Source organism: Algoriphagus aestuariicola (genome assembly GCF_017254835.1).
Taxonomy (GTDB): Bacteria; Bacteroidota; Bacteroidia; order Cytophagales; family Cyclobacteriaceae; genus Algoriphagus; species Algoriphagus aestuariicola.
In genome coordinates, this window is sequence record NZ_JAFKCW010000006.1 from 55,257 (window position 1) to 143,901 (window position 88,645).

80 protein-coding genes and 2 tRNA genes (1 of these 82 running past the window's edge) are annotated in these 88,645 nt (G+C 49.1%); 47 read left to right on the forward strand and 35 right to left on the reverse strand.

Annotated features, from left to right (window positions below):
* The 7 genes from rimK to J0A67_RS21565 all read left to right on the forward strand — a co-directional run.
* A protein-coding gene (gene rimK, locus J0A67_RS21535) for a 30S ribosomal protein S6--L-glutamate ligase (RefSeq protein ID WP_206571466.1) crosses the window boundary here: on the forward strand, window positions 1–629 show its 3' portion. Its footprint begins 280 nt before the window's first position; the window shows 629 of its 909 coding nt (coding positions 281–909); its start codon lies off the left edge, out of view; it ends in the stop codon at window positions 627–629.
* A complete protein-coding gene (gene hemC / locus J0A67_RS21540; protein WP_206571552.1) occupies window positions 629–1,570 on the forward strand; it encodes a hydroxymethylbilane synthase in 942 nt (313 codons plus the stop codon). Before rimK ends, hemC begins: the two co-directional genes overlap by 1 nt.
* A complete protein-coding gene (locus J0A67_RS21545; protein WP_206571467.1) occupies window positions 1,567–2,412 on the forward strand; it encodes a peptidylprolyl isomerase in 846 nt (281 codons plus the stop codon). The genes hemC and J0A67_RS21545 overlap by 4 nt, the downstream gene beginning before the upstream one ends.
* The gene (locus J0A67_RS21550) at window positions 2,390–3,319 is read left to right on the forward strand and encodes an SDR family oxidoreductase (RefSeq protein ID WP_206571468.1); all 930 of its coding nucleotides are present in this window, start codon (window positions 2,390–2,392) and stop codon (window positions 3,317–3,319) included. The genes J0A67_RS21545 and J0A67_RS21550 overlap by 23 nt, the downstream gene beginning before the upstream one ends.
* A gap of 39 nt (window positions 3,320–3,358) precedes the next feature.
* Window positions 3,359–4,747 carry a sodium-dependent transporter gene (locus J0A67_RS21555; RefSeq protein WP_206571469.1) on the forward strand — a complete coding sequence of 463 codons (1,389 nt, stop codon included), beginning with the start codon at window positions 3,359–3,361 and terminating at the stop codon, window positions 4,745–4,747.
* 124 nt (window positions 4,748–4,871) lie between these two features.
* Window positions 4,872–5,243: a response regulator gene (locus tag J0A67_RS21560; RefSeq protein ID WP_206571470.1), complete on the forward strand. Its 372-nt coding sequence runs from the start codon at window positions 4,872–4,874 to the stop codon at window positions 5,241–5,243.
* 68 nt (window positions 5,244–5,311) lie between these two features.
* On the forward strand, window positions 5,312–5,911 hold the full coding sequence (locus J0A67_RS21565; RefSeq protein WP_206571471.1) for a porin family protein: 600 nt from the start codon (window positions 5,312–5,314) through the stop codon (window positions 5,909–5,911).
* A gap of 70 nt (window positions 5,912–5,981) precedes the next feature.
* Here the strand turns inward: J0A67_RS21565 and J0A67_RS21570 are convergent, their stop codons facing one another.
* The 6 genes from J0A67_RS21570 to J0A67_RS21595 form a co-directional block, all read right to left on the reverse strand.
* A complete protein-coding gene (locus J0A67_RS21570) occupies window positions 5,982–6,686 on the reverse strand; it encodes a gluconate 2-dehydrogenase subunit 3 family protein (RefSeq protein ID WP_206571472.1) in 705 nt (234 codons plus the stop codon).
* Window positions 6,687–6,689: 3 nt separating this feature from the next.
* A complete protein-coding gene (locus tag J0A67_RS21575) occupies window positions 6,690–8,432 on the reverse strand; it encodes a GMC family oxidoreductase (protein WP_206571553.1) in 1,743 nt (580 codons plus the stop codon).
* A gap of 202 nt (window positions 8,433–8,634) precedes the next feature.
* Complete coding sequence (locus J0A67_RS21580) at window positions 8,635–9,324, reverse strand: arylesterase (protein ID WP_206571473.1); 690 nt, start codon at window positions 9,322–9,324, stop codon at window positions 8,635–8,637.
* Window positions 9,325–9,409: 85 nt separating this feature from the next.
* The gene (locus J0A67_RS21585) at window positions 9,410–9,667 is read right to left on the reverse strand and encodes a hypothetical protein (RefSeq protein WP_206571474.1); all 258 of its coding nucleotides are present in this window, start codon (window positions 9,665–9,667) and stop codon (window positions 9,410–9,412) included.
* On the reverse strand, window positions 9,654–10,979 hold the full coding sequence (locus tag J0A67_RS21590; RefSeq protein ID WP_206571475.1) for a PepSY-associated TM helix domain-containing protein: 1,326 nt from the start codon (window positions 10,977–10,979) through the stop codon (window positions 9,654–9,656). The genes J0A67_RS21585 and J0A67_RS21590 overlap by 14 nt, the downstream gene beginning before the upstream one ends.
* A 9-nt stretch (window positions 10,980–10,988) precedes the next feature.
* Window positions 10,989–13,433: a TonB-dependent receptor gene (locus tag J0A67_RS21595; protein ID WP_206571476.1), complete on the reverse strand. Its 2,445-nt coding sequence runs from the start codon at window positions 13,431–13,433 to the stop codon at window positions 10,989–10,991.
* Window positions 13,434–13,706: 273 nt separating this feature from the next.
* On the opposite strand from J0A67_RS21595, the gene J0A67_RS21600 reads away from it, so the two are divergent.
* Both J0A67_RS21600 and J0A67_RS21605 read left to right on the forward strand, forming a co-directional pair.
* Window positions 13,707–14,384, forward strand: coding sequence for an ABC transporter ATP-binding protein (locus J0A67_RS21600; RefSeq protein ID WP_206571477.1), 678 nt, complete (start codon window positions 13,707–13,709; stop codon window positions 14,382–14,384).
* Window positions 14,377–16,902, forward strand: coding sequence for an ABC transporter permease (locus J0A67_RS21605; RefSeq protein ID WP_206571478.1), 2,526 nt, complete (start codon window positions 14,377–14,379; stop codon window positions 16,900–16,902). The genes J0A67_RS21600 and J0A67_RS21605 overlap by 8 nt, the downstream gene beginning before the upstream one ends.
* A gap of 15 nt (window positions 16,903–16,917) precedes the next feature.
* Here J0A67_RS21605 and J0A67_RS21610 read toward each other — a convergent pair whose 3' ends face one another.
* Together J0A67_RS21610 and J0A67_RS21615 are read right to left on the reverse strand one after the other, a co-directional pair.
* The gene (locus tag J0A67_RS21610; RefSeq protein ID WP_206571479.1) at window positions 16,918–17,280 is read right to left on the reverse strand and encodes a DUF4180 domain-containing protein; all 363 of its coding nucleotides are present in this window, start codon (window positions 17,278–17,280) and stop codon (window positions 16,918–16,920) included.
* A 14-nt stretch (window positions 17,281–17,294) separates the two neighbouring features.
* A complete protein-coding gene (locus tag J0A67_RS21615; protein ID WP_206571480.1) occupies window positions 17,295–17,597 on the reverse strand; it encodes a HigA family addiction module antitoxin in 303 nt (100 codons plus the stop codon).
* A gap of 26 nt (window positions 17,598–17,623) precedes the next feature.
* Here J0A67_RS21615 and J0A67_RS21620 point away from each other — a divergent pair, with 26 nt between their 5' ends.
* Window positions 17,624–18,328 (forward strand): hypothetical protein, encoded by a 705-nt coding sequence (locus tag J0A67_RS21620; protein ID WP_206571481.1) that lies wholly within the window; start codon window positions 17,624–17,626, stop codon window positions 18,326–18,328.
* Between the two features lie 8 nt (window positions 18,329–18,336).
* Here J0A67_RS21620 and J0A67_RS21625 read toward each other — a convergent pair whose 3' ends face one another.
* The 3 genes from J0A67_RS21625 to J0A67_RS21635 form a co-directional block, all read right to left on the reverse strand.
* Window positions 18,337–21,540, reverse strand: a complete 3,204-nt coding sequence (locus J0A67_RS21625) for an error-prone DNA polymerase (protein ID WP_206571482.1) — start codon at window positions 21,538–21,540, stop codon at window positions 18,337–18,339.
* A 210-nt stretch (window positions 21,541–21,750) separates the two neighbouring features.
* Window positions 21,751–23,247, reverse strand: a complete 1,497-nt coding sequence (locus J0A67_RS21630) for a Y-family DNA polymerase (RefSeq protein ID WP_206571483.1) — start codon at window positions 23,245–23,247, stop codon at window positions 21,751–21,753.
* Complete coding sequence (locus J0A67_RS21635) at window positions 23,240–23,986, reverse strand: ImuA family protein (protein ID WP_206571484.1); 747 nt, start codon at window positions 23,984–23,986, stop codon at window positions 23,240–23,242. Before J0A67_RS21635 ends, J0A67_RS21630 begins: the two co-directional genes overlap by 8 nt.
* A 70-nt stretch (window positions 23,987–24,056) precedes the next feature.
* Here J0A67_RS21635 and J0A67_RS21640 point away from each other — a divergent pair, with 70 nt between their 5' ends.
* The 3 genes from J0A67_RS21640 (at window position 24,057) to J0A67_RS21650 (ending at window position 27,580) form a co-directional block, all read left to right on the forward strand.
* The gene (locus J0A67_RS21640; RefSeq protein ID WP_206571485.1) at window positions 24,057–24,875 is read left to right on the forward strand and encodes an XRE family transcriptional regulator; all 819 of its coding nucleotides are present in this window, start codon (window positions 24,057–24,059) and stop codon (window positions 24,873–24,875) included.
* Between the two features lie 179 nt (window positions 24,876–25,054).
* Complete coding sequence (locus J0A67_RS21645; RefSeq protein ID WP_206571486.1) at window positions 25,055–25,936, forward strand: inositol oxygenase family protein; 882 nt, start codon at window positions 25,055–25,057, stop codon at window positions 25,934–25,936.
* 72 nt (window positions 25,937–26,008) lie between these two features.
* Window positions 26,009–27,580: a solute:sodium symporter family transporter gene (locus J0A67_RS21650; protein ID WP_206571487.1), complete on the forward strand. Its 1,572-nt coding sequence runs from the start codon at window positions 26,009–26,011 to the stop codon at window positions 27,578–27,580.
* Between the two features lie 64 nt (window positions 27,581–27,644).
* Here J0A67_RS21650 and J0A67_RS21655 read toward each other — a convergent pair.
* The 3 genes from J0A67_RS21655 to J0A67_RS21665 all read right to left on the reverse strand — a co-directional run bounded on the left by J0A67_RS21655 (window position 27,645) and on the right by J0A67_RS21665 (window position 28,887).
* Window positions 27,645–27,728, reverse strand: a tRNA-Leu gene (locus J0A67_RS21655).
* Between the two features lie 92 nt (window positions 27,729–27,820).
* Window positions 27,821–28,117, reverse strand: coding sequence for a putative quinol monooxygenase (locus tag J0A67_RS21660; protein WP_206571488.1), 297 nt, complete (start codon window positions 28,115–28,117; stop codon window positions 27,821–27,823).
* A complete protein-coding gene (locus J0A67_RS21665) occupies window positions 28,117–28,887 on the reverse strand; it encodes an SAM hydrolase/SAM-dependent halogenase family protein (protein WP_206571489.1) in 771 nt (256 codons plus the stop codon). Before J0A67_RS21665 ends, J0A67_RS21660 begins: the two co-directional genes overlap by 1 nt.
* A gap of 105 nt (window positions 28,888–28,992) precedes the next feature.
* Between J0A67_RS21665 and J0A67_RS21670 the strand changes: the two genes are divergently transcribed.
* The 12 genes from J0A67_RS21670 (at window position 28,993) to J0A67_RS21725 (ending at window position 40,560) form a co-directional block, all read left to right on the forward strand.
* Entirely contained in the window at window positions 28,993–29,982 is a 990-nt protein-coding gene (locus tag J0A67_RS21670) for a PhoH family protein (RefSeq protein ID WP_206571490.1), read from the forward strand.
* Window positions 29,951–30,385, forward strand: a complete 435-nt coding sequence (locus J0A67_RS21675; protein ID WP_206571491.1) for a GNAT family N-acetyltransferase — start codon at window positions 29,951–29,953, stop codon at window positions 30,383–30,385. The genes J0A67_RS21670 and J0A67_RS21675 overlap by 32 nt, the downstream gene beginning before the upstream one ends.
* Window positions 30,386–30,421: 36 nt before the next feature.
* Window positions 30,422–30,994: a DUF3575 domain-containing protein gene (locus tag J0A67_RS21680; RefSeq protein WP_206571492.1), complete on the forward strand. Its 573-nt coding sequence runs from the start codon at window positions 30,422–30,424 to the stop codon at window positions 30,992–30,994.
* 85 nt (window positions 30,995–31,079) lie between these two features.
* Window positions 31,080–33,017, forward strand: a complete 1,938-nt coding sequence (locus tag J0A67_RS21685; protein ID WP_206571493.1) for a ComEC/Rec2 family competence protein — start codon at window positions 31,080–31,082, stop codon at window positions 33,015–33,017.
* Window positions 33,018–33,078: 61 nt separating this feature from the next.
* The gene (locus tag J0A67_RS21690; protein WP_206571494.1) at window positions 33,079–33,855 is read left to right on the forward strand and encodes an enoyl-CoA hydratase/isomerase family protein; all 777 of its coding nucleotides are present in this window, start codon (window positions 33,079–33,081) and stop codon (window positions 33,853–33,855) included.
* Window position 33,856: 1 nt separating this feature from the next.
* On the forward strand, window positions 33,857–35,779 hold the full coding sequence (locus J0A67_RS21695) for a RecQ family ATP-dependent DNA helicase (RefSeq protein ID WP_206571495.1): 1,923 nt from the start codon (window positions 33,857–33,859) through the stop codon (window positions 35,777–35,779).
* Window positions 35,772–36,374, forward strand: a complete 603-nt coding sequence (locus tag J0A67_RS21700; protein ID WP_206571496.1) for a hypothetical protein — start codon at window positions 35,772–35,774, stop codon at window positions 36,372–36,374. The genes J0A67_RS21695 and J0A67_RS21700 overlap by 8 nt, the downstream gene beginning before the upstream one ends.
* Window positions 36,367–36,918, forward strand: coding sequence for an NUDIX hydrolase (locus J0A67_RS21705; protein WP_206571497.1), 552 nt, complete (start codon window positions 36,367–36,369; stop codon window positions 36,916–36,918). Before J0A67_RS21700 ends, J0A67_RS21705 begins: the two co-directional genes overlap by 8 nt.
* Entirely contained in the window at window positions 36,915–37,352 is a 438-nt protein-coding gene (locus J0A67_RS21710) for an acyl-CoA thioesterase (protein ID WP_206571498.1), read from the forward strand. The genes J0A67_RS21705 and J0A67_RS21710 overlap by 4 nt, the downstream gene beginning before the upstream one ends.
* A gap of 124 nt (window positions 37,353–37,476) precedes the next feature.
* On the forward strand, window positions 37,477–38,187 hold the full coding sequence (locus J0A67_RS21715; RefSeq protein ID WP_206571499.1) for a tetratricopeptide repeat protein: 711 nt from the start codon (window positions 37,477–37,479) through the stop codon (window positions 38,185–38,187).
* A gap of 1 nt (window position 38,188) precedes the next feature.
* Entirely contained in the window at window positions 38,189–39,151 is a 963-nt protein-coding gene (locus tag J0A67_RS21720; protein ID WP_206571500.1) for an L-threonylcarbamoyladenylate synthase, read from the forward strand.
* Between the two features lie 209 nt (window positions 39,152–39,360).
* On the forward strand, window positions 39,361–40,560 hold the full coding sequence (locus J0A67_RS21725; RefSeq protein WP_206571501.1) for a phosphoglycerate kinase: 1,200 nt from the start codon (window positions 39,361–39,363) through the stop codon (window positions 40,558–40,560).
* Between the two features lie 53 nt (window positions 40,561–40,613).
* Here J0A67_RS21725 and J0A67_RS21730 read toward each other — a convergent pair whose 3' ends face one another.
* Both J0A67_RS21730 and J0A67_RS21735 read right to left on the reverse strand, forming a co-directional pair.
* Complete coding sequence (locus tag J0A67_RS21730) at window positions 40,614–41,060, reverse strand: DinB family protein (RefSeq protein WP_206571502.1); 447 nt, start codon at window positions 41,058–41,060, stop codon at window positions 40,614–40,616.
* A gap of 19 nt (window positions 41,061–41,079) precedes the next feature.
* Window positions 41,080–41,913 (reverse strand): endonuclease/exonuclease/phosphatase family protein, encoded by an 834-nt coding sequence (locus J0A67_RS21735; RefSeq protein ID WP_206571503.1) that lies wholly within the window; start codon window positions 41,911–41,913, stop codon window positions 41,080–41,082.
* A 154-nt stretch (window positions 41,914–42,067) separates the two neighbouring features.
* Between J0A67_RS21735 and J0A67_RS21740 the strand changes: the two genes are divergently transcribed.
* Window positions 42,068–42,961: a flavin reductase family protein gene (locus J0A67_RS21740; RefSeq protein ID WP_206571504.1), complete on the forward strand. Its 894-nt coding sequence runs from the start codon at window positions 42,068–42,070 to the stop codon at window positions 42,959–42,961.
* A 76-nt stretch (window positions 42,962–43,037) separates the two neighbouring features.
* On the opposite strand, the gene fabD is transcribed toward J0A67_RS21740, so the two are convergent.
* From fabD to J0A67_RS21755, 3 genes are all read right to left on the reverse strand, one after another.
* Window positions 43,038–43,913, reverse strand: a complete 876-nt coding sequence (fabD, locus tag J0A67_RS21745; RefSeq protein ID WP_206571505.1) for an ACP S-malonyltransferase — start codon at window positions 43,911–43,913, stop codon at window positions 43,038–43,040.
* A gap of 175 nt (window positions 43,914–44,088) precedes the next feature.
* Window positions 44,089–44,490 (reverse strand): thiol-disulfide oxidoreductase DCC family protein, encoded by a 402-nt coding sequence (locus J0A67_RS21750; RefSeq protein WP_206571506.1) that lies wholly within the window; start codon window positions 44,488–44,490, stop codon window positions 44,089–44,091.
* On the reverse strand, window positions 44,487–47,264 hold the full coding sequence (locus J0A67_RS21755; RefSeq protein WP_206571507.1) for a T9SS type B sorting domain-containing protein: 2,778 nt from the start codon (window positions 47,262–47,264) through the stop codon (window positions 44,487–44,489). The genes J0A67_RS21750 and J0A67_RS21755 overlap by 4 nt, the downstream gene beginning before the upstream one ends.
* A 317-nt stretch (window positions 47,265–47,581) precedes the next feature.
* Between J0A67_RS21755 and J0A67_RS21760 the strand changes: the two genes are divergently transcribed.
* The 7 genes from J0A67_RS21760 to J0A67_RS21790 all read left to right on the forward strand — a co-directional run bounded on the left by J0A67_RS21760 (window position 47,582) and on the right by J0A67_RS21790 (window position 54,853).
* The gene (locus J0A67_RS21760) at window positions 47,582–48,262 is read left to right on the forward strand and encodes a succinate dehydrogenase cytochrome b subunit (RefSeq protein ID WP_206571508.1); all 681 of its coding nucleotides are present in this window, start codon (window positions 47,582–47,584) and stop codon (window positions 48,260–48,262) included.
* Window positions 48,263–48,276: 14 nt separating this feature from the next.
* The gene (locus J0A67_RS21765) at window positions 48,277–50,211 is read left to right on the forward strand and encodes a fumarate reductase/succinate dehydrogenase flavoprotein subunit (protein ID WP_206571509.1); all 1,935 of its coding nucleotides are present in this window, start codon (window positions 48,277–48,279) and stop codon (window positions 50,209–50,211) included.
* Window positions 50,212–50,242: 31 nt separating this feature from the next.
* Complete coding sequence (locus tag J0A67_RS21770; protein ID WP_206571510.1) at window positions 50,243–50,992, forward strand: succinate dehydrogenase/fumarate reductase iron-sulfur subunit; 750 nt, start codon at window positions 50,243–50,245, stop codon at window positions 50,990–50,992.
* A gap of 257 nt (window positions 50,993–51,249) precedes the next feature.
* Entirely contained in the window at window positions 51,250–52,668 is a 1,419-nt protein-coding gene (locus tag J0A67_RS21775; RefSeq protein WP_206571511.1) for a sodium:solute symporter family protein, read from the forward strand.
* 8 nt (window positions 52,669–52,676) lie between these two features.
* A complete protein-coding gene (locus J0A67_RS21780) occupies window positions 52,677–53,120 on the forward strand; it encodes a GNAT family N-acetyltransferase (RefSeq protein WP_206571512.1) in 444 nt (147 codons plus the stop codon).
* A gap of 1 nt (window position 53,121) precedes the next feature.
* The gene (locus tag J0A67_RS21785) at window positions 53,122–54,192 is read left to right on the forward strand and encodes an alanine racemase (RefSeq protein WP_206571513.1); all 1,071 of its coding nucleotides are present in this window, start codon (window positions 53,122–53,124) and stop codon (window positions 54,190–54,192) included.
* An 82-nt stretch (window positions 54,193–54,274) separates the two neighbouring features.
* Window positions 54,275–54,853, forward strand: a complete 579-nt coding sequence (locus J0A67_RS21790) for a porin family protein (RefSeq protein WP_206571514.1) — start codon at window positions 54,275–54,277, stop codon at window positions 54,851–54,853.
* Window positions 54,854–54,996: 143 nt separating this feature from the next.
* Here J0A67_RS21790 and J0A67_RS21795 read toward each other — a convergent pair whose 3' ends face one another.
* From J0A67_RS21795 to J0A67_RS21805, 3 genes are all read right to left on the reverse strand, one after another.
* On the reverse strand, window positions 54,997–56,091 hold the full coding sequence (locus tag J0A67_RS21795) for an SO2930 family diheme c-type cytochrome (RefSeq protein WP_206571515.1): 1,095 nt from the start codon (window positions 56,089–56,091) through the stop codon (window positions 54,997–54,999).
* Between the two features lie 31 nt (window positions 56,092–56,122).
* On the reverse strand, window positions 56,123–57,421 hold the full coding sequence (locus J0A67_RS21800) for a parallel beta-helix domain-containing protein (RefSeq protein ID WP_206571516.1): 1,299 nt from the start codon (window positions 57,419–57,421) through the stop codon (window positions 56,123–56,125).
* Window positions 57,422–57,503: 82 nt separating this feature from the next.
* Complete coding sequence (locus tag J0A67_RS21805) at window positions 57,504–58,067, reverse strand: Crp/Fnr family transcriptional regulator (RefSeq protein WP_206571517.1); 564 nt, start codon at window positions 58,065–58,067, stop codon at window positions 57,504–57,506.
* 83 nt (window positions 58,068–58,150) lie between these two features.
* On the opposite strand from J0A67_RS21805, the gene J0A67_RS21810 reads away from it, so the two are divergent.
* Window positions 58,151–58,708, forward strand: a complete 558-nt coding sequence (locus J0A67_RS21810) for a porin family protein (protein WP_206571518.1) — start codon at window positions 58,151–58,153, stop codon at window positions 58,706–58,708.
* 81 nt (window positions 58,709–58,789) lie between these two features.
* Here J0A67_RS21810 and ruvC read toward each other — a convergent pair whose 3' ends face one another.
* Complete coding sequence (gene ruvC, locus J0A67_RS21815) at window positions 58,790–59,365, reverse strand: crossover junction endodeoxyribonuclease RuvC (protein ID WP_206571519.1); 576 nt, start codon at window positions 59,363–59,365, stop codon at window positions 58,790–58,792.
* 21 nt (window positions 59,366–59,386) lie between these two features.
* On the opposite strand from ruvC, the gene J0A67_RS21820 reads away from it, so the two are divergent.
* The 9 genes from J0A67_RS21820 to J0A67_RS21860 all read left to right on the forward strand — a co-directional run bounded on the left by J0A67_RS21820 (window position 59,387) and on the right by J0A67_RS21860 (window position 66,929).
* Window positions 59,387–60,487 carry a glycosyltransferase gene (locus tag J0A67_RS21820; protein WP_206571520.1) on the forward strand — a complete coding sequence of 367 codons (1,101 nt, stop codon included), beginning with the start codon at window positions 59,387–59,389 and terminating at the stop codon, window positions 60,485–60,487.
* 33 nt (window positions 60,488–60,520) lie between these two features.
* Window positions 60,521–60,772 carry a hypothetical protein gene (locus tag J0A67_RS21825; RefSeq protein WP_206571521.1) on the forward strand — a complete coding sequence of 84 codons (252 nt, stop codon included), beginning with the start codon at window positions 60,521–60,523 and terminating at the stop codon, window positions 60,770–60,772.
* 3 nt (window positions 60,773–60,775) lie between these two features.
* On the forward strand, window positions 60,776–61,987 hold the full coding sequence (locus tag J0A67_RS21830; protein ID WP_206571522.1) for a PP2C family protein-serine/threonine phosphatase: 1,212 nt from the start codon (window positions 60,776–60,778) through the stop codon (window positions 61,985–61,987).
* A 3-nt stretch (window positions 61,988–61,990) separates the two neighbouring features.
* A complete protein-coding gene (locus tag J0A67_RS21835; protein WP_206571523.1) occupies window positions 61,991–62,617 on the forward strand; it encodes a polysaccharide deacetylase family protein in 627 nt (208 codons plus the stop codon).
* Window positions 62,614–63,720 (forward strand): glycosyltransferase, encoded by a 1,107-nt coding sequence (locus J0A67_RS21840; RefSeq protein ID WP_206571524.1) that lies wholly within the window; start codon window positions 62,614–62,616, stop codon window positions 63,718–63,720. The genes J0A67_RS21835 and J0A67_RS21840 overlap by 4 nt, the downstream gene beginning before the upstream one ends.
* Window positions 63,717–64,493: a TatD family hydrolase gene (locus J0A67_RS21845; protein WP_206571525.1), complete on the forward strand. Its 777-nt coding sequence runs from the start codon at window positions 63,717–63,719 to the stop codon at window positions 64,491–64,493. Before J0A67_RS21840 ends, J0A67_RS21845 begins: the two co-directional genes overlap by 4 nt.
* The gene (locus tag J0A67_RS21850; RefSeq protein ID WP_206571526.1) at window positions 64,490–65,557 is read left to right on the forward strand and encodes an asparaginase; all 1,068 of its coding nucleotides are present in this window, start codon (window positions 64,490–64,492) and stop codon (window positions 65,555–65,557) included. The genes J0A67_RS21845 and J0A67_RS21850 overlap by 4 nt, the downstream gene beginning before the upstream one ends.
* Window positions 65,558–65,650: 93 nt before the next feature.
* A tRNA-Ser gene (locus J0A67_RS21855) sits at window positions 65,651–65,738 on the forward strand.
* Between the two features lie 765 nt (window positions 65,739–66,503).
* Entirely contained in the window at window positions 66,504–66,929 is a 426-nt protein-coding gene (locus J0A67_RS21860; protein ID WP_206571527.1) for a hypothetical protein, read from the forward strand.
* Between the two features lie 201 nt (window positions 66,930–67,130).
* On the opposite strand, the gene J0A67_RS21865 is transcribed toward J0A67_RS21860, so the two are convergent.
* From J0A67_RS21865 to J0A67_RS21885, 5 genes are all read right to left on the reverse strand, one after another.
* Complete coding sequence (locus J0A67_RS21865; RefSeq protein ID WP_206571528.1) at window positions 67,131–68,417, reverse strand: CehA/McbA family metallohydrolase; 1,287 nt, start codon at window positions 68,415–68,417, stop codon at window positions 67,131–67,133.
* A 446-nt stretch (window positions 68,418–68,863) separates the two neighbouring features.
* On the reverse strand, window positions 68,864–69,556 hold the full coding sequence (gene rpiA / locus J0A67_RS21870; protein ID WP_206571529.1) for a ribose 5-phosphate isomerase A: 693 nt from the start codon (window positions 69,554–69,556) through the stop codon (window positions 68,864–68,866).
* A gap of 229 nt (window positions 69,557–69,785) precedes the next feature.
* A complete protein-coding gene (locus J0A67_RS21875) occupies window positions 69,786–70,196 on the reverse strand; it encodes a VOC family protein (protein WP_206571530.1) in 411 nt (136 codons plus the stop codon).
* Between the two features lie 84 nt (window positions 70,197–70,280).
* Window positions 70,281–70,694, reverse strand: coding sequence for a YybH family protein (locus J0A67_RS21880; protein WP_206571531.1), 414 nt, complete (start codon window positions 70,692–70,694; stop codon window positions 70,281–70,283).
* A 73-nt stretch (window positions 70,695–70,767) separates the two neighbouring features.
* Entirely contained in the window at window positions 70,768–71,214 is a 447-nt protein-coding gene (locus J0A67_RS21885) for a YdeI/OmpD-associated family protein (RefSeq protein WP_206571532.1), read from the reverse strand.
* 553 nt (window positions 71,215–71,767) lie between these two features.
* Between J0A67_RS21885 and J0A67_RS21890 the strand changes: the two genes are divergently transcribed.
* The gene (locus tag J0A67_RS21890; protein ID WP_206571533.1) at window positions 71,768–72,577 is read left to right on the forward strand and encodes an SDR family NAD(P)-dependent oxidoreductase; all 810 of its coding nucleotides are present in this window, start codon (window positions 71,768–71,770) and stop codon (window positions 72,575–72,577) included.
* Here the strand turns inward: J0A67_RS21890 and J0A67_RS21895 are convergent.
* The 7 genes from J0A67_RS21895 to J0A67_RS21925 form a co-directional block, all read right to left on the reverse strand.
* The gene (locus tag J0A67_RS21895; protein ID WP_206571534.1) at window positions 72,574–73,080 is read right to left on the reverse strand and encodes a GNAT family N-acetyltransferase; all 507 of its coding nucleotides are present in this window, start codon (window positions 73,078–73,080) and stop codon (window positions 72,574–72,576) included. The two genes, J0A67_RS21890 and J0A67_RS21895, sit on opposite strands and share 4 nt — an antisense overlap.
* Before the next feature lie 396 nt (window positions 73,081–73,476).
* Entirely contained in the window at window positions 73,477–74,259 is a 783-nt protein-coding gene (locus J0A67_RS21900) for a LytR/AlgR family response regulator transcription factor (RefSeq protein WP_206571535.1), read from the reverse strand.
* The gene (locus tag J0A67_RS21905; protein ID WP_206571536.1) at window positions 74,256–75,290 is read right to left on the reverse strand and encodes a sensor histidine kinase; all 1,035 of its coding nucleotides are present in this window, start codon (window positions 75,288–75,290) and stop codon (window positions 74,256–74,258) included. The genes J0A67_RS21900 and J0A67_RS21905 overlap by 4 nt, the downstream gene beginning before the upstream one ends.
* A 38-nt stretch (window positions 75,291–75,328) precedes the next feature.
* Entirely contained in the window at window positions 75,329–76,075 is a 747-nt protein-coding gene (locus J0A67_RS21910; protein WP_206571537.1) for a hypothetical protein, read from the reverse strand.
* A 245-nt stretch (window positions 76,076–76,320) separates the two neighbouring features.
* Window positions 76,321–77,163: an endonuclease/exonuclease/phosphatase family protein gene (locus J0A67_RS21915; protein ID WP_206571538.1), complete on the reverse strand. Its 843-nt coding sequence runs from the start codon at window positions 77,161–77,163 to the stop codon at window positions 76,321–76,323.
* A gap of 81 nt (window positions 77,164–77,244) precedes the next feature.
* Complete coding sequence (locus tag J0A67_RS21920; protein ID WP_206571539.1) at window positions 77,245–79,008, reverse strand: RagB/SusD family nutrient uptake outer membrane protein; 1,764 nt, start codon at window positions 79,006–79,008, stop codon at window positions 77,245–77,247.
* An 11-nt stretch (window positions 79,009–79,019) separates the two neighbouring features.
* Window positions 79,020–82,310: a SusC/RagA family TonB-linked outer membrane protein gene (locus tag J0A67_RS21925; protein WP_206571540.1), complete on the reverse strand. Its 3,291-nt coding sequence runs from the start codon at window positions 82,308–82,310 to the stop codon at window positions 79,020–79,022.
* 601 nt (window positions 82,311–82,911) lie between these two features.
* On the opposite strand from J0A67_RS21925, the gene fabF reads away from it, so the two are divergent.
* The 3 genes from fabF to J0A67_RS21940 form a co-directional block, all read left to right on the forward strand.
* Entirely contained in the window at window positions 82,912–84,150 is a 1,239-nt protein-coding gene (fabF, locus tag J0A67_RS21930) for a beta-ketoacyl-ACP synthase II (protein ID WP_206571541.1), read from the forward strand.
* A gap of 574 nt (window positions 84,151–84,724) precedes the next feature.
* On the forward strand, window positions 84,725–85,312 hold the full coding sequence (locus J0A67_RS21935; RefSeq protein ID WP_206571542.1) for a phage tail protein: 588 nt from the start codon (window positions 84,725–84,727) through the stop codon (window positions 85,310–85,312).
* 139 nt (window positions 85,313–85,451) lie between these two features.
* A partial coding sequence (locus J0A67_RS21940) for a beta strand repeat-containing protein (RefSeq protein WP_206571543.1) occupies window positions 85,452–88,645 on the forward strand: 3,194 nt, incomplete at its 3' end.

Here is an 88,645-nt window from a genome sequence, read left to right on the forward strand (position 1 = left end):
TCGTCCGAAGTCGAGATAAGCTCAGAAGCCTGCAGATTCTCTCAAAAAACGGCCTCGGTATGCCGAAAACGGCATTTACCAATTTTTCAAAGGGTGGGGAAAAGCAGCTTGTCGAGCAGGTCGGCGGTGCTCCCCTGATCATCAAATTGCTAGAGGGAACCCAAGGGCTGGGTGTGGTGCTGGCGGAAACCAAGAAAGCCGCGCAGTCTGTCGTGGAAGCGTTTCACGGACTGAAGGCCAGGATAATCGTCCAAGAGTTCATCAAGGAAGCCAAGGGCGCGGATATCAGGGCTTTTGTCGTCAACGGCAAGGTGGTGGGGGCCATGAAACGGCAGGGCGCAGAGGGAGAATTCCGTTCCAATCTTCACCGAGGCGGAGTAGCAACTGTAATCAAGCTTTCCCGCCAGGAAAAACAGGCGGCACTGAATGCGGCAAAGGCGCTTGGCCTTGATGTCGCCGGCGTGGACCTACTCCAATCTGCGAGAGGTCCGCTGATCTTGGAAGTGAACAGCTCACCTGGATTAGAGGGGATTGAGCAGGCTACTGGCGTGAACATCGCCGCTGAGATCATCAAATACGTGACGGAAGGAGTGAAGAAGAAATCCTCCAAACACAGCAAGAATCAATGATGAACAGAAAAGTAAAAATAGGTACGAGGGGTAGTAAGCTGGCGCTTTGGCAAGCGTATCATGTGGAGGCCTTGCTCAGCGCGGGCGGCCTCGAATCCGAGATTGTCATCATCGATACCAAAGGTGACCAAGTCTTGGATGTGTCAATCTCGAAGATCGGAAGCAAGGGGGTTTTTACTCAAGAGCTCGAAGATCAGCTACTGGATGGGCGGATTGACATTGCGGTGCATTCTGCAAAAGACATGCAATCCACCCTTGCGGAGGAATTTGAATTGATCGCTTTTACGGAGCGAGAAAAAGAAAATGATGTCCTTCTTTCGGCAAAACCGGGAATCGACATTCGGGATACGTCGAAACCCTTGGTTTTGGGCACCTCGTCCACTCGGAGAATCGCAACCTTGAAGCATTTTTATCCCCACGTCAAGACCGTCGATGTCAGGGGGAATCTCCAAACCCGAATCCGCAAAATGGAGGAGGGACTTTGCGACGCACTTTTGCTGGCATATGCGGGAGTACACAGGATGGACTACGATTCAATGATCGCTCAGGAGTTGGATTTAAGTGAGTTCACTCCGGCCGTAGGACAAGGATCGGTGGCTATTGAGGCGGCCAAATCTCTGGATCCGGCTTTGCGAGTGCAGATCATTGCGGCCTGCAACCATTCCGAGACCGAAGTTCGCCTGAACGCAGAGCGTGCCTATCTTCGCGTGCTGGAGGGGGGATGCAGTATTCCGGTCTTTGCCTTGGCAAGTCTAGAAGAGGGTAAGGTGAAATTGAAGGGCGGGATAGTGAGCCTCGATGGGAAGGAGCGTATTGCCTTGGAAGTATCTGGAGAGAAATCGCACGCTGAAAAATTGGGGGAGGAGTTGGCAGAGCGAGTTTTTGCCGCAGGCGGAAAAAGCATCCTAGAGCAAATCAAAAAATCACAAGCACAACAATGATAAAAGTACTTCAATACGTTTTCTTCATTTTCTTACTCAGCAGCACTTGGGCCTGCGGTCAAAACAAAGACTACTTAGTCACCATTTCCACCAGACATGGAGAAATCAAGGCAGTTCTGTTTGACGAAACACCAGAGCATAAGGATAATTTTATCGCTCTAGCGGAAGCCGGTCGTTTTGATTCTACCCAATTTCACCGGGTGATCGAAAACTTCATGGTGCAGGGAGGGGATGTCTTTAGCAAGGAGGGTCTTCCTGCAGAAGAATGGCCTACGTTACCAGCAGAAATCCGTCCAAAGTACGTGCATCGCAAAGGCATGATCTCGGCTGCCCGGCAGGGAGACAACGTCAATCCGCAAAAGAGGAGCAACGGCTCCCAGTTTTTTATCGTCCAAGGCCGAACCTATAAAGAGCAGGAGTTGGTCACCGATTTCCCCGCTTTGCAAAAGGCGGTGTTCCAATTCATGCAATACGAAGACCAGAAAGTGTTCAGGCAGACCTATTCCAGACTGTATCAGGAAGAAAAGTACGACAGCCTGACCAGCCTGGTGATTTCCAAGCGGGACGAGATTGCCGAGAGGCTGAATGTGAAATTGACCAAGGACTATACGCCAGAGCAAGTCAAGATGTATGCTGAAATCGGCGGGACACCCCATTTGGATTTTGAGTACACGATTTTTGGCGAGGTGCTTTCTGGATTGGATGTGGTCGACAAAATCGCCGCCGAACCCACAACACGGGAGATACCCAACGACCCGGTGTACATGACAGTGACCGTGGAACGCGTCTCGAAGAAAAAGATCAGCGAAGAGTACGGCTATGTCTACCCCGAAAGCAAGTAGGCCGAAAATCCTCATTACTGGGGCAAATGGTCTGCTGGGGCACAAGCTAGTCGAGCAACTCGTCGAGAGAGGCGAGTTTGAGGTAGTGGCTACTGGTAAAGGACCATGTAGATTGAGCGGAGGAGGATTTTTCTATCAAAGCATGGATATCACCGATCAGAGGCAGGTCGAGCAGCTCATCGCCCAGGAAGCGCCAGATACCATCATCCATAGCGCCGCGATCACCAACGTCGATCAGTGTGAGCTGAATCATGAGGAATGTCTTGAAGTAAATGTCAAGGCAACCGAATATTTGGTTCGGGCGGCCGAACAGCTCAAAGCTCATTTTATTTTTGTATCGACGGACTTTGTCTTTTCTGGAGAAAAAGGCCCCTATGATGAAGAGGCAAAGGCGGTCCCTGTGAACTTTTATGGGGACTCAAAACTATCGGGGGAAAATCTGGTCCGAGGTGCCAAGACCTCTTGGGCGATCGCCAGGACCGTACTGGTCTACGGTATTGCCGAGGGATTGAGTCGCAGCAATATCATTCTCTGGGTGAAAAGTTCCCTAGATGAAGGTAAAACAATACAAGTGGTCGATGACCAATGGCGTACTCCGACGCTGGCAGAAGACTTGGCGTTTGGATGTATCTTGATCGCCGAGCAAAAGGCACAAGGCATTTTCCATATCTCTGGGTCAGATCTGCTGACTCCCTACGATATGGCGATACAGACTGCGGAGTATTTTGGGCTTAACAAGGACTTAATCAAAAGAACCGATTCGACCAAGTTTACCCAGCCTGCGAAAAGACCCTTGAAAACTGGCTTTATTATCGATAAAGCCAGAAAACAGCTTGGTTTTGAACCCAAAACTTTCCAAATGGGAATAGGTATTTTAGCAAAACAAATTATCTTAGCCCGCTCTTAAAAAGCAGTTTACACCCTAAATTTAACTTTATACTAATCTATGGCAGTACAACCTAATACTGAAGAAAGAGGTCAGTTTGGATCCAGTCTTGGCTTTATCATGGCCGCCGCGGGATCAGCGGTCGGGCTGGGCAATATCTGGAGATTCCCGTATCTGACTGGAGAAAACGGTGGTGGTGCCTTTGTGTTTGTCTATATCATTTGCGTCCTGTTGATTGGGCTTCCTTTGCTGTTCAATGAAATTGCCCTGGGCAGGATATCGAGGAAAAATCCTATCGGAGCGGTAAGAGAGACTGGTGGAAACAAGTTTTGGCAATCTGCCGGAGTATTGTGTGTGCTGATGTGCTTCTTTGTGTTCAGCTATTATTCTGTGATCGCGGGTTGGACTGTTGGATATATTTTCACAGAGATCGTGAATATTCCGGTGGACTTTGCAGTATTCGTGCAGACTCCCATGTATGTCGTTCCTCTCACCTTCTTTTTCATCTTGTTGACCATCCTGATCGTCTTGGGGGGTGTGTCTGGGGGGATTGAGAAAGCAGCGAAGTTTCTGATGCCGGTTTTGTTCATCATCATCATCTTCATTGCGGGCAGATCTGTGACGCTCGAAGGAGCGCAGGCGGGTATTGAGTATTACCTGTCCCCTGACTTCTCTAAAATTAGCTCAAAAGTGATTTTGCAGGCACTTGGCCAAGCCTTTTTCTCCATGTCCGTAGGCTGGGGATTGATGATTACTTTTGGATCCTATCTTCCTAAAAGCTCGAATATCGTACAGGCATCTAGCTGGATCGCTGGAATGGATACTGCGGTCGCCCTGCTGGGAGGTCTGATGGTGTTTCCAGCTTTGTTTGCCCTATTGCCTGGCAAAGATCCCGCTGGCGGCCCTGCATTGGTTTTTGATGTACTTCCGCAGGTTTTCAATGCCATGCCTGGCGGTAATATCATCGGGGGGCTCTTCTTCATCCTCCTAATGGTGGCGGCACTGACTTCCACTATCTCCATGCTGGAAGTACCGGTATCCTACCTGATCGATGACCGCAAGTGGAATAGAAAAAAGGCTACATGGACCGTGGGGATCGCCGCGATGATCTTGTCTGTTCCCTCAGCCATGTCATCGATCGATGGCTCGATCTTTAATACGATGACCTTTAATTTTCTGGGAACGGAGCTCGTGGGCTTTTTCGGGATTATGGACTTTATCTTCGGTACGTTTGCCGTCATCCTGATTTGCTTGATGCTTGCTCTGTACACAGGTTGGGCTAGCAAAATCTCTGTTTTTGCCGATGAATTGGCGTTAGGTTCTCCGGGCTTCAAAGGTGCATTTCGTACAGGCTGGATCTTCTTCATCAAGTGGGTATGCCCTATTGTGATTGGTTTGGTGATCCTGGATTTGATGGGAGTGTTTGGAGCCCCACAGCAGGGAGGTTGATCAGCGAAAGACTTTGATAGAAGGGAGCTCATTGGGGCTCCCTTTTTATTTTTTAGGCAGAAAGAAGAGATTTGTTTTTATTTAGAAATGTATTTCATATACTTGAAAAAGTATTTCATTTTCTATGAAGGTTCTTCTCGTCGATGACGATTCCGTCCACCTCCTTATTCTCCAAAAGATTTTCGAAAAGTCAAACCATGAGGTCGTGGTAGCACGAAACGGGAAAGAGGCCCTCCAATATTTGGAGTTTGATTCTTCTTTCCATGTTATTCTCACCGATATTATGATGCCGGTGATGGACGGTGTGGAATTTTTGGAACATCTGAAAGAAAGCCCCAGCACGTCTTCCATACCTACCATTGGCTTTACTGCAGGAGATGTGGAATTTTTCCGATCCTCTGCCAAGGTTAGTTTTGACAGTCTAGTTCCCAAGCCCTTGGATTTTTATGATTTGTATAACTTGGCCCACTACACGGTTCAGCGCCAAGTGGGGTAAACGAGATTGGCAAGGGAATTGCGAAGGCGGTGTTTAGCAATGAAAACTAAACCCTAAAACTAAAAACCATGAAAAAAATGCTCTTTGCCCTGTTGTTCGTACTAGGTGCGACCCAGGCTTTTTCCCAAAACGGGATCGGAATCAAAGCTGGTCTTAGCAGCACCAAGCTGGACTTTGACAACAAGGAATTTGTGCCGTCCGATGCACAGACAGGGTATCATATCGGGCTTTTTGGAAGATTTGGAGGGGCAGGATTCTTTATTCAGCCTGAGTTGTTGTTTACCCAGACCAAGGGTGAATTTGCCTACGTCCCTAGCGGTGTAGCTGGAAGCGCGGCTCCGCAAAACTATGAAGCGGAATTCAATCGATTGGATATTCCCGTCATGGCTGGGTTTAGGTTTCTGAAGGTTTTGAGGGTTATGGCGGGACCAATTGCCAGTATAAATATCAATTCAGAATTGAAAGACGCGCCTGATACGGTGGGCGAGGCCGACTTCCAGAGCGCGACTTTTGGCTATCAGGCTGGTCTCGGAGTCGATATAGGCAACTTGAGTGTGGAGGGGAAATATGAAGGAGGCTTGAGCAAAGTCACAGACAATATTGGCCCCTACAGCACCGATAACCGAATCAACCAATGGGTTCTTTCTGTAGGGTTTAGGATATTCTAAACGGACATTTGAGCAAATAGAAAGCCCTCCGGGAATCAATTCCGGAGGGCTTTATTTGTTACTCTCAAACTTACCCGATCAGGTTTCCTTCTGCGTCCCACTCGGCGACTTTGCCGCGATCCTCGGGTTTGAGGTAGAGGGAGAGGTACTTCTCGGGGTTGGACAGGCCGTGCCTGTCCAGGACGTTTTGGGGTACCCCGTCCCAGACGTTGGGCTGGTTGCCGCGGTAGTCCATGTACTTCCAGCCCGCCTCGGTGGAGAAGTAGCCCGAGCAGGTCAGGTTTCTCAGCATGTTGAACCAGCGCACCGCGCCGGAGTATTCCGGGGTGGCCTTGTCCGGCCAGGCGACCAGCTCCACGATCTGTAGGACCTGGTCCTTGCCGAGCTCGTTGAAAGGCTTGCCGAACAGCTCGTCCGCCTCGAAGTCCAGCCACATCAGCCCGCCCCGCATCGGGGTCTGGTTGCCGGGCTGGTCCTTCATCATGAACTCGATGAAGTCGGGGACCTTCAGCTCCGTGGCCGACGGGGAGTCGTCGCCCGCGGGCAGGATGATGTCCACCAGGGTGTTCAGCTTTTTGAATTCTTCTTCGGTGAAAAACTTCTCCGAAAGCAGCTGTGCGTCGCGGAGTTTTTCGTCCTCGGTCCGGTTGCCGATGGTGCCGCCGGCAGCCACTTGGTTTTGCACCGCCACCTGCTCGGGTTCACATCCGGTCAACAACAGGCCTGCCCCCACGGAGCCGGTAAAGAGCAGTTTCAGGTTTTCTCTTCTGTTCATGGCTTAGATGTTTTTTTGTTTGAGTTGGTCCACGATGTAGTCCGAAGTCCTCCAGGACAGCGCCAGGATGGTCCAAGTCGGGTTTTTGTCCGCCTGGGAGACGAAAGGCCCCGCATCCACGACAAACAGGTTGTCGCAGTCGTGGGCTTGGCAGTTGGAGTTCAGCACGGAGGTTTTCGGGTTGTTCCCCATGCGGGTGGTGCCCACCTCGTGGATGATCCTTCCCGGTGCGTGCAGGCCATACTCGGACTCCGCACCCGGCTTGCCGCCCAACAGGATGGCCCCCGCGTTGGTCAGGATTTCCTCGAAGGTGTCGTGCATGTGCTTGGCCTGCTTCAGTTCCTCGTCGGACCACTTGTAGTGGAACCTCAGGACCGGTATGCCGTACCTGTCCACCGTGTTGGGGTCGATCTCGCAGTAGTTGGTGTACCTGGGGATGCTTTCCCCCCGGCCGGACATCCCCAAGGTGGAGCCGTAGATGCGCCTGATGTCCTTTTTCAGGCCTTCCCCGTAGCCTCCGTTGGGGCTCGGGTTGCCAAACTCGTCCTTGATGAACTTGCGCATGGTGTCCATGCCGCCGCCGGCCCCGTAGCTGGGCTGGCCCATGCCGCCCCAGTATTCGATGTGGTAGCCGCGGGCAAAGTCCAGCTTCTTGTTGTCCAGCCACCAGGGGGTGTACATGTGCATGCCGCCCACGCCGTCCTCGTTGTAGCGCTCGCGGTCGATCAGGTCGGGCAGGATGCCCATCCTGTCGGCCCCCGTGGAGTCGTGCAGGTACCTGCCCAGGGCGTCGGAGTCGCCGCCGATCCCGTTGGGGTGGGACTTGGACTTGGAGTTCATCATGATCCTGGCCGACTCGCATGCCGAGGCACCCAGCACCACCACGCGGGAACGGAGCTTGTATTCCTTCATGTCGACTTTGGAGATGAAGGATACCCCGGTGGCCTTGCCGCTGTCGTCGGTGGTGACCTTTCTGACCATGGAGTGGGTGTACAGGTCCACCTTGCCCTTTTTCATCGCGGGATGGAGTAGGCAGGTGCCAGCCGAGAAGTCGGCGTAGGCCTGGCAGGCCCGGTTGCACTGCGCGCAGAAGAAGCAGACGCCGCGTTCGTTGTTGATCGGGCGGGTGAGCATGGACAGACGGCCCGGGATCATCGGCATGCCGGCCTTGTCGGCGCCCTTTTTCAGGAAGAGCTCATGGAGCCTCGGCTTGGGGGGCGGGAGGAAAAACCCGTCCGGCTCGTTGTAGATGCCCTCCTTGGAGCCGAAGACGCCGATGAGTTTGTCCACGCGGTCGTAGTAGGGCTTCAGGTCCTCGTAGCCGATGGGCCAGTCGTCGCCCATCCCGTCTATGCTCGCCCGTTTGAAGTCGTTGGGGCCAAAGCGCAGGGAGATCCTGCCCCAGTGGTTGGTCCGGCCGCCCACCATGCGGGAGCGGAACCAGTCGAACTTGGTGCCGTCCTTGCGGGTGTAGGGCTCGCCCTCGATGTCCCAGCCTCCGATGGCCTGGTCAAAGTCTCCGAAGGGGCGGATGCGGGTGCCCGCGCCTCTCCTTGGGGACTCCCAAGGTGGCCTGAGTTGGGTTCTGTCCTCGTCCTTGGCAGGGTCAAAATCCCCGCCCGCCTCCACGACCGCGACACTCAAACCGGCCTCGGAGAGGATCTTGGAGGCCATGCCCCCACCCGCTCCAGAGCCCACGATGATCACGTCATAGGAGTCTGGGGTTTCTTTTATCTGAAAGCTCATCTTTAAAATTTTCAATGAAGTCGAAAATTTAAGCCAAAAAAAATGGCTATTGAAATGCTTACTACATCGAGTGGAGGAATTTGGGGATGTAGGGGATAGGAATGATCTAATTTAAATCCATTAAAAATAGACGGGCTTAGTTAGAGCGAGCAAAAAAATAGATAGGCCGGCAGAGGCATTTGCCACCAGCCTATCGGCAAGCTTAAATAGAAGCTTCGATAAATGGCCAAACCGTTTCGAAAACGATCTGATGACCTTCCTCTGTAGGGTGGATCCCATCGGGAAGATTCAGTGCCGGATCACCCGCCACGCCCTCTAAAAGAAAAGGAATCAGTGTGACATTTTTCTCTGCAGCTACTGCGGGGTATATTTTCTGAAACTCATCAGTGTACTCCTGTCCCATGTTTGGAGGGATCTGCATGCCAGCTAGGATGATATGGGTTTGGGGATATTTCGCCCTGACTTTGTCAATGATGGCAAGCAGATTGTTTTTCGTTTCACTGAGTTGAATACCTCTAAGCCCATCGTTTCCTCCGAGCTCCAAGACGAAGATATTAGGCTCTTCTTCCAGAAACCAATCCAAGCGGCTCAGCCCTCCGGCAGTAGTTTCCCCACTAAGTCCACCATTGATTACTCTATAGTTTTTCCCCAAGCTGTCAATTCTCTCTTGGGTCAAGCCTGCAAAAGCATCCTCCGGATCGATTCCATATCCCGCAGTCAGACTGTTGCCAAAAAACAGGATGGTTTTCTTTTTAGCATGGGTTTCGGTATTCGCAGTGGATTCGTCCGTTGTTTCATTCGATTTTTTCTCCCCTCCTGAGCAGGAGGCTAGGGTCACAGCGAATAGGGCGATAAGCGTATAGAGGATGAAACCTTTGAGAGAAAGATTCATAGTGTACAGGATATTGAATTGTAAAACTATATACCCAAAAGGATTTTTGGGATAAAGGTTTTCGAAAAATAGGGCTTTCTGGTCTTTAGATTAAAAACGCCAGCGCAATAATTGCTAATAAGGCGCAAAATGCCTGAAAGTAAGGGTTTCGGAATTTTACTGCGCAAATCAACAAAAGCGTGCATAGACCGATAAGGCCCACTGCAAAAATTGAAGTAACTTCCGCGGACTCTTTGTACATCCACTTATCAAATTCATAGATAAGGAAGAGGCCAAAGAACGACAGAAAAGCCAAGTTCAGAGGCAAAAGATAATGTTCTGTGGCTTTTCTAACTGTTTTCATGGATCAGTTTCTTGGGCTCCTTTTCTCTTTTCCAGTACTTAAAAAGATGATAGGAGATGAAGGTAAGCAGGAAAAGGTAGACTGCGGGAGTTACCACCATGGTCGCATAGGCATAGCCGATGAAGATCACTGCGGCCCCCAGTAAGACAATGAGGAATATGGTGGAAATGGAGTATATGAAAATCGTCTTCTTGACTTCTGCTTTTTCATCAGCGGTTTTTTTCTTTCGAATCAAATAGATGAAAAATCCGGTGATCGAGAGGATTCCCGAAGTTAGGCCAAGTAGGGCATAGGCGATTTTCAGGAAGATCCCCCCAAATCTCCCAAAGTGTAAGCCCTCTTGCAGGTAATAGAATTTGTCGAGGAATGCTTGTTCTCGGATGTCGTAGCTATTGAGGATTTCCAGGCTAGTCTTGTCCAGTACGACTTTGGAGATGTGGGGCTCGAAAGGAAGTCGTCCCGCATCGCCTTTTATCTCAAGTGTATTGGTTCCGTCTTTGGAAGGGATCACCTGGGTAGGAATAAATCCGGGTATTTCGCTCTTGGCGATCGTTAGCGCCTGCCAATAGTCATAGGGTTGCAAAACATCATCTTTGGGATCGAGGATTTTATCCGCTCTTTTATAGGCATTGGGAGCCTTGATGTCCAGCCATTTGATCAGCACAGGCTGAAGTCCAAGCCAGGCTCCTGTAGCTCCGATCATTAGATTGAATGCCAAAGCAGATACCCCCACCATTTTGTGCCAGTCGGCCATGAGGATGCGGAGGTTCTTTTTTCTGATAGCCCCGAAAACCTGATTCTTCATGAACTGCCCATAAATCAGCAAGCCTGTCACGCAGAGCATCACGAGTCCGATTCCAGCCAATCCAACCAGCTGTCGACCCCACCAAGCATCCATCAAGCGCACATGCACTTGGCGGAGATAGTTGCTGAGGCTGTTGAGGTGATCCTTGGTGCCTAGGATTTCGCCGGTGTAGGGGTTGACAAAGACCTGATATCGTTCAGAATCATAGGGTGCCTGCTCCTTATAAATGTCTATGATGAGTGGATGGAGGTCCGAGGATGGTGGCTGGACACCTAGAATCTGGAATTCCGGATATTGGCTTTGCACGGTGGAAACAATCCCGCTGACAGGCTGAAGGTTTTTAAGAGAATTTTGCAGCAGGAAATCCCTTTCCAAGAATGAATCGATCTCAGGTATAAAAACCGCCACAGCGCCAGTCAAACTGAGCGCTGCTATGACGATCCCCACATAGAGGCCGACCCATTGATGGATTTTCCAGAGTATGTTTTTGGATTTTTGTGCTGCCACTTTGCCGTTTTAGAAGGAGAAGGTGATGGTTCCCAGCAGTTTTCTCGGCGCGCCAGGGAATAGCCTCAAGTAATCGTATCCGCCTACCCAATGGGTCTTGTCCGTCAGGTTGTTGACATTCAGCTGAAGGCGAACGTTCCCGGCGGTGTAGTAGAGCGCGGCGTTCATCAGGGTGTAGCCCGGGATGGTTTGGGTGGCGCTGAGGGAAAGGTTACGCTCGGTCACGAAGTTGGTGCCAAAACCTATGCCTAAGCCGGACAATGCGCCCTGGTCAAACTCGTACTTGGTCCAAAGGTTCCCTTGGTGTTTTGGCGCATTGGGCTTTTGCTTGTCAAGATCACTCTCGTTGGGGCTTTCGGTGATTTCGGCGACGTTGTAAGCATAGGAAGCCATCACGCTCCAGTTCATCAAGATCCGGCCTGTCAGATCCACTTCCACGCCTTTGGCTTCTTCCTCTCCGATTTGCTCCAAAAGATCGGTTTCTCCAGCTACCGGATAAAGCGTGTTTTTCTGTTTGATTTGGTAGACTCCGGTGGTCAGTTCCAGTCTTTTGTTAAACCAGTCCGACTTCATCCCAAACTCCACCATGGAGCTTTCCAGGGGATCAAAAGGCCCGCCAGCATTGGGGTTTGCGATCACGGAAGCAGTTTGGGGATTGTAGCCTTCCACATAGGTGCCGTAGATGTTGACGTGTTCATTGGCTTTGTACACTAGTCCCAGTCGAGGAAGTAGGGCGGTTTGATTGACCTTTTGCTCTCCTTCTTTCTTGTAGTTTTCAAAGTCGGAGTAGATCTCGTAGCGAACGCCGACCATCGCTTCGAGCTTGCCAAAGGTGATTTGGTCCTGAGCGTAAAAGCCATTTAGGTAATAGAGCGTAGGATCATAGCCAACTTTTGCATAGAAATACTTGCTCATGTCCTGCATGGCTTGCGAAGGAATGGGGTTTTCCAAGTCGAAATGCGGTACGTTGGGCACCGGGTTTCCGGCGGCGTCCAGCAAATAGTTTTGTGGTTTGGTAGGATCAAACCGGGCGATGGAGCCGGTATTTGAGGCATTTCTGTAGCCGCTTGCGGTCAGCTGAGAACCTCCAGCCGCCAAGGTTTCGCGGGCATAGTCATAGCCTATTACCAATTTGTGGGAAAGGGTTCCTGTCCTCGTGTTGATGTTGAAGTAAGAAGACAAGTTGTCCACAAAACGCTGCCTCTTGCGGATAAAAACCTGACGTCCCACTTGTGTACCGATGGTGTTTCCCTCACCGTCCACGGCATAGCTGTTGGATGAGCGGTGCTCTTGCAGGTCTTCGCTATAACCTGTTTTCATGTAGGATGCGTTCAGGCTGATGGACTTGTTCAACTGATGATTCAAAGAGGTGGTGATGGTGTAAGTCTGCTCCTTCAAATAGTCATTGGCCGTGTTTAAGGACCTGGAAATCGGGGTGGAGTAGAGGTCATTTTCAAAAGTCGACTGTCCGCGGTCAAGCCGGCTGCTGGAGTTGTTGAACACCAAGTCGAGGTTTACGCGGGTCTTTTCTGAAGCCACAAACGAAAGGGATGGGGCCACGACGATGTTCTTGTCAAACTGCAGGTCCCTGAAGTTTTGGGCATCTTCGTAGCCAATATTCAGACGATAGAGCAAAGTCTTGGATTCATTGGCTGGTCCTGTGAAATCCGCCAACCCTCTGAAATTATTGAAGCTTCCCAAGGAAAAATTTAAGGTGTTGCGATTCACGTCCAGCGGCTTTTTGGTCACTCGGTTGACTACACCACCTGGGCTGGCATTTCCGAAAAGGGCAGATGATGGGCCTTTTAGCACTTCCACCCGCTCGAGGTAGTTGATCAATGGCTGTTTCCAAAAACCAGAAGTGGAACGCATGCCATTCACCAATTGGGTATTGCTTCCTCCATTGATGCGGAAGCCACGGATGGTAATGTCGTCGTAGAAGGTGAATTGGCTCACGCCGGAGAAGTTTTTCACAGTTTCGCCGACTCTCATCAAACCTTGGTCTAGGATCAATTCTTTGGTGGCATAGGAGACGGACTGGGGCAGGTCCTTGATGTTTGTCTGGGTCTTGCTGCCGATAAAAGTGGCCGTGTTTTTATACCCTTCTTCTTTTCTGCCGAGAATTTCCACTTCCTGTAGGCCTGAAACGGCTTCTTGCAATTGGAAATTTCTAGTATGCGAAGCTTTAGTGATTGAGATTTTTTCTGTTATCGTTTCAAAACCAATGAATGACAGCTTCAGGTTATAGTCGCCTGTCTTATCGAAAACCAAGCTATACTTTCCATCGATATCAGTCACCGTACCAAAGGATGTACCGCTAACCTGGATGCTGGCTCCGATCAGAGGTTGGCCTCCGACATCGGAGATCGAACCCTTGAGCTCGTGCTTGGATTGGCCAAAAGCCGCAAGGGCCAGGGAGAAGAATAGGGTATAAAAGGTAAAAATTCCCTTCATGTTTATTTAGATTGATTATAGACGGTGCAAAAGTAGGGGCTGGCTTCAAAAATCCACAAGATTATTTAGATTTGTTTTAAATAAATTTAACAAACCCGGTTCTGGACTATTGGGAGAGGTGGGCTATCGAAGTCCAAACGCCTGTTATATAAGGGTTTTTCCATTTGAATCAGGTGAGATTGCTGGTTTGTGGCTCGATCACTATATTCCCTCAACCATTGCGAAGGTTTATCGTTAAGCCTTTGTCCAACCCCACAGACTCCTTTACCCCGTATGACAATTTTATCAGTAGCAAACCTGAGCAAGGTTTACCAAAGTGGCAGTCGAAAGTTGACTGTCCTGGATGAAGTGACTTTTTCGATCCAATCAGGCGAGATCATCTCTATAGTCGGCCCCTCAGGCAGTGGCAAGACCACCCTGCTAGGTCTCTGCGCTGGGCTCGATTCCGGGTCCACCGGCAGCGTTGTGCTGAACGGAAAAGCGCTCGAAAAGCTGAATGAAGACCAGCGAGCCGCGGTGAGAAATCACGACGTAGGGTTCATTTTTCAAAACTTCCAGTTGCTGCCGACGCTGACCGCACTCGAAAATGTGATGGTGCCGCTTGAGCTGAAAAAGCGCAAGGATGCCCGTGCCAAGGCTATGGACCTTCTTGAAAAGGTTGGGCTAAAGGACCGTGCAACGCACTATCCTACACAGCTTTCGGGGGGAGAGCAGCAGCGGGTATCTATCGCCCGGGCCTTTGCCAACGAGCCCAAGATACTTTTTGCGGATGAGCCGACGGGCAATCTGGATACTGAAACCGGGGAAATGATCGAAAAATTGATTTTTGACCTCAACAGGGAAAGAGGAACTACACTGGTGCTCGTCACGCACGATTTGGATTTAGCGGCGAAAACCCAGCGTATCATCCATATCAAAGGAGGTAAAATACAGGAGGACGCACATGCCTGATTTTGCCTGGATCTTGAAAATGGCTCTTCGGGACTTCCGGAAGAACCTTTCCCGCCTTTTGCTTTTCGTCTCCTCCATCGTGGTGGGCATTGCGGCCTTGGTGGCTATCAGCAGCTTTGGGGAAAATCTGACCAAAGACATCGACAATCAAGCGAAGGAACTTCTCGGGGCTGACTTGGTTTTGGAAAACAACAAGCCTATCGGTGATCAGCCAGTGGATTCTACGGCTACGGAGATGGCTGCCGAAGTGAACTTTGCTTCCATGGTGGCCTTTCCCCAAACTGGGGCGAGCCGACTGACGCAGGTCAGGGCTTTGGAAGGGGATTTTCCTTTTTATGGAAAGCTGGAAACCATCCCCTTGGAAGGCGATTCTGATTTCAGAAGTGGAGGCCGTATGGCTCTCGTAGAGAAAACCCTCATGGCGCAGTTCAATGCCCAAGTTGGTGACTCCATTAAGGTCGGGGCTGTTACATTTCAAATTGCGGGCGAACTGCAAAAAGTACCCGGACAGACTGGGATCACTGCCACCGTTGCGCCTGCGGTATACATTCCCATGGATTTTCTGGCCGAAACTGGCTTGGTCCAGTATGGCAGCCGGGTTGAGTATAGAAGGTATTTGATGTTCACTACGGGTACGGATGTGGACGAACTGATCAAACCCTACGAAGACCAATGGGAACTCGATCGTTTGGATGCCGATACGGTGGAAGACCAAAAGCGCTCCACTGGGAGGTCTTTTGAAAACCTTTCCAACTTTCTGAGCTTGGTAGCATTCATCGCCCTGTTGCTGGGATGCGTGGGGGTGGCCTCTGCCGTCAATGTCTTTGTGAAGGAAAAACTGGCCTCCGTTGCCGTCTTGAGATGTCTTGGGGTTTCGTCCCGAGACGTATTGCTTATCTACTTGGCCGAAATCAAAGTGATGGGCTTGGTAGGAGCGTTGCTTGGCGCAGCACTTGGCTCAGCACTTCAGTATATCCTTCCGGCAGTTTTCGCAGATTTCTTACCCGTGGAGGTCAACGTCGGGATCTCCTGGATCTCTGTAGGTTTTGGTATCATCACCGGTCTGTTCGTGTCAATCCTGTTTGCGCTTTTGCCCTTGCTGAAGGTGCGAAATGTGTCGCCCATGGCTACGCTTCGGCCGGAAACCGCCGATACCACCTTGTTGAAAGACCCGCTTCGTTGGTTGGTGATTTTGGGAATTTTGCTGTTTATCTGGGGATTTAGTTTTTACCTTTTGGGGGATTGGAAGCTTGCCCTGGGATTCACCGGATTTGTGCTGATCGCTTTTGGTTCGCTATGGGGTGTAGGACAGCTGATCATGTGGTCGGTGAGAAAATTCCTTCCCATCTCGCTGCGCTATACTTGGAGGCAGGCCTTGGCGAATCTTTATCGTCCAAACAACCAAACCATCTCGCTGATCGCGACGATAGGCTTGGGTACGGCAATGATCGCCACGCTTTTTTTTCTCCAAAACCAATTGCTCGAAGAAGCCCGGTTTGCCGACAAAGAAGACCAGCCCAATATGCTCATGTTTGACATCCAGTCAGCTCAGTTGGACGAGGTGCGAGGCAAGGTAAAGGCGCGCGAGTTGCCAATCATGCAGGAAGTGGCCATCGTCACCATGAATCTCAACGAAATCAATGGCGTGGACAAAAAGGGAAACGAAGAATTACCAGATGAGGAAAACTATTCCCGCTGGCTTTACAATCGCGAATTTCGCGTGACCTATCGAGATACGCTAATTTCCTCGGAGACGCTTACCGCGGGGGACTTGATTCCGCTTGGCGCACGAGGGGACAGTGTATTTGTCTCTTTGGAAAAAGGTTTTGGGGAAGGAAATGGACTGAAGATTGGCGATGAGCTGGAGTTCAATGTCCAAGGTAGGCCAATCAAAACCTACATTGGGAGCTTCAGGGATGTGAAGTTTAATCAGGTCTCGACCAACTTCTTAGTCTTGTTTCCCACCGGGGTTTTGGAACAAGCTCCCAAATTCCATGTGATCATCACCAAGACCAAGAATGACCGGGAAGCGGCTGACGTGCAGGCGGAGATCGTACGAGCCTATCCAAATATCTCGATCATCAACCTCGGCACCATCGTTGCCACGCTGGAGGAAATCTTGGGCAAGATCAGTTTTGTGATTCAATTTATGGCCTTTTTCTCCATTGCTACGGGTATTCTCGTGCTGATCAGCTCTCTGATCATCAGCAAATACCAGCGGATGCGGGAGAGTATTTTGCTTCGTACGCTCGGCGCGAGTTCATCCATCGTCACTCAAATCAATACGCTAGAGTATTTCTTCCTAGGTAGCTTGGCCTCGCTCTCGGGGATTTTGTTGTCTTTCCTGGCGACTTTCCTTTTGGGCGAGTTTGTGTTCAACATGAATTTTAGCCTCGCTTGGAAAGAAGGGCTGATCATGTACTTGGCCATCACCGGACTGACTATCGTCCTGGGCTGGCTCAATGGACGAAAGATCATCAATCAACCGCCAATGGAGATATTGAGGGGAAATAGCTGATTAGAGGTTTTTAAATCAGGAATTGGTCAGTCTGTCTAAGGCTTCCTCCAGCATGCTGACAAAGTTGAGCTGTCGGCCTCGGTTGCTTTCGCGGATAAAGTCCTGGAGACTCTTGCTGCTGTATTTGTCAAAATCTCCGACTATAGCAAGCCGTACGCGATAGTTGGAAAACTTCTGAAGGATCTCTCCTGCGATGCCGTTATTAAGGTCGAAAAAGTTTGGGGCCAGATTGCGCTCATGAAGGATCACCCGATCCAATCCTTGATAGTAAAGATTCCCGAGCAGGTCGACCGCGTCTTGTGTGGAGGAGATCAACGCCTCCTCCCCACTGAGTTCAGCGATCTGGATTTGTCCGATGGTGTGGGTTTTGAATTGCATTGGGAGGAAGTAAATCAAGCTGCACTTTCTTTAGCAGGTTTAATGCTTTCCAACTCCTTGCTTTTTAGTGCCTGTTCTTCCTCCAAGTCAAAGTCATTCTGTAGTCCCAACCAAAACTTGGCGCTGTTGCCAAAAAACTTGGCAAACCGCAAGGCGGTGTCGGCGGTGATTCGACGATTTCCCTTGATGATTTCTGAGATTCGGGTCTGGGGGATGAATGTCTCCTTTGCCAAGCGATAGGCGGAGATGTCCATTGGAGCCAGAAACTCCTCTTGCAGTATTTCTCCAGGGTGGATAGTTTTTGGCAGCTTGCGCATAAGGGATTTTTTGATGATTTTAGTTTATGGATGTCCCAAACAGCATAAATCAAGGTAAGAGTTTTCTAAGAATAGTGCTACCTGTTTCACTTCTGATTCCTGTGGTGGGAATGATATTATATTTCAGCAAGTTTTATGGACAGATGTCGGATTCTTCGAACATTTGGGCTGATTTTGCAGTTTTCAACGGATATTTTTTAGGTTGGGCTAACTTAATTGTACTTGGTGTAATTTCGTTTATGGCTAATCGAGCCACTGATGCTTTCAATCGACTTCAGATTAGACCATTACTTTTTGTTTCAATTGATAGGCCTATAACGGTGGAAGGTTTTAAGGATAGTTGGTATTTGAAAAACGGAGCTAAGAATGTGGCTGTAAATGTTATGGTGAGGTTTAATTCTGGTCAAGCAGGTATGACGAAGTGGGTTTCTTGCTTTTCCCTGAGTGAAAATGAAAAATTGGAGCTTTTCTGGGTTCAGTTTGCGGATCAAATCGAGGTGGCTTATAGTGATTTGGCAATTGAGAAGTTTTACAAGTTTACCATTAAGGATTATTTCGGAAACGTAAATGAGATTAAGAAGGAAGAGTTTGATCTTATAGTAGAAGAAGCAAAAGATAACAGAAAAAATAACTACACTGCTCTTCGAGATAAATTGGAGACATTTTTTGCTAGTGGTGAGAGTAGTACTGAATATGTTGAGAAGTTTCTGAGAAAGAACTTAATGCCATAGGATGAATTTTACCTAAAATCCCTCGAAGGAAACAATTCCCCTTGGAAAGCCTTCACTTGTTTTTTGGAGTTTTCTTCCAACATCTTTTTGGATACCCGAGGCTGGACGGTGCCTAGGTCTCGGGCTTCTGCATCGAGATTCATCAGCGAAGTCAGGTTGTGGCAGGTGTGCACTACGACATGGATGACTTCGCCTTCGATCTGGACTTTGCCGGTCACCATGAATAGTTTCGACTGGACGATGACCTTACGGTATTTTTCAAAGGTCTTAGCCCAGATCACCAGATTGGCAAAGCCTGTTTCGTCCTCGATCGTGACGAAGAGTACCCCTTTGGCAGTGCCGGGACGCTGTCGCACGGTGATCAGTCCGCAGACTTTGGCAGACCAGCCATTTTTAAGGTCCTTCAGTCTGGCGGTCGGGAGGACGCCGAGCTGGTCGAGGTGGGGACGGGCAAAGCTGACCGGGTGGGCTTTCAGAGACAAAGTCGTGGAAGAATAGTCCCGCATGACGTGTTCCATGGGGGAGATGCTGGGCAAGACAATTTGAGCTTTAGTAGGGTCTTCTGCGGGTTGATCCTCGAAAATTCCAGTGAATCGACCCTGCAGTGCCGAAACTTCCCAAAGCGCTTGTCTTCGGTCAAATCCCATGGAACGAAAAGCATCAGCGTCCGCAAGTTTTTCCATGGCTGCTTGGGAAATCCCGGTATTGGCCAAGTCAATGATGCGAGTGAAAGGTTGGAGTCTGGCCGCGGAGAGGCGCTGGGCATCTTCTTCGGAAAAACCTTTGATCTGACGAAAACCAAGTCGTAGCGCATGCCATTTCTCTGAAGTTTTCTCCAGGGTATTATCCCAAAAGGAATGGTTGATGTCGATGGGCCTTACCTCTACGCCATGCTTGCGAGCATCGCTCACGATCTGTGCTGGCTGGTAGAAGCCCATAGGTTGACTGTTGAGCAAGGAAGCGGCAAAGATGTCGGGATAGTAGCATTTAATCCAAGAGGAGATGTACACCAGCAGGGCAAAGCTGGCAGCGTGGCTTTCCGGAAAACCATAGCTCCCAAAGCCTTCCAACTGGCGGAATACCCGCTTGGCAAAGTCTTCGGTGTAGCCTTTGGCCATCATGCCGCTGACCAGTTTTTCCTCCCATTGGCTCACCAGTCCTTTGGCTTTGAAAGTAGCCATGCTGCGGCGGAGCCCGTCGGCTTCAGCAGGTGTAAAGCCCGCTGCCACAATGGCGATTTCCATCGCTTGCTCCTGAAAAAGAGGCACGCCAAGTGTTCTGCCTAGAATCTCTTCCAGCTCCCTCGAAGGATATTCGACTGGCTCTTCTCCATTTCGTCTTTTGAGATAGGGATGTACCATGTCCCCCTGAATCGGACCCGGACGAACGATGGCTACTTCGATGACCAGGTCGTAGAAGCTATTGGGTCGAAGTCTGGGTAGCATGGACATCTGTGCCCGGCTTTCAATCTGGAATACGCCCAAGGTATCCGCATGACAGATCATCTCATAGACCTTCTCATCTTCTTGAGGAATATTGGCCAGTGTCAGCTCAAGTCCATAATGTTGACGGGCGAGGTCAAACCCCTTGCGGATGCAGGTCAGCATGCCGAGGGCAAGCACGTCGACTTTCAGAAATCCGAGCGCATCCACGTCGTCTTTGTTCCACTCAATGCAGGTGCGGTTTTCCATGCGGGCATTGAGGATTGGGCAGAGGTCGGAGAGTTTGTTTTGGGTGATGACAAAGCCCCCGGTATGCTGCCCGAGCTGTCGGGGAAAGCCGATGTATTGCCCTGTTAGTTCCAAGACCTTCAGGAGGTGGCTGTCTCGGGAATCAAAGCCTTCAGGTGAAGGTTTGTCGCCTTGATACCAGTCTTCGGTAAGCTCGTAGCTGGTTTTGGAAAGCCGGTCGATGGTGTCAACTGTCAGTCCCATGGCTTTCCCCACATCCCGGATCGCACCTTTCCAATGCACTTGAGTGACGGTGGCCACTATGCCGGCGCGGTCTCGCCCGTATTTTTCGTAGATGTACTGCATCACTTCCTCCCGGCGCTCGTGCTCGAAGTCAACGTCAATATCCGGCGGCTCGTCCCGGGCATCCGACATGAAGCGGGCAAAGAGCAGTTTGAACTTGGAAGGGTCGACGGAAGTGATGCCGAGACAATAGCAAACTACGGAATTGGCGGCAGAGCCTCGACCTTGGCAGAGGATTTCTTTTTCACGGGCAAAGCGGACAAAGTCATAGACGGTGAGAAAGTAGGAAGCGTAGTTTTTACGCTCCATGAAATCGAGTTCGTAGGTGATTGTTTCCCTGATTTTCTCCGGGATGATTTCTCCAAAATGGGCTTTGGCACCCTCCCAAGTTAAGCGAACCAACTCCTCTTGCGGCGTTCTTCCCTCAGACACAATTTCCTCCGGATAGATATAGGTCAATTGGTCGAGGGAGAAATTGCAGGCATTGGCGATCTCCTGTGTGCATTCGATAGCTTCGGGATATTCCCTGAATAGACGAGTCATTTCCTGTTGGGATTTGAGATGACGCTCGGCATTGGGGTGGAGGCGAAAGCCCGCATTGAGGATGGTGCATTTCTCACGTATGCAGGTGAGGACATCTTGGAGTTCCCTTCTTTCCGGAGCATGGTAGTGCACATCATTGGTGGCGACCATCGGGATGTGAAGTTTGGAGGAAAGTTGGGAAAGCTGAAAAAGCCGCTTCTGGTCTGCTCCACTATAGGAGAAACTTGCCCCTAAATAAAGCTTGCTTCCAAGTGTCTCCCGGTATTCCTTCAGTGCGGAAGTAAAGTATTCCGGAAAGGAAAAGTCCGGTTGAAGCAGCTCAGGTGGCAAGGCGATGAATTTGTTGTTTGCGGCATGCTCAAACACATCCTTTTTGTAAAGATGGCATTCCCCTTTTTCTGCACGGAGATTACCCAGAGTGAGTAGGGCAGAGAGCTGGCTGTAGCTCGTCTGATCGGTTGGATAAGCGAGCAGACTGGGCCCATCCAGAAGGTCCAAGCGACAAGCTGGGATAAAGCGAATGGCCTTGCCGCGAGCCGCTGCATGCGCCCGGACGATGCCAGCCAATGTGTTGCGGTCGGTAATGGCAAGACATTGATAGCCCAATTTGACAGCCTGATCGATCAGCTCCTCAGGATGGGAACCTCCCCGGAGAAAGGTGAAGTTGGACGTGACTTGTAGCTCGATGTAGTCCATGATGTTTTTCTACTGCTTCTACTTTTACCACAGAGGGCGAGAGAAAATGGAGGGTTTAATTTTTAAGTTCAATTGTCTTGCTTCTCCAGAAGCTGGACGTTTTTTTAATTCGTTACGGCTCTCCGCCTTGCGAGAGCAGTTTTCTCGCGGAGGCGCTAGGCGAGAAGTTTTTCTCCCATTGCTCTGAAACTTCATGATAGATTTTTCCATCTAAGCGAAAAAACCATGGATAAACCATTGCGGATTTTCTTTGCCATACAGGCCCAGCCGGAATAGCCAGTAGCGCTTTCCATGTTCATCCTCGATCACATAGTAATCCCGTGGGGGGCCGGATTGCTGCCACCATTCCTGCTCGATGCGTTCGGGTCCGTCTGCCTTTGCCACGCGGAGGATCTCTCCCCGATAGCGAAAGTGCAAAGGAGGATAGTCAGGCAAGGGTACCATCACATCGATCCGCTCAGGAAGAGAGAGCAAGTGTAGTGGTCGAGCCCGTTCCGTTGTCCATTCGGTACTCGGTTTGTCTTCTAGGGAATGGGCCTCACGGATGGAGTGTTCCGGCCAGTGTTGTTCCTGTGGCAAATAGCGATGGATGGTTTTCGGGCCCATCTTGCCGGCCATTTTGTCAAGAAGCTCTGATAGGGCAGTGACGTCATTTTCGTTTTTTTGCCAAAGCGACTCTTGAGTCTCGCTGATTTTCTCTACCAGCAATGCCTCGATCTCAAAGAGTTCAATGCCCAGATCTGGTTCGATATTGGGGATTTTGAGCTCAAATAGGCGAAAGAGGTGCTTGGGATTGTAAGATGGCAGGTGGGTGCCAATGGAGATTTCTTCGACTTTGCCGTCTAGGCGATGCCCGCGGAAGATCCCTTTTCGCATTCCTTTCTTTTCCTTGGAGAGTCTTTTGCAAATAGTATTCAAGAGCTCTTCCAGTGCAATCTTGATCCCCGGCGCAGTACGAATCGGATCCATGCAAGGTAGCCGTTCCAAATAGGGTTCTTGAGGAGTGATCGGCTCCAGAGGCTCATGGCCTGTGCCCAAGGCCTGCTCCAATCGGACAAGAATTCCTTCGCCAAAGCGCTTGCGGAGCGTCGGTATGGGGATGTCGATGAATTGCCCGATCTGGCGAAATCCCAGTTTTTCCATTCTTTCCAATGTAGCTGCGTCAAGCCGCAAAGCTGCCGGGGGAAGTGTCTGTAGGGCGTTTCGCTGCTTGTCTCTCGCGGTGATACTTGACGTTTTGTGGTGCCTGGCCATTCCCCAGGCGGTGCCAATGGTGTCGGCTATCGCTGCGCGGTTATGGTATCCTTTGCTGCGGAGGGTAGTGGTGAGATCTCGGAGGTAGGACTCCTCTCCTCCCCAGAGATGTGGACAGCCCGAAATCTCCAGAACAAGTCCATCGGGAGGGTCGATGGCCGCCACTGGGGTGTAGCAAAGGCACCATTCAGCCAAATTCCTGAGCAATTTTTCTCCCCGCCCGGGCTTTTCGGGAAAAATCAACAGATCAGGTTTCAAAGCCCGCGCATCAGCGACAGCCATGCCGGGACGTATGCCAAGCTTGACAGCGTAGAGGCTGGATGCCGTGATCGTCATCCTCCCACGCTGCGGAGAGGCAAAGACGAACGCTTGATCCCGAAGAGCTGGCTTTCTGATCGCTAGTCGATCGGTATGAAGGAATGGAAACCAAAGGGAAAGGAATCGCTTAGGCATAGTGCTGATCTCGGGAAAGGTGGATTTGCTTGCGGGACTCTAGCGGAGTGAGCGGCAGGAATCGGCCGTCCTTCCATTCCATTTTCCATTCGCCAGGTCTGCCATTTCGTACTTTGAGTAGGGCGACGTTCCAAGTTGCAAAACCTACCCCGGGCATTCCTCCCGGCAAATTACTGCCCAGCGAAACGATTTTCCATCGAGTTGTACAGGCCAAGGCATGTTGTTGCTTGGGATTGTGGCGATGTAGCAGCCCGGTTACTTTGCTTTGCTCTACCGCCAGCTGCAGACGTTGGGACTCGATAAAACTGAGCTCCTGCAGCTCGCCCACCACGGCGGAAAGTGTACTGCATTTGAGTCCCAGCTCCATGGCCCAGAGCACGTCTTTTTCCTTTTTCAGATCAATGAAAATCACTCGGTCGGGTTCGATTCCGAAGCGTTTTAATCCAGGGGGGAAAATGCTGCGCCGATTGCTGATCCATAAGCAAAATCCTCCTTTGCTGACCATGGATGACAGTAGTCCAGAGATGAATCCGTTGGTGGATGCCGCATCGGCGGGATGAAGGCTGATGAATTCGTGTACGGTGCCTAACGGAAAACTTCCTCCTGGGAAAGAGGATTCGATCGGGCCTAGTCCAAGGGGAGCAGAAGGCGGTTTTGAGGAGGAACTGAAGCCTTCCAATTCCATAATCTTGGCTTTGAGCTGGCGTATGGATTCATTTTTGTCTCCTAATGTTTTCATCCTTTCTCCAGTTTATCTATATTTGACACTAATCATGTCAAAATGTTGACTCTAATAATACCAAAATGCTATGGCAAAGTCAAAGAATTTCTTTGCGGAAAACCTGAGATTTCTCCGAGAGAGACGCAAGATGACACAGCAGGAGCTGGCTGACAGGTTGGGTGCAACCCGGTCCAAAGTCAATGCGCTTGAGTCGGGTCAGACCAAGTCTCCTGTGATGGATGATCTTTTGAGTGTATCGGAACTCTTTGGGATCAGTATAGACAGTCTGATCCGTGTGGAGTTGGGAAAGCTGGGGGAGCTGAAGCTGCGGGAGCTGGAGGCGGGAAATGATGTCTACATTCGTGGGGGCAACCTTCGTGTGCTGGCTATCAGCGTGGACAGGGACAATAATGAGAACGTGGAATACGTGCCCGTTAAGGCCAAGGCAGGCTATCGTGCGGGCTACAATGACCCGGAGTTTATTGCCGCTTTGCCCAAATACTCCCTGCCCAATCTGCCCGGAAGCGGGACATTTCGAATTTTTCCAACGACAGGAGACTCGATGGAGCCGATACCCGAGGGAAGCGACGTGATCGCGCAGTATGTCGCGGACTGGACGGAGCTCAAGCCGGACACGCCTTGCGTAGTTATCTTAAAGGAAGGTCAGGATTTTGTGTTCAAGCTGGTGACTCTAGGGCAGGATGGGAGAATTTTGCTGAAATCTCTCAATCCGCTTTTTGATCCATATACTGTACCGGTGGAGGAAGTGCTGGAGATATGGGCTTTTTATGCCTACACCAGCCGGGAGATACCCGAGCAGGAAGCCGATATACGCCAGCTGATGCGGATGATGGCCAAGATGCAGACGGAGATTGGGGAGTTGCGGAAGATGTCTGGTTCTGGATGATCTTGTGGTGGTGGAATAGCCTCAATAATGGCATTGTCAGCTTGCAATAGACCGCTTTTTGTTTCTATCTTTCTAGACAATCGATAAACCCATGAAATCGAGCGTGATGTAAGCGTCGTAAGGGATGATTACAATCCATGCGAGATTCCATATGGCCATTAAAAAAAAATCATGATCATATGAATATCAAACTCTCAGAAAGCGAAAAGGCTCCTCTTCAATCAATCGAGGATTGGGAAGATGACCTATTGACCCGATATCCAGAGCCTAAGGATAAGCAGGCAAAAGCCAAAGACGACTACCGAAACTACCACGACTCCGAGCGGGTGGATACGGTCAGGGAGTTTTATAAGCTCAACCATACTTACCAGACCTATGATTTTGTGAAAGAAAAGGAAGGCGAGTTTTTAAAGTTTGAGAAAAAGGAAATGCCCTTCTGGGATGCGGTCAGCTTCCTCAATACCTTGGTGGACGATTCTGATCCCGACACCAATCTCGATCAATTACAGCACTTGCTGCAAACCTCCGAGGCGATCCGTGCGGATGGTCATCCCGATTGGTTTGTGTTGACTGGCTTTATCCATGATTTGGGGAAAGTACTTTGCCTATTTGGCGAACCGCAATGGGCGGTCGTAGGAGATACTTTTCCGGTAGGATGTCAGTATTCAGATCGCATTGTCTATCCCGAATTTTTCAATCTGAATCCCGATACCGAAGACGGTCGGTACAATACCAAATACGGGGTGTACTCTCATCACTGCGGGCTGGATCAGGTGAAGATGTCTTGGGGGCATGACGAATACCTCTATCAAATGGTGAAGAATTACATGCCTGAGCCAGCGCTTTACATGATCCGCTACCATTCTTTCTATGCTCAGCATCGGGAAAATGCCTACGACCATCTCCTCAGTGACCATGACCGGGAGATGTTCAAGTGGGTGGACAAGTTCAATCCGTACGATCTTTATTCTAAAGTTCCCGTACCACCGGATGCGAAGGCCTTGAAGCCTTACTACGAGGATCTTGTGGCCAAATATCTTCCGGCGACGCTGAGATTTTAAGAGCCACCGACCCAGGGGGGATAGGCAGCTATCCCCTTTCTTTTTTATTTCTTACAAACCCAAATACATTTCATGCTTACCGCCATTTCCTTTGTGGGATTCACGCTATTTGTTGCTTTGTTTTCCTGGTACAAACTGAGAAAAGAAAATCTCCGATCCCGTGATGGCTACTTCCTGGGAGGCAGGAGTCTGACAGGAGGGGTGATCGCCGGATCTATGCTGCTGACCAATATCTCCACAGAGCATCTGATCGGGATGAACGGGTCCGCTTACAAAAACGGCATGATCATCATAGCCTGGGAGGTGACTTCGGCTATTGCTTTGGTGATCGCCGCGCTATACTTTTTGCCGATCTATCTGAGGCTGGGACTCGCGACCATCCCCCAATACTTGGCGATCCGCTACGACGATACCACCAAGACCATAGTGTCTCTGCTCTTGATGCTTTCCTTCGTATTCACGCTGCTGCCCATCGTACTCTACACAGGAGCGATCAATCTGGAGAGCATCTTCGATGTTTCCGAGGTATTTCATATCACCAAGACGCAGGGGATTTGGCTCACTGTCATTACCATAGGAGTCATCGGTTCGGTCTATGCCATCCTCGGAGGCTTGAAGGCGGTGGCCTACTCCGATATGATCAATGCTGTTGGGCTGATGATTGGAGGCTTGCTGGTGCCGATTTTTGCTCTTTGGGATATAGGATCGGGTGATGTGGCGGCTGGTATGGGCAAGGTCTATGAGGCCATTCCGGACAAGTTCAACGTCATCGGTGCAGAGGATTCCGCCCTTCCGTTCAGTACACTTTTCACCGGTTTGATGATCAACCAGCTGTATTTCTGGGGTATGAACCAGACCATTATCCAGCGTGCCTTGGGTGCCAAGAATATGGCAGAAGCGCAGAAAGGATTGCTGTATACTGGGATTTTCAAAATCCTCATCCCTTTGATCATCGTCTTGCCAGGAGTAATTGCCTTCTACTACTATGGTGAGCAGTACTACTCGGACCAGGATTACATCTATCCTGTTTTGGTGAAAAAGGTGCTTCCTCTGAGCTTGATTGGTTTTTTTGCAGCTGTGGTTTTGGGGGCGGTTCTCAGTACATTCAACTCTGTTCTGAATTCTGCATCTACGATCTTTAGCTTGGATATTTACAAAAAGATCATCCAGCCTAGCGCCTCAGACAGCAAGCTAGTCAAGGTCGGAAAGTTGAGCTCACTGATCCTCGCGGTGGTCTCCATCCTGATCGCCCCGATGGTCGCCAATGCTCCCGAGGGGCTATATCAACTCATGCAGCAGCTCAACGGGATCTTTTTTATCCCCATAGCTTCCGTATTGATCGCAGGTTTTTTCATTCCCAAAGTTTCCGCCGCAGGAGCAAAAGCAGGTTTGCTGGTCGGCTTTGTGTTTTATCTGGTCACGACATTTTGGATTGCGGTCGACATCCACTTTATCCATATTTGGGGCATAGAGTTCCTGCTCAATCTGGCTGTGATGTATCTGGTAAGTATGAGGTATCCTTCACAGTCTCCTGTCATCTCCACCCAAGGGCCACTCAATCTGCAGGAATGGAAGTATGCCAAGCCGCTGTCTTTGGCACTTTGTCTGGTGACGGTGCTGATCTATTGGTGGCTGGGGAGGTGAGGTTTAAATAGTTTGCCAAGAAAAGCAAAAACCCCTTCAAAATCGCTTCTGAAGGGGTTTTCTGTACCCAGGGCCGGAGTCGAACCGGCACGAGTGTAACCTCATTGGTGTTTGAGACCAACGCGTCTACCGATTCCGCCACCTGGGCATGGTACGCGCCTGATCAGATCAGACTTGTGTTTCCGTTCCTTGCCGAACGGGCTGCAAATATGAAAACATTTTATTTTTCTTCCAACTTGCTCAAGGTACTTCCAATGTTTTTTTTGAGCTGAAAGCTTTGGGTTTGGCTGAGAAAAGCGTCTTAGTAGCTTTCCAGACGGATTTAAATAGCTCAGAATCACGATACTGATCGAGTGCTTCCTCGCTTTCCCAGTGGCTATAGGTGGTGAAAATATTTTTTTCTAAAACATCCTGCCATAGCTCCAGATGCTTGCAGCCCGGAAAATGGCGGATAGAGTTTTTGTGAGTCTCGAAATTCGCCAGAAACTCAGCGACCGCATCCGGTCTAAAAGTCATACGGACGATCCTGACTAGCATTACCCTCCGAAGTGAATGTAGACGACACTGTCCTGCTTCAGTCCCAATAGTTTTCCCGCATCTCCATGGTTGATGCCGATCTCTAGGATGTCGAGGCTGTTGAAAAATGCAAAGGGATCTCCGGCCTCCACTTGATCGTATCCGTTCTGAAGCTTGTTTACAGATTCGCGCCCAAACTGGATGTTGAATTTCCCGGGGTTAAGCTTTTCGAATACTTCCCTGTGGATGTTGGTCAATAGATTGCCGTATCGGTCGATGCGGATCACATGTCCGATGATATGCTCTCGGGTCGCTTTGGCCTGACGGGACATCAGTTTGCGGAAATTAGCCAATGGGCCTCCAAAGTCATGGATAGCGGCCCCGCTCGCCACCTTGGCAACAATTGGGGCTAGAATATCGCGGGTTGGAAAAGTGGTATCCTTTACATGAATGTCAGCGAACTGCACGAGGATTCCCGGATCTTGATCTGCCAGCAGGCTGAGGATCCCGTTGTTTGGTCCCACAAAAATATGTTCCTCCAGCTTTACTCCGATATAGCCGTGGGTCATGGCGCCTACGGTGTTGATGCCGACGAGATGGACGGTTCCCTTGGGAAATTCCCGGAAGGTGGATCGAAGGATGAAAGCCGCATGTTCGATATCGTATGGAGCAACGCTGTGGGAAATGTCGATGATATTCAGCTGTGGGTTGATCGAGAGCATCTTGGCCTTCACGGCCGGTACGTAGTAGTCTTTGTCCCCAAAGTCAGAGAGGAATGTCACCAATGCCATACAAGCAAGTCTATTAAAATTGTGTAATTTTGTTTGAGGGGGGGCGAACAAAAATAGAAATTTTATTCTTTAGCCTTCTAGGTTAACCTAAATCAAAAAACAAGTTTGGTCGAAAAAGTAATCACCTTAGAGAACGTGCCTCTGGCGGAATTTTTGGGCGCCGGCAATGAAAATATTCGGCAGATTGCCCAGGCTTTTCCCCAGAGCAAGATCGTGTCGCGAGGCAACGAAATCCGCATTCAAGGAGGCGCACCAGAGATTTTGCGGATCAATGACCTGATCAATCTCCTGCTGGAGCACTTCGATCGCTTTGGTCACCTCACTCCCGAAAACGTCAAAGACTACCTCGACATCGAGGGGATACCCTTTGAGGAAGCTAGTCGCGACCAGGTGATCGTCTTTGGTAACAAGGGTCTGGTCATCAAGCCCAAGTCAGCCAATCAGCGTAAGCTCGTCGAGGCAGCCATGAGCAATGACCTTGTTTTTGCGCTCGGGCCTGCTGGTACAGGCAAAACTTACATAGCGGTCGCCCTTGCAGTGCGCGCTTTGAAAAACCGGGAAGTCAAACGCATCATCATCACCCGGCCTGCAGTGGAAGCAGGAGAAAATCTCGGCTTTCTACCTGGAGACTTGCAAGAAAAACTCGATCCATACCTCCGTCCTATCTACGATGCGCTACAGGACATGGTACCGCCAGAGAAGCTCAAATATTATCAGGAGACGAGGGTGATCGAGATAGCGCCATTGGCCTACATGAGAGGGCGTACGCTGCATGATGCTTTTGTGCTTCTGGACGAGGCACAGAATACCACCAGCGAGCAAATCAAGATGTTTCTCACCCGGATGGGCCCTAACTCCAAGGTGATCATTACCGGAGACCAAACTCAGGTGGATCTGCCGGTCAGGCAAAAATCAGGCTTGGCAGAAGCACTCAAAATCCTCAAAAATGTAAAAGGAATCGGGGTGGTCAGCCTCAGCGGCAAAGATGTCATCAGGCATAAGCTGGTCAAGGCGATCATCGAAGCCTACGAAAAAGACCAAGAAGATAGAGATCAGCAGCGCTATGAAGCCAACAGTAGAAAAGGTAACGGATAAAAAGACTCTCGAAGAGGTTTTCGCAATTCGCGAGATGGTGTTTGTCGTGGAGCAGGAGGTGGATCGCGCTGAGGAATACGATGAGTTCGAGGATACTTCGACGCATTTTCTTGCGCGTTTGGAGGGTAGGCCGGTGGGCACGGCACGTTGGAGGTTTACCAAAAACGGAGTGAAGATGGAGCGGTTTGCGGTATTGAAAGATGCACGTGGGAAAGGTGTGGGCCAGGCGCTGGTTGCCGCGGTTTTGGAGGACGTGAATTCAACTCCCGATGCCGAAGGGAAGGTCAAATACCTTCATGCCCAATTGACGGCTGTGCCGCTTTATTCCAAATTCGGCTTTGAGAAAGTCGGTGAAATGTTCGAAGAGTGCAACATCAAGCACTACAAGATGGAGTTGGCTTAATCCTTGCCGTAAGCCAGCCATTCAACTAATCCAACTATGAGAAAACATATCCTTTCCGCTTTTTTTGTTGTAGGACTTGCCCTTTCAGCATTCAGTCAGCAGGTCATTTCTTCTTCAGGAACCAATAATCCAAACATCGGCGCCTTTGACAATGAAATCAAACTGAACTTTCTAAACCTCATCGTCTTGGGTTCATTTGAAGTGGGCTATGAGCGATTTCTGAGCGATAGCCACTCCTTGGATTTCCAGCTTCACATCAACGACCGCTTCGGCTACAATTCCCAGAAAGATGGCAAAAACTACAAAACCAATTCAATTCAGTCCGGGATGAATTTCTACTTTGGAAATAATCCCAATGGGAGATTTTACGTCTATCCATTTCTGAAATTCAGATTTGGGGATTTTGAGGATCCATCTCCAGGTGCTGTCTCCACTACCGATATGACGGCATTTATTCTGGGGGCTGGATTTGGGTACAAATGGGAAGTTTCCGAGCACTTTGCTTTCGGACCCTATGCGAGTGTTGCCCGCAATTTCAGTGAGGTGGTATCCGACAAGTTCACCGCCATTGAACCCAATGCGGGATTTAGCTTGGGTTATAGATTTTAACTTTCTGTGAAAGATAACGCAAGAGCCCTTCGGGGCTCTTTTTTTTGCACAGATTTTTCTAACTTAAGTTTTTAATTTTTTAGCGATGAGATTTGCCGATTTTCCATTTTTGAGGTATCTGCCGTTCCTGGTTTTGGGCGTCCTGCTCTCCCAAGACAGTCCCTTGATTCCGGTGGCACCCTTGGCAAGCTTGATCGGGATTTTTTGGGTACTTTATGCCTATTTGATCTTTGCGAAAAGGAAGGTGTCAAAACTGGTTCCGGCCGCATTGGCCTATGGGATGCTATTTCTCTTGGGAGTGTTGCTTTCTGAAAACCAGAAAATTCGGAGGGGGGAGTCTGTGGATATAAAATTGGGCGAGTGTGACTTCTATCTTGCCAGAGTTGAAAAATACGATGTCCCCAAGCCAAACTCTCTGGAAAATCTAGTGGAAGTGATACAGATCAAGGATAGCACGGGCTGGATTTCTTCCAAAGGAAAAGTGTTGGTCTATCACCGAGGTGCCGATCCCCTGATCCCTGGCCAGGTGATTTTGGTGAAAAAGTGCCCAGAGCCCATTCCCCCACCGCTTTTTCCCAACGAATTTGACTACAGCAGCTTCCTTGCCAGAAAAGACATCCATTTCCGACACTTTATTGGAAATGATTTTCGGATAGTGGACTCTACAGCGCAGGGAGCGCCTCGTTTTTGGTTGCAGCGGACTAGGAAGCAGCTGGCGGCAGTGATCGATGAGCTCGTGCCCAATCCTGAATCGAGACAGATCGCCGTTGCTTTGCTACTGGGCCAAAAGGAAACGCTGGATCGGGAGATACGCGAAGCCTATGCCAAGACGGGGACGATGCATATCTTGGCGGTATCGGGATTGCATGTCGGGATTATCTATGCGATTCTACTTTTCCCTCTAAAGGGCATCCGTACAAAGGCCAGAAGCAGGAAGCTATATCTGATTTTAGTGATTCTTTTGATCTGGCTCTACGCGGTTTTGACGGGTTTTTCGCCCTCGGTGGTCCGGGCTGCGACCATGTTTTCGCTTTTGACAGCTGGGCAAATGAGGGAACGAAAGCCCTCTTCCTGGAATATTCTCGCTTTCTCGGCCCTGATCATTATTTCAATGGATCCGGCAGTCATTTTCGAAGTGGGATTCCAACTTTCCTACCTAGCCGTAGCTGGGATTTTGCTCCTGCAGCCCATTATTTTGAAATGGTGGCTGCCGCCCAATAGGATCTTGGAATATTTTTGGCAGATCACTGCGGTGAGCTTGGCCGCCCAATTGGCGACCTTTCCACTATCAATTCTCTACTTCCATATTTTTCCGAGCTACTTCCTGATCGCCAATCTGGTCATCATTCCGCTCTCTTTTGTGGTGATGAATGCAGGGATCGTGATGCTTGCACTCAGTTGGGTCCCTTGGCTGGGAAAGGTGCTGGGGCTGTCGGTGAGTGGACTGATCTGGCTTCAAAACTGGTTCACACGGGTCGTCCAGGATTTGCCTGGTGGCAATCTCGAGCGCCTGACGATTACTTTTTGGGGGATGCTGCTGATATGGGTGTTGTTGTTTGTGTGGGCAAACTGGGAATGGGGCGATAGAAAGAGTTTGATCTATCTTGCGCTTGTGCTCTTTCTGCTGTGGTCCGGAGATCGCTTGATGCGGGAAGTGTCGCGCCCACCGGCTGAGCTGCTGGTATTTTCAGGGGAAAAAGGTGTCCTGTTGGACTTCAGGGCCGGCGGGCAGCACTTCTCCTGGAACGAAAATTTGCCGCCCGAACAGATCAGCTTTTCCATCGATCCCAATCGGATTGCGGCGCATCGTCCACAGCTTCCCGAGTCTGCACTGGCTGTGCGGGAAGGCAAGGTGCTTTCCTTTCCCCTGTTTGGCTACCAGTTTGAGGCGGGCAGAAACAAGTTTCTCTGGGGTGGGAGAAGGCCACTGCTAATCGAGCGGGTTTTGCCAGATGGATCTTGTGAGCCGCTTCCCATAGACTCCCTTATAGCAAACAATGGCGCTTTTCGGGTAGTTTTCTGACGGCTTGCTTGGCGTTAGGTTTTTCTCCCTGTAATTTATCCTTTCGTAGCAAAAAGACCCCATGCAGACTCCCGTCCTCACGCAAATAGAGAAACGAATCGGATTTGTCACCCTAAACCGCCCGGACAAGCGCAATGCTTTAAATCCGGAAATGATCGAAGAATTGGCGAAGACATTTTCGGAATTTGAGCGCAACGGCGAGGTGAAGGTCGTGGTCGTGAGGGCTGAAGGCAAGGCCTTTTGTGCTGGGGCGGACCTGGCCTATTTGGAGAGATTGCAGCAAAATTCACTCGAGGAGAATTTGGAGGACAGTCATCGATTGAAGGCGCTTTTCTCGCAGATTTATGAATTTCCAAAGCCGGTGATCGCCCAAGTGCAGGGTCATGCCTTGGCTGGAGGCTGCGGCTTGGTAACGGTCTGTGATTTTGCATTTGCTGTGCCCGAAGCCAAATTTGGCTATACGGAGGCAAAGATTGGTTTTGTCCCCGCTTTGGTGTCCGTTTTTCTGGCCGAGCAGCTAAGCCAAGCCAGAGCCACGGAGCTACTGCTTTCCGCGGAAGTGATTTCGGCTGCCAAAGCTTTGGGACTTGGGCTGGTCACAGAAGTGGTGGCGTATGAAGCCCTTCAGGAAAGCGTTCGCGAATTTGCCATGAGACTGGTGGAGGGGAATTCTTCTTTTTCCATGCAGGAGACCAAGCGCCTGCTCCGAAGCCTGGGCAAAAAAGCTCGCGAAGAGGCTTTGAATTTGGCAGCCGATGCTAACGCAAAGACACGGAGCCACGCGGATTGCGTGAAGGGTGTGGCGGCTTTTTTGTCCAAAACCAAGCCCGACTGGTAAATTGGAAAATCATCTCCACTATATTCTGAGTGAAGTTTTTGGACTGGAGGATTTTCGTCCCGTCCAGAAGCAAGTCATAGACTCCGTCATGGAGGGAAAAGACACATTGGCGCTTTTGCCTACAGGCGGTGGTAAAAGCCTTTGCTACCAAATCCCTGGTTTGGCGAAGGAGGGGATCTGTCTGGTCGTGTCCCCGCTCATCGCGTTGATGAAAGACCAGGTGGACAATCTCAAAGCCAAGGGGGTAAAGGCGGCGGCCATCTATTCGGGCATGAGCTATCGAGAGATAGACACGACTCTGGACAATTGCATCTACGGGGATTTCAAATTCCTCTACGTTTCTCCGGAGCGGCTCAAGCAGGAGCTCTTCATCGAGCGGTTTCGGCAGATGAACATTAACCTGATCGCGGTAGATGAGGCGCATTGCATCTCGCAATGGGGTTATGATTTCCGACCGCCCTATCTGGAGATTGCCGCTATCCGGCCTTTTCATCCCCGAGTAAGTGTATTGGCACTCACCGCCTCAGCTACGCCGAAAGTATGTGCCGATATCATTGCAAAGCTCGAGATGAAAGCCCATCGGGAATTTCACCAGAGCTTTGCCCGAAAAAACCTGAGCTACAGCGTACGCTTGGTGGAGAATAAACTTGAAAAAGGCATCGAGATTCTCAACAGCATTCCCGGCACGGCCATTTGGTACGTGAGAAACCGGCAGGCTACCCAGCAGATCGCCAAGGCGCTCTCGCAACTGGGGATCTCCGCCGCTGCCTACCATGCGGGTTTGTCAAATGCCGACCGCGCTGATCGACAGGAGGCTTGGAAGTCCGATCGCGTGCGGGTGATGGTCAGCACCAATGCGTTTGGAATGGGAATCGACAAGCCGGATGTACGGGTGGTGATCCACAGCGATCTCCCCGAAAACCTTGAAAACTACTATCAGGAGGCAGGCCGGGCTGGTCGGGACGGAAGAAAAGCGTTTGCAGTTCTTCTCGCCAATGAGCAGGATTTTGAGCAGCTCAGTACAAGGGCCGAGCTGGTCTACCCGCCGTTGGACTATCTGAAGAGAGTCTACCAATGCCTAGCAAACTACTATCAACTGGCTGTCGGAAGTAACATGCTGAGCAGCTTTGACTTTGACATTTCGGATTTTTGCCAGACCTATGGACTGCAGGTCTTGGATACGTTCTATGCGCTCAAGGTATTGGCGGAAGAGGGATTTGTCGAGGTCAACGAGAGCTTTTTTTCCCCGTCCCGGGTGCACTTCCAAGTTGATCCCAGCAGACTTTACGAAGTGCAGATCGCTTACGCCAAGCTCGATCCCGTGGTCAAGATGCTATTGCGGACCTATGGAGGCAATCTTTTCTCGGAGTTTATCCGAATCCAGGAGGGCAAGCTTGCCAAGTCCCTTTCGATGAAAGAATCTGAGCTGGTAAAGGCTCTCCTCGATTTGCAGAAGCTGGAGGTGATGGACTACGATCAGCGCAAAGACAAGCCCCAGCTGACATTCCTGACTCCTCGATATGATGCTGGCAAACTACCCTTCAATCTTCCCCGGATTGCGGCTCGCAAGAAACTAACCCTCGAAAATGCAAAGAGCATGGTTGCCTATACCAGCCAGTCTAAACTCTGCCGCACGCAGTTTATCCAGGAATACTTTGGGGAAAAGACCGATGAGGTATGCGGAATTTGCGATGTCTGTATAGAAGCCAAGAAAAAACTGGCTCCCCAAAGCCAAGAGGATCGGCTGAAGCAAAAGATTCTGGAAACTTTGGCCGAATCAGATGGGTTAACAGAGCAGGACTTGTTTTCGACACTCAAAAAGCCAAGATCCAACGCTAATCTCACCTTGCTTCGCCGGTTAATAGAAGAGAATCAGATCATCAAATCTTCCAGCGACGGCATTTTGACACTATCCAATGGGTAACTTCTTTGACGATTTCTTGAAGAACATCTTTGGATCTCCGGAAAAGGCTCCGATGAAGGTCAGGGAGAACTTTGTGATCAAGGAATCTGAACGAAATGACCTAGTGGATTGGATGGGATCCGAAAACTGCGAGTTTTTTTTCGCTTTGGTTTATAAAAACTACCATTTCAAGCGGACGGGCATCAATGACAATCCCCAGGTTCATGTATTTGATTCTCCCTATGCCAACGGGTTTGCGGTCGCGTATCAGCCGCCCTTTGACCAAAAATCATTTTCCCGGCTTTTTTTGGCTTTTAGCCAAAGGATTCTAGCTTTGGGTTATGAGCAGGTGAGCTTGGATCGGAAATTCGAAGAAATCAACGACCAGGTGAAGGTGAGCGAGAAATTTTATTTTAAACCTCCCCTTCAACTTCCGGCCGAAGGAGAGTTGATTTCTCAGCTATACGGAAATGTGGCGTTGGAGAAAGTGAGTGTTGACAATAAGCCCAGTTTTATCAAATTGCTGGCGACGGTATATTCCGATCGTCTATACCAAGATGCCAAACCATTCGACCAGTTGATGGATCGAATCTTTGAAAAACATTCAGATGGATAGAATCAAGCTTAGAAACCAACTCGGAAAATACCGGACTCCCTACGAGGAGGAAGCGGCATTTATCGCTGATTTTGCGGAGCTCACCGCTGATCCTCTTGCCTACAAGCGGGAGCGGCTAGAGGGACACTTTACCGCATCTTCCTGGATCGTCAACCATGAGCGGACCCATACTCTCCTGACGCTGCACCGTAAGCTGGGGAGATGGCTACAGCTTGGAGGACATGCCGATGGCAATGAAAACCTCATGGAGGTGGCCTTGCAGGAAGCGAGCGAAGAGAGCGGTCTCACCTCTTTGCGCTTGGTCGATCTGACCATATTCGATATCGACAAACATATCATTCCCGAGCGGCCACATGTGCCTCAGCACTTTCATTTTGACGTGAGATACTTGCTGGAGGCTGACATCAACGAACCCCTTCAGATGAGCGACGAGAGCATCTCTCTGGCATGGATCGCTTTTGATTCTGTCGTCGATATGATCGGATACAACCCATCTATCCTTAGGATGCTCGAGAAGACCAGCAAATCAGAAATACTCCTTTGAAAACAAGCCTGAATCCAGCGGATTTAAAAAACGCCTTTCCCTTTTCCACTCCTATACAGATTAGATTTTCAGACATCGACGGTTACCTGCATGTCAACAACGGAGTGTACTTCAACTATTTCGAGCATGGTAGGGCGGTGTTCCTATACGAAGTCTGCGACTGGGATGTGATGGCCGTCGGCACTGTGGTGGGCAGGATAGAGATAGACTACCTTCGCCCCATACACTTGGAGGACCGGGTTCAGGTATTTGTGAAGTGCAGCCGGATCGGCAATTCCTCTTTTGACCTGGAGCAGATTTTGGTGGGGCAAGACAAAAATGGAGTTGAACATGCATATGCCAAGTGCCGCTGTGTGATGGTCGCCGTTGACATGAAGACGATGAAGCCGGTGCCGGTACCTGAGGAGTACAGATTGAAGTTGGCTGCGGGCTAAGCCGTAAATTCCCTATCTTTGCCGAAAATTTACCCCGTGAAATCGACACTACGGGAATGCCATGCGGAAGAATAGGCCTCTACCATGCGAGATTCCATGTGGCCGAAAAAACGATCTTAAACACATGAAAAAACTTTGGATCTTGGGTTTGCTGGCGGCGAGTCTATTCGCATGCATGCCAAATGAGGAAGAATTGCTGAAGGCAGGAATTGGAAAAATGGATGCTCAGGCTTGGCCTGAAGCTGTGGCGCTTTTTGATCAGCTGCTGGAAATAAATCCCGAAAACACCCAAGCACTCAATGCCAAAGGCGTGGCGCTTTTTCAGCAGGGAAAAATAGAAGAGGCTATTCCGGCCTTCGATGCGGCCATTCTCGCGGACTCCTCGAGCTATAAGCCTTGGTTTAACAGGGGCAATGCTAAGATGGAGCAGGAAAAATATAAGGAGGCATTGGCTGACTTCAATATGGCGACAGCACTTGATCCCTCCCAATCCGATATCTTTTTTAACCGTGGCACGGCGCTACTGAACATGGAAGAGTATGAGGATGCGTTGCTGGATTTTCAGACCGTGCTACAAGCTACACCCAATCAAGCGGAGGCTCATTTTCGCAAGGCGAAAGCCGAACTCGGCATGAATGACCCCATGCACGGAATGGAGTCATTAACCAATACGGTGAATCTCGATCCCAAAAACGCCGAGGCCTACTATCTGCTTGGCGTGACGCGGATGAGTGCTTTGGGGCAAAAGGGCGAAGGTTGCGCAGACCTGAAAATGGCCTTGTCTCTAGGCTATTCGGAGGCGGAAACTTGGATCAAGGATTTCTGCGAAAACTAAGATGGCGCTGATCGGCAAAGACATCTCATCGGCAAAAACCTTCTTGGAAAAAGGAGAACTCGTGGGAATTCCTACCGAGACAGTCTATGGGCTTGCCGGAAATGCGCTCGATCCAGAGGCGGTTGCCTTGATTTTTGAGACCAAAAACCGCCCGGGCTTTGACCCATTGATTCTTCATACTTCGTCGACGGACAAGGTTGCGGACTTTATTACTTCCTTTCCTGAGGCTTTGAAAACTTTGGCGGGGCATTTTTGGCCTGGGCCTTTGACTTTGTTGCTGCCTAGAAAGGAAATTGTCCCCGATCTCGTGACTTCTGGGCTAGATCGTGTGGCGGTACGCGTGCCCAATCACCTGCTCACCTTGGCTTTGCTCGAGGCACTTCCATTTCCTCTGGCCGCGCCCAGTGCAAATCCTTTTGGGTACATCAGCCCGACCCGTCCTTCCCATGTAGAGGATCAGCTCGGTGAAAAGATTCCCTACATCTTGGATGGTGGGCCGTGTACGGTGGGATTGGAAAGTACAATCGTGGGCTTGGAAGATGGCGAAGTCGTGGTGTATCGCCTCGGAGGCCTTGAGATTTCGGAAATAGAGAGGCTTGTTGGACCCGTTCGGATCAAAGACCACAGCTCCAGCAACCCTGCCGCTCCTGGTCAATTGGAGAGCCATTATGCGCCACGAAAGCCCTTTGTATTGGGAGATCTGAAGCAAATGATCGAAGGGAAGAAAGCCAAAGGTCTTGACTTTGCGGTGTTAAGCTTTTCCGAGACTTTTGACGGATTAGAGAGAGACAGACAAATCGCGCTCAGCCCCGACAGAAACCTCCATGAAGCCGCGAAGAATCTCTTTGCAGCCATGCGTCAGCTGGACGAAAGTCCTGCCACCGTGATCTTGGCGGAACTAATGCCCGAGATCGGTTTGGGCAAGGCCATCAACGATCGATTGCGAAGAGCAGCTGCGAAGTGATTCTGGATTTTTGATTTGCGATTTATGCGTGGAGCGGTTCAGGCTGAGCGGAGTCGAAGTTTCAAAACGTTAAGCTACGTTTTTGATTTGCGAGTAGCTATCGGGTCATCTGAATCTTCCAATTTTAAAATCTTTCAATTTTCCAATCTCAAAGGTTAACTTGAGGCTCTTTTTAACAGAAGCCAATCAAAATCTATTAAACCATTTCTATGAGTTCAACCGTGAAAAATGTGGATAGCCTGAATTTTGCAGGCAAAAAGGCCCTGATCCGAGTGGATTTCAACGTGCCTTTGGATGAGAATTTCAATGTCACTGATGATACCCGTATCCAAGCAGCCGTCCCTACGATCAAGAAAATTCTCGGCGAAGGCGGTTCTGCCATCCTGATGTCGCACCTTGGCCGTCCGAAAGGAGGCCCTGAGGACAAATATTCCCTAAAACATATCATCCCGGCAGTAGAAGCTGCACTTGGGACCAAAATCAAATTTGCGGCTGACTGCATCGGTACAGAAGCGGCAGAATTGGCGTCTGGATTGGGCGCTGGCGAAGTGCTCTTGCTGGAAAACCTGAGGTTTTACAAGGAAGAAGAAAAAGGTGATGTGGACTTTGCTGGAAAGCTAGCCAAGCTCGGCGACATCTATGTCAACGACGCCTTTGGTACCGCTCACCGTGCCCACGCATCCACGGCAGTGATTGCGCAGTTTTTCAAAGACAAAGTCGCTGGATACCTCATGGAATCCGAGCTGACCAACGCTGACAAAGTTCTCGGCAATCCTGAGCGTCCCTATACTGCAATCATGGGCGGAGCGAAAATCGCCGACAAAATCCTGATCATAGAGCGACTGCTTGAGAAGGTGGACAACCTGATCATTGGCGGTGGCATGTCCTATACCTTTGCCAAGGCACAGGGTGGATCTATAGGCACCTCGCTTTTGGAAGCGGACAAGCTTGATTTTGTACTAGAGCTCATGGAAAAGGCCAAAGCGAAAGGAGTGAACCTCATTCTTCCCGTGGATACGGTGATCGCAGACGCGTTTTCCAACGATGCCAATCAAAACATAGCCAAAAGAGGCGAGATTCCCGACAACTGGATGGGTCTGGATATCGGACCCGAGTCTCGCGAGCTCTTTGGGAAGGTGATTTTGGAGTCTAAGACCATCCTTTGGAACGGACCGATGGGGGTGTTTGAGATGGATTCATTTGACAAGGGGACCAAAGCTGTGGCGGAATATGTGGCACAGGCGACCAAGGCTGGGGCATATTCCCTGATCGGTGGGGGTGATTCAGCCGCCGCGGTCAACAAGTTTGGCTACTCCGACCAAGTGTCTTATGTCTCCACCGGCGGAGGTGCTTTGCTCGAACATATGGAAGGAAAGGTCCTGCCGGGTGTTGCTGCTTTAGCGGAGTAATCCGGAAAGGGGAAAAACTAGAAAAGGCCAGCTGAAAAGCTGGCCTTTGTCGTTTATTTTCCTTTAGAAAGGGTCAAAGCAATCTGGCCCGCATGGTGTGCATTGTGGTAAAGAATGTGGGAAAACAGCCTGATTTTCGAGACTGTGCCAAAAAATGGAGTTTCTACCTGCTCAGCCCAGGCTGAATCCGGAGTTTTTCTGATGAGGTTTTCCAGCATCTCAAATCCGATGGAAAGGTATCGGTGACTTTCCTCTAAGTCGAAGCGCTGCCCTTTATCCGTTTGCCCCATGGTCGTATTTGGGACTTTTGGCGGGATACCAAAGAAGTAGCCAAAAAGGTTCATGGTTTCGCCGATGTGCCGATAGATAAAACCGATGCTGGCTGTTTGAGGATTGAGTCGCCAAGTTGAATTTTCGCTTGACACCCGATCTAGGGCAAACGAACAGGTGAGCTTGTTTTGCTCGAGCATGCTTAGCAATAAATCCCGGGTTGAACTCATTTGGAGCTGGTGTAAGGGTTTAAAACTTTAACTCGACCATCACAGGAAAGTGGTCGGAGGGATATTTTTTCCCATAGTTATCAGTCAGAATGCCATGTCGGAGGACTTCGATCTTGCCACTGACAAAGATGTGATCTATGATGCCATCCGGCATTTTCTCCCAGTCGAAAGCTGTAAACGTACCCGCCGGCCCATAAGCGGGGATTTTGGAGATGAGGCGGGCGTCCTTCCAAGCCGGGTTGGAGGTAATGGTCTGGTAGGCGGGATTGTCTGGAGTGACGTTGAAGTCCCCCATCCAGATCGCAGGGAAATTCCCCTTGTTGATTTCCTTTGCCTTGGTTGCCACTAGTTTGCTGCTTTCCTCCCGTGCTTGCTGTCCTATGTGATCATAGTGGATATTGAATACATAAAAACGCTTGCCGTCTTTGTCCTTGAATTGGCCCCAAGAACAGATTCTGTTCAGGGAAGCATCCCATCCCTTGCTGGGTTTTTCCGGGGTTGGAGAGAGCCAAAAGGTGCCCGAGTCCTCCATTTTGTAAAGCTTGGGATCATACAAGATTGCCGTGTACTCGCCTTTTTGTGCCCCATCGTCCCTGCCCACTCCCAAATACTCATAGCCCAACCCTTTGCTCAATTCCTCGATTTGGTGATGGAGCCCTTCCTGAGTTCCGACCAGTCCGATTTTGTGGAATTGTATCAGGTGAATCACCTTAGAAGCCCGGTCTTCCCAGAGGTTTCCCGCATCACCTGGATTGTCCCAGCGGATATTGAAGGTGGCAAACTGATGATTTTGGGCCTGGACTTGTGCCAAAGCAAATGGGAAGAGAAGCGTCAACAGGGTTTTGAGATTCATAAAATCTAGAATAATTGGTGAAAAAGACTTTTAACTTTAAAGTTGCATGCTATTTTGACCAAATGAAATCGAGCACGACAGGGAACTTCACGCAAGGGAATGATCAGGTGACGTGCAAGATTCCATCTGACAATTAAGGAACAATTACAGACAGATGAAAACCTTTTATCCGAAAGACCTGAGCCCGGTGGAGGTACAGACGATTTTACAAGGGGCGGTTACACCCAGGCCCATCGCTTTTGCCAGTACCGTGGATAGGGACGGCAATCCAAACCTGAGCCCTTTTAGTTTTTTCAACATGTTCAGCGCAAATCCACCGATCCTTATTTTTTCCCCATCCAGAAGGGTCAGGGACAACTCGGTGAAGCATACCTTAGAAAATGTGGGCGAAGTACCCGAAGTGGTGATCCACATCGTGGGCTACGAGCGGGTCGAGCAGATGTCGCTTGCCAGTACCGAGTACCCAAGAGGTGTCAACGAGTTTGAAAAGTCTGGGCTCACGGCCCTCAAGTCCGACTTGGTAGCGCCACTTCGAGTCAAGGAAGCGGCAGTGGCGATGGAGTGCAAGGTCTTGGAAATAAAGCCCCTGGGGATTGGCGGCGGTGCGGGAAATCTCGTGATCTGCGAGGTCATCGCGATCCATCTAGACGAGAAGATCTTGGATGAAAAAGGCGTCATTGATCCCCATAAACTCGATCCTGTCGCCAGACTTGGGGGGAGCTGGTATTCTAGGATCACGCCGGATTCACTTTTTCAAATTCCGAAGCCGCTGACCAATCTCGGAATAGGCGTGGACCAGATCCCAGAGCAAATCAGAAACAGTCCAATCCTCACCGGGAACAATCTTGGTCGGCTGGGGAACGTCATGAAGCTGCCTTCAGATGCAGAATTGGCGGATTTTTCGCAGTCGGAGGAAATTCAGGAAATGCGAAGGAGGTTTGTCAATGACCGGGATTCCTGGATCGACCACCTGCATCTCCGGGCGAAGGAGGAGTTGGAAAAAGGGCAGGTGGACTTGGCGTGGAAGTACCTGCTGCAGAAGGGGTAGATAAGACCTTCCAACATTCAAAAACTTGGAAGCTTTTGGCTAAAAAAAATCCCGCCGATTGGGCGGGACTTGGTGTTTATAGGCCAGAAACTTCCGCCTCAGCGTGGATCTTTTTGACCAGTCCCTGTAGGACCTTGCCCGGCCCACACTCTATGAATTGTGTTGCACCGTCTTTGACCATATTTTGTACTGATTGGGTCCATTTGACCGGAGCGGTCAGCTGGGCGATGAGATTGGCCTTGATGTCATTGACATTGAGCGTGGCCACGGTATTGACGTTTTGGTAGATTTTGCAGCCCGGAGCCCGAAATTCGGTTTCTTCGATTGCTTTCTGCAGTTTTTCTCGTGCGGGCTCCATGAGCGGAGAGTGGAACGCTCCGCCTACTGGCAGAGGGAGGGCACGTTTTGCTCCAGCCGCTTTCATCTTTTCGCAGGCGATCTCGATTCCTTTCATGGTGCCGGAAATGACCAATTGGCCAGGGCAATTGTAGTTGGCTGGAACGACGATTTCGTCGGTGATGCTGGCGCATATTTCTTCGACTTTCTCGTCGGCGAGCCCAAGGATTGCCGCCATCGTGGACGGATTGATCTCGCAAGCCTCCTGCATGGCTATGGCTCGCTGATAGACTAGCTTCAGACCATCTTCAAATCCCAAAGTACCATTGGCTACCAAAGCGGAGAATTCACCCAAAGAGTGTCCTGCCACCATGTCTGGGATAAATTCCGGAGTGGTCTTTGCCAAGATCACAGAGTGGAGAAAGATGGCGGGCTGGGTGACTTTGGTCTGCTTCAGTTCCTCGTCCGTTCCCTCAAACATGATGTCGGTGATCCGAAATCCCAATACCTCGTTGGCCTGCTCAAAAAAAGCCTTTGCGGTTGGGTTGGTTTCATAGAGGGATTTTCCCATTCCGGGAAATTGGGCGCCTTGGCCCGGAAAAACAAATGCTTTCATGGAATTGTGGTTTGATCTAATCGGCCGTATGTTATCTAGCATTTTGAAGGTTGACCCCTTGATGAGTCACCCGCGACCTGCTCGATTTCATCCGTTGTTTTTTGATTGGAGGGACAAATATAGGCCTTTTCTTTTTTGGACTTGGCCGTCAAAACCCAGACTGGTCCGCAGACTGTCAGATGAACTTTGCTTTTTCCTCCGGAGTGGGAAGGCGGCATGTTTCCTTTTTTCCATACCAACGATAACGGTTTTTCCCGATCCAGTCGTAAATGCCATCCCGGATAAATGGGGGCAGCGCGATCAGTCCATATAGCAAAGGCCATAGTCCGGGAAGCTTTCTAGCGATCCGAAGCGCCGCCGTACTGCGAAAAAAGATCTTTCCATCTTCGATCAATACGATAGAATCCAGATATTTTGGATTGGCATCGAATCTTTCGAGTAATTTTTTCCCTTCCGCGCCTTGTAATGCCCCGACAAGGAATTTGTCCTCCTTGTCTCTTTTCAGGACAAAATCTACCGAAGTATTACACAGGTTGCAGACTCCATCAAAAAGGATGACCGATTTCTGCTTGCTCATCTAAGGAGTTGGATGGTGCCCTTCAGTTCTCGTTCTTTTTGGGCCGGATCTAAGACGTCAAAGCTGACCGTACCGGAATAGTAGTATGTGCCTGCGGGCAGCTCATTGCCGTTTTTATCTTTGCCATCCCAACGGATGTAGATATCATTTTCGTTGGATTCAAGGCTGTTGTATCGGAATACTTCCGCCCCCCATCGATTGACGATGAAGATCTCCACGCCATTGACGAAGCGAGGGCAAGCGGAGAATGGATTGTCAAAAGCGATGAAGGTGTCATTGTTGCCATCTCCGTTAGGCGTGAATGCGTTGGGCAGGTTGTAGACTGGACAGTTTTCCACGCATACCACGTTGCTTGGCTCACTTTCATTTCCGGATCTATCCACCGCGGTGATATAGTAGCATCCGCGATAGTTTGGCAGATTCGAAATCGTCGTTTCGAGCTCGAGCGAGCTAAGTTCGCGTACGAGGTTGAAAACGCCTTCTTCTCCGTCAGGAGTGAAGTAGAGCTTGTATCCGCTCAATTCATCATCGCATTCGCCAGTGAAATCTGGTGTCCAGCTCAGCTCGTGTTCAAATGTGGCATTGTTGCAAGGTTGTTCTGCCACGTAGGCTGAGCACTCTGGCCCTTCAAAAGTCAAGACCGGGGGGCAGGGTAGCCTGTTGTCGTCGGGAAGCGCACAGGTGATTTGGGATTTGTTTTCCAAAGGATAAACCAATCCAGCCACGTTGTAGGAACCCTTGGTGATGACGTAGTAGCAATACTCCAGTTCCTTCACCAGAGGCATCCCGTTGAAGCTTCCGTCGTCCAGGTATTTGAAGCTATTTTGGGTAACGTCCACTTCGGCTATTTTCACAAAAGTATCGGTGTCGGCCGCGTTGGCATCAGTCCGGTTACGATATACCTCATGCTTGAACTGTCCTACCAGATTGTTCCAAGGAACATTGAATGTCCAATTCAATTCGATCGCCTCGTTGATGATAGTTGGCTGTAGCCAAACGGAGGAAGCCGAGGAGGAGGTATCGATTTTGGTATTGTTGTCCAGCAAGACCACCCGGTAATTGTACACGAGATTTTCGGTGTTTAGTCCAGTGTCAGTAAAAAGCGTGTCAGAGGTGATTCCTAGAGAAACTCTGTTGGAATTGCCTGTGAATCCTTCGCTCCTCAGCAGTTCATAGGAATATGGGCCGGGGTATTGGACCTTGTCGATGTCGTATGGAGGAGTCCATTTCACGAAGATTTGTCCAGTAGCAGGGTCAGTTTCTTCTACGCTGACATTGGTAATGATCGGCACGTCCACGTCGATCGTGATGCAGATTTCCTCAGACACTACGCTTTCTCCCAGTCTTGGCTCTGGGAACGCTGCCACCAATCTGTAGCAGTAGGTGTTTCCTGGTGCAAGGCCCTCGCCGCCGTTTAGGTCAGTGAAGGTAAAGGTCTGCATGTTCGTCGTGCCCACCAATTCGTATCCTGGTCGGATGCCGGTCTCGCAGCTGTCAGGCTGATAGGGATCCGAGTTGATCCTTCTCCAGATCTGCATCTCACTGGCCGAGTTGCCGCATACATAAGGGTCCCAGTTGAGTTCTACCGTTCTGCCGGACTGCTGCTCCAGATCATCCCAGACTGGCGGGGGACCGACTACTTTGATTCTCCAGGTTTTGATGTCAACCAGTTTTGGGCCGGACCTAGGCTGGTCCGTGATGCGTACTCGAACGTCGTATTCTCTTGCCCTCACATGCTGACAGACGGTCTGCCAGGTGAAGTTGACAACTCCGGGCTGGGGCTGAAATTCACTCTCCGGATCGTAGGAGGCAGGGGACGTGGTGATTTCTATGGGCTCACCAAATACCTCAATTTTGACCGGATCTCCATCTGGGTCAGTTCCCTGGATGATTTCTTCGATCAATGTACCCGCCTCTACGCAGAGGTCATCAGGAAGAATCAATTCAGGTCTGCGGTTGTTGGAGTTTTCGATGATGATCTGCATGTCCCGCACCACATACCCGATCTGCTCAAATTTGCCGTTGATCTTTCGCCATTCGATGATCCGGAAAGCGACGTTGAATTGGCCCGCCGTCCCTGGTGCGTCCCAGATTAAATCTCCGAATACCGGATCTATGCTCAGAAATGCCGGTGTCGTGCCGTCTTGTTGGCTTTGGCTGAATTCTGCACTAGCTGGGCTTCGGTAGTTGTTTACAGGTCGTTCGAGCTGCTGCTTTGGGACGTCCATTGCGTAGGAAAGGCTGTCTCCATCCGGGTCAAAGGCTCCGGGATTGTGGATATACCGCACGTTGATGGCTCCGTTGTCCACAGGGGGGATGGTTAGCACCGGGGAGTTGTTGACTCCGATGAAAGGGTCTATGTTGATCTCTGTCTCGACATAAAAAGGTGTATCCACCGAATTGTCCATGTTAAGGGTCAGGTCATTTCGGTTGAATTCCTGAAAACGTATTTTGTATCGCCCGGGACCTTGGAAGGTGTGGGTGATCACAAAGGTGTTTTTTTCGATCATGTCACCAAGGTCCTCCACTGTGGAGAAATCGCTTTCTGTATTCAGCTGCACTTCCCTGCCATCTCCAAAATTGATCAGCCCAGGCCCGAATATTACGCTTGATCGCGTATCGGTGTATCCCACGACAGTAATCCGGTAGGTGAGGGTTTGGACAGAGATGCGTTCTGCGATGATTTCTCCGGCGCGTATGTGGGTGGCCCACGCGGAGCTGATACCTGCTACCAAATAAATGAAAAAGACCGCGAGGGAAAGTTTGAGCTTCATGCCTGGTTGACTTTGGTGATGCTATCCTGAAAACGTGTTGGAATCCCAAAAGTTAATCCCAAAATCCATACTCAGGACTAACCGACTAAGAAATAACTGGAAGTAAACAGAAAATACCCGGAATTTCAAACAATAGGCGATTCGTACTGTTCAATTTTGGAATTAACGTTTTAATCGCCCGCTTATTTTCCAGAGCTATTTAGAACTGTTTAAAATAAGGAAGCGGCATTCGATTGCATTGTTTGCTATCGCTTCCGCATGTAAATTTGAAGGCAAATAAACAAAGACTTTCGTTCTAAAATTAATCGCAAATTTATATGAGCTGGGTTACCAAAACCTTGAAAAGCACCCTTGGCAGAAAGTTGATTATGGCGCTCACGGGCCTTTTTCTGATTCTCTTTTTGACCGGTCATGTATCGGGCAACATGCTGTTGTTCAAGAACGACGGCGGTGAGGCATTTAATATTTATGCCAAGTTTATGACTACGAATCCGGCGGTGAAGGTACTTTCCTACCTAACCTATATTTCGGTGATCGCCCATGTGATTTATTCCATCATATTGTCTAGACAAAACAAGTCGGCGAGACCGATTGGGTACGCTGAGTCCAAAGCATCTACCAACAGTCGCTGGGCATCCAGAAACATGGGTATTCTGGGCACCATTATCCTGATTTTTTTGGTAGTCCATATGCAAAGCTTCTGGGCCCAGATGCATTGGGGAGACCTTCCGGTGGTAACCTATGATGGAGAGGAATACAAAGACCTTTACAGCATTGTGAATTTCGCCTTCCAAAACATCTTCATGGTAATAGGATATGTGGTAGCGATGGCGTTTTTGGCATTTCACCTGTCCCATGGTTTTGCCTCGGCATTTCAGACTTTGGGATGGAATCACAAAAAGTATTCTCCTGCCATCAAGGCGATAGGCCAGTTCTATTGCATTGTAGTGCCGGTTCTGTTTGCGGCAATGCCACTTTACATCTATTTCACCAGCTAATCTGAAGTCCCAATATGATACTAGATTCCAAAATTCCTGCTGGTCCTTTGGCAGAAAAATGGACTAAGCACAAGTTTAACAGCAAACTGGTCAACCCGGCAAACAAAAGAAAATATGATGTCATTGTAGTCGGGACTGGTCTTGCCGGCGCTTCTGCCGCGGCCTCCTTGGCTGAGTTGGGTTACAATGTCAAGGCATTTACATTTCACGATAGCCCGAGAAGAGCACACTCCATTGCTGCACAGGGTGGGATCAATGCTGCCAAAAACTACCAAAACGACGGAGATTCGATTTTCAGACTTTTCTATGATACGATAAAAGGGGGCGACTACAGGGCCCGCGAGGCCAACGTATACCGTCTGGCCGAGGTATCCGTGAAGATCATAGACCAATGCGTGGCCCAAGGCGTTCCTTTTGCCCGCGAATATGGAGGCTTGCTGGCCAACCGATCATTTGGTGGTGCCCAGGTGTCCAGGACCTTCTATGCCCGTGGCCAAACCGGACAGCAGCTGCTTTTGGGAGCTTACTCCGCCCTTAGCCGCCAGGTGGCCACTGGTAAAGTGAGGCTTTATCCCCGCACCGAGATGATGGATGTGGTGATGATCGACGGACATGCCCGAGGGATAGTGACACGCAACCTGATCACTGGAGCAGTGGAAACGCACGCTGCACACGCAGTTTTGCTCTGCACAGGGGGATACGGCAACGTGTTCTTCCTTTCTACGAACGCAATGGGTTGCAACGTAACGGCGGCTTGGAGAGCTCACAAGCGCGGCGCTTACTTTGCCAACCCTTGCTTTACGCAGATCCACCCGACCTGTATTCCGGTCTCTGGGGACCATCAGTCCAAGCTGACGCTTATGTCCGAATCCCTACGAAACGATGGTCGAGTGTGGGTGCCTGCAACCAAAGAAAACGCCGAGAAGCTCAGAAAAGGCCAGATCAAAGTCTCCGACCTCAAGGAAGAGGACAGGGACTACTTCCTGGAGAGAAAATATCCCTCATTTGGAAACTTGGTGCCACGTGACGTGGCCTCAAGAAACGCCAAATATGTATGCGATGAAGGCCGTGGTGTCAACGAAACCGGAGAAGCGGTATTCTTGGATTTTCGCGATGCGATCAAGCGTGACGGCAAGCAGGTGATCGAGCAGAAATACGGCAACCTCTTTGACATGTACAAGCAGATCACCGGCGAAGACCCCTATGAGGTGCCGATGATGATCTATCCTGCGGTACACTATACCATGGGTGGTCTTTGGGTGGATTATAACCTGATGACGACTATTCCTGGGCTTTACTCCCTGGGTGAAGCCAACTTCTCCGACCACGGTGCCAACCGTCTGGGAGCCTCAGCGCTGATGCAGGGACTGGCTGACGGGTATTTTGTGGTTCCATACACCATCGGTGACTATCTCGCTCAGACTCCGCCCAAGAAGGTAGACGAAAGCCATCCCGAGTTTGCGAAAGTAGCACAGGAAGTAAAAGCTCGCATCAACAGGCTGCTGACGATCAACGGTAAAAAGACTGTCGACCACTTCCACAAAAAGCTGGGCAAGATCATGTGGAACCACTGCGGCATGGCCCGTACCGCCGAGGGACTGAAGCAAGCAAAAGCCGAAATCCAAGAACTAAGAAAAGAGTTTTGGGCTGATGTAAAAGTGCTTGGTACCAATGAGGAATTGAACCTCTCCCTCGAAAAAGCCCATCGCGTGGCGGACTTCCTCGAGCTGGGTGAGTTGATGGTAGATGACGCGCTCAACAGAGACGAGTCCTGCGGAGGACACTTCCGTGAGGAGTACCAGACACCTGAGGGCGAAGCGCTACGCGACGACGAAAACTTTGCCTACGTGGCCGCCTGGAAGTACATGGGTGAAGGACAGGCCGAGGAATTGAACAAGGAGCCTTTGGTTTTTGAAAACGTGAAGCTGACCCAGCGTTCTTACAAATAATTAGTGGACAAAATTCATAGACCGAACAGATATGAAATTGACTTTAAAAATCTGGAGACAGAAAAATTCGTCGGACAAGGGTGGCTTTGCGACCTATCCTGTCGATCACGTTTCCAAAGACATGTCTTTCCTCGAAATGCTGGATGTGCTCAATGAAGAGCTGACCGAAAAAGGGGAAGACCCAGTACACTTCGACCATGACTGCCGGGAGGGCATCTGCGGGATGTGCTCCCTATACATCAACGGCAAGCCACATGGCCCACTGCAGACGACCACTTGCCAGCTTCACATGCGCTCTTTCAATGATGGGGAGACCATCACCATCGAGCCATGGCGTGCCAAGGCTTTTCCCGTGGTGAAAGACCTTGTCGTCGATCGGGAGGCTTTTGACCGAATCATCCAAGCCGGGGGCTATGTCAACGTCAACACTGGCGGTGTGCCTGATGCCAACGAAATTCCTGTTGCGAAAACCATTGCCGACCTAGCCATGGATGCCGCCCAGTGTATCGGATGCGGCGCCTGCGTAGCTGCCTGCAAAAATGCCTCAGCCATGCTCTTTACCTCCGCCAAGGTTTCCCAGCTGGCTTTGCTGCCGCAGGGGCAGGTGGAGCGCAAGACCAGAGCGGAGAAGATGGTCGCACAGATGGACGCCGAAGGATTTGGTGCCTGTACCAACACCGGTGCCTGCGAAGCTGAATGTCCAAAGGGAATCTCCATCACGAATATAGCCCGGATGAACAGGGAATATTTCTCAGCGGTGATGAGTAGCGATAACGTTTGATCTTAGTTGGTTTGATTTTCAAAGCCAGGCCTTGGGTCTGGCTTTTTTTGTTTTTGGGACAAATAGATGGTTTTTATAGCGGGTTTGATTCGATAAGATTTTTCAAGAAAATTTCACATTGTGAAATAAGGAAGAAAAAATTGCACTGAAAGAATGGATTTGCCTCATAAACGAAATAAAATTGGCCTTTTACTTAAGTTTTTGTAACTTTGAAAAATTATATTTTAAAGAGCTTTTGTTAAATAGTCAAAAACATAATGAATTTTCTGGATCTGGTGATCTTCATCGCCTACATGGGAGCCATGTTGGGAATAGGGTATTATTACATGAGAAAGAACACCAGCCAGGAGGATTATTATGTTGGGGGACGTTCGATAGGGAGCTGGCACATCGGCCTTTCCGTAGTTGCCACTGACGTAGGAGGAGGCTTCTCCATAGGTTTGGGAGGACTGGGATTTGCGATGGGGATTTCAGGTTCCTGGATGCTTTTCACTGGACTTGTGGGAGCCTGGCTGGCTGCGGTTTTTCTGATTCCCCGAGTCAAGTCCGATCCTGCTTTTTCCAAGTTCTACACTTTTCCGCAGATCATAGGACACCTTTTTGATTCCAAGACGGCTTTAGTGGCTTCGGTGATTTGTTTCCTAGGCTATCTTGGATTTACCTCTTCCCAATTGTTGGCTGGGGCAAAGCTCGCGTCAGGTACTTTTCCGGAGCTCGAGCTTTCTACGGCACTCGTGATCATGGGTACGGTAGCGGTAGTGTACACCGTGATGGGCGGACTGAAAGCTGTGATCTATACCGACACCATACAGTGGATAATTTTAATGCTGGGATTGATTGGGATTGGCATCCCGGCTGCTTTCCTCTTTGTAGGCGGATGGCAGGGCATCCACGATACCCTTCCTCCGGAGTTTTTGTCCTTATCCCAATTGGGATGGCAGGACGCGGTCAACTGGGGGATTACCATTGTTCCAATCTGGTTTGTGGGGATGACGCTCTATCAGCGGATCTTCGCTGCCAAGGATGAAAAGTCTGCCAAAAAAGCCTGGTTCATTGCCGGTCTTTTCGAATGGCCGCTGATGGCTTTTATGGGGGTATTTCTTGGGTTGCTTTCTCGCGTTGCCGTAGAGCAGGGCGCTTTGGAGGGATTTACTGCCGCCATGGACCCAGAGTTGGGTTTGCCCGTGTTGCTTAGCCAGGTCTTGCCGGCAGGGCTCTTGGGACTGATGATGTCCGCTTATTTTTCTGCGGTTTTGTCCACCGCTGACTCCTGCCTGATGGCCGCCTCAGGCAATCTGGTCACCGACTTGCTGCGGAAGTTTTTTACCCCGAGCTCGCACTCCCAAGAGCTCAGGCTCACTCAGGGAGTCACGCTGGGAATTGGGATCTTGGCGGTGTTGCTCGCTTGGCAGATGACCGAGGTGCTCACGCTGATGCTCTATTCCTACGGATTCATGGTCTCAGGGCTTTTGGTTCCGGTCATTGCTGGGTTGTTTTTCAACCTAAAGAATCCTCCGGCAGCCATCGCGGCAATGATCTTAGGAGGAACTGTCACCGCCGGGCTTTCGTTTTTCGAAATAGCGATGCCGTTGGGCTTGGACCCGAATTTCTACGGCATTCTGGTTTCCACATCGGCCTTTTGGATAGTGTACAAAATCTCAAACCAACGAAAATAGAAATAACTATGATCCAATTAGAATCGCTGTCTGCCATAGACAATGCCACGTACCTGCAAAAAAACGAGATCGCAGATTTCCTTTTGGTCCATCTGGGGAAGTTTGGAGATCCCAAAGAAGATATCATGAAATGCCTCGACTACGCACTCGACGCAGGATTGCAGGCAGGCGGCTTCGTCATTTTGGCAAGAGAAAAAGGGAATGTGGTAGGTGCACTGGTGATGAACAAGACCGGAATGTCTGGGTATATTCCGGAAAATATCCTCGTTTATATCGCGGTCGATGAGCGGATGCGTGGAAATGGAATCGGCAAGAAGATCCTTGACTTGGCGATCAAAATGGCCAATGGTGCCATCGCTCTGCATGTGGAACCGGACAATCCAGCCAGAAAGCTCTACGAACGCCTCGGCTTTACCAATAAGTACCTTGAAATGCGATTAAACAAAAATTAAAATGGCGGTATTGACCCTAAACAGGGAAAAACTCAGAACAAACTACCAAGTATTGACCCGGCTTTTTGAGGAGCGAGGAGTGGACTGGGGTGTAGTTTCAAAGATGCTCTGCGGCAACAAGCTTTTTCTACAAGAACTGATCAACCTCGGAATCACTGAGGTGCATGACAGCCGCATATCCAATCTTGCCATGGTCAAGCGCATTAAGCGCGAGGTTCAGACGGTCTACATCAAACCCGTTTCCAAAAAGAATGTCGGCAAGATGGTCGAGTTTGCCGATGTAAGCCTCAACTCTGAGCTGGAGACCATCCGCATGATCAGTGCTGAGTCGGTGCTCCAGGGGAAGAACCACAAGATCATCATCATGGTCGAGACAGGAGACCTGCGCGAAGGCGTGATGGGAGAGCAATTGATAGATTTTTATGAGGAGGTCTTTCAGCTTCCTGGGATCGAAGTGATCGGCCTGGGCACCAATCTCAATTGTCTCAACGGGGTCATGCCCAGCACAGACAAGCTCATCCAGCTCTCGCTCTACAAGCAGATCATCGAACTGAAATTCGGACATGAAATTCCATGGCTGTCTGCCGGCACCTCCGTCACCATACCTTTGATGCTCTCCCACCAGCTACCCCAAGGGATCAATCACTTTCGCGTGGGGGAGACGCTCTACTTTGGGGTGGATCTGGTGAAGGAGGAAATCATCGAAGGCATGCATGGAGATGTTTTTGAACTGCACGCCGAAATTATCGAATTGCAGGAAAAACCACTCCTGCCTACAGGCGTCTTGGGATCGAACCCCCGAGGCGAAATTGCCCAAATTGATGAATCTCTCTACGGCAAGACCTCCTTTCGGGCGATTTTGGATGTGGGATTGTTGGATGTTTCGCCAGAATATCTTTTTCCAAAAGATCCGGAATTGGAGATTCTAGGAGCGAGCTCGGACATGCTCATCGTCAATCTGGGGATAGACCAAAAAGGCCTTAAAGTGGGTGAAACATTGACTTTTAACCTAAAGTACATGGGCGCCTTGGGGCTGTTGAATTCCGACTACGTCGAAAAGATTGTGGTCTGAAACCGTCGGTGTGTCTGTATTTAGCCGGTGATTTTTGGCACCGAAATAGGCAACAGCTGGGTGAACCAACTATTTAAACACCATGAAAAAGTTTTTGCTGCTAGTTGCCGTGTCGGCGTTTACGATTGCGGGCTCAAGTGCCCAAAGTGCCTTTGGGATCAGGGGAGGGGCGAATTTCTTCAATTTTGGAGGAGATGACGTTTCCGAAAACGACTATACCAACAGGGCTGGGTTCCACGCCGGGATATACGCAAGTTTTTTGGGTGAAGGGCCTATTGCGATCGAGCCAGGGGTCTTTTACTCTATCAAGGGAACCCAAAATGACGATGGTCTAGAGAGCCGTGCGGTTCTGGACTATGTGGATGTGCCAGTCTTGCTGAGGTTCAAAGTAGGCGAGGGCTTCAATCTCTTTGCGGGGCCGCAGGTCTCATTTCTCACCAAGTCCAAGTTTGAAGGTGATATCGGTGACTCTACCGTGTCCTTTGAGACTGATGCCGTGAAGAGCACCGACGCTGGCCTGGTTTTTGGCTTAGGGTATAATCTCCCGCAGGGCTTTAACATACAGGGATCTTACGATTACGGCATGACTCCGATTTTCAAGGATAGCGATGCTGATGTCTTCAACAGGGGATTTAAAGTCTCCTTAGGCTATACTTTTTAATCGAGTGTTGGTAAGGGGCTGTTTCATTGGAACAGCCCCTTTTTTTGCCTAAGTACCTCCCCACTCGATGATCCAAGGGTTGAGCAGCGTCGATCTGATTGGCGTTTGGAACTTGGGAAGAAGCAATGATTTGGAAAAGAAGGCTACTGGGGAAGACTAAGGATCCACTCCCGAATCAGTTCGACCCCCTCTTGGTGCACGGTAGTTCTCCCCAGTTCTGGCATGGCTACACCAACTTCGGTGGAGTTCATCCTGTGGGTAAGGATCGACTCATCAGGTTTGCCCGGGACAATGTCAAATTTGAAACTTCCGGCACCTTTCCCCGCAGCGACGGGAGTTTTGTTGATTCCAAGTTTCAATGGATCAGTCTGATCGTAGGTTAAGAATAGACCCGAAGTACTGGCTGGGCCTTCAGCGCTGTGGCAATGGGCACAGTTGATGTCGAGGTACGCCATTGCACGGGCTGGGATTGCTTGGGATTGATCCTCGTAGTCTATCATAGCAGGATGGGCATCCGCACCCTCAAAGCCCGCCAGGATTTTCTTTCCACTCCAGTAGGCCAACTGGTTTTCCTTCTTTGTTCCATAGTCCAGCTCGTTGTTGAGATGCTGGGGCTTCACGCCAATGGGTGCCATGGTCTCGGACTGGTTGTGGCAGCTTTTGCATTGGTTTTTGTTGGGGACAATGTAGTTGACGACTTGATCTTTCCCGGAATAATCAATGAATCTAATCTCTGTCTCTGCACCGACAACCTTCAGCAAAGCTTCAGTCTGCTCTTCATTCCATAGGTAGGGATAGGCCTGCCAGCCATCATCTTCACGGATCAGCAGGCGGGTCTCGATGATTCTTCTATTTCCGTCCGGCTTCCGGAAATCTTCGGGATAGTAGAAGTTTTTGATCAGGATTGACCCGATTGGAAATTCTATTTTGGATTCCATGATTTGGGCTTGTTCCCCATCGGGAATAAATACAAATCGGCTTTTGAGTGCATAATCTGTAAACAAGGAAGAAGCAGGTTTATAAAAAGTGACCTCATCTTTGGGTGTCAAGGTCTTGAGTTCTCCTGCAAAAAAGCCATAGGTCGACAATTTCTTGTAGGGGAAAATCCCGGTTGCGGTCTCTTCCAGTAAGGCTTCGGGCAGCGCTGCAATTTTTTCCTCGTTTTTGCCGCAGGAAATCAGCAGCGTGACAGCCACTAAAATCAAGTAGGCGTCCGCTTTCCAATTCTTTTTTTTCATCTCCTCAGACTTTTGTTTTCGATGAAACCATTTACAAAGCTGCTATGGCGGACACATCCGTGGCCACATTTATCTTGCAGTTTTGGAAGTGCTGGTAGTCCTTGAAGGACTCGATATTATCCTCCCCTTCCATGAGGTAAAATCTGGTAAAGTGGAGGTTTTCGATCCCTGCTTCCTGAATGCAGACGCGCATAGGATTGGAGTCGATGGTTTCGCTGATTGCTTTGTCCCAAATTCCGTCATAGATGATGTCCTGCGTTTTGGCAGGGCCGTAGGCGTTGTGGACGCTTACGAGCTGGCCGAGCTCCCGAGTCAGATCAGGCATGGAAAGAGCTTTTCGCTCGTAGGCATTGTCATGCACATATACATCGGTGGTGTAGGGAGACCAATTTGGCGCTTCGGCAGGAAAACCGGTCACTTGGTAGCTTGCGATGGCCACGCCGGTGGTTTTATTGTTGTGGATCCGGTTGTTGAATATTTCTACTTCTTTGGCTGCCAGGAGTATGATTCCAGATCCAGGCGGAATCATGGTTACGGTGTTCCCGTTTGGCCCCTCGCCGATCGGAGTGGCGAAGTTTTCGTGATTGTTGTTTAGTATGTCATTGTCGTAGATTTTGGTGCCCTTGCCATCAGACTTGGGCAGACCCGGAAGATTGAATACCAAAATCCCTCCGGAGTTGTCCCTTGCGGTATTGCCAAAGACCTCGGCATTGTCCGAGTTTTCGATTTCGATCCCAGCCACATTGCCAAAAGCAAGGGAGTTTTTGACGATGATATTTTCGGATTGTCCCACGTAGATTCCCGCATCTTTGGAGTGTGAGGCGATGCACTGATCGATCACCACATTTTTGCACTGAACGGGATAGATGGCGTAGGTGCCGTTTTTTGACTTATCCCCGTTCGTCCAGGTGACATTGACCTTCCTAAAGGTAACCCCATCCGAATGCTGTGCCTTTAGTCCATCTCCTGGTGCGTCCTCTATACTCAGGTCCTCCACCGTGATGTTGTTACCCACGATCTTTACTCCTTCGCCGCCGGATTTTAAGTTTCTGAAAGAAAGAACCGTTTTGTCCATTCCCGCGCCCTTGATTCTGACAGATTTCTTGTTATCGAGGATTAGCTGTGTGTTGAGTTCAAAAAATCCCCCAGGGATTTCGATGGTACTGGAATCCTCGGCCATGATGAATGCCTCTACCACTTTTTCCACTTCTTCTCGGCTCATCTTGCTGAGTTTGGAAGAGTCAAATGTCTGCTCTGTCGTGCTCGTGCCGCAAGAAAAAATCGCGGAGGCAAGGACTACGCCTAAAACTGCTTGAATTGATTTTCGCATGGGATTTCGGGTTTTTGTAGAATGTGTTCTGCCCAAAAGTAGCTTTTGGCAGTACAATACGCTGTTGAGAAAAATCAAATAATCAGATCTTGCCCCTGATTCGGCTGAGTGTCTCTATGCTCATGTCGAGATAGGAGGCGATCTGCCCCACAGATGCCTTTTGGATGACTTTGGGACGGAATTCCATCAGGTCTAGGTATCTGTCCTTTGCAGATTTGAACTTCGCGAAGATCAACTGCTCCTCAAGCATGATGTAATACTGCTCCAGAATCAGTCTATAGGCCCGCTCCAATTCACTGTGCATTTCAAAAAGTCCAAGCAAGGTGTCGTAGCTGATCCGTGCGAATGTGGACCTTTCCATGGCTTCGATGTTTTCATAGGATGGCTTTCTGGAAATGAAGGAACTCATGGACGTGACAAACTCCCCTTCGAGTGTAAAAGACACCGTGACATCCTTGTTGTCTTTGTTGTAAAAGCTTCTGGCAGAGCCGTCTTTGACATAGTAGAGGTGGCTGCAGACCTTTCCTTCCTGTTCCAATAGGTCCCCGCGTTCAAAGGTCAGCAATTCGACGTTGGATGTAAAAGCGGTTTTTGCCTCCTCGCTGAGTTTAGGAAACTGATCAAACATTCCCAGGATTTTTTCCATCTGCAGCTTTTAAAAATGGAGTACCTAAACAAGAAATGAAGTTTCTTGCGTTAGTTTTACTGGAAATTAAAAATAATTGACTCATGAGAAAAATTTTGTTGGTTTTCTTTCTGGTAGGGTTTTCTGCCGCTGCACAAGCGCAACTTGGGGTGAGGGCTGGCTTCAATTCAGCCAATTTCTCCGATGCTGATTTTGACCCGAAATCGGGATTTCACCTTGGAGCCTATTACACTCTGGGTGCGGATTTTCTTTCAGTAGAGCCGGGCATCCAGTATTCCCAAAAGGGATACACCGGCGAGGAAGCCGGGACGGGGTTAGAGGTGAAAGAGACTTTGGGGTATATTGATATTCCCGTTCTGGTAAGACTGAAGCTACTTCCCTCGGTTAACGTGTTTGCGGGTCCACAGGCCTCGATCTTGGCATCGAGCAAGTATCAAAAAGGAGATCAGACCAGCGACAGCTCTGACGCTACCAAAGGATATGATATCGGTGGAGTGTTTGGTGCGCAGGTGAAGCTACCATTGGGCTTCAATGTCCAGGCAAGCTATGATTTGGGATTTACCTCGCTCAACTACTATAACTTTGATTTTAAAAATCAAGTGTTTAAGATTTCCGCGGGCTACACCTTCGGCGGAAAATAACACATATTCGACTGATTCCTGGATATGGCATCAGCGGCATTTGTATGAAAGATTTAAGTCCTGGTCGGAGATGACCAGGACTTATTTTTTGATCCGATTGGGATTTTCTTCGATGAATGACTTCCAACCTTCGTTTCGCCCCCGCGACTGAACTCTCCCCTCGTGGAAGTGGTGGCATAGCGCTACAGCAAGGGCATCCGTCGCGTCAAGCAATTTTGGGAGTTCGGTGATACCAAGCAAAGTCTGCAACATCGCGGCGACCTGCTCTTTGGAGGCATTGCCGTTTCCGGTCACGGATTGCTTCACCTTTTTTGGCGAGTATTCGGTAATCGGGATTTCCTTCGAAAGTGCGGCCGCCATGGCTACGCCCTGGGCGCGGCCGAGTTTGAGCATGGATTGTACGTTGACTCCGTAAAAAGGCGCCTCCAGTGCCACCGAATCCGGCGCAAACTCATCAATGATTCCAGAGATCCGCTCAAAGATTTTTTTAAGCTTCAATTCATGGGTCTCGTATTTTTTGAGATGAATGACACCATACTGTAGAATCTTATATTTTTTGCCCTCGGTAAGAATCAATCCGTATCCCATCACGGTTGTGCCGGGGTCGATTCCCAGGATGATTTTTTCCTTTGGCTCTTTTTTCACTTCTTTACTCACCCCCGCAAGTTAGCCGAAAAGATGATCTGTTTTTACCTCCTTTGGACGATGAGCTACTTTGTCCTGCTGAATTGGTTTGCGGGAAAGTGGCCAAAACAGAGGCGGGAAGTGGATTCAGAAGGCTATCTTCCTGCGATTACGCTGTTGATCCCGCTGAGGAATGAACTTGAAAACCTCGAATCACTGATACCTGAACTCGGCAAAATCGCCTATCCTAAGCTTGAAATCCTCCTCGTTGATGATCAAAGCGAAGATGGGACTTTCTCATCCTTGCAGGAAATGACTAAGGGGGACTCCAGAGTCCGCGTTCTCAAAAGCCCAGGTGCGGGTAAAAAGGCTGCGATCCAATGCGGCGTGGAGGCTGCTAGGACCGAGCTCATTCTTTGCTCGGACGCAGACTGTCGTTTTCCGAAGGTTTGGGTGGAAAGAATGGCCGAAGCCTTCCTTGATTCCAAGGTCCAGCTGGTCGCCGGACCGGTCATCACTTCCGGGGAGCTTGGGTTTTTTCAGCGGTTCCAGCAGATAGAGTGGGCCAGCATTCTGCTGGTGACGAAGTTTTTCTTCAGCCAAAAGCGGCCCTTACTATGTAGTGCGGCCAATTTTGCCTATAGAAAATCCGCATTTCTGGAGGTCGGAGGTTATGGGGGAAATCTCCAGTTCTGGTCTGGGGATGATGAGTTTTTGCTCAAAAAGATTCTTGAAAAGTTTGGGAAGGAAAGCTGTGTTTATTTGCCTTACACGGAAAATCTAATCTATACGAAAGCCCAGCCGACTTTTTCCGATTTAATCAGTCAGCGCATTCGCTGGGCTAGCAAGTGGAAGTACCATGGGGATTGGGGCCATGCCTTTTCTGCCATTGGCGCTTTTTTAGTCCAGGCGATATGGTTGGCTAGCGCTGGGTTGTTTTGCTTGGGTATTCAGGGGATTCTAGCCTTTTTTGTTGTTTGGGCCGGGAAAGTTGTTGCGGAAAAGCTCACCCTAGGTCGGGTGCTCACCACTCTACATCTTCGACGCTCGCTGGTTGATTTTATGAAAACTTCCTTTTTCCACCCGTTTTATATTCTGACAGTGACTGTCGGTACCGTCCGGGGAAAATTTGTATGGAAAGGACGGGCCAATTGAAGAATGCTTATTTTAGCTTCTGAATTGAATCCTATGAGTGACGCGGAATTTGACCTGCTGGACGAGCTTTACTTTGTTCAGCCTTACCATTACCTATTGGACTCGCTTGGCTGGGACGAAAATTTGCTGCTGAGCACGCTGGATTCCCTATACCGAGATGGGCTGATCAAATGCCTTCAATCCCCAGATGAAGAGCGCTTCGACATGGTCGATGTACTGGAGGAAGGCAGAAGCCTTTATTTTCTTGCTACTAAAAAAGGCCTGATGGCCCATAACGCCCTGTAATCCTTGATAGACGAAACCTACAAATACGAACGGAAAGGACTAGAGCTGAAAGCTCTCTTGGAGATCACCCAGGCGATCAATGAAAATCAGCCCGAAACGGTCTTGGTGAACATTTTCAAATTTACCTGTCTGGTACATTTGGACATCAAGGCCTTGATCCTCTATGTCTACAAGGATGAAGCCTTTGAGAGAAAAATCTCCCACGGGGTAAAGGGCAAAGTGCCCTTGTCTCTCAGCACCGACCAGGTCAATGACCAAAAAGAGACTGGACAGCTCATGATACAGCTGAGCGATGAATACAGTTTCGATGAATTGGAAACCTACTTGCCGGTATATCATAAGGATAAGATGCTGGCCATCCTTTTCCTGAAGAGGAAATCCACCGACACGGAGCTGGATCTGGATTTCACCCAAGCCCTGGCCAATATTCTGGTGGTGGCGCTGGAAAACAAGCGTTTTGCGCGAAAGCAGCTGCAACAGGAGGTACTCAACCGGGAAGTGGCGATCGCTTCGCAAGTTCAGCAGATGCTTTTTCCTGACTCACTGCCGAACACCGAAGAACTCAAAGCGACAGTGACCTACTATCCCCACAGCATGGTGGGCGGGGACTACTATGATCTGATCAGAAAGGGCGAGGACAAAGTGTATTTCTGCATCGCGGACGTGTCGGGCAAAGGGATCGCAGCGGCGCTACTTATGTCCAATTTTCAGGCGGCACTCAGGACACTCCTCAGAACCGATGCGGATTTTGACGTGATCATCCATCAGCTCAACCATACACTCATCGAAAACACCAAGGGAGAGCGTTTTATCACCTTTTTCCTCGGTGAGTACGACTACAAAAGCAAGCGGCTTCGCTTCGTGAATGCGGGCCACAATCCACCTATCCTGTGTCGGGAAAAGTCTTCGCGTACAGAGCTGCTAGAGGCTGGGACGACCATCCTTGGAGCTTTCGAGGAATTGCCTTTTTTGGAGATTGGGGAGCGGATGGATCTGGACCACTTCACCATCCACCTTTACACCGACGGACTGACCGAGGCGATGAATTCTGAAGAAGAGGAATTTGGGGAGGATAGATTCCGCAGCTATGTGGATTCACATCTTTGCGTGAATCCGGAGGACTTTCATTCGGGCTTTTTTGAACAAATGAAAGCTTTCACCCAGGACGTTCCGCTTCGGGATGACCTGACCTTGCTCAGCCTTAGATTCACCTAAGGCATGGTTTGGCATACCGTTCCACGCGCCGTTCAATTGCTGTTTCCAAAACGAATCTGGAGGGGGGATCCCTCGGGAAATCGGGTTTTTCTGAGCTTTGACGATGGGCCGGTGCCAGGTGCCACTGACTATGTCTTGAACGAACTCGAGAAAAGGGGGCAAAAAGCCACTTTTTTCATGGTGGGGGACAACGTTCGCAAACATCAAAGCTTGGCAATGGAGGTGGTGGACGCGGGGCACGGGATCGGCAATCATACCCTCAACCATCTCAACGGTTGGAAAACCCCAGCTGGCGAATACCTCCAAAATGTTCGGGCTTTTGATGAAACTGTCGGGCAGAAAATCGGTATCCAAACGAATCTATTTCGTCCCCCCTATGGATTGATCACCGGCCCGCAGGCAAAATCAATCCTTAAATCCAAAAAGGTTTTGATGTGGAATGTGCTTTCGGGAGATTATGATTTGTCTCTTCCCCCGTCGAGAATTAGGGACAAAACCATGGCAAATACCCGTGCGGGAAGTATAGTCGTCTTTCATGACCAGCAAAAGACCCAGGATGTACTTCCAAAAGTACTTCCGGTATACCTTGATTTTTTGGTGGAAATGGGCTTTGAAACTGCGTTGCTATGAGCGCGGCCGTACTGGGGAGCTTTGCTGGAATGCTGATCGTGCAGTATCTGCTTTTGCGGATTTTGTTAAGAGTAAATTGGAAACAGCGTTCGAGCAGGCCTATCCCTTTTCCGAGGGTATCCATTCTAATAGCGGCGAGAAACGAGGAGAAGTCACTGCCAAAGCTCCTCAAAAGTCTTGATCGGCTCAACTATCCCGCGGATAAATTGGAAATCCTCATCGCGGATGATCAAAGTGAGGATGCTACTGCCGGGCTGATTGCTGACTGGAGCAAGGGGCGACCGAATCGAAGGTTGATTTCCATTGGGGCGGATCAGGTGGGAAGATTCCAAAGCAATGGAAAAGCCAATGCCTTGGCCATTGTTGCCAAAGAAGCGATCGGGGATTTGTTCTTTTTTACAGATGCCGACTGTGAGGTCCCGGAATCTTGGGTCAAGGAGGGAATTGGGAGTTTTGAAGACGGTATTGGGATCGTAATTGGAGTCACGCAGGTGAAGGGGCCTGGTTTTTTTGCCAAGATGCAGGAGCTGGAATGGTGGAATACGCTTGGCATCGTCAAGGCGGTCACCGACTTGGGACTTCCGACAACGGGCTTGGGGAACAATATGATCATCAGTCGGGAGGCCTACTTTGGTAGTGGAGGCTTCGAGGGCATCAAGTCCTCAGTCACCGAGGATCTGGAGATTTCCCGATCCGTTTTGCGCGCCGGATATAAACTTCATCAACAGGTTTCGAGTGACTTTCTGGTGAAAACAAAAGCGGAAGAAGGCTGGGCTTCCCTGCTTAGCCAGCGGAAACGCTGGGTGACTGGGGCAGCGACACTTTCTCTGGCTTGGAAAGCCCTGATGGGGATTCAGTTTTTGTTCTTTCCCGCAGTTCTTGCACTTCTTCTGCTTGAGTGGAAACTCGGATTGGCGATATGGTTTTTGAAGGTAGTTTGCCAATCGTCATTTCTGCGATTTTTTGCCCATAGAGCAGGAGAAAAGATTAGGCTCTCCCCTTTGATTTTCTTTGATTTTTACCAGATTGCAAGTCTGAGCCTGACGATTCTTTATTACTTTTGGCCCTCCAAAGTACACTGGAAGTCCCGTAGTTACCCATGAACCTGATCGATACCCACGCCCACATTTATTCCACGAAGTTTGACGCGGACCGTGACCAGGTCATCGAAGAGATCAGGGAAGCTGGCATCGAGCGGATCTACATGCCCAATGTGGATGTCGAAACCATCGACCGAATGCTGGAATGCGAGTCCCGTTATGGAGACCTTTGTATTCCCATGATGGGCCTTCACCCTTGCGATGTCCAGGAGGGTTTTGAGCAGCAACTTTACGTAATGGAGGATTGGCTGGGCAAGCGGTCCTTTGCGGCAGTGGGGGAGATCGGTACCGATCTTTATTGGGACAAAACCACCTTCGAAATCCAAAAAGAGGCGCTGAATATCCAGCTGGGATGGGCGAAAAAACACAACCTTCCGGTGGTTCTGCATTGCAGGGAATCCATCGATGAGACTATCGAAATCATCGAAAAAGCCCAAGATGGAACTCTTTCCGGTGTTTTCCATTGTTTTACGGGCACGTTGGAGCAAGCGCAAAAGATTGTCAAGTTGGGATTCCTGTTGGGAATAGGCGGAGTCGCCACTTACAAAAATGGGGGGCTAGACGCCGTTGTTCCATTTGTCGGTCCTGAACATTTGGTTTTGGAAACAGATGCGCCCTATCTGGCTCCTGTGCCTCACCGCGGCAAAAGGAATACCCCTGCTTACTTGCCAGCCATTGCGCAGCGTGTGGGAGACCTACTCCAGACCTCGGCGAGCGAAGTGGCATTGGTGACCAAGGCCAACGCGCTGAATTTATTCAAGGAAATCACAGTATGAATTATAAAATAGTCCGCCTAAACACGGGGCTTAAGACAGCCAAAACAGCCTCTGTACTGATCATTTATACCGGAGGTACTCTCGGGATGGCCTACGACGAGTCTGGTTCGCTCGTTCCCTTCAACTTTGGACAGATTCTGGAGAAGATCCCCATCCTTTCCAATATGGATATCGCCATTACGGTGATTTCCTTTCCTGAGCCTATTGATTCCTCCAATGTGTCCATGCGCCACTGGATGGATATGTCCTATATCATCTACGAAAACTACGATAGCTACGATGGCTTCGTCGTGCTTCACGGCACGGATACCATGGCCTATTCTGCGTCAATGATGAGCTATATGCTCCATGGCCTGAATAAGCCGGTAATCTTTACGGGAGCCCAATTGCCGATTTCCGCAATGCGATCAGATGCGCGTGAAAACCTGATGACCTCGCTCGAAATTGCTACGGCGAAAATGGGAGGCCGCCCGATCGTGCCGGAGGTTTGCATCTTTTTCAACCACATGTTGCTTCGTGGTAATCGATCGAAAAAGGTGCAGAGCATTCACTTTGATGCATTTGAGTCGGAAAACTACCCCAGTCTCGCGGAAGCTGGCATAGTAATCGACTACAATACCAATGCGATCCGTCCATACGAACCGCACAAGAAATTGGTAAAGATGAGCCATCTCGACAACCGGGTGATGGTGCTGAAGCTTTTCCCGGGAATCACTGACAAAATCATGGATGCCTGTTTCAAGATCGACGGCTTGCGCGGAGTTGTGCTGGAGACCTACGGTTCTGGAAATAGCCCCTCCGAAGCTTGGTTTATGAAGTCCCTGGAGCGAGCCATAAAAAAAGGTCTAATCATTCTCAATGTGTCCCAGTGCAATGGCGGCCGGGTGATCCAGGGAAGGTATGAGACCTCCAAAGAACTACTCGCCGTAGGCGTGGTCAGCGGGGCGGACATGACCACAGAGGCAGCGGTGACCAAATTGATGTTTCTCCTGGGGCAGAATTACACCCGTGAGGAAATATGCCTCAAGCTGACCCAATCCCTGGCAGGAGAGATTACTGCTTGATTTTTCCCGGAAATCTGCTGAAGGGTTTGGATTCGGGAGGAATAATAATTTTCTTTGCACTCCGATTCAGAAAAAGGGTCGGAAAATCAACCTAGAGAGGTGTCCGAGTGGTTGAAGGAGCACGCCTGGAAAGTGTGTATACTCCAAAAGGGTATCGAGGGTTCGAATCCCTTCCTCTCTGCAAGCTATAGCCCTAACTTACCTTTTTTAGGTGAGTTAGGGTTTTGTTTTTTGGTACAGTATCGAAATCAGTTTCGATCTGGAATATCATTGGGAAGACCTTTTGCCTTGAGAATGGCAATCAAACGGTCCCTATCCCAACCCCTGAGCTCGTCCTGGATAAGATGATAGAGTATCCGGGTGTCAATCCGATGCATTCTCATCCGTACCTTTTATCCCCAATTACACCCGCTCCATCTCTGAAGCCACCGATAGCCAAAAAGCATAACTGTAATCCAGCTGAGTGCGCTTGACATGCTTATAATCTTGATCATCTTTCACAACATTACATTTTGTGCGATGCGACTATAGGACAATTCACAGCTGCGCAAGCTCCTTCTCCCTGGGCTTGCCCTACAGGATTGCGGAGGAAAAGTCGTCAAGAAATGCCCATGTTAATGGCTTCATGCACTGAGGGATGATAATCTAGGGCATTCCATATGGCCTTAAAAAAACAGATTATAAACATATGAATTCTTTCTGTGAAAGATTTTAGTCTTGGGCCAGCTTGCAGTAGGGTGGATAATCTTCACTCAGTGCTTCGAGCGGATTGAGGACATCTAGGGAGGTAGATCCAAGAAGAGGTGAGTTTTTAGATATTTTCCCTGGTACAACTTCAGGTTTTGAGAAAGGCTGCATTTTCCAATGTTAAGTTTTTGGCCTAAATGAAAACTTAACATTACCTTCCGGCCTCGACTATCTACATTTGCCTAACAATTTGTTAACAGTGAAACAGTTAAAAAAGAAAATTGAAATGGCAGATACTAAAAATACGGAGCTAGGTATTCAAGAAACAAAACAACCAGAAGTTCAAGATGACGCTTCTTCAAATGTCACTTCTGAAATAAAAGAAGATGCGGGTACCAAGAATAGTAATCATGCGGGAAATAATGGGAAATCAGTGAAGTCGCATAAGAAAACGAAAGGGTCCAATAAAAAGAAGTCCAAAGACTCAAAAAAACTGAGCGAGAAAATCAAAAATAAAAAGGAAGAGGAAAACGATAAAAAGAAGGAAAAGGATAAAAAGGCTAAGAAGAAGGCAGAGAAAAAGAAAAAGGAAAAAAAGAAGAAAGAGAAGGCTCAAAAAAAGTTGAAGGAAAAAAAAGCAAAGAAGATAGCTGCCCAAAAGAAGAAAAAATCCAAGAAAAAATAATTTTTGAAAGATCGAGACAGTTAAGTTTCGATCTTTTTTGCCTAATTAGTTAGTACGAAGATTCCACGCGAGCTGTTCCGCTAGGAAAAGTTTCTGAGTTTCGGACACCATCCCGGACAATATCCCTAAAAGTGGATAAAAGAATTTCTGGACCCAGTTGGCTTGCACTGACCTAACTTGGCCAAACACGAAAACATCGAATCAGAATTCCGGATCAAAATTGAAATAAATAGGATTAGACAATCCAACCCTATTTTTACTGATACCCATAGAGTTCGGTACCTCCGGGAAAGGTGTAGGCGTTCCCTCCACCGCAATTCTATAATACGTCCTCCCGATTTCCTCCGGCGTATCCGAAAATTCAACTTGAATCTCCTTGCCCTTTCCAGCAGCTTCTATGGTTTCAAATTCCCTACCGTTTTTGATTACCTTGATCGTGTATGTTGAATCAAGGAGGGTAGTTCCTGCCAATTTCACCCTGAATTTAACCGGATGTCCTGGAGCATGGGCATTGTCTCCCATCATCATGTCCATTAGTCCATCTTCATTCAGATCAGCATAAAACTCTACTCTGGGGGATTTGGGATTCACCGAGATGGAAACTCGTCCATTGGTCAACGCATCTACCACTGCTTCCCCCGACTTTTCACTTGCAAAAACCCAAGTAGTAGGGGTACCTATATAATTGAAATCGCGTTCAGGAGTGTTTTTTGTAGCCTCTTCAGGACTGTCAGGATAGCCATGATGGGCATCACTTCCTCCCCGTCCAGTGATCATTCGCCCAGAAGAAAGCATATCATCCCAAATCATGATTGCTTCCACATTTTTCTCCCATAAGGCAGAATTCCATACTTCTATAGAATTAATAATATCATAAGAGTAGCCAAAATGATCTTTTCCGCTTGGATGATTGGCCGACAAATGTATGCCCATCTCATTTTTCACTCGTCCGATTAAAGTGTCTCGCTGATCACGGACATGGTAAAAAAGCCGATGATCGTAAGGTGTTGCTGAAAATGTGTTCCCATGCCCCCGCGTTGTAGTCCATTCTGCTCCATATAAAAGAATCAGTGAATCTGATTTGAAATCAGGATCTGCCCAGGTATGGTTGGCCACATCCCCTTGCACATGATTGTCATGATCAGTCACGCATATAAAGCTCATTCCCATAGATTCTGCAAAGGCAAAAATCTTAGGCAAGGGGTTATTGGTGGATTCTTTGCTATGACGGGAATGTAAATGCAAATCGCCCGATAGCCAGAATCCCTCGAAAATACTGGCAGGTGCTGGTAAAGGTGCCGGCTTTTTAGCTTCCCAAGGATTATAGCTAAAGCTCTGTCCCCAGGTATCACCCATTCCAGCAATGCTAAAGAGACTAATCAGGAGACTAATGCTCCCTATGCTTGCGCTGAATTTGCTTTTCAATTTCTCACTGATTGAAAAAAATCCATTGCATTTTTTTTGGGCGAATTCTGCTGGCTGGTTCATAGGTGAATAGGTGTTTTTCAATAGGTTTATCCTTCGCCGGACGAAGGAAGCTGGTATGCCTGTTCCTAATTTGTTTAGCGGGAAGGGTTCCGATGTCTGGATTGGTGAGCGATGGTTTTGCCCATTGATTTCTGTCGGCAAAGGAAAAGAAATTTTAAATGGGCGGTTTTACAGGTAGGTTAAATTTCATTTAACAAAAAGCTGCAATCAACAGCGCCCAATAGTGAGAATCCATCTATAGCATAGTGAGCATCCCCAAATCTTTGGGACAGGTTTGGAATAAGGACAAGTACACAAGGAGGGCGTGAATGAGAGGAACGTTCCCGTGAAGATCAATCGGTGACTGGCATTGTCTGTTTATGGACCGCTGAAAAACATCCAATCGATACTTTGTCGACTGCCTGAATGCAGGATAGACTAGGCGCAAAGAGCCATTGAAGAGGGGGTTATCCCATGATCCTCTCAAACTCAAACCCCGAAAAAATACCGGTTTCACATACACCGGGCATCTTCATCAATCGTTCTTCATCACCTTCCTCTATTTTGTTCATCCGGACATCCAGGAGCAGATTTCCCCTTTCAGTGATAACCGGTCCGTCTTTGTTTACGGCCATTCTCAGCATTACTTCGGCTACATTGGACATTTTGGAAATATCGCCAAATACCCGCCTCACCCATTGGGGGTCTACTTCCACCGGAACGGGATGTTTCTCACCCAGCCTTTTGACGTCTTTGGAAGCATCCGCCACCAAAACGATTTTTTTGGAGGCCCTGAAAACTGCCTTCTCACGTAGCAATGCTCCTCCTCGACCCTTGATCAATCGGCCAGATGGGTCTACTTCGTCCGCCCCGTCAAAGCACCAATCCACCATCCTATCCAAGGATGAAATTACGTTCAAACCTACTGCATGGGCTGCCAGTTCGATTTCAATGGAAGTTGGAACGATCTTGATGGAAATTCCCACGTTTTCTACCCGCTCACCCAATGCCAGTACGGTTAAAAAAGAAGTAGATCCCGAGCCGGCGCCTATCGTTTCGCCATCAATCGCCCTGAGAGCGACTAATTGGGCGATGCGTTCTTTTTCCTTTCGATTGGAGATTTCCTTAGCCCATTTCAGCCCAAGTGCTGCGTTATCCATTTCCGAATTTTAATGATTTACGTATCATTTAACTAAAGCCCCCACATGGTATTGATCGGGTGATTCGCCTTACCCTTGATAAGGCTGATTCAAATGCTCTTGCGAGGAAGTTATGAATTTTAGGCAGCCCGGTTTTTAGCCGAATGCAAATTCGTTTGTTGATTTGAAGGCGTTTTGCAAAATACACCTAGCCCAAGGTCAAACTACACTCAGGGCCGAAAAGCCTCTTCTATTCTTCATTAAGCAACATCCATGAGGTACCAAACTTATCACGGAGCATAGCAAAACGATTGGCAAAGAAGGTCTTTTCCAGCTTCATAAAGATTTCGCCATCCGTGGAAAGCAGCTTATAGACTTCTTCTGATTTCTCCGGCGTATCAATCCTAAGCGTCAAATAGGCGCTTCTCATGGGCTCGGCATTCACCACGTCTGCCCCTCTGACCAAAGTACCGCCGATCTCGATGATTGCATGAAGGATAGGTCGCTCCCATTCCTTCGGAAAGTGGGGAGGCGGTTGGGGATGGGGCATCATCAGGACTATCTTTCCGCCGAGATGCTCCTCGTAAAACCGGAATGCTTGCTCGCAATGTCCGGGATAGTTGATATAGATATCAAGTTTCATCGATGGGTCAGCTTTCATGGTGTTCATTTTTTGCGGTAAAATTTTCAGTGATCTGAGTTCTCGATTCCAGTCAATCCGAAATCATCGAGTCCTTGACCTAACCTAGATTTCCAATAGTGCAGTCAGCCCATCTGAACTGATCGGCGCTGAGGTATGCTGATGGATCACCTTCCATCCGTCTTCAATTTTTGAGAATCCGAGGGATATCCGATTCCTCATACTTCTTAAAACAGTACCATCCCCTGAAATTGCCTGAAACTGAATTAAGGCACTCGCAAATCCCACATTGCCTGATTGATGGATTTTCACCATTTCGAATTCAACTTTTACTTTTTCTTCGCCTAGCGTACCAAGCCAATCTGTAATGATTTTGCGCCATTCTGAAGGATTCGAGACGTAACCCTGATCCCACATATCGAAGATAAGGGCATGCTCATCGTAAAGATCGATCATAGCTGAGGCGTCCTTGTCCCAGGCAGATTTTTGATAAATTTTGAAAAAGTCTTCGATTTCCATAAGTCGGTTTCTATTCTTAGATGGATTATTTTGCAATGCATACTTCGATTCTAACCCACGTTCTAGGCCGATATCAGGGTCTGATCTTTTGATTTAAGTCCGCCATGATTTTTTCAAGCCGCTTGGTTAGCGTCTCTTCGGTCTTGGCGGATTCTATCAAGGCAACAATCTTCTTTTTACTACTTGGAGCCAGTGTGTCAAAAAACTCTTTTGCCGTTTCATTGGCCTTTAGCCTTTCTGCCAAGGTCTCAGGAAGTGCTACGGTTCGTGGTTGACTGTCCAGTTCGAGATTGACTTCAACAGTCTCGCCGCCTTCCACTTGGACATTTTTACGATGCCCGCTGCTTAGCGGAATGAGGAGTTTACCTTCCATTACCCCCACGGTGCTTTTGTAGGAGTAGTTTTTGATTTCAACCAAGACAGGCGGCCGTTTACCCGCCCCCAATTGCTCGATGACAGTTTCGGGAACCTCGATTCCCAAGTTGTTTCCTTTTTGAAAAATAGTTGTCTTGAATTTCATCTGTTTATAATTTGATTTTAAAAGGGCACATGGAATCGCACTTGGCTGATAATCCTCCTTCTGTGTGACTTAGGGGTCATGCTCGATTTGATAACGCTTTCGTCTTCCAGCTCTAGTCCATCATAAAAGTATCAGGAGTATGTCTGAAATTGAGTTGTCTAAACGACAAATTCAAGGCGGTTTGCGACACAATTCTTCAATTGCCGGCGGTTAGCTAAGCCGGTATGTCGTTGGGCGCGATACCACTAGGGCATGAGCGTCCTGTTGAGGGAAGATTCTGAATGCTCCAGTTTCCGAGGCACGCTAGCAACTCATATGTCTGCCGCAATTACCCCGCTAAAATGCCGTGTTCGCAACCGCGTTAATAGTTTGGAACAGAATAGGTTTACAATCAAAAATGTGATTATTCGGAATGTTGCAGGTATCTACAAAATTTGATTTCAAATTGAGATTTATATCCCCTTAGCCCATTTGGGAAGGGGGGATTTGCCAGAGGCCAGCATCAAACCTTGCTAATCTTTGGCAATGTCGGATAAACATAAAAAACATAGTTATGCTTCTGAAAAATAAAAATGCCGTCCTCTATGGCGTCTCCGATTCAATGGCTGGAGCATTTGCCCGTGCCTTTGCCAGGGAAGGCGCCCGCGTTTTTCTGACCGGCCGTTCACTTGAGAAAGTAAAAAAAGTGGCGAATGAAATTATCGCAGCCGGCGGAAAAGCCGAAGCCGCAGAAGTTGATGCCTTAAATGAAAGGGAAATTGCCGATCACCTGGAGGCTGTACTGGCAGTGACCGGCACCGTTGATATTTCATTCAATGGCATTTGCATCCAGGATACGCAGGACATTCCACTGATTGACATGTCCCTTGACGATTTTGTCCGACCGGTCACCATTGCGATGCAAACACAGTTTCTGACCGCCACCGCTGCAGGCAGGATCATGGTAAAGCAAGGATCCGGTGTCATCCTTTCACTCACTGCTACTCCCGGTGGCGTAGGATACCCGCTCGTGGGAGGCTTTGGCCCGGCATGCTGCGCGATCGAGGGCTTTTCAAGGGATCTGGCGATTGAGCTGGGTCCGCATGACGTCCGTGTGGTCAATATCCGATCGGCAGGATCTCCGGACTCCCGGCCGTTTCGGGATGCTCTGGTCAATGATCAGGATGCGGTGCAAAGCTTCCTTAGGAAACTGGAAGACGACACCATGCTGAAGCAGTTGCCCTTGATGGCCGACATTGCGAATGCGGCGCTCTTTCTCGCCTCGGATCTGGCAGGCAAGATCACTGGTGTGACGATCGATGTCACTGCGGGCACAACCAATGGATTAAATTATAAAATCCCAGTAATTCCATTCGTCAGCTAGCGTTTACCAAGCTTGAACACTTGCTCCCGTTTCAATTCATAGACATAACAGGCGGTTCCGTTAAACTCTCTTTCTTCGATCTTTTTAAATCCCAGCCTTTCATAAAACCGATGTGCGTCGGTGTTGGTCTTTAAAGGGTCAATCAGAATACCATTGACGGTAGGATTGCTAAAACACCGCTGCACAGCGAGGTTCATCATGGTCGTTCCGTACCCCTTGTTCAGGTTCCTTTCTTCGCCTATCCAAATATCAATAGCTCTTTTATCCTGCCCGACTTCTCCCCAATAGTGAGTTTCTTCGGCATGGGGATCAATGATTTGCAAAAAGCCCAGGGGTTCACCATCCAGTTCCGCTATCAGCTGTTCCCTCCATTCCGGATCACGGCATAATTCTTCTTCCCAATTCCAGTCGTCATCCGGGTCACAGTCGATCACATGTTGCTTTGCATCCCAATACTTGAGTAGCTCAAGGTCATCTGTCGAAGCGTGTCTTAGTGTTATCATTTTTCTGTTGGCATACAGGTATTGATACCGAGAGGTTTGAACTGGTCATTTTTTTAAAAGCCCAGCGGAATCATAATTGGCGCTTGGAGTTCAATTAGACCACGTACGCCGATGGCTATCGGAGCGTGTATCGTACTTCATAAATCCGAAGAACCCGAACACTAGGCCTAGAACGCGGAAGCTTGCGAATTCGACCCCTTTTTTCCGAACTGTTAGTCATCGACGAAGTATTCAAAAATAGAAAAGAAAGATACCTTCATTGCCTTTTCATCAATGGTTTATTCGACTTTCCTTCGACTCATCATTGACGCGGAGCAAAAGATGATACGGCGAAAAGACGATGCGAAGTAGATGCATTCCACGCTTGGGAGAGTAGAAAATCTCCGGGATTTTTGGTCATTGTTCAATCCAGGATACGAACGAGGGAGTCTGACTCTGGCTGCAGATCAAGTGTCCCTGCATTCCTTTGAGTTTGAGTGCGACCGAATTTTTGGAATACCGCTCGGTTGATAGGACGTATCTTTTTTGGATAAGCTGCGATCTGTTGATTCGGAAAAAATGGTTTGAGTCAAGTTGATCTTCGAGCTCTTTGAGAGTTTCTTCCCTCAGCAGGTGTTTTTTTCCAGTTTGATCTACCCCAAAGACCACTCCCTGATCTGCATAGAAATACACCACTTCAGCAATTTCGACAAAGTAATTGCCCCGAGCATTGGGAATGGTGAGCCGGGTCTTGAAGGATTTCGCTCCCATTCGGTCAGGCATTGGGGCGTAAATCATTTTTTTCAACTGCTGGATTAGGACGAATTGGTCCTCCGGTTGCTGGGTCAGCCGAACGAATTTTTCCCAAGCACTCTTAAACTTTTCAACGCCAAATGGTTTGAGCAGGTAGGCAATTCCGTTTGTCTCAAAAGCCTGCATCCAAAATTGATTGTAGGCCGTGGTGAATATAATCGGACAGGGAATCTCTGATTCTTCGAAAATCTCAAATGCATTTCCATCCCTGAGCTCGATATCTGAGATGATGAGGTCTATTTTTCTTGGAGAAGAAAAAAAACTTTTGGCAGATTGGACAGAATCCAAGGTGGACACCACGCTCACTTCTAACCCCAATTCCTCAATGATTTTCAGGATTTTCCTCTGCGCCGGAATTTCATCTTCTAAGAGAAGTACTTGGGTCATTCGTTTATGGGAATTAGCGGGAGTTTGACAGTAAACTTGTCTTCGGTTTGGATGATTTCGATCGGTTGGTCAGACAGAAGCTCGTATTGTCCACTTAGGTTTTGAAGTCCCTTTCCACCTTGGTGCTTCGGTTTGATAAAAGGAATCCTATTGTTACTGACTTCAAGTTTGTCGGTCATTTTTACGCTTAGGATAACTGGCTGTTCCGGGGTGCCAAAATTATGTAAGACGGCATTTTCGATTAGTAGTTGAAGGGTGAGAGGCGGCACCTTGCCAGATGGGATTGCCGAGTCGATTTCCATCAGATAGGACTGACCATATTTTTCGCTCATGAGTGAAAAATACGCTTTGGCAAATTCGACTTCCTCGCTCAGGCTAACCAGCTTACTGTTGGATTTTTCCAGAGGATATCGATAGAGCTCCGCAAAATTTTGCAGAAACAGGGAGGCGGATTTGGGATTTTCCTCGATAAGTTGGTCTAGGACATTGAGATTGTTGAAGAGGAAATGAGGGTTGAGCTGTTGCTTGAGCTGTGCAAATCTGGAGTCCGAGAGCGCCAATTCATAGGCGGCAAGTTTTTGCTGATGATTTTTATATTCCTGAAAAAGCAGGTAAGTCAGATAAAATCCACCATACACGATGAAATCCAAAAGATAGGAGAAGTTCACCGAAAGCAGAATCTGATCGGTGAAGTTGCGCTCCCAAGTGCCAAACAGGATGGAGATCACCATCGCCATCCCGTTACTAACAAGCAGGTAAGCTGTCAATCCTAACCCAAAAGCGGAAAAAGCAGCATTTTTTCTGATCGGAAATTCCAGAACGCCATAGTATCTTTTGAAGGCAAAGCGAAGGATGAACGCGATAAGGATTGCCTTGACGAGTGTGCCTGCAGCCGCCTCGGGAGTCAGGATGTACCAGTTGATAGTCTGTCCCGGTGTGACCCTTGCCCGGATAGATTCCAAATAGGCAAAAGTGAAAATTACTCCCAGATAAATCGGGCTAATCTGCAGCGAGCCAAGCAACTTCTTCATGTGAATAGGAGACAAAGGGGGATCGCTCCCCCGTAATGTTAATTTGCTGATGCTGGCCAGGAACTGGTAATATTTCCCGCTTCGTCAAAGGCTTCCAGTTTGGGTTGGTTATCCTTGTCGAGGTAAAACATCGCCCTTGGCCTTCCCTGATCATCGAATAAAAATAGCCCGTTGTTTTGACTTCTTGATTTGCCGAGCATGATTCTAGGCGAGCCTCCTATCAATTCCTGGGCTTGATATTCGGCGTATTTTGCATTAAATGCCTCAGGGTCAGATTTTCTGAGCTCCCTGAGTTCGTTCATGATTTCGGCAGTTTTTTCTTGGGATTCTTTTGCCGGGCGGTCATTAAATACCAAGGTGGAGCTTACAAACCGATCCTCGCCACGCTGTGTGTCGGTTGTCAGGAGCTGCATGACCTGATCACCATCATATTGATCAAAAGTCAGCGAAAGCCCAGCACTGTGACCATTTTCCCGCTTTGATCCATCATAAATCAAGCCTCCAGCTTCGATGCCGTCCTCATTGAAGAATAGCATGCCAGCCCGTTTTTTACGTTCCGTATTAGTCGGGCGACCATTGATTTTTTCGTTTCCCGTAGGGAATAGTCCCGCATTGGTGATAATCATTTTGGTGGTACCATCGGCTTCCACAACATTAATCCTTTGCACATCGATGGATTCGAATTGCTGATACCCTGAGCCTTTGAAGGATGAGAAAAATAAAAGGCTGGAAGCTACAGCCGCGGAGGCAGCAAAGGTGCGGAGAAAGATCAATTCCTTGTTCATGTGATTTGGTTTTTGGTAAATGATGAGTCAAAGGTGTCGGGATCACAGTTTTGATCCGACCAAAAAAAAATGAGCTAAGGAAAAAACCGATCAAACCAAGAATGATGAGAACGACCCCTACAATAAAATTGGAATTCGAAATGATGATTTCTGTTTTTACACAAAAAAATGCCCCCAAATAAGTGTTTGACTTTTTGGGGGCACATCAGCGCGAGACAGCCTCTTTTTTATTCGTCGGCTACAGCTTACTTCGCAAAATGCACTGTCGCTACTACTGGGAGGTGGTCGGAAGGATAGCGCTGATCCAGCGCGTCCGTCAATACAGCGTATTTCGACACTTCGAAGTCTTTGCTAACGAAGATGTAATCGATCCTGTTTTTCATCGGAGCCGTAAATCTAAAACCGTTGCTGGTGCCCACTGGGCCATAGGGAGGCATTTTGGTGACGGTGTAGGCATCACCCAATAAGGCTGACAGACTCACAATCTGCTCGGTGTCGGGAGTGGAGTTGAAGTCACCAGTGCAGATCACAGGCTTGTCTTTGGCGATTTCTTGGATTTTTTTCACCATCAGTTTTCCTGACTCTCTTCTGGCGACCACGCCTTGATGGTCAAAATGGGCATTGAAAACATAAAATTCCTTTCCGGTTCTTTTGTCCTCGAACAGAGCCCAAGAGGCGATTCGGTTGCAACAAGTGGCATCCCATCCTAATCCCGGCTCCTCAGGATTCTCTCTCAGCCAGAAATTACCCGAGTCAAGCAGCTTAAACAACTCCGTTTTATACAAAATTGCGGAATGCTCACCGGCGGATTTCCCATCATCACGCCCAGCGCCAACATAGGCAAAACCCGGCATTTCAAGTAAGCCCTTGATTTGGTGGATAAAACCCTCTTGGGTACCAATAATGTCAAAATCGTGGTACTGGATTAGTGCCTTTACTTTGTCTTTTCGGAGTGGCCATGCATTTAGGCTGTCCTTTGGAGTGTCCATTCGGAGGTTGTAGCTAGAGACCTTGATCTCTGGGTTTTGCTGTGCAAAAGCCGAAATCGAAAGTGTCAAGGCAAAAATTACGATCAGATATCTTTTCATTTGGTTTTGGTTAGGAACAATACAGAAGTTTTCTGTGAGGAAAACTTCTGTAAGGTATTTGAAATTTTTTAGCGGTTTTTGTTACCAGCCAGGATTTTGTCCCAGTGCTGGGTTGATGATTCGGTCGGTTTCTGGGATTGGATAGAGGTATTTTTTATCCAACCACTCGCGTACTCCTGGGTTGAAGATGACTTCACCGGATGTCCCATTGGAAAGCTGGATTCTGCCAGTAGCCGTGGATGGGCTTACGTCAACGAAGGCGATCGCCGGATTGGAAGAAGTAGGCTTGGAACCCTGGTAGAAGTACACGTCCATGACCCCGTCGCCATTGAGGTCATATTCTCCCAACGCAGGAACATACATGCCGTTCATTGGTGCTTGTGCAAACAGTTCTCCGAGGTGCCATCTTCGTAGGTCGTCAGGACGAAGCCCCTCGAAAACCAGCTCGACGGCACGCTCACGCAACACTTCGAGCAAGATGGGGTTGGTAAACTTGCCTTTATAGTAGGCTACCAAATACGGGTCTGCGACGGATGGCACGGTAGTCAAGGTAGGCCCCGTAATTCCAGCACGCTGCCGAAGAGTCCCGATGGTCAATGCCCACTCGTTTGCGTTCATCATGCCCAACTCAGCCAAGGCTTCCGCTTTGTTCAGCAATACTTCTGCGTAGCGCATGATAATGTGGGCGTTGTCATTCCTGCTCTCATCATCATAAGGGAATCGCTCGTCGTAGCACCACTTGATTGGTTGGTAGCCCGTGAAGGTCTGGTTGAAATTTGGTGGAGCCACTACCGGCACACCGTTTTCGGTTCGGTTATAGTCACCCAGGCGAATGGTCTGCTTCAGACGGAGATCCCTGTTTTTGACTTCTTCTACAAAAGGTGTGGTCTTGTATGCGGGATCGTCGGTAAATGGTGTTCCGTCCAATTTGAGGTAGGTGTTTACAAAATTCCGTGTCAAGCTTGGGCGGTTGCCATAGGTGGGGCTGATAAATCTCCTGTTTGCTGAACTGAAGACCTGTAGACTTGCATCCAAGGCCACGGCTAGTATGGTTTCGTCAGCAAAAGGAGTCTTCGTGATAAAAAGTTCGCGATAGGATCGCTCCGCGTTTGCCCCTCTGTGCAAGGTGAAGCCGTCGATCTCGTTGGCCGTTTTGACAACCTCCTCATACCATGCATTGGCTGTGTTCTGCATCCCGTAGTCGGCGTGGTACTTTCTGAAGGAAGCTTCATAAAGCGCGATTCTAGTCTTGTAGGCCCTAGCCACATTTTTGGTGATTCGGGTGGAGGAGGCATCAGAGGTCAAGGTGATGTTGTCGATCGCAAAGTTGAGATCTTCCAGCACCTTATCCATCACTTCAAATCTGTCGTCTCTTGGTCCATAAAGCGTGACGCTGTCCGTGATCTCAATCGTTTGGTCAATCCAGGGCACATCTCCGAATCTTTTCACCTTGTCGAAATAGAACAAGGCTCTGAAAAAGCGCGCCAAACCTATGTAATGGTTTTTCTGGGCTACTTCGCTGTTTTCAGCATTTTCGATGAAGTAGTTGATGTTCCGCAATTGGCTCCAAGACCATCCAGAACTTGTGATAGGGCTGAGGGCATTCACAGCCAAATAATTGTCTACCCCGTTTCGGGCAACCAAGTCAGAAACATCGTCGCCTTGAAAAACGCCCACGTCCGTACCCGGCAGAATGTCATAGAAAGAGTTGCTGTAAAGCTCCAGCCCGCTGGCTGAGCCGAAGATTGCTTCATTGCTGGCCGTGTCTACCGGCAGTTCGTCCAGGTTACAGGAGGTGACAGCGGCGAGAATCAGAAGTGATGTTATGTAGTGAAATATCTTCATGAGTGTTCTAATTAGAAGTTGACGGTTAGGCCTGCAGAGATCGCCTTGAGCATGGGATAGTTGTAGCCGTCCCCACTGCTGCCACCGCTCAAGTCACGATCGGAGCCGTAGATGCTGGTGACGTCTGTATCCCGCGTCCACTTGTAAAGCGGGGACCAGGTCCAGAGGTTTTCGGCCGACAGGTATACTTTTACGTCATTGGCCCGGATTTTTGACGTCAGATTTTGCGGCAAGGTGTATCCTATCTGGATGTTCCGCAGGCGGATATAGGCGGCGTTCTGCAAGTAGCGGTCATTAGGCATATTCAAAGCGCGACCAGTTCCCTGGGCGATGTAGCCAACCAACCGAGGGAGATAAGCATCGAAATTGCCGAGCTCTTCCCTGAACATATTGTCCTCATGCCAGCTGGGATACTGGTTGTACGGACGGTTGTATTGACCCCAGAACCTGGACTCTGCAGAGGGATACCAGTCCTGCTTCAATACGCCTTGGAAGAATGCCCCGATGAAGAAGCCATTCCAATCTGCGTTCAGGTTGATCCCGTAGGAGTAGCGCGGCTCAGAGTTACCGATGATGGTTTTATCACCTGAGTTCCCAACTTGATTGAGCCCGTGGTAGATCACGTCGTCCCCGTCCAGGTTTTTGAATTTCAGATCTCCTACATAGTTTTTGCGGGTGTTTGTGTTGGGGATATTAGCTTGAGATGGTGAGTTTAGAATTTCCTCCTCGGAGCGGAAAAGCCCCTCGACTTGATAGCCCCAGATTTCGCCGATTTGTTGGCCCACATAGTAGTCAGTCAGTCGCTTGTCTGCATTGTTGTATTTGGTGACAAAAGCCTTGTAGTCCGACATAACCACTCGCACATTGTAGTTGAATGGTTTTTCGGCAAGCGCAAAGTCATCGGCCCAAGCGATGGAGACTTCCCAACCTGTGGTTTCCAAGTCTGCATAGTTTCCTTTTGGCACCGTCGTGCCGTAGATCGCCGGCAAGGTAGGCCCTACGGTAAACATGTCTGAGGTCCAGCGACGGTACACATCTCCGGTAAACTGCAGTCTGTTGTTCAAGCTGGCGAAATCCAATCCGATATCCCCCGTGGTAGAGGTCTCCCAAGTAAGGCCGGCTGGAACTACACCCGGCATGCTGGTGGCCTGCGGTCTTTGTCCGTTGATGATTCGGCCCATCTGCGAGATCGAGAAGTTCTCCGTAAAAGAGTAGGGGTTGATGTTGCCATTTCCCAGTGATCCATAGGACGCTCGGAACTTCAAACTGGTCAATAGACCTGGACTTACTTTCCAGAATGGCTCTTCGGAAACGGCCCAACCGATGGAAGCAGATGGGAAAAAGGCGTATTGCTGATCCGTTGGGAATTTGGAGGAGCCGTCGTAGCGCCCGTTTACTTCGAGTAGATAGCGGCCTTGATAGTCATAGTTTAACCTGAAGAAACCTCCCGCAATCGCCCATTTCTGATAGCCGCCTGTGGTCACGATGCTTTGGCCCAGCGCCAGGTTGAGGTCCTCGGCATCTGGAAAGACAATCCCATTGCGTCTTGCGGTCAAGTTTTCGTAGACGGAAGACTCATAGTTGAATCCGCCCAGCAAACCTAGGTTATGAGAGCCGCCAAAGGTTTTCAGGTAGTTCGCGTACAGGTTGGTCGCGTAGTATTGGGTGGTGTTTCTACGGTCCTGCAGGTCATTGGTGTTTGTTCCGGTGTAGCCCGTTACGCCTTCATATCTGCTGTAAGGTACCTGGACACGTTTTTGGAAGTAGCTGTTGTCGGTGGTCTGGAAGGTGAAGTTTCCGTTGATGGTCAGCTTCTTTTCGAAGAGCTCCGCCTTTGCAGCAAGTCTGTTTTTCAGAAAACGCTGGACTTGGTCCAAGGCGTTTTTGCCAATATAGTAGTCTCCCACGGTGTAGGCCGCTGGGAAAGACAAAGTGCCATCAGGATTTAGCAAAGGCGCCAAAGGATGTCCCTCGTCGGCCATGTTTCTCCAGATTCCGCTACCCTCACCCACGTTTAGCGGCTGGTGATAAGCCATTCGGGAATAATCGGTATTGTTCTCTATTTGCAGCCATGGTGTAAGCTGAATCGTACCCTTTGCGCGGAGGTTGTACATCGCATAAGTGTCCGAATTGTACTTGAAAAGCCCGTCTTGTCCATTGTAGCGTCCGCTCACATAGTAGGAGGTTTTCTTGTCCCCTCCAGTGAGTGTCAGGTTATGGTCTTGGGCAAAAAAGCTGTCTTTGTACAATTCCCGGTACCAGTCTGTGCTATAGTAGTATTGATACTCCCCGGTGGATGGATTGACCTCTACGCGCGGCAGGGAAGGATCCTCCCAGCGCCTTTTGATCTCAGCCAAATAAGACTGGGAAAAAGGCAAGGTCTTGTTGATCGCCGTTGGCGTATTGCCGTTGTCGTTCCAGGCAGACCAGGCATCGTTGAAGCCTTTAGCCCAAGGGTAGGATTCGGTGATGTTGTCAGGAACAGACGTCGGGGATTTTGAGGAGAAATTGGCCGAATAGGTGATCGAAGTTTTGCCTTCGGTAGCGGATTTGGTAGTGATCAGCACCACTCCAAAGGCAGCTCTGGCGCCATATATCGATGCGGAAGCTGCATCTTTCAGCACCGTGACACTAGCAATGTCATTGGGATTGAGCATCCGGGGATCGCCCTCCACGCCATCGATCAGAACGAGCGCGCTGCCCTGCTGGCCGATGGAGGTGGTGCCGCGGACATTAAAGCTAGGTGACTGGGTAGGCTTTCCGTCCAGCATCTTGATGTTCAAGTTGGGGACAGCACCGACCAAGCCCTGTGCTATGTTGGAAATGGGCCGGTTTTCGAAGACTTCTGAGTCGACTTGATCTACGGCGCCGGTCAGGTTGGCTTTCTTTTGGATCCCGTAGCCCACTACCACGACTTCATCTAGGGTGGACAAGCCTTCAGCCAAAGTCACATCGATCACGCTTCTGCCTCCAATGGCTATGCTTTGTGCATCATAGCCAATAAAGGAGAATACCAAAGTCGCTCCCTCGGGGACGCTGAGGGAGTACTTTCCGTCGAGATCGGTCACCGTACCGGTAGTCGATCCCGCTACCAGGACTGTGACACCGGGCATCGCCTCGCCTGTGGCGTTGCGCACGGTACCTGTGATGGTCACGTCTGCCCGACGGGCTTTAGACGTACTGGTCTCAAACGTCCTAGGCGTGGCAGCCTGAAGGACGCCCAGACTCAAACATTGGACGGAGAGAGCCACAACAGCTATCCTTGAAATGGATGCAAAATGTTTGCGGAGAGGTTTTACCATAAGAATAAGTAAGGTTTAATTGGTTTTGGCATAGGAAAGTGGGAAAAGTGTGCGTTTGTCCGCCAAGTACCGGGATGGCGGGAAAAATGTCTGTCAGTTAAAATCGCTTACAAAGACCGCTGTCCCGTCAGCCGGAGATGTACTGGTTTTTTTGGGTCTTTTGTTTCTAGAGGCTTGCGTTCACCTTTCTTGCCGCAAAAGTGCTCTCGTTTGGCTGCATGATTGAACTAAGCCCGATTATCTATCCATTAATCTTTGCGGTAATTGTTAACAGGAAATTCAATCCTGCTTAACGGTAGTTTTATTTGGATTTAGGGTTGAATCCGAATGGAAAAAATGCTGTTTGAACGGCGGAATGATGGCTTGACGAGCTCCCAGTGGCAATTGAACTAAGTTGTTTGGAAAGCGGGATTTCGACGATTTTTTATCTCATCAGTCCGTTTTCTTCGATTCATGGGTTATTTAGAGACGGGGCATGGGCTACCAATTTGCCAGATGGGAGGAAGAATTGTCGAATTGAATGCGAACTTTCGGAAGTAAAATAGTCGTTGACACATCGCCGGAGAGGTTCGGCACAGTCATAACAGAAACAAACCAACGAATGAAAAGAGTAGTCGTAACCGGCATGGGCACCATTAATCCACTGGGAGATTCCGTGGAGACTTTTTGGGAAAATGCGCTGAAAGGCGTCAACAACACCCGACTTGTCTCCAAATTTGACGCGTCGAAATTCCGGTCTCAGATTGCCAGCGAGGTGGCCGATTTCCAACCTGCAAAGTATCTCGACAGAAACGAGATCAAGCGGACGGACCTTTTTACCCAATACGCCTTATATAGTGCATCCCAAGCACTGGAGGATTCCGGACTTGATTTGAAAGCCATCGATCCTTTTGACATCGGAGTGATCTGGGGCGTAGGTCAGGGCGGAATGGAAACTTTCGAAACAGAGGTTGAAAACTATGTGAAGGGAGACTATACGCCGAGGTTCAGTCCCTTTTTTATTCCCAAGCTTCTTTTGAACATGGCATCGGGACTGATTTCGATGAAGTTTGGCTTGCAAGGTATCAACTATGCGCCGGTATCGGCTTGCGCCACCTCCAACACCGCCCTGATGGATGCGTTCAATTACATCAGATTGGGCAAGGCCAAAGCATTCTTGACCGGAGGCTCTGAAGCTCCAATTACCCCGGCATCTTTTGGGGGATTTGCAGCGATGAAGGCAATGTCTGGACGAAATGATGACCCGGAAACGGCGAGTCGCCCTTTCGATCGGGATAGGGATGGATTTGTGATGGCGGAGGGTTCGGGAGCTCTGGTCTTGGAAGAATACGAGCACGCAAAAAAACGTGGCGCGAAAATCTATGCGGAACTGGTTGGGGCGGCGATGACAGCCGACGCTTACCACATGACTTCCCCCCATCCGGAAGGTTTGGGAGCAGCGAAAGCCATGCAATGGGCCTTGGCGGAAGCACAGGTAAATGCCGCTGAGCTCGACTACCTGAATCTTCATGCCACATCTACGCCTGTTGGGGATATCGCTGAGCTGAATGCCGTGGCCAAGGTGTTCGGCGCTTCCTCGAACCTTTGGGTAAGTTCGACCAAATCTATGACCGGCCACCTACTTGGAGCAGCCGGGGCGGTGGAGGCTATTCTAGCAGTTAAGTCAATCACGGATAATGTGATTCCTGCTTCCATCAACATCGAAAATCTCGATCCGCAGATTCCCGAGGGAATACAAGTCGTAGTGAATCAAGCAATGGAAAAAAATGTAAAGGTGGCAATGAGTAATGCCTTTGGATTTGGGGGGCACAATTCCACCGTAGTGTTCAGGGCTATATAGGGCAGAGATATACTTGTTTGATCAATAGGGGAGGCTAATTGGAAAAGATGCCTTCCCTTTTTTTATGGAGGGAAAAATGCAAATCGTTTTTCCAAAGGAGAAACCCTTTGCTTGGATGCTACATTTAGGGAAAGGGAATTTTTATATAAAAACTATATAGATAAAGATTATTTTAAAAATATAAAAAACATTTAATAGTATACGATAGACAATTTATATTTGATTTTTTGATATAGGTATAGGGAGATTACTTTTCAACGCTTTTATTTTTGTTTTCATTGTTATAGGTCTTCCTTTTTTTTCAAACTATTTCATCTATATTTCTGCCCATATTTTCAACAATTTGCCGTGATTTTGGGACAATTTGTGGAATAATTGGCCGTAGAAGGAGTTTCTTTCCACGCATTTTATTTAAAAATACATCCATTTACCTTAGGAGATAATAGCCAGCCTTGAAGTGTTATTTAGGTCTGTCTGGAGTTTTTCAAAGCGTTAAAGTGTATTTTATTGTTGGTATTTTGAGTTATACATAATTTATTTTCAATTCAACAATTTTATCTAAAACAAAATAACTATGGAACCTTTTTTAGGACAGATCATGATGGTAGGGTTTGATTTTGCACCCCGAGGATGGGCGCTTTGCAATGGGCAATTGTTGTCAATAGCCCAGAACACCGCGTTGTTTTCGCTTTTGGGAACGACATACGGTGGGGATGGCCGGACTACATTCGCCCTACCGGATTTGCGAGGTCGCTGCGCTGTGGGCATGGGGCAGGGGCCGGGATTGACCTTGAGAAATCAGGGCGAGATGGCTGGATCCGAAAACACCACCCTGACCGTGGCGAATATACCGGCGCACACGCACCCAGCTCAGGTGAGCAATATCCAAGTACAAATGATGGCTTCCAATGAAGCGGGAACCGAAGAGACTCCCGGTAACAACAATGCGACAACTTTGGCAGCAAGCACCAATCAGGGAAGAGGCGTGGATATCTACAACAGCTCCACACCAAATGTGGCCTTGAACACAGGAAATAGTCCTGCCTCTGGGAGCGTAACCGTGGGAATGACGGGCGGAAATATACCTGTCAACAACATGCAGCCGTTTTTGGGGGTCAACTACATTATCGCTCTTCAAGGGATTTTCCCATCCAGGCAATAGTCCCTGCACAGATTTATTCTTTAGAGAAATGTGAAGGCAGGGATGAATGACTCCCTGTCTTCCTACAGTTTATCTCCCGACTTTTTAAAACCATCTCAGACTTACCAAGAATCTCACACGCCTTCAGTACGCATAGACCATGGAATACATTTACCGGATTACCCATTTCAAAGTCCTTTTTCTCCTGTTACTGGGATGGCTATCGGCATTTCAAGTAATCGGGCAGACTTATACGATCCCATTCGATTCTGGGCCAGATGAAGTATCGACGGTAAGTCATGTCAGTAACGGAGTCCAGTTTAACTTTGTGTTCACCTTGGATGGAGATGGAGGAGACTTTTCCCACATTCCCGATTTCGGAGCTGGTAATTCGGCATCCCTCGATTTGGAATCTGCAATCTTTAACACAGGTACCACAGAAAGAGTAACTATTAAGCGAAATGACGGGTCGAGTTTTAGTTTTAAAAGTTTGTTTCTAAGAAATGATGAAGGGACCACCGTTACCATACAGGGCTATTTAGGCGGGAATCCAGTAGGGGCTTCGCAGTCTGTTGCCAACGGTGCCAACGGTACCTATACTTTTAACCTTACTGTCGATGAAGTAAGGCTTACGGCAAGTGATTTTTACCAGGTCAATTTGGACGATTTTGCATGGTCCTTTGCCAACACCGCTCCAGTAGCTACAGCGCCGAGTGTTTCAGGCGTCCAAGAAGATATTCCCTATGCCTTGCCAGACAATATTCAAGTAACTGATGCGGAAGGGAATAACCAAACTTTGACATTCACCATTACGGGTGGCACTTTGTCCTTGGGAACCACCGGAATAACTTTCGCGGGATCGGGCAATGGTTCGTCAAACTTTACGGCTTCAGGCACTTTGGCGGCAATCAACACTGCACTGGATGCAGCTGTTTTCACACCTACTTCAAATTTAAATGGTAGCGGAGCCGGCACGATTTCCTTCATTGCCTATGATGGTACTAGCAATTCCAACACGGCGTCTGTGACATTTGATATTGCAGCCATAAATGACGCCCCAACTGGTACAGGACTTCCAGCTTCTGTCACGGTGGAAGAAGATGCGGTCGATGACGTTTTTAATATTTCGGCTCTGACCCTCGGTGATGTGGATGCGGGAAGTGGAATGATGACCTTGATGCTTCAGGCTACTGGGGGAATTTTTGATCTCGCTGCGGGAACAGGAATTACGCTCTCCGGTCATCTCACCTCGACTGTCACCTTCACGGGTACTTTAGCCAACCTGAACGCGTATATCGACATTCCCACCAATATCTACTTCAGACCTGATGCAAATATCAGTGGTGTCAATGTTGGATTTGTGCAAGTATCCATCAATGACAATGGAAACTCAGGAGTTGGTGGGCCATTGGCGGTGAATCTGGGCATTGTCCAAGTGAATGTCACTGCTGTCAATGATCCGCCCACTGCAGTCGGTGATATCGTGAGCACCGAACAGAACGTGGCGGTCACAGGCAATGTATTGACCAACGATTCTGATATAGAAGGGAATTTGCTTACTGCTTCACTGACTTCAGCTGCTTCTCAAGGCACAGTCGTGCTCAATGCCGACGGTGGCTTTACCTATACACCCAATGTCGGCTACTTTGGTGGAGACAGTTTTCAATACCAAGTTTGTGATAACGGCTCTCCCTCACAATGCAGCACTGCAACTGTGACGATTACCGTAACAGAATCCGCACCCGTGGTGACGAGTGTCACTGTCCCAGCCAATGGGACATACGGAGTTGGGCAGACGCTGAGCTTTACGGTTAATTTTGACAAAAGTGTAACCGTGAGTGGTGGAACGCCGCAGTTGGGATTGACTATAGGTTCTGAAACCAAGTCGGCAAACCTTTTTTCGGGAGGCGGGACGTCCAGTTTGACCTTTGTCTATTACGTCGAAACCAATGCGATGGACACGGACGGAATCAGCATCAATGCGATTTCGCTCAGCGGCGCTACCATCAACGGCTCAGGCGGCACGGCCGCCAACTTAACCCTAAACAGTGTCGGTAGCACATCGGGCGTGTTGGTAGATGGGGTGGCACCTTCAGGATACGGCGTGCAGATCGATCAAAATCCGATCACACCAGCCAATGCCAATGCAGTAAGCTTCAGCTACACCGGCGCGGAACTGGGAGCAAGCTACTACTACACGATTGGTATTCCATCTTCTTGTGATTTCGAAAGTGGGAATGGAATCGTCACGGGCATTAATGGACAGATTACAGGGATTGACCTGAGTGAGTATGCAGCGGGAGACATAGAGCTCACGTTCAGACTTGTAGATGCAGCGGGAAACTACGGAGATGTGGTGACCAGTTTGGTGCTAAAACTGGACAACCTCCCACCAGTCGCCACCGCCGCTATTGCACCGACCGTGACAGAGGACACAGATGCAATCTTCACGGGTATGTCGGTAAGCGACTCGGACGGCGATGACCAAACGCTAAGTTTTACCATTGCTGGTGGAACCTTAACTATTGGCACCACGGGAATCTCCTTTGGAGGATCAGGGAACGGAAGTACTAGCTTCACAGCTTCTGGAACCTTGGCGGCGATCAATACCGCAGTCAGTTCTGCAACCTTCACTCCGACTCCTGATCTATACGGAGCCGATGCTGGCACAATTTCTTTTGTTGCAAATGATGGCACGGAAAATTCTAATGTTGCTTCAGTTACCTTCGATATTGTAGGGGTAAAAGAAGACCAGACCATCAACTTCCCGGCTATTGCGTCGAAAACCTATGGGGATGCCATTTTTGTTCTGGGAGATGCCAATACCAGTGAAGGCCTCACGATCACCTATACGGCTGCGGACCCTAGCGTGGTGTCAATCACGGGCAATTCGGCTTCGATCTTGAAAGCGGGAAGTACTTTGATCACAGCTACCCAAGCCGGAGATACTGAAACAAATCCAGCACCATCGGTGTCACAGACTTTGGCGGTAAATCCAAAGGGACTGGACGTCAGCGCAACTTCGGGTATTGAAAAGGTATACGGTAGTGGCGATCCAGTCCTCAGTTATTCGGTAAGCGGGTTTATAAGCCCCGATAACGTAACTATTCTTAGCGGATCCTTGTCCAGAGCGGTTGGGGAAAATGTAGGCATCTATGCTATAAACATCGGTACTTTATCTGCGGGCAGTAACTATACGCTCAATTTTACTGGAGCTGATTTTGCTATCACGCCAGCCTCGATCACCGGAATCATCTTCGAGGACGACAGCTTTGTGTATGACGGTTTGGCCAAGTCACTGGTCATAGCCGGAACGCTTCCAAGTGGAGCCAGCGTGAGCTATGCGGACAACAG

Coding starts and splice junctions, on each gene's coding strand:
- hemC (WP_206571552.1), top strand. CDS start 629: ATGAACAGAAAAGTAAAAATAGGTACGAGGGGTAGTAAGCTGGCGCTT.
- J0A67_RS21545 (WP_206571467.1), top strand. CDS start 1,567: ATGATAAAAGTACTTCAATACGTTTTCTTCATTTTCTTACTCAGCAGC.
- J0A67_RS21550 (WP_206571468.1), top strand. CDS start 2,390: ATGTCTACCCCGAAAGCAAGTAGGCCGAAAATCCTCATTACTGGGGCA.
- J0A67_RS21555 (WP_206571469.1), top strand. CDS start 3,359: ATGGCAGTACAACCTAATACTGAAGAAAGAGGTCAGTTTGGATCCAGT.
- J0A67_RS21560 (WP_206571470.1), top strand. CDS start 4,872: ATGAAGGTTCTTCTCGTCGATGACGATTCCGTCCACCTCCTTATTCTC.
- J0A67_RS21565 (WP_206571471.1), top strand. CDS start 5,312: ATGAAAAAAATGCTCTTTGCCCTGTTGTTCGTACTAGGTGCGACCCAG.
- J0A67_RS21570 (WP_206571472.1), bottom strand. CDS start 6,686: ATGAACAGAAGAGAAAACCTGAAACTGCTCTTTACCGGCTCCGTGGGG.
- J0A67_RS21575 (WP_206571553.1), bottom strand. CDS start 8,432: ATGAGCTTTCAGATAAAAGAAACCCCAGACTCCTATGACGTGATCATC.
- J0A67_RS21580 (WP_206571473.1), bottom strand. CDS start 9,324: ATGAATCTTTCTCTCAAAGGTTTCATCCTCTATACGCTTATCGCCCTA.
- J0A67_RS21585 (WP_206571474.1), bottom strand. CDS start 9,667: ATGAAAACAGTTAGAAAAGCCACAGAACATTATCTTTTGCCTCTGAAC.
- J0A67_RS21595 (WP_206571476.1), bottom strand. CDS start 13,433: ATGAAGGGAATTTTTACCTTTTATACCCTATTCTTCTCCCTGGCCCTT.
- J0A67_RS21600 (WP_206571477.1), top strand. CDS start 13,707: ATGACAATTTTATCAGTAGCAAACCTGAGCAAGGTTTACCAAAGTGGC.
- J0A67_RS21605 (WP_206571478.1), top strand. CDS start 14,377: ATGCCTGATTTTGCCTGGATCTTGAAAATGGCTCTTCGGGACTTCCGG.
- J0A67_RS21610 (WP_206571479.1), bottom strand. CDS start 17,280: ATGCAATTCAAAACCCACACCATCGGACAAATCCAGATCGCTGAACTC.
- J0A67_RS21615 (WP_206571480.1), bottom strand. CDS start 17,597: ATGCGCAAGCTGCCAAAAACTATCCACCCTGGAGAAATACTGCAAGAG.
- J0A67_RS21620 (WP_206571481.1), top strand. CDS start 17,624: ATGGATGTCCCAAACAGCATAAATCAAGGTAAGAGTTTTCTAAGAATA.
- J0A67_RS21625 (WP_206571482.1), bottom strand. CDS start 21,540: ATGGACTACATCGAGCTACAAGTCACGTCCAACTTCACCTTTCTCCGG.
- J0A67_RS21630 (WP_206571483.1), bottom strand. CDS start 23,247: ATGCCTAAGCGATTCCTTTCCCTTTGGTTTCCATTCCTTCATACCGAT.
- J0A67_RS21635 (WP_206571484.1), bottom strand. CDS start 23,986: ATGAAAACATTAGGAGACAAAAATGAATCCATACGCCAGCTCAAAGCC.
- J0A67_RS21640 (WP_206571485.1), top strand. CDS start 24,057: ATGGCAAAGTCAAAGAATTTCTTTGCGGAAAACCTGAGATTTCTCCGA.
- J0A67_RS21645 (WP_206571486.1), top strand. CDS start 25,055: ATGAATATCAAACTCTCAGAAAGCGAAAAGGCTCCTCTTCAATCAATC.
- J0A67_RS21650 (WP_206571487.1), top strand. CDS start 26,009: ATGCTTACCGCCATTTCCTTTGTGGGATTCACGCTATTTGTTGCTTTG.
- J0A67_RS21660 (WP_206571488.1), bottom strand. CDS start 28,117: ATGCTAGTCAGGATCGTCCGTATGACTTTTAGACCGGATGCGGTCGCT.
- J0A67_RS21665 (WP_206571489.1), bottom strand. CDS start 28,887: ATGGCATTGGTGACATTCCTCTCTGACTTTGGGGACAAAGACTACTAC.
- J0A67_RS21675 (WP_206571491.1), top strand. CDS start 29,951: ATGAAGCCAACAGTAGAAAAGGTAACGGATAAAAAGACTCTCGAAGAG.
- J0A67_RS21680 (WP_206571492.1), top strand. CDS start 30,422: ATGAGAAAACATATCCTTTCCGCTTTTTTTGTTGTAGGACTTGCCCTT.
- J0A67_RS21685 (WP_206571493.1), top strand. CDS start 31,080: ATGAGATTTGCCGATTTTCCATTTTTGAGGTATCTGCCGTTCCTGGTT.
- J0A67_RS21690 (WP_206571494.1), top strand. CDS start 33,079: ATGCAGACTCCCGTCCTCACGCAAATAGAGAAACGAATCGGATTTGTC.
- J0A67_RS21700 (WP_206571496.1), top strand. CDS start 35,772: ATGGGTAACTTCTTTGACGATTTCTTGAAGAACATCTTTGGATCTCCG.
- J0A67_RS21705 (WP_206571497.1), top strand. CDS start 36,367: ATGGATAGAATCAAGCTTAGAAACCAACTCGGAAAATACCGGACTCCC.
- J0A67_RS21715 (WP_206571499.1), top strand. CDS start 37,477: ATGAAAAAACTTTGGATCTTGGGTTTGCTGGCGGCGAGTCTATTCGCA.
- J0A67_RS21720 (WP_206571500.1), top strand. CDS start 38,189: ATGGCGCTGATCGGCAAAGACATCTCATCGGCAAAAACCTTCTTGGAA.
- J0A67_RS21725 (WP_206571501.1), top strand. CDS start 39,361: ATGAGTTCAACCGTGAAAAATGTGGATAGCCTGAATTTTGCAGGCAAA.
- J0A67_RS21730 (WP_206571502.1), bottom strand. CDS start 41,060: ATGAGTTCAACCCGGGATTTATTGCTAAGCATGCTCGAGCAAAACAAG.
- J0A67_RS21735 (WP_206571503.1), bottom strand. CDS start 41,913: ATGAATCTCAAAACCCTGTTGACGCTTCTCTTCCCATTTGCTTTGGCA.
- J0A67_RS21740 (WP_206571504.1), top strand. CDS start 42,068: ATGAAAACCTTTTATCCGAAAGACCTGAGCCCGGTGGAGGTACAGACG.
- fabD (WP_206571505.1), bottom strand. CDS start 43,913: ATGAAAGCATTTGTTTTTCCGGGCCAAGGCGCCCAATTTCCCGGAATG.
- J0A67_RS21750 (WP_206571506.1), bottom strand. CDS start 44,490: ATGAGCAAGCAGAAATCGGTCATCCTTTTTGATGGAGTCTGCAACCTG.
- J0A67_RS21755 (WP_206571507.1), bottom strand. CDS start 47,264: ATGAAGCTCAAACTTTCCCTCGCGGTCTTTTTCATTTATTTGGTAGCA.
- J0A67_RS21760 (WP_206571508.1), top strand. CDS start 47,582: ATGAGCTGGGTTACCAAAACCTTGAAAAGCACCCTTGGCAGAAAGTTG.
- J0A67_RS21765 (WP_206571509.1), top strand. CDS start 48,277: ATGATACTAGATTCCAAAATTCCTGCTGGTCCTTTGGCAGAAAAATGG.
- J0A67_RS21770 (WP_206571510.1), top strand. CDS start 50,243: ATGAAATTGACTTTAAAAATCTGGAGACAGAAAAATTCGTCGGACAAG.
- J0A67_RS21775 (WP_206571511.1), top strand. CDS start 51,250: ATGAATTTTCTGGATCTGGTGATCTTCATCGCCTACATGGGAGCCATG.
- J0A67_RS21780 (WP_206571512.1), top strand. CDS start 52,677: ATGATCCAATTAGAATCGCTGTCTGCCATAGACAATGCCACGTACCTG.
- J0A67_RS21785 (WP_206571513.1), top strand. CDS start 53,122: ATGGCGGTATTGACCCTAAACAGGGAAAAACTCAGAACAAACTACCAA.
- J0A67_RS21790 (WP_206571514.1), top strand. CDS start 54,275: ATGAAAAAGTTTTTGCTGCTAGTTGCCGTGTCGGCGTTTACGATTGCG.
- J0A67_RS21795 (WP_206571515.1), bottom strand. CDS start 56,091: ATGAAAAAAAAGAATTGGAAAGCGGACGCCTACTTGATTTTAGTGGCT.
- J0A67_RS21800 (WP_206571516.1), bottom strand. CDS start 57,421: ATGCGAAAATCAATTCAAGCAGTTTTAGGCGTAGTCCTTGCCTCCGCG.
- J0A67_RS21805 (WP_206571517.1), bottom strand. CDS start 58,067: ATGGAAAAAATCCTGGGAATGTTTGATCAGTTTCCTAAACTCAGCGAG.
- J0A67_RS21810 (WP_206571518.1), top strand. CDS start 58,151: ATGAGAAAAATTTTGTTGGTTTTCTTTCTGGTAGGGTTTTCTGCCGCT.
- J0A67_RS21820 (WP_206571520.1), top strand. CDS start 59,387: ATGATCTGTTTTTACCTCCTTTGGACGATGAGCTACTTTGTCCTGCTG.
- J0A67_RS21825 (WP_206571521.1), top strand. CDS start 60,521: ATGAGTGACGCGGAATTTGACCTGCTGGACGAGCTTTACTTTGTTCAG.
- J0A67_RS21835 (WP_206571523.1), top strand. CDS start 61,991: ATGGTTTGGCATACCGTTCCACGCGCCGTTCAATTGCTGTTTCCAAAA.
- J0A67_RS21840 (WP_206571524.1), top strand. CDS start 62,614: ATGAGCGCGGCCGTACTGGGGAGCTTTGCTGGAATGCTGATCGTGCAG.
- J0A67_RS21845 (WP_206571525.1), top strand. CDS start 63,717: ATGAACCTGATCGATACCCACGCCCACATTTATTCCACGAAGTTTGAC.
- J0A67_RS21850 (WP_206571526.1), top strand. CDS start 64,490: ATGAATTATAAAATAGTCCGCCTAAACACGGGGCTTAAGACAGCCAAA.
- J0A67_RS21865 (WP_206571528.1), bottom strand. CDS start 68,417: ATGAACCAGCCAGCAGAATTCGCCCAAAAAAAATGCAATGGATTTTTT.
- rpiA (WP_206571529.1), bottom strand. CDS start 69,556: ATGGATAACGCAGCACTTGGGCTGAAATGGGCTAAGGAAATCTCCAAT.
- J0A67_RS21875 (WP_206571530.1), bottom strand. CDS start 70,196: ATGAAAGCTGACCCATCGATGAAACTTGATATCTATATCAACTATCCC.
- J0A67_RS21880 (WP_206571531.1), bottom strand. CDS start 70,694: ATGGAAATCGAAGACTTTTTCAAAATTTATCAAAAATCTGCCTGGGAC.
- J0A67_RS21885 (WP_206571532.1), bottom strand. CDS start 71,214: ATGAAATTCAAGACAACTATTTTTCAAAAAGGAAACAACTTGGGAATC.
- J0A67_RS21890 (WP_206571533.1), top strand. CDS start 71,768: ATGCTTCTGAAAAATAAAAATGCCGTCCTCTATGGCGTCTCCGATTCA.
- J0A67_RS21895 (WP_206571534.1), bottom strand. CDS start 73,080: ATGATAACACTAAGACACGCTTCGACAGATGACCTTGAGCTACTCAAG.
- J0A67_RS21900 (WP_206571535.1), bottom strand. CDS start 74,259: ATGACCCAAGTACTTCTCTTAGAAGATGAAATTCCGGCGCAGAGGAAA.
- J0A67_RS21905 (WP_206571536.1), bottom strand. CDS start 75,290: ATGAAGAAGTTGCTTGGCTCGCTGCAGATTAGCCCGATTTATCTGGGA.
- J0A67_RS21910 (WP_206571537.1), bottom strand. CDS start 76,075: ATGAACAAGGAATTGATCTTTCTCCGCACCTTTGCTGCCTCCGCGGCT.
- J0A67_RS21915 (WP_206571538.1), bottom strand. CDS start 77,163: ATGAAAAGATATCTGATCGTAATTTTTGCCTTGACACTTTCGATTTCG.
- J0A67_RS21920 (WP_206571539.1), bottom strand. CDS start 79,008: ATGAAGATATTTCACTACATAACATCACTTCTGATTCTCGCCGCTGTC.
- J0A67_RS21925 (WP_206571540.1), bottom strand. CDS start 82,310: ATGGTAAAACCTCTCCGCAAACATTTTGCATCCATTTCAAGGATAGCT.
- fabF (WP_206571541.1), top strand. CDS start 82,912: ATGAAAAGAGTAGTCGTAACCGGCATGGGCACCATTAATCCACTGGGA.
- J0A67_RS21935 (WP_206571542.1), top strand. CDS start 84,725: ATGGAACCTTTTTTAGGACAGATCATGATGGTAGGGTTTGATTTTGCA.